Origin of the sequence: Serratia sp. 2723, assembly GCF_050434425.1 — a bacterium.
Taxonomy (GTDB): domain Bacteria; phylum Pseudomonadota; class Gammaproteobacteria; order Enterobacterales; family Enterobacteriaceae; genus Chania.
In genome coordinates this window covers 287,185-402,527 of record NZ_JBNDIN010000001.1, presented here as the reverse complement: position 1 = coordinate 402,527, position 115,343 = coordinate 287,185, and the positions used below count along the sequence as shown (strand labels likewise).

The following is a 115,343-nucleotide window of genomic DNA, read 5'->3' as shown; positions in this document are numbered from 1 at the left end:
TCTCACGCCCCACCGTGGGAAGTCACGCCGGGAACAAAACCGTGCCGCCACCATGGGCTGGCATCAGGTATTAATCATAGACAGCAAAAACGCGTATCCATTCATTACTTTATGACAAGTTTATCAGCGTTGATGAAAACCATGCTGCCTGGCGATTGCGTCAGGCAGAACAGCGGGACGGCGTTTTGAAAAATCACGGGGTTATGGGCAATTTTTTCATCACACAATAACCTCGGTGTTCTATAGTTTTCTATGCAGGTGAGAATCTTCTGATGCAAAAATGAAATTACAGGGCATTAATAGAGAAACATTTCAATATTAAACAAAATAATTCCCATCACTTTATTTTTATTCTGTCAGATCAAAAACACAAGGTTGCGATTATTTACTATCACGCGGCAGATAATTGGCCATCACCAACTGAAATTATTACCATTCGCATCTGTGTGACAGACAACAATGGAATATCACCCCGGCAAAAGGGCTGCCGCCTCCGATGGGGACTTAGATTCGAATGACGTTAAGGAGAAGCATTCAATGCCAAAACATTCCCCTACTGAATACCAAGAGCCGCCCAAGCCGGAAAAAGCCTGGTATCAATATGATATTGAACAAACGCTTCAGCATTTGAACGGCCAGCAACAAGGTCTGAGCGAACAGGAAGCTGCCGAGCGGCTGAAGAAGTTTGGCCCCAACGCCCTGCCGGAGCAGGCTGGCAAAGGCGCCTTTATGCGCTTTATTGCCCACTTTAACGATGTGCTTATTTATATTCTGCTGGCCGCCGCCTTCCTCAAAGCCATAATGGGGCATTGGATCGATACGGTGGTTATTCTCGGTGTGGCCGTGATCAATGCCCTTATCGGATTTGTGCAGGAAAACAGCGCAGAGAAATCGCTGAAAGGCATTAAGAATATGCTTTCCAGCCAGGCCATTGTGGTGCGTGACGGCATTAACCACACCCTGAATGCGGTAGATTTGGTGCCAGGAGATATCGTGTTATTGCGCCCTGGCGATAAAATTCCCGCCGACCTGCGGTTACTGGAATCTCACAACCTTCAGGTTGAAGAGGCCATCTTGACCGGCGAATCTACCGTGGTTGCGAAACAAACCGACGCCATCCCTGATGAAGTGATGATTGGCGATCGCACCAACCTGTTGTTCTCCGGAACCACCATCAGCGCCGGAAATGCCAAGGGCGTGGTTATCGCGACCGGCGGCTATACCGAACTCGGTCACATCAGCGAGATGATTTCAACCGTTAAGACCCAGCGCACCCCATTACTGCAACAGATGGATCGTTTGGGCAAAAACATCTTCATCCTGATCCTGGTAATGATGGTATTGCTGTTCGTGTTTGCCTTTACGATGCGTGATATGCCGCTCGGTGAACTGCTGGTGGCGTTGATCAGCCTGGCGGTGGCCTCGGTGCCCGAAGGTCTGCCAGCCATCATTTCCATTATCCTGTCCCTGGGCGTGCAGTCGATGGCACGTAGCCGGGCGATTATCCGCAAGCTGCCTACGGTGGAAACCTTAGGCTCGATGACGGTTGTCTGCTCGGACAAGACCGGCACGCTGACCATGAACGAAATGACGGCAAAAAACGTCATCATGGCCGACCATACCTACCGTGTGGAAGGGGAAAGTTATGAACCGGTTGGCGGCATTTTCTTCGCCGACAGCAACAAACCCGCGCAAGTTCAAGATATCCCGCCTTTGGCGCAGTTCATTACCGCGATCGCCCTGTGTAACGACAGCCAGGTAAAGCAGGATGACAGCGGCCGCTGGGCGATCACCGGCAGCCCGACGGAAGGCGCACTGAAAGTGCTGGCGATGAAGGCCGGATTAGAGACAGGTGAAGCTCGCCAACTGGCTAAAATCCCGTTCGACTCCAGTTACAAATATATGGCGGTACGTAGCCAGGTCGCAGGCAAGAATCAGGTGTTCCTTACCGGGGCACCCGATGTACTGTTCTCACTGTGCGAATTCGAACTCACCGATTCTGGCATCAACCCCTTCCGCCGCAGCTACTGGGAAGCGGAGATGTCACGCTTTGCCGAACAAGGTTTACGTATGGTGGCCGCCGCCAGTAAAACCACGCCAGACGGCGAAGTGGAGCTGGATCACAGCGATATCCGTCAGCAGATGGTGTTGATCGGCATCGCTGGCGTGATGGATCCACCGCGTCCTGAAGCGGTCGCCGCCATCGCCGAATGCCAGCAAGCGGGGATCCGCGTGAAGATGATCACCGGCGACCACCAGAAAACGGCCATGGCCATCGGTGCCATGCTGGGTATTGGTAACAGCCAGGATTCCATCACCGGCTCCCAGCTGGAACATATGGATGACCAGGCGTTGGCTGAGGCCGCCGTGCGTTACGATATCTTTGCCCGTACCAGCCCGGAACATAAGCTGCGTCTGGTGAAAGCGCTGCAGGATAAAGGCGGTGTGGTGGGGATGACCGGCGACGGCGTCAACGATGCGCCAGCGTTGAAACAGGCTGACGTGGGTATCGCCATGGGGATCAAAGGCACCGAGGTTACTAAAGAAGCTGCCGATATGGTGTTGACCGACGATAACTTCGCCACCATCGCCAGCGCGGTAAAAGAAGGCCGCCGCGTTTACGATAACCTGAAGAAAACCATCCTGTTCGTCCTGCCGACCAACCTGGCACAGGGCCTGCTGATCATCATTGCCATTCTGGCCGGTGCCATGCTGCCGCTGACGCCCATCCAGATCCTGTGGATGAACATGGCCACCTCCACCACCCTGTCCTTTGGTCTGGCCTACGAACCCGCCGAAAAAGGGCTGATGTACCGTAAACCGAGGGTGCCGGGCAGCAATGTGTTGGATCTGCATGCTATCTGGCGCATCGGCTTCGTCGGCGTGCTGATCGCTATCAGCGCCTTCGCACTGGAAGCCTGGATGGCACCACGCGGCTACAGCAGCGAGCTGATCCGCACCGTACTGCTGCAAACCCTGGTCACCGCACAATGGGTTTACATGTTCAACTGCCGCACCGCAGACCGCTTCCCGCTCAACCGCCAGCTGTTCCTCAATAAGGGCCTGTGGTTGGTGAGTGGTGTACTGTTACTGCTGCAGATGGCCATCATTTATCTGCCGTTTATGAACTCGCTATTTGGCACCGCGCCGCTGCCGCTATTTTATTGGGGCGTGACGCTGATGATAGCCATTGCGCTATTCCTGATTGTGGAAGTGGAAAAATGGGCGATTAACAGCATCAAAGCGAGCCAAAAAACGCTATTATAAGCACGTAAGGACACGTAATTTTCACTGAAATACCTGGCAAATCCTGTCAGGTATTTTGTAATGTCAAAAAAGCCTAGGAAAAATCTCATAAAACCGAGCATAAAGCGCACAACAAACTGCTCTTATAATACAATCCGCCCCCAAGATGGTCAGGTTATGCTTTTTGGGTAGTGCGATTGATTGTACGTGGTAAAGTTTTTCCCTTTTCGACTAGGCTCAATTATTTAGTATCAGACTGCCGCGCCACCAAGCCGGCCGTAGGCAGGAATGGCGAATGAAGATGTCGATAAAGGCCAGAGAGTTGGCTGCCAGGACACTGGGTTTATGTAGCAACCCGATCCGATCGCGTCGCATGTTACCGATCTTGCTGCTGGCTATGTTGACGTTTCCCAGCCTGGCCGGGGCTGATACGCAAGATCCCTACCAAAAACGCATTCATACCGTCACCACCGTGGTGGTGGGGATTATCAGCTATGCTCGCTGGCCCGCTAAACCTGATCCGATCCGCTTGTGCGTGACTGCGCCTGTCCAGTATGCCGAAGGTCTGTTCGACCCGATATTGCTGACGGCACCGCAGCCCATCAAAACCCTGCGGATCGAGATAGATAACCCGCAGTTGGCAACTAGCTGCGATGTGGTGTACTTGGGCGACGTTAATGCCGCTCAGAAACAAGATTTTTTCCACAGGATCTCCGGTCACTCGATCCTCAGCATCAGCGAAAAGGATATGGAATGTGCTGTTGGCAGTGCCTTTTGTTTGCAAATCAGCAACGATCAGGCAGGTTTTAAAGTGAACCTGGACTCACTGGCGCGCAGTGGCGTGCGTGTTCACCCTAACGTGCTGCAGTTGGCGCGAAAAAAGGGGCCGCCACAATGAAACTGTTAGGTCACAAAGGTTCGAGCACATCTCGCCCGACGCTGGGCCAGGTGTTGCAACGGATGAACCTGGGGTTGGCACTGATCGCCGTCAGCACCGCAGGGATCTTCCTGACGTTGCTGGCGCTGTTTGCTCTGCGAGCCTACGCCAACCATAACCTGCATCTGATTGCCCGCTCGATCAGTTATACCGCTGAAGCTGCCGTGGTGTTTGAAGACCGCCCTGCCGCTCGCGAAGCGTTGATGCTGATCGCTTCCAACGAAGAAGTGTCGGAGGCCAAGATCCTGGATATGCAGGGGGTCGCCCTGGCCAGTTGGAATCACCCTGCGGATAGCCCATTGCATGGATTGGAACAGTTGGTGGCCCATTGGGTCTTGCCGGAAGCCGTGGTTTTGCCCATCGCCCGTGAAGGCAAACAGATCGGCCTGGTCTGGCTGACCGGCAACGGCAACAGCCTGCTGACATTCTTGCTGCGCGGCATGGTGGGCATGATTGCCTGCCTGATGCTCAGTACAATGTGCGCTCTGGTGCTTTCCCGCAGAATGCTCAGAGGGATCGTGACCCCATTGGACGATATCACCAACGTTGCCCATACGGTACGCCGCGATCGGACTTTCGAACTGCGAGTACCTTCTGCACCGATTGCCGAGTTGCACGAACTGAGCTGTGATTTTAACGGCCTGCTGGATGAAATCGAAGCCTGGCAACAGCACCTGCAACAAGAGAATGACGCATTAACTCACCAAGCCACCCACGACAGCCTGACCGGGTTGCCAAACCGGGCCTTCTTTGAAGCTCAGTTGGGCCGTGCGCTGGCAGAGCTCGACCCCGATGAAAAGCTGGCGGTACTGTTTATCGACGGCAATCGTTTCAAGGAGGTGAACGATAATCATGGCCATGCTGCCGGTGATACCGTCTTGATCACCATCGCAGAGCGCCTGCGTAGCAGGTTACGCAAGCACGATCTGGTCGCCCGGATGGGGGGTGATGAATTCGCCATCCTGCTGGCACCGCTCAAAGACACCAACGATGTGTTGCCGATTGCCGACATCATCATCGAGTGTATGCAACAACCCATTGTGTTACCCAACAAGGAAAGAGTGATCGCCGCACTGAGTATCGGCATCGCGTTTTACCCCGAACATGCCTCTACCACTCAGGAACTGCTACACGAAGCGGATGACGCAATGTACCGGGCAAAACACCTGTCCCACGGAGGCTGGCGGTTAGCTATGCGCAAATAGCGCCAGCACCGAGCCTCAAACAATCAAAAAGAGAAAAATCAATGTTACAGCAAAATTTTAAACGGTCTTTTTCCCTACTGGCATTAGTGTTTATCACCTTGCTCACGCTGGCAGGTTGCCAAAGCAAACCACAGGGGCTGACGGCGGAACAGATCGCCTTACTGCAGGCACAAGGGTTCAAACTGACCGATAACGGTTGGGAGTTTGGCTTTTCCGACAAGGTGCTGTTCGGTAACAACGTCGGTAAATTGAGCTCTCAGAGTACCGAGATTGTCGAGAAGATGGGCAAAGCGCTGAAGAGCGTAGACATCGTGCAATTCCGCCTGGACGGCCACACCGATAACTACGGCGAAGACAGCTACAACGACCAGCTCTCACTGCGCCGCGCCAACGCAGTGGCCGATGTCCTGGCCAGTGTCGGCATCCCGCGTGCCAACATAGAAACTCGCGGCATGGGTAAACGCCAACCGGTAGCCAGTAACGCCACCTCCAGCGGGCGTGCTGAAAACCGTCGCGTGGCGATCGTCGTCACCCCTTAAGAAACAGCAAAGTTCACCTAATGGTGAGCATTAGCAGTTATACTTGGCGATCGTCATAGGGGATCTGGGAACCGGTGCTGAAACGGGCTACACTCAGGCCGCCAGACATCCTATAAAAACTGATAGAGAGGCTCGGAGCAACGTGGCTCAATACGTCTATACCATGCACCGCGTCGGCAAAGTGGTTCCGCCGAAGCGTCATATTCTGAAAAACATTTCCTTGAGTTTCTTCCCTGGGGCCAAAATTGGCGTACTGGGCCTGAACGGTTCCGGTAAGTCTACCCTGCTGCGCATTATGGCCGGCATCGATACCGATATCGAAGGGGAAGCTCGCCCGCAGCCGGGCATCAAGATCGGCTATCTGCCACAGGAACCGCAGCTCAATATGGAGCACAGCGTTCGCGAATCGGTTGAAGAAGCGATGGCAGAAGTGGTCGGTGCCCTCAAGCGCCTTGATGAAGTGTACGCGCTGTACGCTGAAGAAGGGGCCGACTTCGACAAGCTGGCCGCTGAGCAGGGCCGCCTGGAAGAGATCATTCAGGCTCACGATGGTCACAACCTCAACACCCAGCTGGAGCGCGCCGCCGATGCACTGCGCCTGCCGGAGTGGGACGCAAAAATCGCCAACCTGTCCGGTGGTGAGCGCCGCCGCGTAGCGCTGTGCCGCCTGCTGCTGGAAAAACCAGACATGCTGCTGCTGGACGAACCGACCAACCACCTGGATGCCGAATCCGTGGCCTGGTTGGAACGCTTCCTGCACGACTTCGAAGGCACCGTGGTGGCAATCACCCACGACCGTTACTTCCTCGATAACGTGGCTGGCTGGATCCTGGAGCTGGACCGTGGCGAAGGCATTCCGTGGGAAGGTAACTACTCTTCCTGGCTGGAGCAGAAAGACGCTCGTCTGGCGCAAGAAGCCTCAACCGAAGCCGCTCGCCGCAAGTCGATCGAGAAAGAGCTGGAGTGGGTACGTCAGGGTGCCAAAGGCCGTCAGTCTAAAGGCAAAGCCCGTCTGGCACGCTTTGAAGAGCTTAACAGCACCGAATACCAGAAACGTAACGAAACCAACGAACTGTTTATCCCGCCTGGCACCCGCCTGGGCGATAAAGTGGTTGAAGTTAACAATCTGCGTAAATCCTACGGCGACCGCCTGCTGATCGAAGATCTCACCTTCGCGGTACCTAAGGGTGCCATCGTCGGCATCATCGGCCCGAACGGCGCGGGTAAATCCACGCTATTCCGCATGATGTCCGGCCAGGAACAGCCTGACTCCGGCAGCATCGTGCTGGGTGATACCGTCAAGCTGGCTTCGGTCGATCAGTTCCGCGACAGCATGGATAACGCCAAAACCGTATGGGAAGAAGTTTCCGGCGGTCAGGACATCATGCGCGTGGGCAACACCGAAATGCCAAGCCGTGCCTACGTTGGCCGCTTTAACTTCAAGGGCGTCGATCAGGGCAAACGCGTGGGCGAACTGTCCGGCGGTGAGCGTGGCCGTCTGCATCTGGCCAAGCTGCTGCAGGTTGGCGGCAACGTACTGCTGCTCGACGAACCAACCAACGACCTGGATATCGAAACCCTGCGCGCGCTGGAAAACGCCCTGCTGGAGTTCCCAGGCTGTGCGATGGTGATCTCGCACGACCGTTGGTTCCTCGACCGTATTGCCACCCACATTCTGGACTATCAGGATGAAGGCAAGGTGGAGTTCTTCGAAGGCAACTTTACCGAATACGAAGAGTACAAAAAGCGTACTCTGGGTGCCGATGCGCTGGAACCTCGTCGTATCAAGTACAAGAAAGTCACCAAGTAACATCCGGTTGGCTATCTATGCTCTCAAGCCCGCATTTTGCGGGCTTTTTGTTATCCCCAATCCAGAGCCTGTGCATAGTCCACAAATACCGGGTGCTGGATCACCACATCGATAAAACAGGCCAGCGCCGGAGAATTGAGTTTGCGGCTCGGGTAAACCAGATACAGTTCGTTGCCTTCGGCCTGCCACTGCGGCAACACTTCCACCAATTGCTTTTGCGCGACCACTTCGCGGCTGAGAAACGCGGGCAACAGCGTAATCCCCGCCCCCAAAATGGCGCATTCGCGCGCATATAGCAGATTATCGGTGGTATGCCGCAGCGGCAGCTGCCAACGGTAATACTCTTCACCCCGGCGCAAAATCCAGGCGGGCCAGGCACGGTGAGCGATGCAAAGATGCTGCTGCAACTGCTGCGGATGCAGCAATGGCGGGTGTTGGGCCAGATAGTCCGGTGCAGCCAACAAATAACGGGGAGCATGCCCCAGACGGCGGCCAATCAACGAGGAATCCTGCGGCCTGCCGGTACGCAATGCCGCATCAAACCCCTCCTGCACCATATCCACCATGGCATCCGACACTGACACCTCCAACGAGACATCCGGATACTGGCGCTGGAAATCCGCCGCCAGACGTGGAAGCAACGTTGCCCCCAGCCCGGCAGGCGTGGAGATGCGTAGGCGGCCACTGGGGTTATCGCGCAGCCGCTGCAAGGCCAGATCGGCCCGTTCGGCAGCAGAGAGCATCTCCTGACAATGTTCAAGATAGCGCTCACCGGCAAAGGTCAAATTTAACTGCCGGGTGGTGCGGTTGAGCAAGCGCAGGCCGAGCTTTTGTTCCAACTGGCTGACACGCTGGCTGACGCTGGATTTAGGCAGCCCGGCCCGTTTGGCTGCCGCAGTAAAACTGCCGCACTCCGCCACCAGCGCAAACAACGCCATATCCTGCAACTGCTTGAACATGATTGTTCACCTCATACGAACACTTAGTTAGTTATTGTCCATCTTATCACTCTACTCCTCAGGGTCTACACTGGGACTATTCATGCGAAGGAGCACAATTATGTTAATCAAAGCCATTGCCGTCGATCCGAAAAATCCAGCCGGTTTTATCGAGATCGCTCCAGAAAAACCCGCACCGGGTCAATACGATCTGCTGGTGGAAGTGAAAGCCGTTTCCGTTAACCCGGTCGATACCAAGGTTCATGCTGGCCTGCAAAAGAATGGTTTGCAGCAGCCACGTATTCTCGGCTGGGATGCCAGCGGCGTGGTGCTCGAAGTGGGCAGCAACGTTAGCGGGTTCAAACCCGGCGATGAGGTATGGTATGCCGGGGATATTACCCGTCCGGGCAGCAACAGCACCCATCAGCTGATTGACTCACGTATCGTGGCGCATAAACCGGCCAGCCAGGACTGGGCGCAAGCCGCCGCGATGCCGCTGACCGCACTCACCGCGTGGGAAGCCCTGTTTGAACATCTGAATATTCAGCATGCGGCTGCCGGTAAAACGCTGTTGATCATCGGCGGTGCCGGTGGCGTAGGCTCGCTAGCGATCCCCCTGGCGGCACAGCGTAGCAAGGTGAAAGTCATCGCTACGGCCTCTCGCCCGGAATCGGCCGCCTGGTGCCGCGAACGGGGTGCTGAACTGGTGGTGGACTACCGCGACCTGAAAGGCAACCTGGCTAAGGAAGGGATTGAGAGCGTGGATTATATCCTGTGCCTGAACGATACCGACGGCCACTGGCAAGCCATCAGCGATCTGATCGCCCCACTCGGCCATATCTGCACCATCGTCGAGAACAGCCAACCGCTGGATCAAAATGCGTTGAAGCTGAAAAGCGCGGCGCTGCATTGGGAATTTATGTTTACCCGCAGCATGTTCACCACGCCGGATATTGCCCAGCAAGGGGAGATCCTCAAGCAGGTGGCGCAGTTGCTTGATGCAGGCAAGCTGACCACCACGTTGAGCGAAACGCTACAGGGGCTGACGGTGGACACGTTGACCGCCGCGCATGCCAAGCTGTTGGATGGCCATATGCAGGGCAAGCTGGTGATAACTTACTAAGTTAGTGGGATTGTCGATTTGTCAGGTATCAATAAATTGCTATGACCCCCTCACCCCAACCCTCTCCCACAGGGAGAGGGTGCTGATGGCCTCTACTCGTTTGGAAGTGAAGAGAACATCTTGGCAAACTCGATTGCCTCCCCATCAAAGGTGAGTCACGACAATTTCAAACACACTCGATCGGTGCCCTCTCCCTGTGGGAGAGGGTTAGGGTGAGGGGCACTACATCGCCACTACACCGACATTTACCTGCCTAAAACGTCCCTAAAACTTCACCAAGCGGCTGGCATCCGCCGCCAGCAGTTGCTGCACCAGCTCGACACAGCGCAAGAAGCGTTCCTCGTAATCACTCGACTCTACGTGAGCATATTCGATGTTATTGGCGTGCAGCATCTCTTCCAACAAATACTGAAACGCCTTGCGATCGACCGGGCTACCCAAGCTGCGCAATCCGTCGGCCACCCAAGGGGTATTGTTCTCCAGCAGGATCACCAGATCGAAACGATACTCGTCGATCAACGCCTGAACGAACGGGTGCTCCCGCCCTTCATACTTTTTACAGAATGCCTGCGTGGTGACAAAGTCGGTGTCGATAAACGCCACTTTATTGGCGTATTTCACCGCAAAATCCACGTACTGGGCCTGCCCAAGCGCGATCTTGTCATAATCGGAATACTGCAACGCCATCTCGTCACCGCCCAGATGGGAGAAGACGTAGTCACGGCCATACTCCCAGGCGCTGGTGGTATTGAAGATGTTCGCCAGCTTGTTGACCAACGTTGACTTGCCGCTGGACTCCCCCCCCAGGATCGCCACAGTGCGCACAAAGAACGGCTTCACTTCGGTGGGAATGTAGTCCCAATAGCGGAACGGATCCTGACGGATCTGGCTGCCGCTGATATTCATAAAGGAGCGTTCCGGATCCACCAGGATGGTTTCAATCCCCAGATGTTCGCGGTAACGGGGGGCGTCCAACTCTTCACTGGAATAGATAAAGCTCGGGACGATACCCTTCTGCTCCATAAAACTCTTCATGCCGTTGCTCCACACGTCCCAGCCGTGCGGGTAAGGTTCGATGCCCTTTTCGTCGAAAGAGTGAATATGGATATTTTTCTGGTATTTAAAGGTCTGCAACAGCCAGCGCAGACGATCGCTGACCGTCGGCTGCTGTGACATTGAACTGTTCTCGAACAACAACAGATCGCGCGGCTCATCGTGGCACAGGATCACATGCAACTCGTCGACCTGGCTACAGGCGCGCTGGATCAGATAGATATGGCCGGTATGTAGCGGGTAAAATTTACCAAACACCACGCCGACTTTCTTCTCACGGCGTGGGAATTCCAGCCCCAGGAAACGGTGCAGGGCTTCCAGCTTCTGCGCGCTCGGGCTTTTGATTTTGTCGTTCAACAGCTGGCTGAGGTAGCCCTTGGTCATGCTACTGGCCTCAGCTACCTGCTGTAAGGTACATCCCTGTTGCTTAATCGCTGCCTTGAGGTAATCGAACTGCCGCATAAACCCTCCCGTTTATTATGCTAAACAAAATAGCATATTCCGCGCAGCGGGCGGCAATTAATAAAACTGTTCCAGCACGTCCAGCGCATCCGCCAGCTTCTTGACGCCGAACACCTGCATATTGGCTGGCGGTTTCTTCGGCACGTTGGCATGTGGCACGATCGCCCGCTTGAAACCGTGTTTGGCCGCTTCGGAAATACGCTCCTGGCCACTAGGCACCGGGCGGATCTCCCCCGCTAGCCCCACTTCACCAAACACCACCAGATCGTTGGGCAATGGGCGGTCACGCAGGCTGGAGACCAGGGCCAGCAACAGCGCCAGATCGGCACTGGTTTCACTAACCTTGACGCCGCCCACCACGTTGACAAAAACGTCCTGGTCGGACATCTGCAAGCCACCGTGACGATGCAGCACCGCCAGCAGGATCGCCAAACGGTTCTGTTCCAGGCCCACGGCAACGCGGCGTGGGTTAGACATCATCGAGTGATCCACCAGCGCCTGGATCTCAACCAGCAGCGGCCGGGTGCCTTCCCAGACCACCATCACCGAACTGCCGGAGGTCACTTCATCACCCCGGCTGAGGAAGATGGCGGAAGGGTTACTCACCTCACGCAGCCCCTGTTCGGTCATGGCGAACACTCCCAGCTCGTTGACCGCACCAAAACGGTTTTTATGGCTGCGCAGCGTACGAAAACGGGAATCGGCATCGCCATCCAGCAACACGGAACAGTCGATACAGTGTTCGAGGACTTTCGGCCCGGCCAGTGAACCATCTTTGGTGACGTGGCCAACCATCACAATCGCCACGCCGCGCGTTTTGGCAAAGCGGGTGAGATAGGCCGCCGTTTCGCGCACCTGTGCCACACTGCCTGGCGATGATTGGATATCCGCCATATGCATGACCTGGATCGAGTCGATCACCATCAGACGCGGCTGCTCCTGCTCGGCGATCAGGCAGATCTGCTCGATGCTGGTTTCTGACAGCATGTTCAGGCCGCCGGTGGGTAATCCAAGACGATGGGCACGCATCGCGACCTGTTGCAACGACTCTTCACCGGTGACGTACAGGGTTTTCATCTGCTCGGCGAGTTTGCACAGCACCTGCAACAGCAGCGTACTTTTCCCCGCGCCGGGGTTGCCGCCGATCAGGATCGCACTGCCTGGCACCACGCCGCCGCCCAGAACGCGGTCAAATTCAACAAAACCGGTAGAGAAACGCGGCAACTCTTGCAGACTGATGTCCGAAAGCTTCTGCACCTTGCTGATACCGGCATCGCCCGCATAGCCGCTTAAACGCTCGCTACGGGCAGCGGAAGAGGAAACTGAAGCCAGGCGCACTTCTGTAATGGTATTCCAGGCCTGGCAGGCGCTGCATTGCCCCTGCCAGCGGGGATAGTCAGCGCCGCATTCATTACAGACAAATGCCCGTTTTACTGCTTTTGCCACAACTTACCTCACATCGTGTTTCAAACTGCCGCAGAGCACGCAGAGCACTCCCAGGAGATCGGCATGGCGGATCGAGACCTGCGCCTTCTCATAAACCTTAGGCTTCGCGTGATAGGCAATACCCAGCCCGGCCACCTGCAGCATTTTCAAATCGTTGGCACCGTCGCCGATCGCCACGGTTTGCTGCGACGGGATCCCCAGCTTCTCTGCCAGAGCCACCAAAGTATCGGCCTTGAACTGCGCATCCACGATCGGCCCCAGCACCTCGCCAGTCAGTTTACCATCACGGATCTCCAGCTCATTGGCGGCCACTGCCACCAGCTTGAGTTTGTCACGCAGGTACTCGGCATAATAGGTAAAGCCACCGGAAGCAATGGCGACGTGCCAGTCCAGCGCCTGCAGTTTGCGCACCAGGCTGGTCAACCCTGGCATCAACGGCAATTCGTCACGCACCTGCTTGAGGATATTGGCATCGGCCCCTTTCAGCGTACCCACACGTTGGCGCAGGCTGGCGGTGAAATCGAGTTCGCCGCGCATCGCGCGTTCGGTCACTTCACTGACCAGCTCACCCACCCCGGCCAACTTGGCGATTTCGTCGATGCACTCGATCTGGATCGCCGTTGAGTCCATATCCATCACCAACAGGCCCGGCTTGCGCAGGTTGGGGATTTTGCCCAGTGGGGCAACGTCTAGCCCACTTTCGTTCGCCAGCAGTTTGGCGCGCGCAGTTAGCGTCCCCGCCAGGCGAACCACCTGATAATCTTCCACCGCCCAGGCCGTCACGATCACCATCGCGGCCCCCAGCTTGCGCTGGAACTGAGTAATACGCTCTTTATCCAGTTTTCTGCCATATAGTAGCCAACCGGTGTGGCCCGCCCGATAATCCAGCGGCATGACTTCGTCACCGCTCAACGAAAGGGGCAACCCCGGCCATTGAGAGATCTCAGCGGGGAGATCGCAATAGGTCAGACTATTTGGCATCCTTAACTCCTGAATAACACTGCATGATAAAACGACGCATCAAGCTATCCTATCGCCATTGCTTCTGGCAACATATTACCCTATGAATCTCTAGTTGACCGCTCTGGCGCATCCATGCGCTCGCGGTATTGGTACATCCCCGTACCACACAGCCAGGTGGTCAACTCATGAGTCCCGGATGACCGCCCTAAAGGAAGCCTAATGGCTAAAGCTAAACTGAAATTCCGCCTGCATCGCACCGCAATTATCCTGATTTGCCTGGCGTTGCTGGTGCTGTTGATGCAAGGTGCCTCCTATTTTAGCCTGAGCCACCAAATGGCGCGATCGGAACAGGTCGAAGAATTGGCGCAAACCTTGACCAAGCAGGTGGCTTTTAGCCTGACTCCGCTGATGGATGGCGACAGCGACATAGACAACCAGCAGGTGGAGCGCATTCTCACGCAGCTGACCGATCACAGCCGTATTCTGGACGCCAGCGTCTACCAGTTGGACGGCACCCTGATCGCCCATTCCGGCGAACAGATTAGCGTGCGCGATCGTCTGGCACTGGATGGCAAACGTGCGGGCAGCTACTTCAACCACCAACTCGTCGAGTCAATCCAGGGGAAAGATGGCCCGCTGGGCTTTATCCGCGTGACGCTGGATACCCACGTACTGGCTACCGAATCCAAACAGGTGGATAACACCACCAACCTGCTGCGCCTGATGATCCTGCTGGCGCTGGCCATCGGCATTATTCTGGCCCGTACCCTGTTGCAAGGCCGCCGCAGCCGCTGGCAGCAGTCGCCGTACCTGCTAACCGCCAACACACCGCTGGCAGAAGGTAACACGGTAGACGATGGTGATGACGAGAAACCGGCAGAGCAGGAAGAAACGAAGAAAAGCTGATGGCATTCTGAGATTGATGCCAAAGCGGCAATGTTGCTGAATCTCATGCTCGACCGTAGAGCGTTGCATGCTGCGCCCGTTCAGATGCCCCATGAATTGGCAACGTAGCGAGTCGGCTGGTGAATAGAATCTAAAAGCAGTAACCATCTGAAATAAAACAAATATCAGTATTATTTTACGGCAAGATGAATAGATTCGTGAATAGATAAAATGGGGCGCAGCGTGCTGCGCCCGCGAGGTGATTACGCTTTGTCGCCCAGCAGGACAGATTCCAGCGCGATAACGATCATCTCGTTAAAGGTAGTCTGACGCTCGGCAGCGGTGGTCTGCTCGTGACGCAGGATATGGTCGGAAACGGTGCAGATGGTCAACGCCGTGCTACCGAACTCTTCATACAGCTCTGCGGCCACGCCGTAGATGCCTGCCGCTTCCATCTCTACGCCCAGGATGCCGTACTTCTTCATCACCTGGAACATATCCGGATCTGGCGTGTAGAACAGATCGGCGGAAAAGATATTACCCACACGTGCCGGGATGCCCTGCGCAGCTGCAGCATCTACCGCATTACGCACCATGTCAAAATCCGCAATGGCCGCATAGTCGTGGCCTTTGAAGCGCATACGGTTAACCTGGGAATCGGTACAAGCTCCCATGCCGATCACCACATCACGCAGTTTGACGTCATCACGCACCGCGCCACAAGAGCCAACACGGATGATTTTCTTCACGCCGAACTCGGCAATCAGTTCACGCGCATAGATAGAACAGGATGGGATGCCCATGCCGTGGCCCATTACCGAGATTTTACGACCTTTGTAGGTGCCGGTGAAACCCAACATGCCACGCACGTTGTTCACTTCTACCGCGCCTTCCAGGAAGGTTTCTGCGATGTATTTTGCCCGCAGCGGATCCCCCGGCATCAGCACTACGTCAGCGAAATCACCCATCTCAGCATTAATATGTGGCGTAGCCATAGTCTATCCCTCAATTCATTGAAAAAAAGACGCTGGCGTGAAGGCCAGCGTCATTAAAAGCGGTATTAAAGCATGGATTTGCCGTAATCCATCGGCGACACGCCAAAGTAGCTGGCAACGGTCTGGCCAATATCGGCGAAGGTTTCGCGATGCCCCAGCGAGCCTGGTTTGACTTTCGGGCCATAGACCAGGACCGGGATATGCTCGCGGGTGTGGTCGGTGCCAGGCCAGGTCGGGTCGCAACCGTGGTCAGCGGTGAAGATGATGATGTCATCCCCTTTCACCAACTTCAGCAGCTCTGGCAGGCGGCGGTCAAACAGCTCCAGCGCGGCAGCATAGCCAGACACGTCACGGCGGTGGCCGTAGGAAGAGTCGAAATCAACAAAGTTGGTGAACACGATAGTGTTGTCACCGGCTTTTTCCATCTCGACCAACGTCGCGTCGAACAGAGCGTCGATCCCGGTAGCTTTCACCTTCTTGGTGATCCCTACGTTGGCATAGATATCGGCAATTTTACCGATGGAAACCACTGCGCCACCCTTCTCATCTACCAGCTTTTTCAGCACGGTTGGAGCCGGGGGTTCCACAGCCAGATCGTGACGGTTACCGGTACGCTGGAACTCACCTGGCTTATTCCCCAGGAACGGACGGGCAATCACACGGCCGATGTTGTAGCCACCTTCGGTCAACTCTTCACGAGCGATCTCACACAGTTCGTACAGACGATCCAGGCCAAAAGTCTCTTCATGACAGGCAATCTGGAACACCGAGTCCGCAGAGGTGTAGAAAATCGGCTTGCCGGTTTTCATGTGCTCTTCACCCAGTTGATCCAGGATCACGGTACCGGATGAATGGCAGTTACCGAGGTAGCCCGGCAGGTTGGCACGTGCCACCAGCTTATCCAGCAGTTCCTGCGGGAAGCTGTTGTGTTCGTCCGAGAAGTAGCCCCAGTCGAACAATACTGGCACACCGGCAATTTCCCAGTGGCCTGATGGCGTATCTTTACCGGAGGAAAGCTCGCTGGCATGGCCGTAAGCACCGATGATTTCAGCGTTTTTATCCAGCCCTTCCGGGAACTTGCCGGTCGATTCTTCCGCCGCTTTACCCAGGCCCAAACGGCTCAGGTTTGGCAGGGTCAGCGGGCCGCTACGGCCAACGTTGGCTTCGCCACGCGCACAGGCAGCAGCAATATGGCCAAGCGTATCGGAGCCTTCATCGCCAAAGCTTTTGGCATCTTCACTCGCACCAATGCCGAATGAATCTAATACCATAATAAATGTACGTTTCATCATACTCTCCTGCGTATTCACGCTGAGGGCGACAGCGGAAAGGCCGCTGCCGCTCCTGAATCTTTAGACAGAGTTTATTCCGTAATGCGTTTGTATACCACCGGCGTAGCTTCTGGTGCTTTGTCGCCCAGAACCATCGCACTACGTACCGCATCTGCCGCCTGCTGCCAGCTCTCTTCGTCGTTGGCATGGACCACCGCCAATGGACGCTGGTTATCGACAGTGTCGCCCAGACGAGCCATATCGGTCAGGCCCACGCTGTAGTCGATGCTGTCGGTCGCGCGACGGCGGCCACCGCCCAGTGACACCACCGCCATACCCAGTGCACGGGTATCCATCGCGGTAATGATACCTGGTTTCTCGGCATAAACCGGCTTGGTTAACGTCACGGCTGGCAGATAGCTGTCGTAACGCTCGATAAAATCGGTTGGGCCTTTCTGCGCCGCCACCATGCGGCCAAAGATTTCCGCCGCTTTGCCGTTATCCAGCACCGCCTGCAGTTTGGCGCGCGCATCGGCATCGTCGGTGGCCAGGCCGCCGGACAGCAGCATTTCCACGCTCAACGCCATGGTCACTTCCAGCAGGCGTGGATTGCGATATTCCCCGGTCAGGAAGCGTACCGCTTCGCGCACTTCGACCGCATTACCTGCGCTGGAAGCCAGCACCTGGTTCATATCGGTCAGCAGCGCGGTAGTCTTGCAACCGGCACCGTTGGCCACGCCCACAATCGCCTGCGCCAGATCGGCAGACAACTGGTAAGTCGGCATAAAGGCACCGCTCCCCACTTTAACATCCATGACCAGAGCATCCAGCCCTTCGGCCAGTTTCTTCGCCAGAATAGAACCGGTGATCAGCGGAATGGAGTCGACGGTGGCAGTGATATCGCGCGTCGCGTAGAAACGCTTGTCTGCCGGAGCCAGTGAGCTGGTCTGGCCGATAATCGCCACGCCAACTTCCTTGATGATCTTACGGAACGCGTTGTCATCAGGGAAAATATCAAAACCCGGGATCGCTTCCAGCTTGTCCAGCGTACCGCCGGTGTGGCCCAGGCCACGGCCTGAAATCATCGGCACGTAGCCGCCACAGGCTGCCACCATCGGGCCAAGCATCAGCGAAGTCACGTCGCCCACGCCACCGGTGGAGTGTTTATCCACAATAGGACCGTTCAGCGACAGGCTTTTCCAGTCCAGCACCGTGCCAGAATCACGCATTGCCATGGTCAGCGCCACGCGCTCTGGCATGGTCATGTCGTGGAAATAGATGGTCATCGCCAGCGCGGCAATCTGCCCTTCTGACACCACGTTGTCGCGGATACCATTAATGAAGAAGCGGATCTCGGCTTCGCTCAACGGTTGCCCGTCACGTTTTTTACGGATTATTTCTTGTGCCAAGAACAAAGTAGCCCCCTGTTTTAGCTAAATAGAGTCATTCGATACGCCTGCGCGCTGCATTAACGGGGCCGCTTGGCGGCCCCAACGCAACAAGACGTGAGAGAAAATCAGTAACCGTTGCCAGCGGCTTGGGTGCTATGCCCCAGCGTGGTCAGCAGGCTGGCTAACAGGCTCGACGCGCCAAAGCGGAAGTGGCGCGCATCCGCCCAGCCTTCCCCCAGCAGACGTTCGGCAAGTTGCAGATACTGTTGAGCATCTTCTGCGGTACGCACGCCACCGGCTGGCTTGAAGCCAACGGTTTTGCCTACGCCCATATCACGGATCACGGTCATCATCAGCTCAGCGCTTTCCAGCGTGGCGTTGACCGGCACCTTACCGGTAGAGGTCTTGATAAAATCAGCCCCGGCCTTGATGGAGATCTCGGACGCTTTACGGATCAGTTCCGCCTGCTTGAGTTCACCGGTTTCGATGATCACTTTCAGCAGCACGTTGGCATCGGCACAAGCCTGTTTACACTGTTTGACCATCTCAAAGCCCACGCTTTCGTTACCGGCCATCAGGGCACGGTAAGGGAAAACCACGTCAACTTCATCGGCACCGTAGGCAATGGCCGCACGGGTTTCCGCCAAGGCGATGTCGATATCATCATTGCCATGCGGGAAGTTGGTGACGGTGGCGATACGGATATCTGGCGTCCCCTGCTCACGCAGCGTTTTGCGGGCAATCGGGATAAAGCGCGGATAGATACAGATGGCGGCAGTATGGCCTGCCGGGCTGTTCGCCTGACGACACAACGCGATCACCTTCTCGTCGGTATCGTCTTCGTTCAGCGTGGTTAAATCCATCAGGTTCAGCGCGCGTTGCGCTGCTGCGGTTAATTCGGTCATAAAACTCTCCAACTGAGCATTCTGATGTTGGCGAGCGGACTTGGTTCCTTGAAGATAGCGCGCGGGATAGTCTTCCCACGCCAGCAACAGAGATCCCTCTCACCGCACATAGCCCTTCGATTTCGAATAGCCAGCAATCGCCATTTGAACACGATCACTCTGGCATATTTGTGTTCTGATTCACACGACACAAGATAGCACTGTAACAGGACTGAATTATATGTGAAGATCATCACAAAATAACGCGATATTGTTCACAAATTCACTAAAGAGACGGTGGTCACCAGGCGAATGCCCGTTTTGCAGGCAATCAGGCCCCTTCAGGAGCCTGATTGTTGATGTCAAGTATAGCTTACAACGCCAGGAAGAATCCGGCGATGGTGGCACTCATCAGGTTGGATAAAGTACCGGCTGCCACCGCTTTCAAACCAAAGCGGGCAATGTCGTGACGACGGCCTGGAGCAATGCTGCCCAGCCCGCCCAACAGGATCGCCACGGAAGACAGGTTGGCAAATCCGCACAGCGCAAAGGAGATGATCGCCTTGGTATGCTGTGACAACACCTGTAGCCCCTCAGCGGCCACTACATCATCCGGGCGCAGGTAGGCACCAAAGTTCATGTAGGCCACGAATTCGTTAACGATCACCTTCTGGCCGATAAATGAACCGGCCACCATCGCTTCACTCCAAGGCACCCCAATCAGGAAGGCGATAGGTGAGAACACCCAGCCCAGGATCAGTTCCAGTGACAGCTGCGGGAAATCGAACCAGCCACCAATACCGCCAAGAATACCGTTAAGTAGCGCGATCAGCGCGATAAACGCCAGCAGCATCGCCCCCACGTTCAACGCCAACTGCATACCGGATGCCGCACCCGAGGCGGCAGCATCGATGACGTTGGCCGGGCGGTCGTCTTCGGCGATCAGCTTCATCGCATCGGCTCGGTCTTGGGTATTTTCGGTTTCCGGCACCATCAGTTTGGCAAACAGCAGCCCACCCGGTGCGGCCATAAAGGAAGCGGCGATCAGATATTCCAACGGCACCCCCATCTGGGCATAGCCCGCCAGCACGGAACCGGCTACCGAAGCCAGGCCACCGCACATCACGGCAAACAGTTCCGACTGGGTCATGGTGGCGATATATGGGCGTACCACCAGCGGCGCTTCGGTCTGGCCTACAAAAATATTGGCCGTGGCTGACAGCGATTCGGTCCGCGAGGTACCTAACAGTTTCTGCAAACCACCGCCGAGGAGCTTGATCACCACCTGCATGATGCCCAGGTAATAGAGCACCGCAATCAGCGAGGAGAAGAACACAATCACCGGTAACACGCGCAGTGCGAACACAAAGCCGCCACCGCCGAACACTTCAAACATTTTGTCGGAAACCAGGCCACCGAAGATGAAAGATATACCCTCGTTACCGTAAGCGATGACGTTCGCCACCCCTTCCGACATGCCACCAAGAATACGACGCCCGACCGGGACATAGAGTACCAGCGCGCCAATACCAATCTGGATGATAAACGCGCCGAGCACGGTACGCAGTTTAATAGCGCGCCGGTTGCTGGAAAGCAGCACCGCAATGGCGAGCAAGACCACCATACCGACCAGGCTCATGAAGAGTTGCATACGAATATGTCCCTGTTGCGAAGAAGAAATGCCCTGGCCCACTGGATGAAAAGGGTTGCCCAAGGCGATAATGGGACGCAATTATACTGAGCGAGGCGGGATGAGACTCGTTTCATGTCACAAATATATACAAGTGGAAGCAACTGAAAATTCGACAATGTGACAAAAATCACATTTAAAGTTAGACGTGTGGCCTCAATGCAAACAGGGATTGGCTATTTTGTTGTAGCTGTTCGGCAATGTCGTCAGCAGATTCAGACCGCAGTTGGCAAAGCACCTGAAACACCTCCGCAGCCCGTTCTGGCCGGTTCGGCTGCCCTTGATAACCCGCCAACGGCATGTCCGGCGCATCGGTTTCCAGCAACAGCGAGGTCAACGGCAACTGCGCCATCACCTGGCGGGTCTTCTGCGCCCGCTCGTAGCTGATCGTCCCGCCAACGCCAATGTAATAACCCAGGCGAATAAATGCCTGCGCCTGAGCCAGACTGCCAGCAAAGCCATGCACCACGCCGCGGCGCGGCACCTCAGTACGGCGCAATGCGGCAGCTAGCTGATCGTGGCTACGGCGGGAATGCAGGATCACCGGCAGATCATGCTGCCTTGCCAGCTTCAGCTGTGCCTTGAGCAACGCCTGTTGGCGTTCGAACTGCGGCTCGGCCATATACAGATCCAACCCAATCTCCCCTACAGCCACCAGCTTACGCGGCTTGCTTGCCAGGAAACCGGCCAGTTGATCAAGCTGCTCATCATGGTGCCGGGCGATATACAGCGGGTGTAACCCCAGCGCGGCAAACAGCGGGGTATGTTCACGCGCCAGTTTGAGAATACGCACAAAGCGATCGGCCGTGACCGCTGGCACAATAATTTGCTGCACCCCGGCTTGAGCGGCCAGCGCCAGGCTTATCTGTTCATCCCCGCTAAAAGGCGGGAAATCAAAGTGGCAATGGGTATCAATCAAGGCGTAACTCACAGCACTTCTCCGTCACCGGGAAAGAGCTCACCTGGCAGGATGATTTTTGGTGTAGCGTCTGGCTGCTCGGCATGGCCTTGCGGGTTAAACACATCGGTAATGATCGGCGAAGGCATCCGCACATTTTCCGGCTGGATCAGACGACGCGAAAGTGATTTTTTGACCTTCATGCCATCCATCTTTTCCTGCTCCAGCAGCCAGTGGCCCACCGTCGCCAGAAAATAGCGACCACAACGGCGGCCCAGATGATAATCGCGATTCAACGCGGGCAAACGGCTGCCGAGCGCATTGCTCGCCAGCGGCTTAGGCGGGAATATCTCGAAGATACGCAGTTTGCCGGGCGGCTTTTCAATAAATTGCTGGATGCGCAAATAGCTCTGCTCATGATGCTGCAACACCCGCACCATTTGCTGCAGGCTGCTCTCGCCCAGCCATTGCTCCATGCGTTTCATCCACTTCGGCGTGTAAACCATCTGTGACGGCACGGTGCGGATCACCACGATGGTATCCGCCCCACGGCGATAAGCCTCTTCCACCGGGATGGCATCACTGATCCCGCCGTCCTGATAGCTGATGCCGTCCAGCTCGACGCCCATGCGGTAAAATCCGGGGATAGCGCTGGAGGCCTTGATAGCCGGCAACCAGCTATCCCGTACCGCAGGGAGATAAACCGGCGTAAAGTCATCACTGCGGCAGGCACACATCAGAAGCTCACGGCCATTGCCCAACTGCTGCTCCGCCACGTCAAACGCCAGCGGCAGTTGTTGCGAGGTGGTGTCCAACAACCAATCGAGATCGATAAGATGACCACCACGCACAAAGCGCAGCGGGTTGAAAAAATTGGCAGAGGTGGTGTAGCGGGTGATCACCCGCCGCGCGTAGCCCATCTGGCCACAAATAAATGCCGAGAGGTTCTGCGCACCGGCAGAGGTGCCGATCATCAGATCAAAAGGGTTAAAGCGGGCACGCAGGAATTCATCCAGTACGCCGGCGGTAAAGATACCGCGCTGTCCGCCCCCCTCACACACCAGCGCCATTTTGCCGGGCCGGTATGGTTTATACGCCAGGGGTTCAATATTACCGAGCGTGATAGGTATTCTATATCCCAAACCCGTATCCTCAATGTGATCGTTCTCCCGAGGATACCTCTTCTCGCTCTCTTCCGTAATCTTCTTGTAGTACGCCAGAGAGGCAGTCATTGCTCCCTGCCAGCCACAGACCATCATTGCCGGAAAACTCCGCCCATGCCTGCCAAACCTGGCCTTTCAGCTGTTTCCAGCGGCCAACAATGATGTCGCTGTTCATGACCTGCCTCCTGGCATTGAGGAAAGGAATTAAGCTTTGTTACAGTTTAGAGAGACGCTAAGGGCGCCGACGGCCAGTAAACAGGCTGACCAGGAACAGGATGATCCCTACCACAAACACCACTTTGGCCGCCCAGGCAGCAGTACCTGCCAACGAACCAAAACCCAATGCTGCGGCGATCAATGCAATAACTAAAAATATAATGCCCCATCGAAACATAAGCCTCTCCTTACCATGCTGATAAAAAATTTCGCGTTTGGCTCGCCCCTGCTGGGTGCGGCTTAAAACCGCGGATTATTCTATTTCTGGTAGTGCATCCCAGGCGTTAGCCTGGGAGTTATCGCTTACTGTTACTGACGATTAAGGTTTTACTGCCAGATCGTTCTTGACGCTTTTCACGCCACCAATGGCTTTGGCAATACTTTCTGCACGGTCAGACTGCGCCTGGGTTTTCACCTCACCGGAAAGCTGCACCACACCATCGGTGGTTTCTACTTTCACGTTGCGTGAAGGCACGATGTCATCGGCCAGCAGTTTAGCTTTCAGTTCGCTGGTGGTGGCGGTGTCACCCGCATAAGATTTCACCGACTGGGTCGCTTCATCTTTCACGTGCAGCTTATCGCTAACGGATTTGACCCCTTCCACCCGACCGGCAACGCCAACCGCTTGCTCGGCCTGAGCCTGAGTGGCGACAAAGCCGCTCAACGTCACCACACCTTTTTCGGTTTTCACCGAGATGTCGGTACTTTTGATGGCTTTCTCGTCAACCAACGCAGTTTTAACTTTAGCCGTTATGCCGCTGTCATCCATATAGCTGTCGACTTTTTTCATGGAGCTATCGATTTTGGCACCAGTACTATCAACTACGCCGGATGCTTTGTTCATCAAGGTCTCTTCAGCCAGGGCCGAACCACTAACCAGTACCGAACCCAAAACGACTGCCATCAGCGAATGTGCAAACTTGGTATTTTTCATCGATCTCTTCCTTCTTGTTGTAGAACCCCAAACGGCTGTGGGCTCTGGTGCCGCCAGAGTGCGGCTAACTCAAATGAATACTTCACGATCTCTATACAATCAACGTTCACGACCGGACTATTGCTTTACGGTTAACGCTACGATTAACACTGTAGCAATGCCCGTGCCAAGTTAAAAACGCCGTTAAAAATCAACAACAACAAAACAAATGAGCAACAATTGAGCGTAAAACCGTCGCCTATTGGAGACATATGGCAGTTGATTTGGGATCCCCATCACTATCTTATTGATATTGCTAAGATAGGACTGTCTCCGATCGGCAACACCACCGAATAACTCTCTAAAATATGTGGATACGATAGTATTTTACGCTCAGATGTCGCTATTCACCCTGACAAATATAGACCATCAGCGAAAACTTGCCGCCAGATCGCGGAAAATCTTGTTCGCTTTAGACGAAAGGATTAATGAGAAGAGTTTAATAATTAGCAGGATGGGGCTGAAGAAGGAAAACACAGGGCGCTTAGAAGCGCCCTGTTGACGAGATTAATGCTCGCGAGTTTTGCGGAACACCACTTCTGGGTAGCGTTCCTGCGTCAGGTTGAGGTTAACCATGGTTGGTGCGATATACGACAGGTTGTTGCCGCCGTCCAGCGCCAGGTTCAGCTCGTTCTTACGCTTGAACTCTTCGAATTTCTTCACGTCGTCGCACTCTACCCAACGGGCGGTGGAGACGTTCACCGATTCATACAGCGCTTCCACGTTGTATTCGCTCTTCAGACGGGCAACCACCACGTCGAACTGCAGCACGCCCACCGCACCAACGATCAGATCGTTGTTGGCGATTGGGCGGAATACTTGCACCGCCCCCTCTTCCGAGAGCTGGACCAACCCCTTCAGCAGCTGTTTCTGTTTCAGCGGATCGCGCAGGCGGATACGGCGGAACAGCTCTGGCGCAAAGTTCGGAATACCAGTGAACTTCATATCCTCACCCTGGGTGAAGGTATCGCCGATCTGAATGGTACCGTGGTTATGCAAGCCAATGATGTCACCTGGGTAGGCTTCTTCAACGTGCGAGCGGTCACCGGCCATAAAGGTCAGCGCATCGGAGATCACCACGTCTTTGCCGGTACGAACCTGGCGCAGTTTCATGCCTTTCTCATAGCGGCCAGACACCACGCGCATAAACGCCACACGGTCGCGGTGTTTAGGATCCATATTCGCCTGGATCTTGAACACAAAGCCGGCGAATTTCTCTTCGGCGGCGACCACTTCACGGGTATCGGTTTTCCGCGGCATTGGCGCAGGCGCCCAGGCCACCAGCCCATCAAGCATATGATCAACACCGAAGTTGCCCAAAGCGGTACCGAAGAACACCGGGGTCAGTTCGCCTGCCAGGAAGGCTTCCTGCTCAAACTCATGGGAAGCCCCTTGCACCAGTTCCAGTTCATCACGCAGCTGGGCGGCCAGATCTTCGCCTACGGCAGCATCAAGCTCCGGGTTGTTCAACCCTTTCACGATGCGCACTTCCTGAATGGTGTGACCTTTACCGGTCTGGTACAGATAGGTTTCATCTTTATAGAGATGGTAAACCCCTTTGAACAGCTTGCCGCAGCCGATCGGCCAGGTGATCGGCGAGCAGGCGATTTTCAGTTCGCGCTCAACTTCGTCCATCACTTCCATCGGATCGCGGATGTCACGGTCAAGTTTGTTCATGAAAGTCAGGATCGGCGTATCACGCAGGCGGGTAACTTCCATCAGCTTACGGGTACGATCTTCAACGCCTTTTGCGGCGTCGATCACCATCAGGCAGCAGTCCACCGCCGTCAGGGTACGATAAGTATCTTCGGAGAAGTCTTCGTGCCCCGGGGTATCGAGCAGGTTAACCAGGCAGTCGCGGTACGGGAACTGCATCACCGAGGTGGTGATCGAGATACCACGTTGCTTTTCCATCTCCATCCAGTCGGATTTGGCGTGCTGGCTGGAGCCACGGCCCTTTACCGTACCGGCGGTCTGGATAGCGTGTCCGAATAACAGCACCTTCTCGGTGATGGTGGTTTTACCCGCATCGGGGTGCGAGATAATGGCGAAAGTTCTTCTTTTCGCAACTTCGCGGGCGAATTCACTAGGAGACATGTTTTTCACGTTTCTATGGTTAGTCCGCCCTGCTCATCATCACAACGCGCCGATCGCGGCGCCAGGCAAAGCGGTAATAAAAAGATAGTAGCCGAGTATTTTCGCTGATTTACCAACCGGTGACAATCAATGGTTTCTTCGGCATAAGATAATGGCAAGCCAAACCGGCTGCACAAAGGGAGGACTATAAGTCGCTACCCCAGCGGCAGCGCCATCACGATCGCGTCTTCACGGCCACTGGCTGCGGGGTAATAGTTGCGGCGCACCGTGACTTCATTGAAGCCAAGGTCTTCGTAGAGAGCTATCGCACCGCTATTTGAGGCACGAACTTCCAACCATAGCGTAACAACGCCGCGCGTTTCCAACTGTTCAATCACTGCGGTCAGCAGCGTGCGGCCAAAGCCCCGGCGCTGCCAGCCTGGATGGATGGCGATATTAAACAGCGTGGCTTCGTCCAGCACGATCTGGGTAATGGCAAAGCCCGCCATCTGCCCTTCGGTTTCCAGTTTCAGGTTAAGGTAACGTTCGCCCTGATTGCTGGCTAGCGTCGCCTCCGTCCAGGGAAACGCATGGCTGGCTTGTTCAATCTTGAAGGCTGTGGCCAGATCGGCCGCTGTCAGGGTAGAAATGCTGTTCATGATGACAAATCTGCTGCCAGAGTGCGCGTTTCGCACCCGCATCTTGAGAAAGCTCGGCCAGCGCCGGGCTATGTAGCTGCGCGCCGGCCACCGCTAGCGGCTCCGTGACGCCCAACCGCCAACTGTTGCACTCGGTATCTTGCGGCAGCATCGCTACCTGATCCGGTGTCAGGCCATAGGTTTGTGCCGCCGTCAGCCCCAGGCTGCGCAGCACGTCACAAAACAGCGGGTCGTGCTGGTCTGGCAATGCCTGCGCCACCACCAGCAGGCGCACGTTCGGGGGCACGCTTACCGCCACCTCCCCCTGCAACACTCCAGGGCGGCGTAATGTCCACTGCGTAATCCCCAGCTGTTGTAACAACCAGTCGCGTTTTGATGCCATGCCGATCCCCGTGTGTGACGCACCCTACCTGCCTTATGCCGCGCTATGCTAGCAAACCCACAGGCCCTGCGCCAATAAACCCGTCGAACATCTGGCCACAAAGCTCTATAATCCCCGGCTAAATCTTGAGGAGCCGAAAACTGATGTCTGCATTAACCCCCGCCAGTGAAGTCATGCTGCGCCACAGTGATGAATTTATGGAACGCCGCGTGCTGTTTGCCGGCGATCTGCAGGATACCCTGCCGGCCCAATTCGAGGCCGTGGATGTGCGTGTCCACACCCAGCAATACCATCACTGGCAGTTACTGAACCGGACGATGGGAGAGCATGCACAGTTCGGCCTGACGGTCGATCCTGCCTTCGTCGCAGAGTGCGATACGCTGGTGTATTACTGGCCAAAGAGCAAGCAGGAAGCGCAGTTCCAACTGTGCAATATCCTGGCCCTGTTGCCGGTTGGTGCAGAAATTTTTGTCGTCGGTGAAAACCGCAGTGGCGTACGCAGCGCGGAACAAACGCTGGAAGGCCATGCCACGCTTGCCAAGATCGACAGCGCTCGCCGCTGTGGGTTGTATCATAGCCGCATCGATGTGCAGACCCAGTTTGATCTGGCCGACTGGTGGGAAAGCTATCAGTTGCACGATCTGGAAGTGAAGACGCTACCAGGCGTGTTCAGCCGTGACGGCCTGGACGTTGGCAGTTCACTGCTGCTCTCCACGCTGGAAAAACACATGAAAGGCAAAGTGCTGGACGTGGGTTGTGGCGCTGGCGTAATGGCTTCGGTGCTGTCTAAACTGTCGCCGAAAATGAAGCTGACCCTCAGCGACGTCAACGCCGCAGCCGTAGAATCCAGCCGGGCGACATTGGCTGCCAACGGTATTGAAGGGGAAGTGATCGTCAGTAACGTCTACTCTGACATTACCGGCCGCTTTGACCTGATCATCTCCAACCCACCGTTCCATGACGGCCTGGCCACCAGCCTGACCGCGGCAGAAACGCTGATCCGCGGAGCGTTAAAACACCTGCCAATCGGTGGCCAACTGCGCATCGTCGCCAACGCCTTCCTGCCTTACCCGGACATTCTGGATGCCACCTTCGGCAGCCATGAAGTGTTGGCACAGAACGGTCGCTTCAAGGTGTACAAAGCCACCGTGGCACGCCAGCCACGCGATGCGAAGAAGAAAAGGTAACAAGCCCCTCACCCTAACCCTCTCCCACAGGGAGAGGGGATCGATCGTGCCACCATTTGACTACAGCACCCTACCTATAAATTCAGCCATGCGACTGAATAACTTCTGTACCTGACCACAGCTCCGTACCCGCCCCCTCTCCCCCGCACAAGTGTTCCTGACGCCTCCGATTTGTTCATCGGGAGAGGGTTGGGGTGAGGGGCGCTCTCTCGCCTTGACTCCCCCCAGGGTATGTCGTCAGCCGTTAATCAACTCCATACCTACCGGCGTATAACGTGCACCTGCCACGCCTGCCAGTGGGAATACCGCCTCGATAGCCGCCAGTTCCTGCTCGCTTAACGTGATCTCCGCTGCCGCCACGTTCTCTTCCAGATAGCGCCGACGTTTGGTGCCAGGGATTGGGACAATATGTTCCCCCTGCGCCATCACCCAGGCCAACGCCAGTTGCGACGGGGAAACGCCTTTCTGCCTGGCCAGTTCGCTCACCTTGGCCACCAGCTCCAGATTGCGAGCGAAGTTTTCCCCCTGAAAACGCGGATTGTCGCGGCGGAAATCATCTGCCGCCAGATCGTCTATCCGCTGGAATGCCCCGGTCAGGAAGCCGCGCCCTAACGGGCTATAGGCCACAAAACCAATGCCCAGACGTTGGCAGGCGGCAAGCTGCCCCTGCTCGACATCTCTGCTCCACAGGGAATATTCGGTCTGCAAAGCGGTTATCGGATGGACTTTTTGCGCCCGCTCCAAAGTGGCAACGGAGGCTTCGCTAAGCCCGATATGGCGGATCTTGCCCTCTTTAATCAGCTCTGCCAGAGTGCCAACCACCTCTTCGATCGGCACCGTCGGATCGACCCGATGCTGGTAGTAAAGATCGATGGTTTCTACCCCCAGCCGCTGCAAACTGCCTTCTACCGAGCGACGGATATAGTCCGGTTTACTGCTCACGCCCCGCGCCATGGGATCGGCAGGATCGCGCACAATACCAAACTTGGTGGCCAGGAATACCTGGTCGCGTTTGCCTTTGATCGCCTTGCCTACCAGCTGTTCATTGGTATGCGGGCCGTACATATCTGCGGTATCCAGCATAGTCACCCCCAACTCCAGCGCACGATGTAACGTGGCGATCGCTTCTTGCTCATCATAACCGGTGGAGTAGAAATCGCTCATCCCCATGCAACCTAAACCCAGGGCAGAGACAAGGGGGCCATTAGTTCCTAATTTGCGCTGTTGCATTGTGTGCTCCTTATTGAACATGGATGTCGAAACAAAGTCTGGTTGTTTATGCCACAAAGATAAATAATGCAGATTGCACATCACTATTCATAAATCACCAACAATGTAGGTGGCAAGATGGATCAGGTTCAGGCTATGCGCATCTTTACCCGGATCGTGGAACTAGGCAGCTTCAGCCGCGCAGCCGAACGGTTGCAACTGCCGCGTGCCACGGTTAGCAACGTGCTCAAACGCCTGGAGCAGAGGCTTGGCGTCAGATTATTGGTGCGCACCACACGCCAGGTGCAGGTCACCGCCGAAGGGACACTGTACTACCAACGTTGTCTGCACCTGCTGGACGCCCTGGAAGAAGCGGATACCCTGTTCAGCCACCACAAGCTGCGACCCACTGGCAAGGTGCGGATCGATATGCCCCATTCGCTGGCGCGGGAAATCGTCATCCCGGCGCTGGATGAGTTCTATCAGCGCTATCCAGAGATAGAAATTGCGCTGGGGGCCAACGACACCCATGTCGATCTGCTGCGCGAAGGGGTGGACTGTGTGCTGCGGGCTTTGGGAACCGCAGACGATACGCTGGTTGGCCGACGGATTGCCCAACTGCCGCAGCTCACCTGCGCCTCTCCCGGTTATCTACGGGCGTTTGGCACTCCACAGTCGATTGATGAGTTGCAACATCATCGGGTGGTGGGCTATTTCTCATTGGTGAGTAACCGCAACTACCCGCTAGAATTTTACCGCGATGGCCACCTTGAGTTACGCGAATTGCCAAGTAGATTGAGCGTTAGCGGGGCCGATGCCTATACCAGTGCCTGCCGGGCCGGATTGGGGCTGATCCAGGCAGCGCGTTATATCATCTCCCCCTGGCTGCAAAGTGGCGAACTGGTGGAAGTGCTGGCCGATACGCCTCCCCCGCCGATGCCGATCTACATCATGTATCCACCAGGCCGTTTCCTCGCGCCGCGAGTCAGGGTATTGATTGATTGGCTGATTACGTTGTTTGAAGGCCATAAAAACCGCTGATATGCCGTTTTTTACAGCAAACGCCTCCAATCCAGGAAATAACTATTGACGTACCCGCCAAAATCTCTAGAATTCGCCTCCGTGGTAGCGTTACTCCGGTAGCGTATCTGGTGAGCGAAGGTGGCGGAATTGGTAGACGCGCTAGCTTCAGGTGTTAGTGTCCTTACGGACGTGAGGGTTCAAGTCCCTCTCTTCGCACCAAATAACCACATGATTTATATTGCACAGCATCGAATGCGAAGGTGGCGGAATTGGTAGACGCGCTAGCTTCAGGTGTTAGTGTTCTTACGGACGTGAGGGTTCAAGTCCCTCTCTTCGCACCAAGCTGGTGATATAAATCAACATCAAAGTAACACATCAGACTGTGCGAAGGTGGCGGAATTGGTAGACGCGCTAGCTTCAGGTGTTAGTGTTCTTACGGACGTGAGGGTTCAAGTCCCTCTCTTCGCACCACTTGATGGGTTCTCTTCTGGCGGTTCCTGCATTAAAACTCACTGAAAAATCCAACACGCTCTGGCGTGATTTTTGCGTTTCAGTTAAAGCCGAAATGCAGGCTGATTGCGGCCAAACCACCGGCCAGGGCCATGCAGGAGGGGAGCAGCAGGTAATGACGCCAGCGGCTGTTAAACAGCATGACCAGCGTGGCCAGCATGGCAACCACGATCAGGGTACGCAGTTGCATCATATCCAGGTCGATCAACGCCAGAAAGGGCATCAGGGCACAGGGCAGCAACACGCCCCAGGCGCTGGCAAGCCGATTCCCCAGACACCAACTGATGCCCCACAATCCGCAAGCGGTAACCATGGCAGCTAACATGATAACCCCCACCTTTTAAGTGATAATGATAACCAATATCATATAACACTTTTTTTGGGCCCGCACTCTTTTCAATATCCGGCTGAACGCGGATGACAGCCTGCTGTAAAAATGTTAGCTTCATATAAGAAAATTCTTAACTTTTATAGTCTGTTAATAATAACCAATTGGAATTATTCAGCAGGCGTTGTCTAACATTTTCCTTCGACCGGCCCCATTGGTAAAGAGTGATCCCCGTATGAACTCGCGTTCTTATCAGCAACTGCAAACCAGCAAACAGCGTTTATCCCTGTTTCTTTTCTTGTTGATGAATGCAGCTTCTGCCATTTTTACTTTATTCGTGCCCTTTAAAGAGATCCCGGCATTCACGCTGCCGCTCATCTGCATTCCGCCGATTTGCCTGGCGGCCATGCTATTTACGCTGTATTCGCCCCGCCACTACGTCCAAAGGCTCAACCTGCTCGCCATCACCCTCGGGCTGCTATGGGCGGGGCACATCTACAGCAAGAGCCAGCTCACCGCCAGTGACAACCATAGCTTTTTGCTGATCAGCCTATTCAGTATTTTCTTTATCAGCGCGATCTCGCTGACGGATAACCTGCTCGCCTTCTGCCTGCATGCTATACCTTCGGCGCTGATTATCCTGTGGCTGGACGGCATGCATAACACCATGCGTATTCTGTTCACCACCCTGCTGCCGATCGTTGCTTTCTCAGTGCATCATTTGCTGTTGAAACGCAGTGAAATGTTTACCCAACATCTGGTGACCAACCTGTATCACGAACGGGACAAGTTCAGCGATCTGAGCATGATCGATCCGCTAACCGGCCTGTATAACCGCCGTGGGCTGGAGAGCAAGCTGGATCAGTTGCTCTCGCCGACCTCGGGCAACCACTTTGTGCTACTACTCGATATCGACCACTTCAAGGTCTACAACGATCGCTACGGCCACACCCTGGGCGATCAGGCATTAGTCCAGGTGGCAGCGACCATCCGCGATGCGGTGCGCTCGCGGGATATCGTGGTGCGTTACGGCGGAGAAGAGTTTTTAGTACTGCTGACCAACGTCGGTGAAGACTACGCGGCCTATCTGGCGGAAAAGGTGCGCCAATGCGTGCAGGAATTGACCATCTCCCATCGTTTCCACGCGCAGGAGACGACCAAGGTGACGTTAAGCGCCGGAATATCTGCGCTGGATAAGCTGGACATCGACTCGGCGATTTGTGCCGCCGACGCCGCGCTGTATCGGGCTAAAAATCGTGGCCGCAACAATATCCAGCTAGCCTCCCACCCGCAGCCAGTCGCCTGATATTTTCCCCTTCGTCGGAAGGGGAAAGGTGAAAAACTTTTACCTGTCGCCACTTTTACCACATGCCAATCGCGCCATAGCGCATTACACTAGCGGACAACTTACGCCTTTCCAGCCACATTTTTAAATGGAACACGACCGTTGAAGACCTCACTCTCCACGTTATTGCTGGCGCTTGGCCTGTGTGCCACACCGTTAGCCAGCCAGGCGACCGATGCACAACTCACCTCACAGATTGTCGATCGGTATGCCGAACATATCTTCTATAACAGTGGCGCCACCGGTATGGCGCTGGTGGTTATCGATAACAATCAGGTAGTTAACCGCAGTTTTGGCGATACCAAACCGGGCAACGATCTGCGTCCACGGCCAGACTCCCTGATCCGCATCGCCTCCATCACCAAGCTGATGACCAGCGAAGTGATGGTCAAAATGGCGGCGGAAGGTAAGCTCAAACTCACCGATCCGCTGCGCAAATATGCTCCCAAAGGGGCCATCGTCCCAGCCTACAATTCACGCCAGCCGATTACCTTGTTGAACCTGGCCACGCACACCAGCGCCCTGCCGCGTGAGCAACCCGGCAAGAAACCACCAAAAACGCCGGTGTTTACCTGGCCCACCAAGGCACAGCGCTGGCAGTGGTTGGCCCATGCCACCATTACCGTGCCACCGGGCGTGCGGGCAGCCTACTCCAACCTGGCCTACGATCTGCTGGCCGATGCGCTGTCACGCGCCGCTGGCAAGCCTTATAACGCCTTGCTGCGTGAGAAGGTCACTGGCCCACTGGGGATGGTTGATACCACGCTGACGCCGAGCGCCGAACAGTGCTCACGCCTAATGGTGGCCGCCTCTGGGCCAAGCGCCTGCCGCGATACCACGGCCGCCAGTGGCAGCGGTGGCGTTTACTCAACGCCGCGCGATATGCAACGTTGGATGCAGCAGTTCCTGTCCTCCAACGTAAGCGGCTCGCGCAAGCCAACCGCGTTAACTGAACAAACCATGTATTTCCAGCGCCAGGACCTGGTGTCATTGAAAGGGATGGATGTACCGGGTGAAGCCTCTGCTTTGGGATTGGGCTGGGTATACATGGCGCCGAAAGATGGCCTGCCAGGGATCATCCAGAAAACCGGCGGCGGCGGCGGCTTCATCACCTATATGGCGATGGTGCCGCAGCAAAATATCGGCGTGTTTGTGGTCGTTACCCGCTCGGAGTTGACCAAGTTCACCAACATGAGCGATCCGGTCAACCGGCTGGTCGCGGATTTGGTGGCCAACAAAGGCTGACCTGCACCTGTTTACGACAGCACGTGTTGCGTAGCGCGATAGGCGGAAGGCGAACAGCCTTCCAGCCGATTGAAGAAGCGAGCGAAATAGGCGGGATCTTTGAACCCCAGGCTGTAGGCCGTTTCATGCACCGTGCAGGCACTGAACAGCAGTAGCCGTTTGGCTTCACGCAACAGGCGATCGAAGATCAGCCGTTTGGGTGGCCGGTTGGCAAAGCGGCGGCACAGGTCGTTGAGGCGTGATTCCGTCACCCCCAGCGACTGGGCATATTCCGGCACCGACAGGTGATCGCGAAAACGCTCGTCCACCATCTTGTTAAAACGCTGGAACAGCTTCAGTTCGCCGCGTACACCACTGGCAGCCTTGTCATCCAATGAAGTATTGCGCAGCATCAGCGTGAATACCGCCTGAGCCAGCAATGCCAGCGTCTGTTCGCGCCCAGCCATCTTTTGGCTGAACTCGCGGCGGATCAGTTCCCAATAATGCCCAAGCGCCGCCAGCTCCTGCGGTACTGCGGCCAGCGAAAGGCAAATCCCCGGCATATCCAGCGCCAGATTACTGCCCGGATACAGGCGTTCCAGCAGCGGCCAGATCAGCTCCTGGCGCACCGTTAGCACGTGGCCGTCGCTATCCGGTTCGGTGAAAAAGGCGTGTGGTACCGAGGGTGGGGTGAGGATAAACAACGGAGCCTGCACCGAATAGTGCTGATCGTCCAGTTGCAGTTCGATCCTGCCGGTGGCCAGATAATGCAGCTGGAAGAAGCGATCGTGCCAGTGCACCTGCATATCCCGGCCAAAAAACGCCGCCAGCCCGGCAAAGGTTTCGTAGTGCACCTCATCAGCGGCGTAACGCGCGTCATACTCTTTGCCAATATCGATATTGGCGATAAAGCCGGTACTTTTCTGCACGCTGTCCTCCGATGAAAATAAGAGAAGGAAAATCCCCCTCTCCCAAAAGGAGAGGGGCTCTTCTCAAGCAGTATCCAAAGTTTATGGCGTGGCCCGTGGGCGTGAATCCTTCATCGGGATACGCCATACCAGCACGGCCCCGATAATCAACAACGCCGAGACAAAATAGAGTCCGGAGTTAAAGCTGCCGGTCACATCCTTGAACCAGCCGATCAACAGTGGGCTGACCGCCGAGCCGATGTTACCGGTGGCGTTGATCACCGCGATCCCCACCGCTCGAGCTTCAAAGCTGATCGACTGATCCGGCGTGGTCCAGAAGATCGCCATCGCGGTAAACGAACCGACCGACGCCATCACGATCCCCAGCAGTTGAACCATACTGTGGTTGGTCGCCGAGGCCAGCAACCAACCCGCCGCAGCAAACAGATAAGGCAGCGCGGTGTGGAATTTACGCTCCTGCAGATGATCCGAACGTTTACTCCACCAGATCATACCGGCGATGGTACAGATTTGTGGGATCGCCGCCAGAAAACCGATCATGATGTTACTGCTGCTCTGGTTGAAGCTCTGCAAAATCTGCGGCGTCCAGATATTGATGGCGCTCAGGGTATTGGTGAGACAGAAATAGGCCAGCGTATACATCAGCACCACCGGCGTCAGCACCTCACGCCACAGGCTGCGCTGTTGCAATGCACGGTGGCTGCTCGGCCCTTCCGGCTGCACCAGTTGCAGTTTGTCGGCTTCCATCATCGCCTTCAGGCTGGCCTTCTCTTCGCTGGTCAACCACTTGGCCTTGGCCGGCGTGTCGTCCAGGTAAAACCACACCACCACGCCGAGGATCACCGAAGGGATCCCTTCCAGCAGGAACAGCCATTGCCAACCTTTCAGGTTCATCATGCCGTCCAGCGCCAGAATATAGCCGGACACCAACGACCCCAACGCCATCGTGACCGGCATGGCAATCATAAACAAAGCGTTGGCCCGGGCACGGTAGAACGCCGGGAACCAGTAGGTAAGATACACCAGGATCCCTGGCAGGAAACCCGCCTCGGTAATGCCGACGATCATTCGCAGCACGTACAGGCTGGTTGGCCCAGTGGCGAACATGGTGCAGGTAGAAGCAATGCCCCACAGCACCATGATGGTGGCGATCCAACGCCGCGCCCCCACCCTGCTCAGCATCATGTTACTGGGGATACCGAAGATCACGTAGGTGACGTAAAACAGCGTTGCCGCCAGGCCGAACATGGTGGAGCTAAGACCAAGGTCCTGCTTCATGGTCAAACCGGCAAACCCGATGTTGATGCGGTCAAGGAACGAGAAAACAAACAATACAAATAAGAAAATAATCAGGCGCCGAAATAACTTTTTAATCACCGACTGCTCGGTGGCGCTTAACGCTTTATGTTGCTCTGCCGGGTTCAGCGGCTTGAGCGAATCGACGTTGCTCATGGTGACTCCGATTAGTAAACGCCCTGGGATGGTGGCTCCGCCGGTTTATCCTGTTTGAAACTACCGAGCAGGGAGTCTGCCGCCCGCACCAGCAGGGTGGTATCCACGCCAACGGCAACAAACAACGCACCGGATGCCAGATAGTGCTGCGCCAGTTCCTGCTGCGCCATCAGGATGCCCGGAGCCTTGCCTGCGGCACGGATGCGGGCAATGGCATCGTCGATAGTGCGCTGCACTTCGGGATGCTGCGGATTACCGGCAAAGCCCATGTCGGCACTCAGATCCGCCGGGCCGATAAAGACGCCGTCCACCCCTTCCACTTCCAGGATGGCGTCCAGATTCTTCACCGCCTCGCGGGTTTCTATCTGCACCAGAACACACATCTGGCCGTCGGCAAGATGCAGGTAATTCGGCACCCGGTTCCAGCGCGAGGCACGAGCCAGCGCACTACCGACTCCGCGAATGCCGTTTGGTGGATAACGGGTAGCCCGCACCGCCTCCTGCGCCTGTTCGGCGTTTTGGATCATCGGGATCAACAGGGTTTGCGCACCGACATCCAGCAGCTGTTTGATCAGCACCGGATCGTTCCAGGCCGGGCGCACGACCGGATGGCTGGGATAAGGCGCAACGGCCTGCAACTGGCCCAATACCGTTTGCACATTGTTGGGCGCATGTTCGCCGTCGATCAGCAGCCAGTCGAACCCGGCTCCGGCCAGCAGTTCCGCGCTGTAGCTGCTGCACAGCCCCAGCCACAGGCCGATCTGCGGACGTTTTTCCTGCAGGGCCTGTTTGAAATGGTTAGTTAACATCGTGTTCTCCATTTGAATATTTCCCCCTCACCCCAACCCTCTCCCCCAGGAGAGGGAGCCGACGGCCCCTGCTCGTTTGGAAGAACAGGGTCATCTCGGCAAACCCCGAGTTCTCTCTCCCTTTGGGAGGGAGCTGACGGCCCCTGCTCGTTTGGAAGAACGGGGTCATTTCCGCAACACTCGAGTCCCCCTGCCAGTACATACGATAAATCACTGCACTTTCAGACCAACTCGATCGGTCCCCTCTCCCTTTGGGAGAGGGTTAGGGTGAGGGGTAACGATCAGACAAACCGGCAACTGATGCAGCCCATCGGGCCATAGTCGGCATGGAAGGTATCGCCGCGCCGCGCCGCCACCGGGCGGGTAAAGGAACCGCCAAGGATGATCTGCCCAGCCTCCAGCTCCACGTCATACGGGGACAACTTGTTAGCCAGCCAGGCCACGCCGTTGGCCGGATGATTAAGCACCGCCGCCGCCACACCAGACTCTTCAATCACGCCATTGCGATACAGCAAGGCACTGATCCAACGCAGATCCAGCGCATCCGGCTTGATCGGCCTGCCGCCCATCACCACACCGGCGTTGGCAGCATTGTCGGAAATGGTGTCGAACACCTTGCGTGGCCGCTGGGTTTGCGGATCGACGTTATGGCTGCGGGCATCAATGATCTCCAGCGCCGGGATCACATAGTCGGTAGCGTTATAGACATCAAACAGCGTACAGTTCGGCCCGCTCAGCGGCTTCGCCAGCACAAACGACAGCTCCACTTCGACGCGTGGCACGATAAAGCGATCGATCGGAATGTCGCTGCCATCGTTAAAGAACATGTCGTCCAGCAGCGCGCCGTAGTCCGGCTCGGTGATCTGCGAGCTGACCTGCATGGCGCGCGAGGTCAGCCCGATCTTATGCCCTTTCAGAGTGCGCCCTTCGGCGATCTTCAGCTCAACCCACTGGCGCTGGATAGCATAGGCATCTTCAATAGTGATCTCCGGGTGATCCAGCGATAGCGCACGGATCTGTTCCCGGCTCTGCTCGGCCTGATGCAGGCGCTGCACGGCTCGGCTCAGTACGTCTTTATCCAGCATTTATCACTCCTTGTTCAGTCCTTGCTAAACAGCGCATGGACGTTGTTCTGCTTATAGTTGAGCACCGGATCCAGCTCTTCGATGGTGAAGGAGAGCGCTAGGTAACGGTTAGCCATCAGCGCGGCAAAGTGATCCTTGATCAGGATGAACAGCATTTCGCCCACCTGTTGGCGGCTTTCCAGGCTGCGGCCGTGGCCAATCTTCAGCGTCATATGCACAAAGGCATAGTTCTGCTTGCCGTCGGCCATTTGCCAGGTATCCAGCCAGATGGCGCGGCTACGGATGCCCGCCAGCGGGAAGATGCCGGTTTCCGCCAGCGCGTGATTAACCTTGTCGAACAGCGCGGGCAAATCCGCCTCCCGGCGGATATTGTCAGTACATTCAGCGTAAAAATGGGGCATTGGGTATCCTCAGGCTTGAGCAGGAAGAGGGAAGATGCCGTTGACCTGGCCGGTCCCGGAACTGGCAAACAGCGGGGTAACGAACTCCACCTTGCCCTGATACTTGTCCCAGCCCAGCAGGCCCAGCAACATCACGGTGTCGTGCATATTGCCTTCGCCGTAGCAGTAATCGGCGTACTCCGGCAGCATTTCGCAGAACTCGCGGAAGCGCCCTTCTTCCCACAGTTTCACTACCCGTTCATCCATCTGCTGGTCGAACTGGCGGGTGTAGCTGTTCATGCCCTGCTCGGCACGCTGATCGTCGATAAAGCGGTGTGACAGCGAGCCGCTGGCCAATACCGCCACGGTGCCGTCGTATTTCTCAATCGCGGTTTTGATCGCTTCACCCAGGCGGCGGCTATCGGCAAAATCATGCACGGTGCAGAAGGCAGAAATGGAGATCACCTTGAAGTGCCGGTCGCTGTTCATGTAGCGCATCGGCACCAGCGTGCCGTATTCCAGCTCCAGGCTTGGGATCTCGTGGGCCTTGGCACGTACGCCAAGCTTGCGGGCTTCATCGGCAATCATCTGCCCCAGCTCCGGGTTGCCGTCATATTCATAGGTCATGTCACGAATGAAGTGCGGCAACTCGTTGCTGGTGTAAAGCCCTTTGAAATGCGAGTTGCAGTTGATGTGGTAGGCGCTGTTCACCAACCAGTGGGTGTCGAATACGATAATGGTGTCGACGCCCATTTCACGGCAGCGGGCGCTGATCTCTTTGTGACCATCAATGGCGGCCTGACGGCAGCCGTGATGTTCACCGGGTAATTCAGACAAATACATCGAGGGAACGTGCGTGATTTTTGCGGCTAAAGCTAATTTACCCATATGTCCTCACATGATTCTGTTTGTTTTATTGTCTGAAAGGGGGCTACCCCTCACCCTGCCCTCCTGGCGCAGCCTGGCGTGAGGGGGAAAACTCATACCCCCCAACGTGGGATCGGGTGATCCCCCATGGAGATACAAACGTTTTTCATCTCGGCAAACACTTCGAAGCTGTACTCACCGCCTTCACGGCCAGTGCCAGAGGATTTCACCCCGCCAAACGGCTGGCGCAGATCGCGTACGTTCTGGGTGTTGACGAAAACCATACCCGCTTCGATATTGCGGGCCAGACGCAGAACTTTGCTCACATCCTGCGTCCAGATGTACGACGCCAGGCCGTACTCCACATCATTGGCCATGCGCAGGCCGTCTTCTTCTGATTTGAACGGCAAGAGGCAGGCCACCGGCCCGAAGATCTCTTCCTGCGCGACACGCATATTGTTGTTAACATCGGCCAGCACCGTTGGGCGCAGGAAGTTGCCGTGGCTCAATCCGGCTGGTTTATCCGGGCCGCCAGCCAGCAACGTGGCCCCTTCTTCGATGCCCAGGCGAATATAGCCGGAGACCTTTTCCCAATGCTGCGGGCTGATTAAGGCTCCAACCTGGGTATTGGGATCGGTTGGATCCCCCACGCGCAGACGGTTGGCACGCTCGGCAAAGCGTTTGATGAATTCCGGGTAAATGCTTTCTTGAATAAAGATGCGTGAACCCGCAGTGCAACGTTCACCGTTGATCGAGAAGATGGTGAACAGCGCCGCATCCAGCGCCCGCTCGATATCGGCATCCTCAAAGATCAGCACCGGTGACTTGCCGCCCAGCTCCATCGAGAATTTCTTCAGCCCGGCGCTTTCAATAATGCGACGGCCGGTTGAAGTACCGCCGGTGAAGGACACCGCACGCACGTCTTTATGACGCACCAAAGCATCACCCGCCGTCGCGCCATAACCTTGCACCACGTTCAGCACCCCGGCAGGAATTCCGGCTTCCAGCGCCAGCTCACCCAGGCGATCCGCCGTCAGTGGCGAAAGCTCGGACATTTTCAGCACCGCAGTGTTACCCAGCGCCAGGCAAGGCGCGGTCTTCCAGGTCGCGGTCATGAACGGCACGTTCCACGGCGACACCAGCGCACATACGCCCACCGGCTGGATCAGCGTGTAGTTGAGCATCTTGTCGTCCACCGGGTAGGTGCGGCCATTCATCTGCTGGCAGATTTCGGCAAAGAACTCAAAGTTGTGCGAAGCGCGTGGGATCAGCACGTTTTTGGTCTGGTGGATCGGCAACCCGGTATCGGCGGTTTCCATCTCGGCAATCTGCGGTACGTTCTGGTCGATCAGTTCACCCAGGCGACGCATCAGGCGCGCACGCTCTTTCATCGGCGTATTGGCCCATTTCGGGAAAGCTTCTTTAGCAGCAGCTACTGCCTGGTCGATTTCGAGCTGGCCACCGGACGCCACTTCCGCCAGCACCTCACCGTTAGCCGGGTTGGTGGTGGTGAAATACTCTTTGCTGGCGACGTTCTTGCCGTTGATCCAATGGTTGATGGTTTTCATCCCTTGCTCTCCTCGTAATCTTTTTCACTGATGATGTGGTTAACCAAGCGGCCAATGCCTTCGATCTCCACCACAATTTCATCCCCAGGCTGCACGTCGGCCAGCCCTTTCGGCGTGCCGGTGGCGATCATGTCGCCAGGCTGCAACGTCATAAATTCACTCAGGTATTCGATCAGGTACGGGATGTCGAAAATCATGTCGGCGGTGGTGCCGCGCTGGCGCAGTTCACCGTTAACATAGGTGCTGAGCGTCAGGTTATGTGGATCCGCGACATCGTTGCGATCGACAATGTAGGGGCCGATAGGCGTCAATGTGTCGCGGCTTTTCACCCGCAGATTGGGGCGGTAGTAGTTTTCCAGATAGTCGCGGATGGCGTAGTCGTTGCACAGGGTGTAACCGGCCACGTAATCCATCGCCTGCTCGCGGCTGACGTTGCGCGCGGTTTTACCGATCACCGCCACCAGCTCGGCTTCATAGTGCATATATTCCACCTGCGCCGGTCGCACGGAAACCTGGCGGTGGCCGGTCAGGCTGTTTGGCCCTTTAAGGAATACCAAGGGCTCTTCCGGCGCTTTAAACTCCAGCTCACTGGCGTGATCGGCATAGTTCAGGCCGAGGGCAAATATCGTGCCCTGCGCCGGTGGCAGCCATTCCACATCATACTCATCGAGCTTGCTGCCATCGGGCAGCGTAACGCTTAACTGGTCGTCTACGGTGACGTTAACAATCTGGCCATGATGGCGAATACGAGCGTGTCTCATGGTTATTCTCCTGCCTGCGTCACGTGGTTGGTAAGGGGTGGCAAGCCTGCGGCCCGCACCGTGACTTGATCACCCGGCTGGATCTCAACGCGCCGGTGTGGCGTGCCAATCAGCACCGCATCCCCCGGTTGCAGGGTAATAAAATCGCTGATGGCGGCGATCAGTTCCGGCACCGAACGCACCAGATCGGCCGTTGACCAGCGATCCTGCTCCACTCCGTTGATTTCGGTGGTAATTTCCAGGTTGCTGGTGCTAGCCAGTGAAACAACCTCTCCCAGCGGGCAGAAACCGTCGCGGCATTTGGCTTTGATCGCCGGACGATAGAAGCTGGTTTCCGGCAGGCTGACGTCATTGGCCAAGGCGTATCCGGCTACATAATCGGCCACCTTATCCGCTGCCACCTTGCTTGCGGTGCTACCAATCACTACTGCCAGCGTTGCGCCACTTTGCACGGTTTCACCGGCCGGGAACGGGATGCTGCCACCATTGGCAAGATGGGTATTGCGCGGTTTGATGAACCACACCGGCGTCTTGGGCAGCGTTTGGTAAGGGGCGGCGCGAAACGCCTGATCCCAGGCATCAAGCTGGCTGCGGTGGTTAAGTGCTACGGAAAATACGGTGCCTTTCATGCAGACTCCTTCTACGGAACGCCAATCATTAATATATTAATGAATACTTTTATACGCTGTTCGGTATTTACGCAACGTTGTTAATTTAATTTGTGATCGTGATAACGAAATATTCACAAATTATGCACATTAGCTTTATTAATCAGCAAATTAACCTTTTTTGCAGGATTTTTACGTGACGGATCGCGTTTTGCCGTTCTCCGCCGGTCAAAAATTGGCTACTATTAAGTTGTTAATAAAATTAAGCCAAGGCCATCGACATGCATGAATCGTTAACCATCGCCCTGTTGCAGGCGCGTGAAACCGCCATGGGGTTCTTCCGCCCAATCCTGAAAAGCCACAACCTGACGGAACAGCAATGGCGCATCATTCGCGTATTGGCCGATAGCCGTTCCATTGAGTTTCACGAGTTGGCCGCAGAGACCTGCATCCTGCGCCCCAGCCTGACCGGCATCCTGTCGCGCATGGAGCGGGATAAGTTAATCTTCCGCCTCAAGCCGGTTAACGATCAGCGCAAGCTGTACGTGTCCCTCACCCAGCAGGGCCAGGAACTGTATGAACTGGCACGCCACCAGGTAGAGCAGGGATACGGGGAGATTGAAGCGGCATTTTCGAAGCAGAAGATGGATCAGCTGATGAAGCTACTCGACGAGCTGATCCGCTTGGGGGATCAACATGCTAACAACGTGGTTGCTCACAAATAGTCCCCTCACCCCAACCCTCTCCCACAGGGAGAGGGTGCTGACAGCCCCTGCTCTGTGGGGAGAAAGAGGGTAATCTCAGCAAACTCGATCGCCCCTAATACAAGGTGCGTCACCGAATTTTCAAACCCACTCGATCGGTCCCCTCGCCCTTTGGGAGAGGGTTAGGGTGAGGGGCATCCTCAGAGACTAGCAGGTTGAGCTTCTGGCAACAGCGCACCACCATCCACCACCAGCGTCTGGCCGGTGATATAACTCGCAGCCGGTGAGGCCAAAAAGATCATCGCTGCCGCGATATCCTCCGGCTCCCCCAACCTGCCCAGCGGCACCGCTGCGGCAATCGCCTGATTCAGCGCTTCCCCGCCCAGATTTGCCATCGCAGGCGTGCGGATCATCCCCGGCTCCACGCCATTCACCGTGATATGGTCAGATGCCAGCTCCAGGGCAGCAGCGCGAATAAACCCATTTACCCCCGCCTTGGAAGCCGCATAGTGCGCCAATCCCGGGTAGGCCACCCTTGGCCCTGTAACCGACGAAGTCACCAGAATACGTCCACTGCCCTGGCGCTTCATCCACGGCAAAGCCGCCTGCGCCAGAAAGAACGGGGCCATCAGATTGACGCTTAACGTGCGTTGCAGCAGTTCAGCATCAATCTGGCTAAACGGCCTTAGCGGAAAATAAGCGGCATTGTGGATCACCACGTCCAAGCGCTGATGCTGTTGCGCTGTCTGTGTGACCAACTCGGCAACCTGCCCTGCATCAGCCATATCACAGGCTGCGGCCTGCACTTGCCAACCCTGTTGGCCCAGGCTTTCAGCCGCCTCATGTGCCTTTTGCCGTTGTAAATCGGCCATCACCACCTTGGCCCCCAAACGAGCAAAGGCGCTGACGATCGCCAGGCCAATCCCCTGCGCACCGCCGGTAACCAGCACCACCTGCCCGGCAAACGCATCACTGGCATAAATCGCCGTCATCGGCTCAAGCCTTAGGGTAATGCGTGGTGTTGAGGATCTGCGCGTGAGCGCCCACGGCAAAGTTGCTCAGGCTGCTGAAATCACTGCCCTGATAGCCGAGGATCTTGCCATCGGTGCGCATCTCTTGCAGATCGATCATCACCACGCCTAACGTCGGAATGATCTTTTCGCGCCAGACGAACAGGTATAACTTCTCCGCCACTTTGACGTAATGGCAGCGATCAACATCCGCCAGCCCTTTCTCAACCCCGTCCAGGCACTGCCAGGCGTAGAAATTATTGTTCAGATAAATATGCTCGTAGCGTTCCGTCGGGCTGTAGGTATACAGATTACGCATCCCGATCAGTTCGTCGGTGAACTGCGGCAATGGCGCACTGCTGTTATCCAGGCGGCCAAAGCGGAATTCGGCATTCACCGCCGTGAGCGGCAACCCCTGCTCCACCCGGCTAAAGGCGTCCAACCGCGCCTGTGACTCATCCGGTAACTGACCATAGACGGCGGTAAAGTTACCCTGCTGACGATCGCACACCAGCGTAACGCTGCCGTTGGTAGATTGTGGATCGAGAAAATCGATAAACAGGATCCCAGGGCGAATGCTGGTCGCCCGATAGTCAACGCGCTGCTCCCCCCACTGCAAGGTCTGATCGTCGTTAAAACGACAGTGCACCGTTTCTGCTTCGGCAAAATGGAACGCCAGCGTAGTTCCGGCCAGGTCCTGCTGCTCCAGCGTATGGCTGTGTGGGGCGAAACCTTCCGCCAGCGCGCCAACCTGAATAAATACCGCTTCTGAACTCATGACAATCTCCTTACAGGGAAGTGAAAGCTAAGGTCGGCACATCGACAATGGTGGAACCGCCATCGGCCACCAACGTCGCACCGGTAATAATTGACGCCTGCGTTGAACAGAGAAAACGACACACCTGGGCGATCTCCTGCGCACTGGCCGGGCGGCGCAGCGGTACATCGCGACAGACATGCTGATAGGCCTGTTCGAGCGTTAAGTTATGCGCCGCCATCAACGGCTGCATTTCTTCATCGGCCATCGGCGTAGTCACCCAACCGGGGCAAACCGCGTTGGCACGCACGCCCTGTGGGCCATAATCGCGGGCGATGGAACGCATCAGGCCAACCAGCGCATGTTTGGCGGTGACATAGCCACACACCTCCGGCCCGGCGGCCAACGAGGCGATGGAAGCCACAAACAGCAGATTGCCGCCGTGCTTCACCAACTCCGGCAAACAGGCCCGGGCGCTGGCAAACGCGCTATTGAGGTTGCTGTCCAGCGCCTGCTGCCACTGGGCATCGGTGACTTCGGTAATACGGCCCAATCCCATCCCGCCAGCGCTGGCAATCAGGCAATCGATGCGCCCGGCCTGCGCTAAAATCGCGGGCAAGATGTCGGTTTGCCAACTGGATCCCTTAGCCGCATCGCCCATTACCGCGTGCGCCCCAATCTCATCAGCCAAGGCGTTCAAGGGTTCGCGGCGGCGGCCAACGATAAATACCCGGTCGCCCTCCTGCGCCAGCAAACGCGCACAAGCAGCGCCAATGCCGGTACCGCCGCCGGTGATCACCACCACTCTACTCATCGCATTTCTCCATCAACTGGCTGACCATCAGGAAACTGCTCAGCAGCAAACGCCGCTGCTCGGCCTCCAACCGCAGATAGCGGCGGCTGGCAGGCAAGCGGCTGACCACTTCGGAGGCAGCAAAATGCTCGATATCCAACTGCCAACCGCCCTCTTTAATCGTGAGCGTGGCGCGGCGGAAATCGAGCTTGGCTAACGTGTCGCCGATTTGTGGGTATTGCTGCAACGCGGCGATCAACCGCCGAGCGCCATCGTGTTTGGCTTTGGTGCGATAAATCACCCCATTACGGCGCAACCAGCCGCCGGTGATGATGTTGAGCACCAACGGCTCGGTAAAGCGGATACTCCCTTGTAAACGAAAACGGTGGGTGACGATATGCGCCAAAAACAGTGATTGCACCTGTTCGGCCACCTCGATCACCGGCCCTTGTGGCAAGGTGAGGCGTAGCTGAGTCGCAGCCACCCGTTCACAGGCGTAAGGCCGCAGGTTATTGGCCAGGCGATCCATCGTCGTTCCCGGCCGATAGCCAGGTGGATCGCGCCGCCAAAAGCGATTAAGTGAGGGAAGTAAGCCGATCAAACTCCACCTCCGCAGCTTCTGCCTTGTTGAAGGCGCTCTCCAGCACCTCTTCGACCGGCACCGGTTTAAACGGATCCACCTTCTGCACGCACAGGGTCCAGAACAGTGCATAGGCGGAAGTCAGGCCGATCATGATGCCAAACGGGATATAGACGTCGCGTGGGTTCATGCCCGGTGGCGTGATGTAGAAAATCGCCAGCACGATACCGATGCTGGAGACAATCTGTGGCAACGGGAACCACGGCGATTTATAGGCGCGTGGCAAATCTGGACGGCGGACACGCAGGATCACCACCGAACAGGTGACCAGCAGATAAGCCACGCCCCAGGCACAGACGGCGGCCAGTACCATCGGCATAATGCGGTCCAGATTGCCCTGAATGGCGAAAGCATGAACGCAGGGGATCAATACTGCGGCGGCAATCGCCACCACCGGAGTTTTAAAGCGCGGGTGCAGATAAGCGAAGATACGTGGCATAGCGCCGTCCAGCACCATGCCGTAGATAATCCGTGGCACCGCCGCCATCAGGGTATTGATGGTGGCAGCCCCGGCCAGCAGCAGCCCGACGCCCAGCCAGTATTTGCCAAAGTTACCCATAATCTGGCCAGCAAATGCCGGGATAGCCATTGGCGTATCCAACAGGTGCACGTTATTGGCCGCATCCACCACCACGTTTTCCACCTGGTGACTCAATGCCGCACCGTATAGCGCCATACACAGCGCCACACCGCACAACCCCAAAGACATGGCCCGTGGGATCACGCGGTGCGAACGTTTAATCTCCGGCGCCATCGGCGTCACCAACTCGCAGCCGACGAACATAAACATCGCCATACCGACCAGGCTGAACACCGCAAAGGGATCGCCGACATCCAGCGTGGTGCCAAACCAGCCTTCCAGCGGTACGGCATGCGGTAACAGCAACCCGGCGATCGAAAAGATCATCAAGGTGCTCCACATGCAGAACGTCAGCACTACCTCAGCCTTACCAAAGGCTTCGATGCCAAACGCATTCAGAATACCGAAAATGATCACCAAGCCTACGCCAATCATCCATGAGCTGTTATTACTCTCCATCAGGGTGTTGAGATGTTCAAAGTTCACCAGCGCCATGATGCCGGAAAGAATGGCTTCGGCGGTGCCAGCAAAGATATGCACGATCAGATAGGCAGACAGGGTGCCGGTAATGGCAAAAAAGCGCCCCATACCGCAGGAGATATAGTCATATACCGAGCCGGTGGTGGGCAGGATCGCTGCCGCTTCGGAGAAGGTGGTGAGCTGGGCTTGCATCATGATAAAGGCGATCAGCATCGCCAGCGCAAAGGTATCACCGCCGATACCAAAACCGCTGGTAACGGTGAGGATCACCGGGCTGGCCATAATCACCCCAACCGAACTGGCTAACGTGGTGGGGAACCCGACCTTGCCCCGTTCTAGCTGGGCACTGAGCCGCGACGACAGGTTCATGGTTACTTCCTCTTATAGTTGTTTTGACCCGGTGTTGTAGCCGCCAAGGGCGGTAATCTCACTATAGGAAGGAAAGGAAAAGGCTGGCTATCGTTCTTAAGGACGAGAGAGGCAGGGTGTTAATGGGAGAGTTAAGTTACTGGGCAGAAGATAGAGCAACGAGAAATTACTTTAAATTCAGCAGTAACCGCCCAGCCTTTTTCATTAATGTGTTAATAAAACCGCCACTCCATGCCAGGAGGACACCCCGTCTTTCAGCATTGTAATGTTGTTATTAATGTATTTTATTGCAATCCGGCTCACGCTGTTAATATGTTTTCGTTGTGTTGCAAAATTGCTACACCTATGCTTGTATCGTTCATATATTATCCAGATACTTTATCGGGTGTCCTTCAGGTTACTGAGCGATCAACGGAGGAAAATGCATTATGACAACCACATCATCCTTCATGCGTAACGACGCTTTTATCTCAAGCTGTCTGAATACCATTGCGCATCTGATCCCAGTTTCTGCCGGGGTTTTTTATCTGGTGGATCCCGACCTGCGGCCAGATCACTATATTCTTCATGGCATTAGCGATGACACACATCGGCAATATCTGGACCATTTTCAACCTTTTGATCCGCTGAAGCCGGCCAATTTCCACCAGCAGGATATCCAGATGGTGAACATGACGCCAACGGCGATCGCCAATAACCGCCACTACTATCACGACTTTATGCTGCCTAATCACATGCGTGACATGACGGAGATCTTTATCCGCCAGCGTAAGCGGATTATTGCCGGGGTTTCGCTGATCCGCGATACGCCGTTCACCGAATTGGAGCGCAGCCGCTTACGTGCGGTGCTGCCGTTGATTGAGTTGGCCACCCGCGATCTGCTGCCAGACAGTGAAGCTCAGTTGCTCACTGCCAAAGAGCAGGAGATCGTCAATATGGTGCGTGAAGGTGCCAGCAACAAGCGTATCGCCCTGAAGCTCGGTATTTCTTTATCGACGGTGAAAACCCATATGCGCAACATCTTTGCCAAAACTGCCGTGGTCAACCGTACCGAACTGGTCTCCAGCGGTTTTATTGCCTACGGCTGATCCTGACTAATGCAGTAACCAGCAACCATCCGCCAATTCTGGTGCGGCCTCCCCATGCTTAAAAATGCGGGGATCAATATTTGAGAAGGAATAATGCGTTGACGATGATTCGGTAAACGATATCGGCCCCTCACCCCAACCCTCTCCCCAAGGAGAGGGAGCTGGAACGGTGTTGCAATTGAGTATAGAGGCAAGCTTTTGACCCGTGAGATCAGATGCAATGTTGCGGTTGGGCACAAGCATCAAGTTATAGCACGTTCGCTCCCCTTCCCTTTGGGAGAGGCAAGCTTTTGACCCGTGGGATCAGATGCAATGTTGCAGTTGGGCACAAGCATCAAGTTATAGCACATTCGGTCCCCTCTCCCTTTGGGAGAGGGTTAGGGTGAGGGGCCAGGCACTGACCAACCCCCAGAAAAACTTCACATTATGAAACTCAAGGATAACGATGATGTCCAGTGATGCAGTTTCAGTACCTTCTACCGCCGCGGTGCTCGCCTGCCCACCCAAGCTGTTAACGGCGATAATCGTGTTTGCCGCCATCGCGCCGGGGATCCTGATGACCGCCCCCGCCGTCGCGGCCCAGTTGGCCAGCCAGTGGCACCTCACGCCAGGCCAGATCGGCTATCTGTTCTCTACCGAACTGGGTGCCATGAGCATCGCTACCCTGCCCGCCTGGTGGTGGATCAGCCGGATCAACTGGCGCAAAGTCGCTACGCTAGCAGCGGTGGTGTTCCTGATCGGCAATCTGGCCTCGGCCATGGTCACCGATTTCAGCCTTTTATTGGTCTTGCGATTTATCGCTTCACTGGCCGGTGGCACGCTGATGATCCTCTGCATCTCCTGCGCGGCAGGCACCGCCAACCCCAGCCGGGTCTATGCCTTTTGGGTTCTGGGCCAGTTGCTGCTAGGCGTGTTCGGCTTGCTGGCATTGCCCCCGCTGTTTGCTCATTTCGGCCTGATGGCGGTCTACCTGATCCTGGCGGCGATCATGCTGTGTTGTCTGCCGTTACTGAGCGCATTCCCCAGCGGTTTTCGCCATAGCCACGGCGCAGCTAGTCAGATGCCCCCAAGCCCACCCACCTACAAGCTGTTTGCCGTGCTGGCGGTACTGGCTTTTTACATCAGCCTGAGCGCAGTCTGGACCTTTATCGGCACTATCGCCGAAGCCGCTGGCCTGTCACCGGTGCACTGCGGGCAGGTGCTGGCCGCCGCCACGTTGTTTGGCATCATCGGTGCTGGCGGGGCGGCACTGGTGGGCGCAAGACGCAGCCATAAACCGTTGCTGTGGATCGGCTACGGCCTGCTGATTGCCAGCGTCCTGCTGCTGATCCGCAACCCACTACTCATCCGTTTCACCCTCGCCGCTGTGATGTTCAAGTTTACCTGGACCTTTGTGCTGCCATTTATTCTGGCGCGCGTCTCGGTGCTGGATAACAACGGCAAGCTGATGAACAGCATCAATCTGGTGATTGGCGGCGGCATGGCCATTGGCCCCACGCTGGCAGGTTACCTGATCGAATCTTCCGGTGGGATCAACGCACTGCTGATCGGGGCGCTAAGTTGTGCGCTGCTGTCACTGCTGCTGATCTCACTGGCTTCACCGCGCGCGCCGCGCCGTTTAACAGGAGTCATAAGGTGAAAAGAACAACCGGCTTTTTCTTCGATGAACGCTGTTTCTGGCATAGCACCGGCTTACATGCCACCACGCTACCGGTGGGCGGCTGGGTACAACCGCCTTCAGGAGCCGGGCATGCCGAGTCACCGGAAACCAAGCGGCGGATGAAAAACCTGATGGACGTTTCCGGCCTGTCGCGTCAGCTCAAGCTGCTGAGTGCCGAACTGGCCGATGAGGAAGATTTACTGCGTATCCATCCGGCACATTATCTGCAACGGTTCAAACAGCTGAGTGATAACGGCGGCGGTATGTTGGGAGAGGAGGCACCTTTGGGGCCAGGCAGCTATGAGATTGCCAAACTCTCCGCCGGGCTGGCCTGCGCTGCGGTCGAGGCGGTGTTGAAAGGCGAACTGGACAATGCCTATTCCCTGTCACGCCCACCGGGCCATCACTGCCTGCCGGATCAATCGATGGGCTTCTGCTTCCTGGCCAATATCCCGATCGCCATCGAGCGTGCCAAAGACCGCTTCGGGCTAGGCAAGGTGGCAGTGATTGACTGGGACGTGCATCACGGCAACGGCACCCAGCATATCTACTGGCAACGTGATGATGTACTAACCATCTCGTTGCATCAGGACGGCTGTTTCCCGGCGGGCTACGCCGGTGAACAAGATCGCGGTGAGGGAGCCGGGACGGGTTATAACATCAATATTCCGCTGCTGGCCGGGGCCGGTGACGACGGTTATCAATACGCCATACAGCAAATCGTCATTCCGGCGCTGGAGCAGTTCAAACCCGAGATGATCATCATCGCTTGCGGTTACGATGCCAACGCCATCGATCCGCTGGCAAGGATGCAGTTACACAGTGATAGTTTCCGCAGCATGACTGCCCAGGTGCAAAGCGCTGCGGACAAGCTCTGCGGTGGCAGGCTGGTGATGGTCCACGAAGGGGGTTATGCCGAAGCCTATGTGCCGTTCTGCGGCCTGGCGGTGATGGAGGAGTTGAGCGGCGTACGCACCGAGGTGCAGGACCCGATGTTAGGTTTTATTCAGCAACAGCAGCCCCGCGAAGCGTTTAATCAGTTCCAGCGCGCGGCTATCGACCAACTGGCACGCCAATTCGGTTTATAGCTGCGTTGAGAGGCGTGGCAAACCACGCTTCTGGCCTGTAATTCCATAAAAAAAGACGCTCGAGAGCGTCTTTTTTATCGAGATAGCAAAAATCAGTTCACTTTAACCGGCATACCGGAACGTGCCTTGATGGCCGCATCCACTGCGCTCTGATCAACGGCTGGATCCATCAGCACTTTGCCAACCGGTGCGCTGAGGGTGATTGGCACCGGCTCTTTCGATTTCAGCTCATCTTCGTTGGCAGACAGCGGGTTATGCACTTCCAGGTAACGTGAGCCATCTGGCTCTACGGAAACCTTCACCGGCTCGTTGATAAACTGCACGCGAGTACCTACCGGTACGCTATCGAACAGGTATTTGATGTCGTCAGCACGCAGACGCACACAGCCGTGGCTCACGCGCAGGCCGATACCGAAGTTGGCGTTGGTTCCATGGACCGCATACAGACGGCCAACATACAGGGCGTACAGACCCATCGGGTTATCCGGGCCTGCCGGGAATACCGCTGGCAGGATTTCACCATCGGCAGCGTACTCTTCGCGCATTTTAGCGGTTGGCGTCCAGGTTGGGCCAGCCTTCTTGCGTTGTACGGTGGTGACCCAGTCCAGCGGCGTATCTTTACCCAACTGGCCGATACCAATCGGCAGCACCACGACGGTCTTGCTGCCTTTCGGGTAGTAGTACAGACGCATTTCTGCGCTGTTGATGATGATGCCTTCACGCGGGGCGTCTGGCAGGATCAACTGCTGTGGGATGGTTAGCGTGCTGCCTGGCAGCGGCAGGAACGGGTCAACGCCAGGGTTAGCCTCCAGCATGTTGCTCAAACCCATCTGGTATTGAGCCGCAAAGCTCTCCAGCGGCAGTTTGCTGTCTGCAGGCACGGTGATCTGAATATTTTCCCCAACCAGACGGCTGTCTTTAGCGGGTAAAGGGTATACAACGGCGAAGGCAGCCTGGCTGAATGCAACCAGAGCGGTAAACAGGGTTAATAACGCGCGAATGCTCATTTTCATCTTCGTAGTAGAGTGGTGGCCGCACTGGCTAAAAATGGTATGTGTTCTGCCCGGCCTGATTTGACCGGATGCGCATTATATGTGCACTTGCCGCCAAGATGGAAACATTACTAGCGTAAATACCTCACTTTTTTGTAGCCGGATGTGGGAATAGTGTTCTTTTGGTAAATTCCTGCCCTAGCGTAACCCATTGCCCTCTTCGCCACGGCGGATCGGGATAAGATATTCACAGCTGATCGCCGCCTGATCGTCACCGTAGCAAACGCCCAATGCCGGGTAAAAACGCTCGATATCCTGCCCTGGGCGCCGTACCGCATTCATCTGCGGAATAGCCGTGTCATACAACCGAGCGATAAAGTTCTGTAGCCCCGCCACCAGCCCCTGATAGGCAAAGCGGGCATAGTCCCCGGGTTCGATTGTCACCGTTTCACCTGCCGCATTTTCCTCTGGCAATGCCGCCGTATACACCATCTGTTGGCGATCCCGCTGCCGGGTGTCTGCCTTCAGGCTCATCAGGCCATATGCAACGGCGGGTAATCCCTGTTCCGGATGCAGCAAATGCCGCCAGGCATGTTGGCGCAGCAGCTTTTTCGAGTGCCCCAACTGCCCCAACGTGCAGCTACCCTGCTGCGTATGTCCGACTAGTTTCATCGAAGGCAGCGCAATAATCTCCGCCTTTGGCATTGGCTCGTTGGTCATACTCAACGGCGGTTGCAAGCCATAGCTAGGCCAGTCCAGGCTACGGCGATAGGCCGCTGGCGGCAAACCAAACTGTTTTTTAAACCCGCGGGTGAAGGTCTGCTGGGAGTCGAACTGGTATTTATCTGCGATACAGGCCACCGTGGCGCTGGTCAGGCGCAACTCACGCGCCGCCGCCGTCAACCTTCTGCGCCGGGCATAGGTCCCCAGTACTTCACCGGTATGCTGCTTGAACATCCGTTGCAGGTGCCATTTGGAATAGCCGGATTTGGCCGCGATGCTGTCCAGCGTCAAGGGCTGATCCAGGCTTTGCTCAATCCAGGCCAGAAGTTGACTGATGACATTTTCCTGGTGCATAGCCTCTCCTCTGCGTTGTCGATCATAAGCGTGTTACCACAAAACACGACTGTGGCGCTTACTCTATCGACGTTGGCGCTAGACCACATTGCACAATCAAGACATAATATTGCTCAAATACGCCAATATGATAATTATTCTCATGAAAGCCACTTGCCAGGATCTCAGACCAGATATCGATAACGTGCCACGCGCCATCTTCGCGGTTCAGGCATCAAGTGTGCAGAAAGACTGGGAATGCACCCATCATCGCCACCGCAAGGCGCAATTGATTTACACGGTGCGCGGCATGATCCGCTGCGAAGTCGAAAATGGCCTGTGGCTGGTGCCACCACAATGTGCCTTGTGGATGCCCAGTAACGTCAGCCACAACGCGCGGGCCACCAGCCAAAGCGAGTGCTATTGCCTGTTCGTTGAGCAGGATGCCATCCCTGGTTTGCCGCAAAACTGCTGCACCTTGACGGTCTCCCCATTGCTGCGAGAGCTGCTGTTAAAGGCCAGCCAGTTCGATATTCTCTACCCGGAAGATGGTCCGGAAGGCCGCCTTGCCCAGGTTTTGTTGGATCAACTGGCCACCGCGCCGCTGGAGAACCTGCACCTGCCGGTGTCCAATGATGCCCGCATCCGCCAATTGACCGAACAACTGCTGGCCAACCCGGCCGATAAATCTACCCTGGGCCAGTGGGCGCAACGCATTGGCATGAGCGAGCGTTCGCTCAGCCGCACGCTGCAACAGCAGATGGGCATGAGCTTTGGCCACTGGCGGCGGCAATTACATGTGATGCTGGCTCTGCAACGCTTGACTCAGGGGGAAAGCGTCCAGACCGTGGCGTTAGATCTCGGTTACGAGAGCGCCAGTGGCTTTGTCACCATGTTCCGTAAAGCGGTGGGTAAGCCCCCTGCCCGTTATCTGGCGGAAAAAGCTGCCGCAGATCAGGCGCTTGCTGGTGCGATAAGGCTGTAAGCCCGCACTTCGATCATGTTGCCGACATCTGCTCTGGTCAATTCTCACACAACCTGCTATAACTGAGGATAGTTTGGTTAGAATGGTTAAAACGGTTAACTTTAGTTAACGGGAGAAGAGTATGCTGGCCCGAGAAATCGACATCAACAGAGATGGCCTCAGGATCAGGGAAGATGGGCTGCAGATGGTCATCAGTAAAAGGAAAATGAAGGCGCAGAAGCCTTTCTTTCAGCTGAAAGTTGATATAGACAACTCAACGTCTCTCGGTGTGGTTGAAGAACACCTGAAAATCATGTTGCAAACTCTCCGCCAGGTTAGAGAAGCTGAAAATGATCATGGCGACGTCTGCCACATCGACGAAACACGTTTTGAAGCCATGTTTCATAGCCTGGAGCAACAAATCAATCCGGATGACTCTGCCCGGATAATTCTTGCGCGGGATACACAAGAGCCCGTCAACCACAGCGGGCTGGTTGATATTTCCAAGGTGGAGCGTGGACGTGAGCATATCCTGGCAGCCAGCGAATGGCTCACGGCGGAGCAGATATCCCATCTGGCAGGCTTTGCTACCGAGAATCCCTCGGCCCAGCCAAGCAAATGGAAGAGCCATAACCGTATATTTTCATTGAAGAAAGGGGCAGCACAACTCTTTCCCCGTTATGCGCTGGATGATAACTATCGCCCTCTTCCCGTTATGGCAGTGTTACTCGCCAGCTTTAAAAACCTGAAACACGGCTGGGGGCTTGCCCAGTGGTTCGCGACTTCAAACAACCTGTTGGCTGGCCGCCGTCCCATGGAGATATTGCAGTCATATCCGGCCAATGTGATTGCGGCGGCGGAATATGAAGCGAAAAGGATCGTCGATGGAGCAGAACAAAGTTAAACAGCAGGGTGAACCAAAAAAGGAAGACTTTGGTTCACCCGTTTTTCTTGGCCGCAAGATAGCCGCCCCTGGCAAGGCTCTGCGGGTAAGAATCGAAGTTATCCCCAAAGGCACGGTGTTACATCGCTGCCATGATGCGCAGTACCCCGGTGACAGTTTTAATCCCGGTAGAATATTGCTTCCCCATGAGTATGGAGCACGTTTCAGCCCTATCAGGGATGCGGCTTTGGATCTGATCCCCACCATGTACCTGGCCAGCAGTTGCGAAGCCGCTATCGCGGAATCGGTTTTTCACGATGTGGTCGCCACCGGCAAAACAGAATTTTTCGACTTACGCCCATTTACCCATATGCACTACCTCCAGTTGAAACTAGAGCGGGATCTGAACGTCGTCAGTTGTCGAGCACAGGACTGCCTCTATATGGGAATCGATCGTGATGAATTGATCGGCAGTACCCGGCTCGAATACTCGCAAACCCGAGCCTGGTCACAGGCTATTTATCAACAGCATCATAACGTTGACGGAATGAAGTGGTACTCAAAAAGAAATGACGATCATTTCGCCATGATCCTGTTTGGCGGCCAACGGGTCATGGATAGTGAACTCTCGATAGCCGAACCCTCAAGCCGTCTTCTCAGCCATAAAGCCATTGGCCAAATTATCCAAAAGATCGCCGAGCGTCTGGGCCTGATCCTGACCGAAGAGTAGACACTGGCCGGATATTCTCCTCTCTCTGATTGCCCTAAACGTGACTCTTATCGCCCCAAGCAACAAAAGTGCTCCCCTTCCGTAAGAATAATGATTATCATTCACAAATATAGTGAGCCGCATGCAATGACATGACCGGCCAGATTTTGCTTTCAATTCAATGTTGAGCCCGATTTATAGCCACCGAGCAGCAGCCCGGTGGCGGCCTGTATTTTGATCAAATGGAGCTTTTATGAACGCTATGATGACCACCAGCCGTAAGTTTGGCGGACGTGCGGTTTACCCTCTGTTGCTTCTCAGCAGCCTGATGTTTTCCACCTCTGTGCTGGCACAATCAGAGACGGAACTGCTGCGTAAGCCGGTAGGTAAAGGCGCTTACGAGATGGTGTACAGCCAGGGTGAGAATGCGCTGTATCTGGCAACTTCACAGAGCCGCAAGCTGGATAAGGGCGGCATCGTCTATCGCCTTGACCCACAAACGCTGGATATCACGCAGATCATTCATAACGATATCAAACCGTTCGGTGCCGCCATCAACACCAAGACCGATACTCTCTATTTTGGTAACACCACCAGTAACTCGCTGACCGCGATCGACGGCAAAACCGGCGAAGTGAAAGGCCGCCTGGTGCTGGATGCGCGTAAACGCTCTGATACCGTGAAACCATTGGCCCCACGTGAGCTGGTGGCAGACGCGACTACGGACACCGTCTATATCACCGGCTTGGGCGAGTCCAGCGTGGTTTGGGTTGTGGATGGCAAGGATCTGACTCTGCGCACCACCATCACCGAAACCGGTAAATACGGTACCGGCCTGGCGCTGGATGCAGCGGCAAGCCGCCTGTATGTCACCAATGCCGATGGCGAGTTGGTGACTATCGATACCAAAACCAACAAGGTGCTGTCACGTAAGAAGCTGGATGAGTCGAAGGAGCACTTCTTCCTGAATATCAGCCTGGATCCGGCAACCCACCGTGCGTTCATCACCGATTCCAAGCAGCCGCAGGTACTGGTTGTTGATACCAACAACGGCAACATTCTGCAGAAGATCGACGTGCCGGAATCCCTGGCCGTGCTGTTTAACCCAGCGCGTAATGAAGTGTACGTCACTCATCGCCAAGCGGGCACCGTGAGCGTGATCGACGCCAAGAGCTACAAGCTGTTGGAAACCATCAAGACGCCAACGCATCCGAACAGCCTGGCACTGTCACCAGATGGTAAGACGCTGTACGTGAGCGTGAAGCAGGCTTCAAGCCGTGAAAAAGAAGCCACCGATCCAGATGACGTGATCCGCATTGCGTTGAAATAATAGCGTTATTCTCCCTCACCCTCTCCCCAAGGAGAGGGAACCGAGCGTGCAACGGTTTACGCCTGTATCTAACCGCCGCACAGCTGGGTATGGGAAGAGTCATGCCAGGTTGGCTACAAGCAATCTGGCTTTTTGCCCTGTCCTCCCCCTCTTTCCCCTTGCTAATGTCAATTCACGTCAAGCCCCTTGACGAAGCTTATCACTTAATTTACCTGAGCTTATCTTGAGCCCACGATCGAGATGTCCTACGTTATCGGTAGCCGGAATGGATAGCTAACGAACCGTAAAAAGGATAAGTCATCATGGTTAAGTCTTTGAGAAATCCGCTGATTGGTTTGCTGTGTTTGTCGACGGTTGGCTGCGCCAACATGACCAACGATGAGGTAGCGATCACCGGTGTAGTGATCGGGCTAGGTGCACTGGTCGCATTGGCACTTCTAAGTGATGGTGACGACGATAAGGGTCATAAAGTGCCGCCCCGCAAGGAGCATGGTAATAGAGGTGACCACAAGGGCGGTGGTAAACATGGGTATGGGAAAGATCATGGGAAAGGCCATCCCGGACGCCGTTAATCCTTGGTACAAATCCGCGGATTTCTGGGACGGCTGACAAATCTCCACCGGCTCACCACGTAGGGGCGCTGTAAGTGAACAACGAGGGTAGGCAATAACCGACGTGCCTGGCATAGTAAGTGTCCAACTAACACGATTAAGTCATGCCAAGACGAGGCCCTGATGGCTGCCGTAAATCTCTGGACACGAGAACAGTTGCTGGTCGCTTTTACGCTATACAGCCAAATCCCCTTTGGTAAATTACACGCCAACAACCCCGATATTATCCATTACGCCGGTTTAATTGGCCGTACGCCTTCCGCATTGGCAATGAAGCTGGTGAACCTAGCCAGTTTGGATCCGTTTATTGTTAATTCTGGCCGCCGTGGGCTGACGGGGGCATCCAAAGCGGATCGGGCGCTGTGGCAGGAAATGAACCTCGACAGTGATACCTTTGAACGGCAGTGCCAATTGGCGATGACACAGTTGGAGCCTCCGGTCACGGCCTTACATGACAGCGGCATGGAAGACTTCAGTGGCAAAGAAAGAACCACCATCATCAATGCGCGCGTTGGTCAGCAGTTGTTCCGTAAACGGGTGCTGGATGCCTATGAAAATCGTTGCTGCCTGACCGGATTGGAAGAACCGATGCTGCTGGTCGCCAGCCATATCCGCCCGTGGAAGCATTCCGTTGAACATCAGCTCAACCCCAGCAACGGCTTATGTCTGTCCAACCTGCACGATAAAGCGTTCGATCGCGGATTAATCACCTTTAATGAACACCTTGAATTGGTACTTTCACCCCGCCTTAAACAATTGAAAAGTGCTATCAGCGAAGAGAGCTTTGCCAAATATGAAGGTCGCAGGCTGAGGCTGCCAATAGATTTCCCCCCAGATGCCCGCCAGTTGGCTTATCATCGGCAGAACATCTTTATGAAAGGTTAAGCGGCCGCACATGCGGCGCCCCTACGGTCGAACATGTGCTGCCCCAACTAATCTAGGTATTGCCGGGGAGCCTTCCTTCTCCCCGGTTGATTACGCCATCACCGTGCGATAAAGCAGTTCATCCAGCGATTTGTCACTGCGGGCCGGGCTGTCGGGCAAAGCTTCCTGCCGGGCATCCGCCATCAGCTCCTGTGCGATAAACGCGTGGATCCTTTCCCTACGCGGGCCGTACTCCGCCTCGCCTGCGCGCCGTTTCGCCGCCAGTAATTCATGGATTTCCGCCAACAGCAGCGGATCTTCCACCGTGTCAGCCAACAGTTGGTCAAAACGCATCGGCGGCACGCCCTTGCCCGCTTCTATCCAACGCACCGCCAGCAATGGGCGCAGCACGTAGAAGTATTTCTTCAGCCGTACCTGCTCCCCCTGCAAATAGCCACGGAAGTTTTTCCTGGCCATCGACAGGTAGTGCCAACGCGCCCGCTGCGCGGAAAACCATTCAGGCACTACACCTCGCAACGCCGCGACACTCTCAGGGGCTTCCTGATATACCACCGGTGAATCCAACCACTCGATCAACGTTGGGTTGGCCCGCTTCAGCAGACCAAGCGCCTTACGCCATTCCCAACCACAGACATCCAGTTCATGATCGATTGGTAGTTCGATCACATCCCGGTGTGGCTCCACCCGTAAATACCATTCCGGCGGGTGGACATACAAAAAGCGCACGTCGTAATCGCTGTCCGGCGAGGCAAAACCCCAGCCGCGGCTACCGGATTCGCAGGCATAAAGCACCCGCACGTCGTAACGTTTTTCTACCTCGTCCAGCACCTGCCGGACTCTTTTCCGCATGGCGCTGTCCACGCCGTTTAATTGCTGTTCCATCACGCTATCCTTTTACACATACCACCTGACGCAGGGTATGGACGATTTCCACCAGTGAGGACTGTGCCGCCATCACCGCATCGATATCTTTGTACGCCATTGGGATTTCATCGATCACTTCGCTGTCCTTACGGCATTCCACATGTTCGGTTGCCCGGATCTGGTCGGCCACGGTGAAGCGTTTTTTCGCCGCCGTACGGCTCATGGTGCGGCCAGCGCCATGGCTGCAAGAGCAGAAGCTCTCCTCGTTACCCAATCCACGCACGATGAAACTTTTCGCCCCCATCGAACCGGGGATGATCCCCATCTGGCCTTTCTGCGCAGACACGGCACCTTTACGCGTCACCAACACCGGCTCACCAAAGTGCGTCTCACGTTGTACATAGTTGTGGTGGCAGTTCACGGCCTCTTGCTGGGTGGTGAACGGTTTGGTCACGATGCGCGACAGCGCCGCCAGCACGAGCTCCATCATCACTTCCCGGTTATGGCGGGCAAAATCCTGTGCCCAACCCACGGCTTCCATATAGTCATCAAAATGCTGGCTGCCTTCCTCAAAATAGGCCAGGTTTCGATCCGGCAGGTTGGCAATATGCTGTTGCATATCCTGCTGTGCCAGAGCAATAAACAGTGAACCGATGGCATTGCCCACCCCACGGGAACCGCTGTGCAACATCACCCACACCTGCTGCGTTTCATCCAGGCAGACCTCGATAAAGTGGTTACCCGTTCCCAGCGTTCCCAGATGTTGGTAGTTGTTGGTGTTACGCAACCGAGGATATTTGTCGATCAGGCGGTTAAAGCGCGGAGCCAGCTCGGCCCAGTGGCGATCGACCGTTTGCGGCGGAGTGGCCCAACTCCCTTTATCTCTTTTCGAACGGGTTGAGCTACGCCCATGCGGTACCGCCTGTTCAATGGCGCTGCGCAACCCGGCAAGGCTATCCGGCAGATCGGAGGCCACCAGCGAAGTACGCACCGCAATCATGCCGCAACCAATATCCACGCCTACTGCCGCCGGGATAATCGCGCCACGGGTAGGAATAACGCTACCAATGGTGGAACCTTTCCCCAAATGCACATCCGGCATTACCGCCAGGTGTTTAAAAATAAACGGCATTTTTGCCGTATTCAGCAACTGCTCACGCGCTTCTGGTTCTACGGGCACGCCCTGTGTCCACATTTTGATCGGTGCGCTGTTAACCGGTGCCATCAACTCATAATTATTCTTCATTCTTTAGTCATCCTTTTTCTTTTGACGTAGTGGATATAGCGAAAGGCGTGCCAACTCTGTCAAAAACAACGACTTAAAATATAACACATTGATATTTAACCAATAAATAATCACCCACAGACTACTGGCGATGGCAGCGACAAGCCGTTATCTTATCTTTCAGGATAGTAATTTATCGCAAGGGATAAAATGAAACGCAGAGTCGTGATTGGAGTGCTGGGCACCACGCTGGATAAACGTGGCAAACGGGAAAACCGCTGGAGCAAATGGCGGCCAACGGTGGGACTGTGCCAGCAGCCCGACCTGCCGATCGATCGTCTGGAACTGCTGCATCAGCCGCGCGATAAAGGCATGGCACAGCAAGTGGCGGAGGATATCGTGGCGGTTTCCCCCGCCACTCAGGTGGTGTTACAGAAAGTAGCACTCAGGGATCCCTGGGATTTGGAAGAGGTGTACAGCGCCTTTCTGGATTTCGCCAGCCAGTATCCGTTTGATACCGAAAACGAAGACTATCTGGTGCATATCACCACCGGCACCCACGTGGTGCAAATCTGCTGGTTCCTGCTGACGGAAGCGCGCTACCTGCCCGCCCAACTGCTGCAAACCGCTCCCGGTGACAAAGCCGCTCGCCCGTTCCCCCAGGGGATCTACTCGGTAATCGATCTGGATCTCAACCGCTATACCGCCCTCACCAGCCGTTTCCTGCATGAGCAACAGCGTTCGGTATCGTTCCTCAAAGCCGGTATCGAAACGCGCAACGCCACCTTTAACACGCTGATCGACCAGATTGAACGCGTGGCACTGCGTTCCAATGCCCCCATGTTGCTCACCGGCCCTACCGGTGCCGGTAAATCCTTTTTGGCCGAGCGCATCTACCAACTCCGGCATTCGCGCCACCTGGTGACAGGCCGTTTTGTGGCAGTGAACTGTGCCACCCTGCGCGGCGATAACGCCATGTCTACCCTGTTTGGCCATGTGAAAGGGGCGTTCACCGGTGCGTTGCAGGCGCGGGCTGGCCTACTGCGTGAAGCCGACGGCGGCGTGTTGTTCCTTGATGAGGTAGCCGAGCTGGGGTTAGACGAACAGGCAATGTTGCTGAAAGCCATCGAGGAAAAAACCTTCTTCCCCTTTGGGGCCGATAAAGAAGCCAGCAGCGACTTCCAGCTGATTGCCGGTACCCATCGCGATATGCGCGACTGGATAGCCCAGGGCCGTTTCCGTGAGGATTTATACGCCCGTATCAATATGTGGACCTTCCCGCTGCCCGGCCTGGCCGATCGCCGCGAAGATATCGAGCCGAACATCGATTACGAATTACAACGTTTTGCCCGCAGCAACCAGACGCAGGTCCGGTTCGACAAAGACGCCAGGCAGCGTTATCTGGCTTTTGCCCGTTCCCCTCAGGCAGCCTGGCGCGGTAACTTCCGCGAACTGGGGTCTTCCATCGCCCGTATGGCCACGTTGGCGGAGCAGGGGCGCATCAACCAGCCCTTGGTCGATGAAGAGATAACCCGGCTGAAATCCCATTGGCAGGTGGACACCACCGTGCAATTACCCGCAGAGTTGGCCGATATCGATCTGTTTGAGCAAAGCCAGTTGGCGACGGTGCTTAAAGTGTGCCGAGCTTCTACGTCACTTTCCGAAGCAGGGAGACAGCTGTTTGCCGTCTCGCGCCAGCAGAAAAAGCAGCCCAACGATGCCGACCGGCTGCGTAAATACCTGGCGCGCTTTGGATTAAGCTGGGACGAGGTGCGAAAATAGAGGCTGAATAGGCGCACATGCAGCGCCCGTTTAACTATTTCAGCCCCAGATACGCCTTTGCCGCCGCCATGTCATTGAAGGTGATATCAACGGCAATAGGGGGTTGCCCCTTGCGATAAAGGAAAGCCCACCACCACCAACCGTCCTCATCTTTCGAATCCAGCAGCGGTTTTTGGCTATCGAACATCATCCGTTGGTCTTTACCCAACGTAAAGATGAGATAGCGTTTGTCGGTGCTCACCACCTTCACATGCAGCGTTTCAAAACTTTGGGCGATCTCGCTGGCATAATAAGACCAGTCGTCCATGGCGGTAGAGTAATCCATCGCCTGTTCCGAGTTTTCATCGGCAAACTCTTTAAGCTCAGGCTGGATCAGCACCAGCTCCGTTTGCTGCATTTCAAACGCATCCTGTTCGAGCGTGGGGTCATAGGGGCGATAAAGCGTAACCGGGGCCGCAAATGCCATGGCGCTACTTACCGCCAGCACCAGGCCCAATAGGATGCCGATATTCCGTTTTCTCACGTTAACTCCTGTATGTTCCATCAACCTTTATCGAAACAGAGAGACTATCCCAATATTTGATAGTCGCCCAGTTTTGCCTACTATAGTAGCAATCGTACATCGCGATTAAATTGGAATCTTCATGACCCAGCAACAGCATGTCGTTTTACTTGATGAACAAGGTCAACCCACTGGCGTGATGGAAAAATATGCGGCCCACCAACGACAAACTCCGCTGCATCTGGCTTTCTCTTCCTGGATCTTCAACCCGCAGGGCGAGTTGCTGATCACCCGCCGAGCGCTGAGCAAAAAAGCCTGGCCCGGCGTTTGGACCAACTCGGTGTGTGGCCATCCGCAGTGGCAGGAGAGCGTCGAACACGCCATCGAGCAACGCTGTCTGTATGAAGTGGGTCTGAGCGTAGAGCAGATCACCGCCGTCGCCCCCGACTTTCACTACTGTGAGACCGACGCCTCCGGCATTATGGAAAACGAAATCTGCCCGGTTTACGCGGCATTGGCTACGGGCGCCGTTGCAGCCAGAGCAGATGAAGTGATGGACTTCCACTGGGTTGGTTTACCCGCCTTGCTCACCGCGGTAGCGGCAACCCCTTGGGCCTTCAGCCCTTGGATGGTACAGCAGTTGGCTAGCGCCCAAACGAAGCACAACCTGAGCGCCTTCGCCACTCGCACGCCTGCCTAAACCACTCACCCCGCCATTCCAACCGTTCGCCAGCGTATAAAACCGCTGGCTGAAATTCAGATGTCATTCCCTATCCAGCCTGGCAATGATGAGCTGTTCCTAAACCTGACCCTAACCAGGGGAAGACGCTACAGCTAAATGTCCGACATCTAAGAATCGGATTTATCACTCAATTTTTGCAGATAGGAAAAGGATACCTCATGAAACGCGAGGGAATTTTAAAACACCTCCCATGGATGCTGCTGGGGATACTCGGGGCCTCCTGCCTGGGTGTCATCGCATTGCGCCGTGGCGAGAGCATCAGTGCATTGTGGATCATCGTTGCTTCGGTAGCGGTCTACCTGGTGGCTTATCGTTACTACAGCCTCTACATCGCCACCAAGGTGATGCAGTTGGACGCCACCCGCGCCACACCGGCGGTGGTGAACAACGACGGTCTTAACTACGTCCCCACCAATAAAAACGTACTGTTCGGCCACCACTTCGCAGCCATCGCCGGTGCGGGCCCGTTGGTTGGCCCGGTGCTGGCGGCACAGGTCGGCTATCTGCCCGGTACGCTGTGGCTGTTAGGCGGCGTGGTGCTGGCAGGGGCGGTACAGGACTTTATGGTGCTGTTTATCTCCTCGCGCCGTAACGGTGCTTCTCTGGGCGAGATCATCAAAAAGGAAATGGGTCCAATCCCTGGCACCATCGCGCTGTTTGGCTGCTTCCTGATCATGATCATCATCCTGGCGGTGCTGGCGCTGATCGTGGTGAAAGCCCTGGCAGAAAGCCCGTGGGGTGTGTTCACCGTCTGTTCCACCGTGCCAATCGCGCTGTTTATGGGCGTGTATATGCGCTTCCTGCGCCCTGGCAAGGTGGGTGAAGTGTCGATCATTGGTATCGTGTTGTTGGTGGCTTCCATCTGGTTTGGTGGCGTGATTGCCCACGACCCATACTGGGGCCCGGCGCTGACCTTTAAAGACACCACCATCACCTATACGCTGATTGGTTATGCCTTTGTTTCTGCCCTGCTGCCGGTATGGCTGATCCTGGCACCGCGTGACTATCTGGCCACCTTCCTGAAAATCGGCGTGATCGTCGGGCTGGCGATCGGTATCGTGATCCTCAACCCTGAACTGAAAATGCCTGCGGTTACGCAGTTTATTGACGGCACCGGTCCGGTCTGGAAAGGCACCCTGTTCCCATTCCTGTTCATTACCATTGCCTGTGGTGCCGTATCCGGCTTCCACGCGCTGATCGCTTCAGGTACCACACCGAAACTGCTGGCCAACGAAATGGACTCCCGCTATATCGGTTACGGCGCCATGCTGATGGAGTCCTTCGTCGCCATTATGGCGCTGGTCGCGGCTTCTATCATCGAGCCTGGCCTGTACTTCGCCATGAATACTCCACCGGCGGCACTGGGCATCACCATGCCAGACCTGCACCGTCTGGGCACCGAAGATGCGCCGATGATCATGGCCTCTCTGCGTGATGTCTCCGCACATGCTGCCGCAACCGTCAGTTCCTGGGGCTTTGTGATTACCCCAGAGCAGATCCTGCAAACCGCCAAAGACATCGGCGAACCTTCAGTACTGAACCGTGCCGGTGGCGCACCAACTCTGGCGGTAGGTATCGCTCACGTGTTCCACCAGATCATCCCTGGCGCGAACATGGGCTTCTGGTATCACTTCGGTATTCTGTTCGAAGCGCTGTTCATCCTGACCGCTCTGGATGCAGGTACCCGTTCCGGTCGCTTTATGCTGCAAGACCTGTTGGGTAACTTCGTGCCGTTCCTGAAGAAAACCGACTCGCTGGTTGCCGGTATCGTCGGTACTGCGGGCTGCGTTGGTCTGTGGGGTTATCTGCTGTATCAAGGCGTGGTCGATCCGTTGGGCGGCGTCAAGAGCCTGTGGCCGCTGTTCGGCATCTCCAACCAGATGTTGGCTGCCGTAGCGCTGGTCCTGAGCACCGTGGTATTGATCAAGATGAAGCGCACCAAGTACATCTGGGTGACCGTAATCCCAGCCGTTTGGCTGCTGATCTGTACCACCTACGCACTGGGTCTGAAGTTGTTCAGCGACAACCCACAGCTGGAAGGCTTCTTCTTCCAGGCCAACGAGTACAAACGCAAAATTGCTGAAGGTGGCGCTGAGCTGACCGCACAGCAGGTTGCCAACATGAACCATATCGTGGTGAACAACTACACCAACGCCGGTTTGAGCATCCTGTTCCTGCTGGTGGTGTATAGCATCATCTTCTTCGGTATCAAAACCGCCATGGCGGCGCACAAAAACCCGAAACGTACCGATCAGGAAACGCCATACGTGCCGGTTCCTGAGGGTGGCGTCAAAGTTTCGTCGCACCACTGATGGTGATTTGATAGATACCCTGCATAATGATACTTAATTAATACCCAATGGATTTCAAGCCACAGCCAGGCGGCAAGTTCGTAAATCCCCAGGAGCTTACTTTTGGGTAAGTGGCTGGGGTTTACGGACGCAGTCAACAACGCTGTGGCTTGAAAGACGAAGGGTATAGGGTATTTTTATTTGGAGCAGACCCATGTTCGGAAACCTTGGCCAGGCGGGTAAATATCTCGGGCAGGCTGCACGCATGTTAGTGGGCGTGCCTGACTACGATACCTATGTCCAGCATATGAAAGACAACCATCCGGACAAGCCAGTGATGACCTATAAAGAATTCTTCCGCGAACGCCAGGATGCCCGCTACGGTGGCGATGGCAAAGGCGGTATGCGCTGTTGCTAGTCAAGTAAGTACAAGGACCAGGCATGAAACCCATCGCAGTCACCATCCTGACGGGCTTTTTGGGCGCAGGCAAAACCACTCTGCTGCGCCACATTCTGAATGAAAACCACGGTTACAAGATTGCCGTCATCGAGAACGAATTCGGTGAGGTGCCGATCGATAACGCGCTGATTGGCGACCGCGCCAGCCGTATCACTACCCTCAGCAACGGCTGTATCTGTTGCAGTAAATCCAACGAATTGGCAGACGCACTGCTGGATCTGTTGGACGGTGTCGATCAGGGGCAACTGGAATTCGACCGGCTGATCATTGAATGCACCGGCATGGCCGATCCCGGCCCGATCACCCAGACCTTCTTCTCGCATGAAGTCATCGGCCAACGCTTCCTGCTGGACGGGATTATCACGCTGGTGGATGCGGTACATGCCGATCAACAGTTGAACCAGTTCACTATCTCGCAGGCCCAGGTGGGTTATGCCGATCGCATCCTGCTGACCAAAACCGATGTGGCACCGGATAACGAAGCGCTGATCCAGCGTCTGCAACTGATGAACGCCCGCGCGCCGGTATATAAGGTGACGCACGGCGATATCGATCTCGGCGTGCTGTTCGATATCGAAGGCTTTGTACTTAACGACAAGCTCAACGTGGCAGCACCAACTCCACTGTTCCGCCGTATCCCACAGGCACAGAACAACATCCAGTCGATCGTGGTGTATCACGACCAGCCGCTGGAGCTGATGCAGATTTCCGAGGTGATGGAAGGCTTGTTACTGAAGTTTGCCGATAACCTGCTGCGCTACAAAGGGATTTTGTCGATCAAAGACGAACCACGCCGTTTGTTGTTCCAAGGCGTACAGCGCCTGTATAACGCCGACTGGGACCGTGAATGGCTGCCGGAAGAAGAGTGCAAAAGCACGATGGTGTTTATCGGCATCGATTTGCCGGAAGATGAAATTCGCGCGGAGTTTGCTGCGCTGGGTTGATAAATTGGGGCGGCGTTGGCTGTTAACAGCTGCCAACGCTGTCTTTCTTACCCTGAAGTTATTGCATAAACATAATAAAAACACACCCAATATATTGTATAGATGCAATAAAGTAAGATGGAGGAAAGTTAAAGACCCAACCAAAAGGAATTCAGCATGATCGCCAAGCGTCAACTCGCTAACCCACTCCGTGATACAACTTTGGTCAGCCATCCCCTATCGCGCTTATTGCTCTGCCTATGCCTGGCGATCGGGGCCAATACGGCGGTGCAAGCCGCCTCTTTCGATTGTGAGAAAGCCACCAGCGATATCGAGCATAGCATCTGCAATAGCCCAGACCTGAGCAGCCTCGACAGCCAACTGACCGAAAATTACCGGTTAGCAATGGCAAACCTGCCAGGGGATCAGGCAGACGCATTACGCACCGAGCAACGTAGCTGGTTGAAGCAGCGGGATGCCTGCAACGGCCAGGAAAGCTGCCTGAGCGATTTATTTAGCCAACGCGCCGCCCAATTGCAGAACACCGCCCAACAGGCCGCCTCGGCGTTAGATAACATCATCGCCAGCATTCCGGCAGACCCGGTTGCAGCGGCACAGCAGTTGCAGCAGTATCGCGGTCCGCTGGCCTCCGCCTGGCTGGTTTACCTGCATCAGTTTGCGCCCGCCAGCAAGGTCACGGATGCCGAGGTAGAAACCAGGCACCAAAGCGTGATCAAGGCGATGAACGACGATACGTTCTCCCAATCAGTGTTACGTGATATCGAGAACGATCCCAAGACCGGCCATGATGTCGCAGTTTTGACACTATTGCGTATGACCATTGAACGCGCCGGATACGAGAACGCCGATGGCCGCCCCTATGTGCATTGCTTTATCTTCAAACAGCAGGGCGCAGCGGCTTATGAAGCCTTTGGGGCATTATATGGATCGTCGCGTGATTCACAGGCTCCCATTTGTTCACCGCAGGGCGATCTGTTCGAACGGCCAGCCTGGCAACAGTTGACCAAGTTAATGGAACCGATGATAGGCAAGGCCAGTGAGAATTCCGGTACCATCCGTTTTGCCAGCTATGCCGATTGGGCGATGTTCCGCCTGCGCGCCACCGTTTCTCCCGAGGATTTCATCAAGCCAAGTCAAAACACGCCAGCCACGGAAGATCCTGCACAGCTCATCCGCAGTTGGTCTGACGATAAGGTTTGGCCGAAAGAACAACGCGAGCAGTTGCTTGTCGCCATTGAACCGGCACGTCTGGCGACCATGGGCTGGTTGCAAACCGAGAAGCATTTCTCGGCCAGCGATGCGGCCAAGGCCGCAGATGCGATAGTGAACACCTGGCTCAGTGACAGAATGGACTTTATCGGCGAGATGAGCGGACCGGAGGAGTGATAAGTGCGGTGACGGGCATCACCGCACTCAATGTTGCCCAATAAAGCTATCGGGCTTAAAACGCATCCTGCTGCAAGTAGCTCCAGGCATATTGCGCATACAGCTCCGCGCCGGTCGCCATCACGTCTTCATCAATATTGAAGCAGCCGTGGTGGTGCGCCCAGTCGGTGCCTTTCTCCGGGTTGCCACAGCCCAACAGGGCAAAGCAGCCGGGGATATTTTCGATAAAGAAGCTGAAGTCCTCACCGCCGGTCGTCGGTTTTTCGGCAAACAGCACCTCGTCGCCGAAGGCCGAACGCACCACCGATTGTGCCAGCAACGCGCTGCGCTCCTCGTTGATCACCGGCAAGGTGCCGTAAGTGTACTCCACCTGCGCCGTCGCGCCGTAAATAGCTGCCGTATGCTCAGCGTAACGCTCAATCGCCGCCTTGATACGCTCACGTGCCTCGACGTTAAAGCAGCGCACCGTGCCGTCCAGCACCGCATTTTCAGCAATCACGTTAAACCGGGTGCCGACTTCCATTTTGCCAATGGTCACTACCGCTGACTCCAACGGCGAGGTTTCACGGGAAACGATCGCCTGCACGTTCATCACGAAGGCCGAAGCGACAACCGCAGCATCCACACAGGCTTCTGGCATTGAGCCGTGGCCGCCGCGCCCTTTGAACTTCACCTTCAGCAAATCCGCAGAAGCAAAAGTGGAGCCGACATTACAAGACACCTTGCCCGATGGGCTGGTGGTCCAGATATGCATACCAAACGCGTTATCCACGCCCTCGATTGCCCCCTGCTTCACCATTTCACGCGCGCCTTGCGCAATCTCTTCGGCAGGTTGGAAAATCAGCCGCACGTTACCACGCAGGCTTTCACGGTTTTCGTACAAGGCTTTAGCCGCCGTCAGCAACATCGCGGTGTGGGCATCGTGCCCACAGGCGTGCATTTTGCCGTCGGTTTGCGATTTATAACTTAATGAGTCGTTGAGTTCCTGCACCGGCAGCGCATCCATATCGGCGCGTAAGGCCACGGTCTTGCCAGGCTGCCCGCCCGTAATCTCGGCAATCACGCCCGTTGGCGTCGTCAGGCGATAAGGAATACCAATCGCCTCCAGCGCCTGTGCCACCTTCTGGGTGGTACGCACCTCTTCCCAAGGCAGTTCCGGATGAGCATGCAGATCGCGACGGAACGCAATCATCGCCTCCACGTGGGCTTTAATGGATTGCGCGATAGCTTTATTGGTCATAACTGCTTGCCTCTGTGATCTCTTTTACCGTTTGAAAAATAACGTCGATGCCTTTCTGAATTTGCTCATAGTCGGTCCACTCGTCGGGGTGATGGCTCAGGCCGTCCTTGCTGGGCACGAACACCAGCCCCACGTCGGTGATCCCGGCAAAAATCATCGCATCATGCCCGGCTCCGCTGACCATGGTCCTATGGCTCAGGCCCAGCGCTTCGCTGTGTTTTTGTAGCTGGCTGTGGATACCGCCGTGCAGACGCGTCGGCTCTACCAGCAACGGTTGTTCAATCTGGCAGTCGATCCCCGCCCCAGCCTGCTGGTGGATACAGGCTTTGGTTTGCTCGACCACCTGTTGCAGCTTATCCAACCGCTTGGAACGGATATCGACGGTGAAAATCACCTTGCTCGGTATCACGTTCGCCCCGTTAGGGAACACCTGAATTTTCCCCGTAGTGGCGACGGTTTCATCACCGGCCTGGCGGGCAAAATCGCCAACGCGAGCGATCACCTGGCTGGCGGCCACCAGCGCATCGTGGCGGCGATCCATCGGCGTGGTGCCCGCATGCCCGGCCTTACCGGTGATGGTGACGACCAGTTGAGTGATACCGACGATCACATCCACCAGGCCAACGTCCAGCCCTTCCTGTTCCAGCACCGGGCCTTGCTCTATATGCAGCTCGATAAACGCCTTGAGGGTTTGCGGCTCCCGCACTACGCTGGCCACCCGATCGGCATCAAAACCCACCTGTGCCATGCACTGAGCCGCCGATTGCCCCTGGCTATCGCGCAGACGGTGCAGCTCTGCGGCATCCACCTTACCCGCAATCGCACAGGAAGCCAGCAGGCCACGGCCAAAGCTGGCCCCTTCCTCTTCCACCAGCGCCACCACTTCTAGCGGATAGCGTGGCAGTAACCGATGTTCCTGGAACAGCTTGGCGACTTCCAAACCCATCACCACGCCGGCAGGGCCGTCGAAAGCCCCACCGTTAGGCACCGAGTCAAAATGGGAGCCGATTATCACGCTCGGCAATGCCGGGTCCTGCGCCTGACTCTTACCAAAGATATTGCCGATGGCGTCCTCACGTACACTGAGGCCAGCCGCCTCCATCTGCGCCTTGATATAGGCCCGCGCCTGTTGGCCTTGTGGGCTGTAACTCATACGCGTCGTGCCTTCGCCTGGCGTAGCCGTGTACTCGGCCAGTTGTTCCAGGTGCTGCTGAATACGCAGCTGATTTGCATAGCTCATGACTTATCCTGCGATTGGGGTGATGTAACCGACCATAACGCCCGCCAGCACCACGGAAACCATCGTCACGGAAATAAATCCGCCGACCAGCATCGGTGCCAACATATGGTGCGTCAGGATCTCACGCTCTTTTTCGTCTTTGGTCAGCGCCGTTATCGCTTCGTTGGTGATGATGTAATCCGCAGGGAAGCCATACATCGCCGTCAGGGAGATCGCGAAAGCCATCTCCATGCTGACGCCGAGGCATTTACCCACGATCCACGAGACGATAAACATGCCCACCACCGCGACGACGATCAGCACCACCATCGGGAATACCAAACGCAACAGCATTTCCGGGGTCGCCCTATTCAGGGTGTCGAAGATGAACAACATCAACCCCATCACCGCAAAACCGAAGCCATTGGCTTTCTGCAGCGGTTGTTTTTCCAGGAAGCCGATCGTGGCGGCCACCACGCCAAACAGCAAACACAGCACGAACGGGCTGATAGTGACCACCGGAGCCAGCAGGTCTGATACCAGATAAGCCAGATAGCCTACCAACGCCAGGCGCAGGAATTTGAAGTAGCTGGTGTTGTAATGGGCCGGGATCAGGCCAAACAGGCGCGGCATTTTTTCTTCTGCGCTGACCGTGGTTGGCATTTTATCGGCAGGCAATAGCGCGGCAGACTCGTGCCATTCGCCATTACGGTACTTTTGCAGCACGCGTTTGCCTTCCCGCTGCAACATGATGGCGGTTAACGGATAACCGGCAAACCCTTGCATCACGTAGATCAGGATAGCGAAGACCGAGAGATCGACCAGGCCCGCGCTGGCTGCCCCCTTCGACATAATCAACGCCGAAACGATGCCGCCGACCAATGGCGGAATGGTCACGATGGCCGTATTCATATCAAACATCAGCATACAGGTCGCAAACACGGCGGCGATAATGCCAGCGATCCCCGCCAGCGAGATCACAATGGTTTTCCATTGCCGTATCAGCTCAGGTACCGAAAGCAGCGTCCCCATGTTGGTGATCAGCAGATACATCAGCATCACCGCAACCGCCGGTGTGATACCGGCCAGGCTGACGATATCCTGCGGGAAAAACGTCCAGTAGCCGAACAGGAACAACACCGCACAGACAAATACAGAAGGGATCCAGGCTTTAGTGCGCACGGATACCGCATCTCCCAGGTATAAAATCACCATTACAATCAAAAGCGCTAACATCTGTGACATAGAATATTTCCGTTCTTATATTTTTTAGAAATCCGTTTATGGCAGTTAAATTCACTAAACTACAATGATAATTCAGTTAACAACCCTGCTATTTTGGGTGGGAATGAGCGATTTTCAGAACAAAACCTCAGAAAATGGGTCATTCTCACCAAATCCGATACTAAACAGCTATGGCAGGGGAATAAAGGGAAAAAAGAAAAAAGCCAGAAATAAATCTGCTGAATGATCTCAATTTCGGTCGTAGAGGATCGTCCAGGTTGCCCCCTCCAGCCAAATGGCAAAATGCGGTGATCCAATGGGGTGCCTCAATGCTTAACGGTTGCTTATAAATAACTGACCGTCAATAAATTGGGTAAATGAGCAACGGCTGAATCTGCTGGTTCAGTCTGGCTAAATGTTTTATAACCCTATTTAGTGGCCTTGAGTGGCAAACATTTTAAAAAGGACCTTTAGTTTGAAATATGCTTCGGTGCCGTTAAATCAAAACCAAAATGGTTGGTTAAAACCTGACCTGAACCCCACCGTTTACCCAACGCTGATCGGCGATACCGAGGCCGACTGGGTAGTGGTGGGCTGCGGCTTCGCCGGGATTTCCTTCGCCAGAAGGTTGGCCAATCACCATCCCAAACTGAAGATCATCATCGTTGATGCGGCCTGTGCGGCAGAAAGTTCTTCGGCCAGAAATTCAGGGTTTATTATCGGCTTACCCCATAATATCGGCAGCTCTACGGCGGAACTGAAAAAAGCCCAGTCGTATCGATCTTTATTACAAGAAGGGATCAATCAATTAACCCATCAAATTGAGCAACAGGGGATCGAATGCGAATGGGAGAATGTTGGTAAATATCACTGCCAGGTTGACGCCGCTAATCAGCGGGTGCTCAAAGAATATACCGATAATCTGGATGTCATGAACGAACCTTATCAAATAATGGATAAGGAAGCGCTGTATCGAAAATTGGGCACTCGTTTTTATAATAAGGGCATCTATACCCCCAGCTCGATCCTGGTAAATCCAGCCAGCCTGATCGTTGGCCTGGCAAATAATCTGCCGGACAACGTGACGATGTATAACCATACCCCGGTGATGGCGATCCGGCACGGTAGCGTGACTCAGGTGGTCACCCCCTTCGGCACGATTAGAACGGCCAACGTGATGTTAGCCACCAATGCCCTCTCCAGGGAGCTGGCTCCGGTCACCAGCCAGCAGGCGGCAATGGCCACCTTCGCCAGCATCACCGCGCCATTAACCGCAGAGCAACGCCAAAAGCTGCCAACCATGAGCAGTTGGGGGCTAACGCCGGTCAACGCGATCGCTGGGGCAACGGTGCGCTATACCCAGGATCACCGTTTTCTGATCCGCCAGCATGTGACGCCAGCCCTAAACGGCCGGATCACCGCTGCGCAGACCTATCAGGCAACCCTGTTGCATCAGCAGATTTTCAACAAGATTTACCCGCAGCTGAGGGATGTGCCGCTGACAAGCACCTGGTCTGGCACCATCAGCGTCACCCGCAATGGCGCGCCGGTTTGGGGTGAGTTGAAGAAAGGTATTTATACCGCGGGAGGTTGTAACGGCGCAGGCGTGTCCAAGCAAACCATTGCCGGAACGTTATTGGCGGACTATGCGCTGGGGATCGACCATCCGCTGATTGGCGCGATGCAGGAACTCGGTAAGGCAAATTACCTGCCGCCTTCTCCGGTGCTGGATATTGCGATTGGCGTTTCTTTGATGAAAGAGCGCTATCTGGGGCGTAAGGAAGTCTAGCTTTGGCTTTGTCGATGGCCCCTCACCCTAACCCTCTCCCAAAGGGAGAGGGGATATAACGTGCCACATATTAACCACTTTTTTCACATAAAATATTTTTAAATTCAGCTTGTTACGAATTTATTCCCGCATCTGAATACAGTGCCGAATGTTGGAGACCTTACATTTTAACTTTCGATGAAGATCAAATTCCGGGTTACCGTGATAACAATCTATTCAGCAACGCAATGATCTCACCCGACAAAAGGTCGCCAGACGTCTCCTCCACTTGGGAGCCAGGCAAAATCACCGGCTTACCACGGCACGTCACCCGTCCGGTGGTTAAATGAACCTGGTTATCGCCAATCTGGGCATAATGGCCACCAAGCTGCAGGCGTTGGCTGGCGAGCTGATCCGCAAGGTATTGCCCACGTACGCTTTTCGCTCATCCAGGGCCTCTTTCATTGAGCAAAAGCCCGTCTTCACCACGGGCGAGGGCCGACATGCTGACGAGTAAATCTACCGCGCGCAGCGCTTCGGAAACCACTACGGCAGGGAGCGGCTCTTCGGCAATCCGCTCACGGCGGCCCTTGATCTGGCGGTAGCCAACCAGTTCACCGCTGCGCCCTTGCCCCTGCACGCCATGGAATAGCGTGGCATTCATATTAAAGACGAAAAGGTAGCCGCCAAACCAGCGTTCTATGGCGTCATAATTAACTTTCCACCCTTCGGCACGAGCCAACCCCACCAACTTTTGCAACTCCAGGATATACCCAGAGAAATCCTGCATGGCAGCAATGGGATAGATTTCACGGAAGGCCAGCTTAAAGGGTTGCCGGTTGGTTATGGATAGCTTCCAGGTGGGCAATGGCCTGGTTTAATGCTTGGTAAGCAAACGAACCATAGGCTGGGTCCTCACTTAGCTGGCGTGCGGGATCCTCTTCCCCGGCTTTAAAGTTGCCTTGCCCAAAGGAAAATAGTGTAAAACGAGAGTTGACGGACAAGTGGGGAATAAACGAGGCTTCCAGCAAAATGAAGTTTTGATCGCTAAAGTGATCGCTAATCGCCTGATGCCAGCGTTCAAGTGCCACTGCCCCACTAAAGTGCGCCATAATCGCACACCCATAGCCCCCCCAATGATATCAACAGCCCGGTTGGCGTTTTATAGCAGACTGTAATCAGCAATAATGCAGACTCAATATGATTATCAGTTTTTTGCCGGAGTTTTCCGTTAGCAAAGTCGGCCTATAACTGATCAAATAATGATCGAAAGATAGTGAATTACCAGCGCAGCCCTGAGTAACAACATCGGATAATGGCAGCGTTAGCTGCAAAAAATATCAATGCAGATGCCATGCCACCGCAATGTTCAGCGTGTGGCAATACTATTCTCAGGCTGAATGATAGTGATAGACAGCTAAAATCCCGTACAGAACGCTTGCCTCAACTAAGAAGATGGCTTTAAGATAACGGCAGTAAAAATTTCCCTGGTGTTAGCCAATGTGGCAACCTGACCCAACAAGGTCAGGTTTTTTTTGCTATTTTGTCCAAAAGTGGATGGAAAAGTATATATTTATAGGGCAAGAGGATAGTTAGACTAAGGTTTAGGTCTGTACTATACTGTTGTCACCACATGGAAGTTATTATTTCACTTGGAGGTAGTTAGATGTCAGTATTATTCTCTAATAACAATGATGTTAACAGCAAAATAAAAGACTATTTAGACGAAAAGTTAGCAGAACTGAGTGATTTCAAATACTCTTACATGGTTCTTAACAAGAAAAACCCCATGGAAATGTTGATCATTTCCAACTATCCAAGTGAATGGGTTGATATCTATAAAGAGCATAACTATCAACACATTGATCCTGTGGTACTTTCTGCCCTGCAGAGAGTGTCTCCTTTTTCTTGGGATGAAAAAATATCAACCAACTCACTGGTTAACTTCTCGAAAATATTCGACCTATCAAAAAGCTATAATGTTATTAATGGTTATACCTTTGTCCTTCATGATCATAATAATAACCTGGCACTTCTATCGTTTATGCTGAATGACATAAAAGTCATTGACATTGAAGAAGAAATAAAAACAAATAACTTACAGATGTTATTGATCACCGTTCACGAGAAAGTCACCTCTCTGTATAGAGAGGTGACTCGGAAAAAATATTATAATACGACTAAAGAAAAAGACTTTTTCTCTACGAGAGAGAACGAAATTTTATATTGGGCCAGCTTGGGTAAAACATACCCAGAGATTGCAGTAATTCTGGGTATTAAAACTAGCACGGTGAAATTTCACATTGGTAATGTTGTGAAAAAACTGGGCGTCATTAATGCCAAACATGCTATACGACTGGGTGTTGAACTACAACTTGTCAAGGCCGTGTCTAGTTGAGCGAACATACCAATGGCCATTTCTTCAACTTATCAGCATCAAATAAAACACGACTATTTATGCGCTCAATTAACGTATTTTGGCTCTCAATATCGGTAGGTAAGTGTACCAGATAAATATTTTGATTTTTCTCTGAATTACCTTGTTCAATCACCGAAATCTCCCAACCGGAGCGCTTCAATATGGCAAGCATGGAGTGGCTAACGATAGTCAAGATGCCATCATAACCGTACTTGCGTGCGTAATTGACCATTGCCAAGAACAGAATTGAGCTGATTGGATACTTTTTGAGGTTAACCTGGCTTGCTCTGGCTTTATCGACGAAAAATCGGCTTGACTCAATATAGTTACCTTGTGGAATAGTGAGTTTTGGGAAGTAACTGGAAAAGGTCCCCTCGATCATGTTAGGGAATTGCATTTCAATGAATCTTACACTGCAAATCACCATGCCGTTCATCATACCAACCAAGTAGTTGGTATTTTGGTTGTCATACTCATCGAATTCCAACCCGTCGATACAGTTAACGGCCCAATCAAGACGATCCTTAAAAACATCCTTTCTTAAAGCAAACAGTTCTTCTGACTTTCCATCAGAAAGAAAATTATAATTCAAATCGAAAATCTCTAGCATTTCCCCTCCATTGCAAAACATTAACAATATAATTTCAATCTTGCTTTACGAATCCACTGTGTATTTTTAGTGACACCGTGCTAATTCGGATCTTTCCATCGCTACTTGCATACCGACAGATCTTAAGTGTGCATAATACACTATTGTTGGGTATTTATGAGAGATTACACTATATTCATTAGATAATATTTACAATTTTAGCGAGGAAAGCCTCTGCATTCCAAGAGTTTTATTGACGCGAGAAATACCTCACGCTAGCAAAGCCAACACCACACAAACCATTATCTAGCAAGTATCGTATTGGTAGTATTAAGTTCAGCTACTCTCTAGGTCACATCCCTGCAGAGCTTACGATGGTCAGAAAAGCGCCCATCACGCATTTATTATTGGGAAATCCTGAAAATACAGCATTAAAATAGTGAATACCACAAAAAAAACCATTAACTACAGTGATATATCAACATAACCAATCGATAAGTTATTGAGTAGTAAGAGGTCTAACATTACACTCCTGCTCCCTTTAACGCCTAAACGATACCTTCACCCGCTGTAAGTGGCCAACCAGCTGTTTTGCAAACCGCCAGCTCCAGGCGGCTTACCTTGGGTACTCACATCCAGGTCTATCACCACAGTTTTCTCCCCCACCGCCTCTGGACCAACTTCCGGGAAGAACGGCAAGGTGCGCGTTGCTTGAGTGATACCGGCTTGCTCAAAGTTAACGCAGACAATGCCTGCGGGGTATTTCTTCGCCTGAGACACTGCAGGCACCTGCAGTTCCAGCGTTGCAGGGAAAGGCGGCGGCCTGATGGCGACCTTATCAACCAGCTGCGCCTTGTCCTTGTCACAAGCGACGGTGCTCAGGGTAGCGAAGGCAGCTGCCTTACCATTGATAAAAACATTGCCCGAGCCGGTGATAATGGTCCCGCAGGGGCTCATCGAGCTGGCCCCAGCCTCGACACACGCATCCCGCGCCTTTTCCCCCAGGACATTGGCAGCCATGCCAACCGCGATCCCTGCCCCAATCAGCAAAAAGTCCACGCCAAGACAGGCAGACGCACACCCGGCACCAATCAACATGCCGCCCAGGATACCCCCAGCCACGTTGATCAGACCACCTAGGATCTATTGAATCCCTTCTCTTTTGCGAGCATGATCGCAACCTTTCCCTAATGCCCGCAGGATGCACCGATGAAAACCAGCCAGGAACTGCAAACCGCCATCTCTCATCTGACTATGTGGCGCAAAGGTGATCAACGTGCACCACATAAGCCATTACTGCTGCTGTATGTACTATCCCAATATCAGCAAGGGCATGAGCGGCTGTTCAATTACGGCGAAGAGATCCATGCACCTCTATTGGAATTACTCAATAGCTTTGGCCCGCAGCGGCGCGACCATTACCCCACCATGCCGTTTTGGCGTTTACGCGGCGACGGGTTCTGGGAATTGCAGAATACAGAGCTTTGTAGCCCGCAGAAAGGCAGCAAAGAACCGCCGAAGCGGGAGATTATTGAACATGGCGTCAGCGGTGGCTTCGACGAAGAAAGCTATCAGTTGCTACGGAGCCAGCCCGCCCTGATCGACAAACTTGCACAGCAAATTCTGTGTGAGCATTTCCCCGACAGCGTTCAAGAGTTGATAGCCAACCGCCTGGATTTTCAGCTTGATGGAATACGTAAAGCACGTGACCCAGCATTCCGGCAAACGATCTTACGCGCCTATAACTATCAATGCGCGGTGTGTGGCTATAACCTGCGGCACGACAGTACGTCCGTTGGTTTAGAAGCAGCCCATATCAAATGGAAGATGCACGGCGGCCCCTGCACCGTGACCAACGGATTAGCGCTGTGCTCATTGCACCATTCCGCATTTGATATGGGAGCAATCGGGCTTGATGACAGCATGAAACTGCTGGTTTCAGCAGGCGTGAACGGCAGCCAGATGGTCAAGCGGCTGTTCTGGGATTTTGCCGGCAAGCCGATTTGGCTTCCCAAGAGTGCCGAACATTATCCTTTGGATAGGTTTGTGGAGTGGCACCGGGGGCAGGTGTTTAAGGGATGAGAGAATACCCACGCAGTCTTCACCCCAAATACCGATACCCCATCCCATGCACGGTGCGGATCAACAACGGATTATTCGCATCGAGCTCAATGGTCTTGCGCAGCTTGGAGATATGCTGGTCCAACGTGCGGCTGTTAGGCAGAAAGTCATAACCCCAGGCAGCATCGAACAGCATCTCGCGCGTGACGACCTTATTCTTGTGCTGATAGAGGCACTCCAGGATTTTCACCTCGCGCAGTGAAAGCTCCAGCCGTACCGCTTGGCGCAAAGCACAAAGCTCATTGGGATACACGGTTAAATCACCAAAGCAAAAGCTGGTATCTGGCTGCGCGGTCTTGCTGCGCAGGCAACGCCGGGCGATGGTCTTGATCCTGGCGCGGATCTCGTGAATGCCAAACGGCTTGCTGATGTAATCATCGGCCCCCAGCTCCAACCCGACCACCCGGTCGATCTCTTCATCTTTGGCAGATAAAAAGATAATCGGGATCTGCTCATCCTGTTTGCGGATCTCCCGGCATACCGCATAGCCATCCAGCTCCGGCATCATGATATCGAGGATGATAAAATCCGGTTGCTGTTGCTGGTACATCTCCAGCGCCACTTTGCCATTCTCTGCGGCGATCAGGCTGTAACCCTCGCGGGAAAGCGCTTCTACCAATCCCTGGCGAATGTTCGTATCGTCTTCAACGACCAGTATTTTCATCATGACTCCCTGTGGTTGATGCTATTAGCGGTGATGTTCGATTATCGCCTGCGGTGCTGTGTTTTCCCCTCACCCCAACCCTCTCCCACAGGGAGAGGGAGCTGGTACGGTGCTGCTCTCAGGTGCAGAAGTTAATCTGTAACTGGGTGATGTAGAGGGCGAGTGCCATAGTCAATTTGTAGCACATTACATCCCCTCTACTTTTGGGAGAGGGCTAGGGTGAGGGGAAAATCACCCTAGCCATTACCCATCACTGGCGGATCACCCTAAATATTCTGGGAGGCATTGCGCGCCAGCCGCAAGGTGAAGCGCATCCCGGGCGACTGCGGTGCAACCAGGATCTCCCCGCCCAAGCTGTGCGCCAGCTGCTGGGCAATCGTCAGGCCAATGCCGGTGCCCGAAACGCCCTCGGTAATGCCTGACTTCACCCGGTAAAAGGGCAGGAAAATCATCTTGAGTTCTTTCTCGACGATACCGGCACCATAGTCCCGCACGTGGATATCCACGGCGTCCGTACTGCACACTACCTGCACATCGACCTGTTTCCCGGCCGTGGCGTACTTCTCCGCATTGCTCAGCAGGTTGTTGATAATCTGCGTCAGGCGATCGATATCACTCTGCACCACTACGCTTTCGCCTAACAAGAGTGAGAGCGCCATCCCCTTGGCCAGGTATGACGGCGTGAAAGTCTGGGCAATCTTCGTCAGCAGCGGGTTGAGATCGATGGGCTGAATGTGCAGCTTCGGCTCACGGGTAAAGCTCAAAATGTTCTGGATCAGGCGCGATAAGCGCTGGCTCTCGTCAATAATCACGTCCAGATAGCGCTGTCCTTCGTCGTGCTGTTCGTCCAGTTCCTCTTTCAACAATTCGGCATACAGCGTGATATTGGTCAGCGGCGTTTTCAGTTCGTGGGACACCTGGCTGACAAAACCCACCTGCTGGCGCGCCAGCCGTGCCGTCTGGGTATATTCACGATAGAGACGAAAAATGATCAAGCCCATGATAGCCAGCATCAGCAGGATAAACGCCCCGCCCCATAGATAGACCGCCGTAGTGCTGACCGGTTTACCGTAATAGCTCACCTGCCAGCCAGTAAGTGGATAAGGCAGGCTCTGCTCGGCTAGGGGTTGCAGGTTTCCCATTTCGACGTAAGGATTGCTTTGGTACAGCAGGCGCCCGTTCTCTATCAGCACCAGCGTGTCGCTACCAAAATCGAAGTTGACCGTATTAATCACGTCCGACAGCAGCTTGATATAGGGGATCCGAAATCCGATGGTATCGCTGCCAATAGTACGCCAGTAGATCAGCAAGGGCTCCTGCACTTCGCCAGTGATGTACCAGCCGGATTGTGGGATAGCCATTTCACTTTTTACGCTGTGGCCATAAAGCAAGGAAGGATCGTTCACCAGCGGGGTGATGGCCTGAACCCAGGCTAATTCTTTTTGGCTCAGCGGGCCGTTTTCGTCGGGGTACAACAACCGATTTTTCTGCAGGACAAACACGCTATCGATGTCGTGATCCTTCTCAACCAGCTCCTTGAGCGCCTGTTCGTTGGGTTGAATGTAGTCGGTGATCGCGTCCAGCCGCGTCGCTTTCTGCCGCAGGATACCCATCACGCTGTCGCTGGCCTGCGTGACGCGCGTCTGCGCCGTGGTCTGGGATTGGTAATGGCGTAACAACACTTCGTGCTCAAGGGTGCGCACTCCCAGATAGGCGATCAGGCTGAAGACCGCCACGGTGATGATGATAAAAACCGTCAAACTTCTGGAAGTACGCTGGCTCATTAGGCTCCCTGCTATTGGTTCTTCTGGGTTTTGATGTTGTAGTTCTGTTCTTTCACTGCCTTACGGGTCGATTCCTTGCTGTCGCTCTCCATTTTACCCATCAGCTCTTTGTTCTTCTGCGCGCTGGCTTCGGCTTTTTGTCTGGCTGGGGCAGCGCTGACGGGCAAACTTTCCAAGGCAGCCGCATTAGCGCTAAATACCTGCTTGGCCTCTTCCATTTTGCCTGCATCCATCAGCTCTACCGCGCGCTCATTTTCAATCGCTGCCTTCTGAATGGCCGAATCCACCAACACCTCATCGACCTGCGCGGCGCTCACGTCCTTAGCGGACTGGCTATAACGTACCGCCACCTTTTCATTGAAGGTATCGACCTGCTTGGTACTCAGGTTGGCGTAACGCACGTTAACATCGGCCAGCGGTTTGCTCTGGGCGTTGCTGCCCTTGGCCGGGATCACTTCCAGCAGAACATATTTTTCCTGATTGGAATACAGCTGGTTCAGTTTTACGGTGACCGTATTGCCGCTGATGCTGCCATCACGCCCCAGCAGGCGAACCGGCGTAACCTTATCGGCGGTTTTGATCACCACCACCACATCCTGTGCCACCACGGACATGGCGTCGTTAAACTCGTGGGCGAAGGTCTTTTCCAGATCGCTGGATTGCTCAACAAAGGCATGGTTGCCATCGCTATAGCCAGCAATAGTGGTCATCAGATCTTCGTTATAACCATCACCAATGCCGATGGTGGTAATGGCGATACCTTTCTTGGCCGCCAGTTTGGCCAGCTCGGCCAGTTCGCTGTTAGAGGTTGGCCCAACATTGGCCTGCCCGTCGGAAAGCAACACAATGCGGTTAACCTGCTCTTTATCCAGATGCTTGCTCACCTGATCGATGCCCTTGCTCACCCCGGCAAACAGCGCCGTCATCCCACGCGGTTCAATGCTCTTGTTGATCTTATTAATCAGCTCTTTTGTATCTTGGACCTTGGTGGCAGGGATCACCACTTCAACCCCCGAGTCATAGGCAACCACCGAAAGCGTGTCATTACCGTTGAGCATGTTAACAGCGGCGATCGCCGCCTTTCTGGCGTTTTCGATGCGATCGCCACTCATTGAAGTGGAGCGGTCGATGACCAGCGCCAGATTGATCGGGCTGCGTTTTTCCTGCGGTAGCGGGTAGCCGACCAACGAGATTTTCAGGTAGTTTTTATCCTGGGTATTTTCCAACACCACCGGCGAGGCGACTTCAGATTTTACGACGACCTTGGGGGCAGCCGGAGCGGCACTGGCCCCCCATGGCAGCACAGACAGGGTGAATAGCGCAAAAATACATTTCAGATCCATGGTGAAGCTCCTTGTCAAAAGAATCGCATCCATTCTTGCCCGTATCAGCCAGCGAGTTGTCTGTTATCTGTATAAAGATGTAAAAAAAGGGTAAAAGTTACCGTTGCTGCGATCGCATTGCTTGCCGCTCCTCCGGTCTGCACGCGGTAGGAAACATATCACCTTTAAGCCCAGAGTGTCGCCCAAAACGCCTTACCCAGCACCAGCTAAAAACCAGTTAATTCCTATAATAAGGTTAGCTTAAATCTATTAAAAAGCATTATCATTCCTCTGTACCGGCATGCTCTTAATGAAACTTCACTGATGTTACCGGATGAACTTATCTCTATATATTCATTCACAGGTGACATTATGTTTAATATTTACAGCGTTAACTACTCTTCAATGAGTAATGAAAAATCTGAAGATCTCTTTATGTTAAGAAAAAACACGTTTAAAGACAGGCTACAATGGGCGGTAGACTGTTCTGACGGCAAGGAGGTCGATCAGTTTGACAATGACAAGACCGACTATATTTTTGGTATGGAGAACGGCATAATTATATGCGGAACCAGGATGATCGACATGAAACACAATAATATGTTGAACAGTACATTCTCTTCATTCTTTAACAATGTCAGTATCCCAGAAGGTAATTACATTGAATCCACACGTTTCTTCGTGGATAAAGAAAGAACCCACTCACTGCTAGGCCGTAAGTTTCCCGTCACTATGGCTTTGTTTCTCTCACTGATTAACTATGCGCGGCAACATCACTATGATGGCATTCTTGCCGTCGCCAGCCATCCGATGATGCATATCATCAGAACCTCGGGCTGGAATGTCACCGTGTTGGAAACCGGTGTTTCCGAGAAAGATGAGCCGGTCTATCTGTTGCTCGGCCATGTCGACTCTGAGAGCCAGAGGAAGCTAAAAGCCAAGATATTCAGCAAGCACAGCACAGCGGACGAAACCAGGTTGAACGACTGGCCGCTGGCGGCTGAGCCTTCTTTGTAATCAACTAACCGGTTTAATCAGTTGAAGTTCCACACCTAGACGTATTGCATGCCGGGCATTTGCGACTCCCAGCTTTTTGACGATGTTGGACATATGAAACTTGACCGTACGCGTAGTGATCCCGAGGATCATCCCGGTCTCCTGATAGGTTTTGCCCACGCTGGCCCAGTAGAGGATTTCGTTTTCCCGTTCGGTAAATTGGGCGCTTTTTTCCGAGCGAGAGGCGTTTTTTTCCGACAGCGAATTCAGGGTTAGGTAGATCTCATGCACTGACGCCAGTAAAACAGAAATATCACCTTTATTCTGGATCAGCGTTTGGGTTACTTCTGATCTAGTTTCAGGAGCAAGAATAAAAGACAAGGTGACCAGGTTATTATTATAATCATGCAATACAAACGTATAGCCGTTATTCAGCCCAAATTTCCTGGCCCGCTCGAAGAGTTCGGAAAAATGAAAACCTCCGCCCGTCATCAGATTTTCATCCCAGGAAAAAGGCGTTAACCGGTTTAGCGCAGTAATCACCACCGGATCGGTATACTGTAAACCATTGGCTTTATAATGCTCTACCCATTCCCCCGGATAGTTGGTTACCCCAAAGATACAGGACATATCTTTTTTCGATAACACCACATACGCCCAGATGAATTCCCCGAGATCGTTTAATGTCGCTTCGAGGTGCGTTTTGATAATGTTACTGATATGTTCTTCGTTTTCCATTAACGACCTACCCCCGATGACTTAAATAATTTCTACCTTGCCGAATATAGCAGATAAGGACGCCAGGCAGAAGGCTCCGAGTTTTCTGCCCCTGGCCCTTTCAGTAACGGTGCCGCTCTTAGCCAGGCATCCCTTCCAGGGAGTCGCTACGGGCAACTGGCATGTTCAGCACGCCATCCACCCCTGTGATGACGTGCTGATAACATTAGCGATACGATGGAACGAAACGTAGGAGCAAAGCCTGAACGAGGCGTATGAATAGATCTACCCCTAAAAAAATCCACGTCGTAACGTGGATTCAATTTCATAGCCAAGGCCAAGTATCTGTTATTCCAAGGCTAGCGGAAAGTTACCGGATATCGGGTCCAGTCATCCATGACAGTGGCAAACGGTTGTGAACAGATTATCGCGTTGGGGTGGTTACACCAAATGAGTCAATCGTGCCGCACATGCTGGCCCCGTAGTACCGCCTACACTCATGGTGTCATTAATCCCATTGTACGGTTATAACCGTGGACCCAGTGTATGTCCCAGCCGTTTCAGCTAAATCATCGATCGTACTCCAGACGCTTACGGTGGCGACAGGATCGGCAGTTGCCGTGACGCTGGTACTCGTCTTTGTGCCAACATGAATTGTAGATCGGAGTTCCCCTCCGGCGTTACCACGGAGTTTCACGGACGAATCCTGTACGTCCACAATTACGCTGGCTGCCCTGTTGCATTGTACGACAACAGACCCACCCGTTTCAGATCTGACCCTCCCGATTGCCCTCGGGTTATGCAACAGGATATCAGGTTTTGACACGGTGCACTCCACGGGTTGTTCAGATGCACAGGGTCGACCGAGGTGATGCCCACCGATGTACGAAGATAGATTCATAGTCCATTGGTCACGGTATACCATTATACGCCAAATACAGTATCCCCCGGGAGTTGGGTAGGCATTAAATGCGGCGCTTTTCAACTTGATCGGATTGGATTGGAGATATTGGACCATTTGTCTCATTTGATGTTCAGGCACGGGGGCCACTACCCGGTCTAGTTGGACACCAAAGCAATCATCCAGGGCTCGTTGCTCTCTGTACGAGAAATGGTCATAACGGCCGTCTCTGGGCTCGGGAGCTTGTTCATACATGTCCGCCACACAGTAGTAATATCCGTTCGCATTATGGGGTCCAGTTGCGCGGTATTCCCCAGGTATATTAATAGGAAAGGGCAGCATCCCTGGAGGGTTATTTGGGTCTATAAAACCATGGCTTGCGAGTGGAAGAAGTGCCAGAGCGGTCAGGACCAATTTATGGTAAGGCATGTTGTCTCCAATTGTACGGCGAGCCGGCAGAGTTCATGCATGCCACTCGCCCATCTGTTCCACCGTACGTCATACGCCTGCACCCGCGCGTTGGAGCCTGCTGTTGACAGTCCCCGCCGCCGGGCCTGCTCGTAAAGCCGCAGGCGCTGTATACGATAATTTCCTAATGCGCGGGGCGCTATGGCGGTTCCCTCAGGGGTAAACCACACGCCCAGCCAGTCAAAGCCTTGTTCAATTCTTCCCAATTGGGTTTTATCCGGGTGCGTTTCAAAGCCCGCCAGATTGAAATAATGGTGCAGTTGCTTAACACAGCGCCGCAGTTGCCAGCCAGTCGGATGCCGCCTTACTCATATTCCAGTCTAAAGGTGGCAATGGCGCTAAACGGCCCGCGCGCTATTCGCCGCTGGGCAATCGCCTCTGGCTCCCCCTGCACATAGGCCAGCACCGTCAGGGTGTTATTGCCAGCAACCAGCCGGTATCCCTCACCGGCCTTGTTCAACGGTAAAGGTTGACCGCCCTGGGTTTCCATACCGATCGCGATGCCGGAGGCCTTGCTGCCGCCATCAATCGCCAGCAACCCCTTAAGGCTCGGGTTTTCCATGCCGCTGAAGGTCACCTTGACCGTTTTCCCCAGGCTCAGATCGCACTCCCCCAGGCGAATATCGAACGCCTGCCCGTGGGTGCGTTCATTGGCGTACAGGTATTTGTCGATCACCGTGCCAAAATCCAGGCGCACGTTCTCGTCCCCCGGCGCAATCACGCAGGGTTCGGCGACCAGTGCACCATGCAGGCGAACGTTGTCGGCCTGCACCTGCCCGCTAAACGCCAGAACCCCGGCGATCAGCACTGCATTAAGCTGTTGCTCACATCCGTTCATTGGTAAACCGCCTTCAGGGTGGCCGTGGCCTCGAACGCCCCTTCTTTTAACGTCGATCCTGGCCGCTTCACCGGCACCACTTCCAGTTGTGGCGGGTTAGTCGGGTTGATGGCTATCGGCTTGTTCAGCTCGAAGGGAACGCCGTTTTGCCTGATTTGGATCGCCAGATCGGTGATATTGGTGATGACGCCCGCCTTGTCGTAAGTCGCCACTTTTCCGGCGATTTCCAGCGTCATCCGCCAGGCATTGGCATCGGGAACGCAGCTAATCTGGTAATTCATCGGCTGCAAATAGTTCACCCCATCCACCTTTTTAACCCCGACCCGGTTACCGAAATCGACATCAACATTGCCACCGTTATTAATGGTACAAGCCGGGGGCTCAACCAGGGTGCCGTAGAACTTCATGTTCTCCGCCGCCAGCCCTGGGGTGCTCAGTGCTCCGCAGGCCAGCAGCAAGACCATGCCTGAATAACCTTTCATCGGTATTCCACCTTCATCGTCGCGCCAGCGGAAAACGCCCCGCCGCTCAGCCTGGCACCGCTGCGCTTCACCGGCACCGCCTCAAGCGTTGGCTGATCAGGATAAGTAAAATTCAACCAACCGTTGATCGGCAGCCGCTTGCCGTTGTTCAGCAGCGCAATGCCAAAATCCGTCTTGTTGGTTTTCAATACCCCGGCGTCAAACGCCGCCCCCTGACCATCAATCCGCATCCGCACCGCATTTGACGCACCACCCTGGCATTTCAGCGTGTAGTTGATCGGCATTTTTTTGTACTCGCCGTCCACACGGGTGGTCATCACGTCGTTGCCGAAGTTCACTTCAATCAGCTTGTTGTCGTTGACGTCACATGGCGGTGCCGTCAACGTGATTTTGACGGTCACCGTGGCGGTAGCCGTTTTCGCCATGGCCGGGAAACACCCTCCCCAGACCATCAGCGCCAGGCACGCCGCAGACAACGCTGGCCCCAGCCTGCATAACATCGTTGTCTCCACATCACCCGCCTTAGTCATAATTGAGCCTGAAATCCACATGAGCCGAATAGGCCCCCGCCTGCAACGGCGCTCGGGTGCGCTCCAGCTTTACGACATAGTCCAGCTGATCCTGCCCTACAGCTAACATCAACGGCGCACCTCGGCTCCCCAGGCGAATATCCCTGCCGAGCTGGTCCACCATGCGCAACGCCACGCCGGATGCCCCGCGCACCGCGATTAACTGCGGGTTATCCGCATCCGCCGGGGCGACAAAACTCAGCGACACCGCCGGTTGATGAGCACTCCACAACAGATTGCCGCTGCGCTCATCGCGGTTGTTCGCCGGGGTACGCAGGCAATCCTGCAAGCGCAACCGCACCGCGACCGGCGTGCCCTGTGCGCCAATCTGCGCCAACAGGGCGGTGCCGGTTTCCCCCAACCACACATCCTGATAAGCCGAGGTCATCTCCAGGCGACAGGCGCTTTCGGTCAGCGCACCACGCACATGCAACACCCCGTTAGCACCGTCAACGTTCCAGTTATCCGCCGCGCCTGCCTCAGGCATCAGCGCCAACATACTGCCAATCACCACTGGCACCATCAGTGCCGCAGCCACCCTGGCCAACAGATATTGCCGCTCAGGGCAAGACAGGAAGCCGCTCCATTGTTTTCGCTGTTGCATGTTCAGTTCCCTCTCTACGCCCGGTTATCAGCTTGGCTTGACGGGCTTGGCCTTGCACTCGGCACCACCGCAGTTGAACTGCAATTGCGGGCGGCCGCCGTAGTCATTGACATAGGTCAGCACCGGCGCATTGCCCAGCGCTGCCACGCCGACGTTCAACATCTCTTTGCCTTTTGGCGCCACCATCACCGGTTCAAAGCCCTTGGCGCTGGCGCTCCCCGGTTTGCTGCTGGCATCCACAATGGTGATGTAATACGGCGTTGGGTTGTTCACCTGGTATTTGTCGCCCTGCCTGGTCAGCGTTAGCTGCTCCTGCCAAGGGGCCGCACCTTCGGTATTGCTCAGTGCTTTTGGCCGGTAAAACAGTTTGATCCGCGTTTGCAACGCCAGTTGCAGCGTGTTGGGCTTTTCGCTCTTTGGCGGGATCTCACGCAGGTTGAAATAGAACAGCGTCTCGCGATCCTGCACCAACAGGTTGGCGGCCGGTAAAGCCTGCACCTTGATCTGGCTTTTTGCCCCCGGCTCCAGGCGCTGTAACGGCGGTAACACCGTCAAAGGCGTAGTGATTTTATTGCCCTGCGCATCTTCCACCCAGCCTTGCGCCAGGTATGGCAACTGCTTGTTTTCGTTGCTGATGGTCAGGCTGGTCGATTTTTCACCACCGTTAAACACCACCCGGGTGCGATCCAGCGCTATCGCGGCCTGGGCCTGCTGAAGGCCCAATACCCCGACCAGCAAGCTGCCCGCCAACGAATAAAGGGATTGACTCATTAGGTTCATCATTAATTACTCACTTTCTTTAAATTCAATAAAAAAGCCGGGGAGGGGGAGAAACAGCTCCGGCCTGCCACTACGGCTAAATACGTTTCCGTCGTTATTCCGCCGTCTCCGCCGGCAGCAGGCGGCACGGCAACAACAGGTTGGCCAAATCGTCTTGCGGAATGTGCTCCGGCAATGTCAGCGCACACTGCGCCCGCCCGTCCCATCGCACGGTCATCTCCTCATTCGGGTTAATGCCGCTCAGGTACAGGCTGCCACCATCGTTAACAATGCCCACATCCTGCTGTTTGCGGTTTTTCACCGTGGCGCCAAACGGCGGCGTCGAACCGTCCGCTAAGCGGATCACCGCCATCGCTTTCTCACCGGCGATCACTTCAAATCGGCGATAACCAATCGCCCCTTCGGTCAGGGTGGCCTGCACCACTGAACGCGTCGCTTCGGCATTCTCCGGCAGCTTGTTAACATCAATGCTGATCCGGTTGCGGTAATAACTGCTGACATCCGTCACCACCGCCTTGCCGAAGCGGTTGGTGCGCGTCACCGCGCCATAGCCGCCAATGGGAATATCCGCCACGCCGCCGGTGTCCACCATCATGCGGGTGCCGCCCATCATCCCTGACCTGTGCAGCGCCGCACCTTTCACGGTGGCGGTCGCCCCCCCTTGCAGCGATATCCCGGCCGACGAATAACGCCCTTCCTGGTAGCTGGCATTGGCATTTACCTGCGCCATATCGCCCTGATGGGTGTAATAAGCGCTCGCCAATGCGCCGTTGCGTGAGATGCCGCTGCCCAGCTGATAGCTATCGCCGTTTTCCAGCCGATCGTAGTACCCCACCTGATGGGTGTTGTCGTTACGGTCATAGCTGCCGCTGTAGCTGACCGAGCCGTTGCTCCCCCACGGCATCGACAGCGAGAGGTACATGCCGTCGTCATTGACGCCGTTATACTTATTGCGATACCCCGTCAGTGACAGGCTCAGGTTCCTGAACCGGCCGATATCAAAATTACGTGACAGCGTCAGGGTGTAACGATCGTTGGCCGCGCTGTCCCAGTAAGTCTGGTGGTTGTAGTTCAGGTAGGCACTTAACCCGAGATCGCGTAAATGCTGGCTGAAGCTGATGGTGTACATCTCTTTGCTGTTCTGGTTGCGCGTGCCATAGGTGCGCGCATCCAGGAATTCACTCATCGACATGTAGTTCCGCTCCGAGAAGCGATAGCCGGCAAAGGTCACCTGGCTGTCGTACTCATCGAAGTTTTTCGAGTAGCTCAGCCGGTAAGAACCACCTGTTAGGGTGGTGTCTTCCAGCTGCGCCAAACGCGCCCGCGACTGGGTCACATCAAATGACAGTGCGCCGAACATCATCAGATCCCGCCCGATACCGACCGCCAGTGCGTTGTAATCACCGCCCGCTACGCCGCCGCCGTACAGTGACCAGCCATTGCTGACGCCCCAGGAAAACTCGCCGGTCGCAAACAGCGGCCCGTTGGTGCTGTGTTTCCAGTCCGAAGGCCGCCCGCTCGCCAGTTTGTAGCGCACCGTCCCCGGCCGGGTCAGATACGGGATGCTGGCGGTATCGAGGCGGAATTCCTGTACGCTGCCGTCTTGTTCTTCAACCCGCACATCCAACTGCCCAGAGACCGCATCATTGATGTCCTGAATGCGGAACGGGCCGGACGCGACCTGGGTTTCATACAGCACACGCCCCTGCTGGCTGACCACCACCTTGGCGTTGGTGCGTGCTACCCCGGAGATCTCCGGGGCGTAACCACGCAGGTTCGGCGGCAACATACTGTCGTCGCTGATCAGGCTGGCACCGGTAAACCGGAAACTGTCAAAAATGTCGGAATATAGGAAGTTCTCCCCGACCGACAGCTTGGCCCCCAAACGCGGGAGCGCGCGATAGGCGTAATAACGGCTCCAGTCCAAACTTTGGCGTGTGCCCTCACCGCTACCGGTTTGATGATCCAACCGCGTTTGCCAGTCTGCCCGCAGCCGCCAGGCGCCCAGGTTGGCCCCCACCGTGCCGTTGCCGCTGAGGTTATATCCCTGCTGCCCTCGCTGCTGTTGCCGTTGGGTCTGCGCGTTGAGGTAATAATCCAACAGCAACCCTGGCACGCCTTCATCCCAACGCGACGGCGGATCCCAGTTGTCGGCGGCGTATTCCAGATAGGCCTGAGGTAAGCTAACGGTGAGGCTAGCGCTGCCCAAATCGGCACGCGCCGACGTGCCCGGCAGGCTATCTACCGACAGACACTCACCTTGATGCCACCAGGTCAGTTTTTCTTTCACGTCCGGTTTTAAGCCGAACTGCTCTACCATTGCCGGGCTGATGCACGCGGCGCTATCGTCAGCATCCTGCTCCGCCGGGTAAAAAGTAACGGTTTGCTCAGGCAGCTCCTGCTTATTAACGCGTACCAACATCATATAATCGCCCGGCATGATATATCCGCCACGCGAGAACTGGCCCAGATCAATATTTTCGCGATCTTTTACATCCAGAACATCGGTATTGAACTCCACCTCTTCCGCACTGGCGTAATACCCAAAAAGACCCAACGCGCAGGCAATATAAACTCCTACTGCACGAGGGCGGAAGGGTAATAAAGTCCAGTTCGGCATTATCATGCTCATCAATCCCTTTTTTCTTATTTTTACGCCAGCGCTATCAATGAAAAACTTTGTACTTCCACGAACAGGAAATAAGTGACAGGCACATCTGGTGATTTAAAACCTAACGTTTTTCCACGTTATTATCATCCAATCAGTAATAGTCCATTTTAAACCTAATGGTTGAGGTGTATTCTCCACTGCGTAATCGCTGTTGATTGCTGACCAGCCGCAGTGAATAATTTAGTGCTCTGTCACCTTCGGTAATATCAAGTAACGGCGTTGGATTGCCAGGTGATACGATATTTCCCTCGCTGTCACTAAGCTGTAACGCAACGCCGCGAGCTTGCCCATCGACACCGAATAATCCATTATCCACCCGCCCATCGAATGTCACCTGAAAGCGTTGCCACTTCGGTAAATTTTCATCAATGCGTCCCAAAACACAATTAATCAGGCGAATACTGAATGGGCGAATAGCGCCTTGCCCATCACGTATAATTTGGCTCAATGGTGCTACGGACATATCAATAGTCTGATCGCGACTATTGGTATCAATGGCGCAGGCCGTTTCGATTACGGCGCCTTGCATGTTAACCCGCCCCCAACCCGCCGCAGCCAGGCTGCTTTGCATTGGTAACAGCATGAACAGGCAAAACGCCGAATAAAGCATTTCTAGCTGTTTCATCTCATCATTCTCCCACGAGTCATTCTGGCAAGAATGTATGCGGGGCACAGCCCGCATACATGATTAATCCTGTCAACAAGCCAAATTATTTGTAGTTCAGAATGAAGTTGGCCACGCTCTGGAATTTACCCGGAACGATAGATTTATCATCGCCGCCGTCGCCTTTCAGATAAGCGCTGAAGGCCAGAGTCGCTTCAGAAGCACCTGCGCTAAGCAGTTGGCCCGCAGTTGGTTTACCCAGTTCGATCACATTGTTGCTGCCATCGGTAATTGCAATGCTGGCGCCTTTGGCATCACCGGTCATACCCAACAGGCCATTTTTGCCAGCCGCACCATCAAAAGTAGTGGTCACTGTTTTAGCGGTGTCCAGGCTGCATTTTTCCAGGCGAATTTCAAACGGCTTCGGGTCGGAGTTGCCGCCATTCAGCAGGGAAACGTTCGACACTGCGCCTAGATCAACGGTCTGATCAACAGACTTGGGATCAATTGAGCAAGGTGCATCAATAATAGAGCCGGTGAAGGTGACTTTACCATGACCTTCATCTGCAGCCTGTGCACCAGAAATAGTACCGAATGCCAAAACTGCAGCCATCATGATTTTATTCAATTTCATTTCAACTTTATCCTTTAAAGGGTCCATTCCCATTTGTGTGAAGTCGCCATTTATTCAGGTTCACACAACTGGCACATGGAAAAGAGGTTTACGCCTCTCTTCTGCGTACCATGTCATAGCTACCGGCAACTGGAAAAATGATATACCTCAAAAAATTAAAAAGCTAAAAAATCTAATTAATATCAAAAAATTGGATAAAAACTCCAAAATTAAATAAAATTAAATAATAAATCAGCATTAAAATCCAAAAAATAACAACCAGTTAAAAACTAAAACTCCTTTAATTTCAACCACATTTCAAGCATAAAATAATTTCCGCAAAAGGAGTTGACTGCCAGTATTGACCTACCCTAGATTCTACCAACCCTGACTCAGGACTAATCTTAGTATTGATTATTTTGTTGTTTACACACCAAAGTTTAATAGGTATCAATATGAAATATATATTAAATCTAACACTGGTTTTCGATCCGGAAGGTCGATTATTAATGCTTAGGAACAATAACCAACTAACTGTAGGGTTATCTAATCCGGCTACGCGATTGTTAACCGAAATGATAAAGAATAATAGAATTGAATTGACGCGCGAAATTCTGCTCAAGCATGTCTGGGAGGATTTTGGGTTTGCTTCGTCCGGTGCTACGTTGAGCAACCATATCAGCGAGTTGAGAAAAGCCTTTGAAGCGCTTGGGATAAGCAAAGATATTCTGCTCACTGTGCCGCGGATAGGCTTTAAATTGGATGCGGAAATCCACCCGGAAACCAAGCTGGCGAAAGAATCGGCCTCTGCTGAACATATTGAACTTCAGCCGTCGAGTAAACCGGCAACGGTGGATAACGTCGCGGCCGCCGGTCTGAACGTAAGCTCAAAAAAACCATTACGCAGAATGAAAATTCCGGCATTGTTTCTCCTCGTTGTTCTGTGCGTCACTGCTGTGGCGGCATGGATGATCCTGAGCAAGAATGAACAACCCGAGCTCATCGGGATCCAGGATAAATGTCATATCTATATTCTGAATGAAGGCAAGCATGAGCCCGTGCAATCTGATCGTGCACGAAAGATGCTGGCTGATGAAGGGATCGATTGTTCACGGACCGATCTTGACATCTATTATATGGAAGCGCGTCCTTCCAACGAATTTCTTAAGGTTTATTTTATATCGGCTTGCACCAAGAATAACGATACTAACTATAAAAGCTGCAACAACTTCAAACAGGTTGAGTAGGTTCATATGAATAGGATTATTATCAGTCTGTCCAGCCTTATCATCGTTATCGTCATCCTGAGTGGCGTTTATCATTATTTCAACCGCTCGAACTGGAAACCGTTTCGCTGTGATACTCATCTGAGTTCACGCATAGCGACAAAAGAGGGCAAGAAACTTGAACTCAATCTGGATATTAGCATCGTCACCGCCCACGAAGGCAGCAGTGAGGCGCTCGCAGTGGGTTCCCTCAAAGGAGAAGGAAATAATTATGTTTTTTCCAGGCGAATTTTCATCACCATGAAGCAATCTGATTTTAAAGGCTTTGCCAAAACCATGATTATCCGGGAAGAGCACCACCCCATAGATAATGTGCCAGAAGAAATCTGGCAACAATACGTGCTGCCGGAGGCACCAGGCGTCGCATTCTACATGGAAACAAAGCATTTAAAAAATAATGCATATCTTATTAAAGGGTTGACCAACCCTCACTTTGTTTGTGCGAGAACATCGAATTAACTTATCCAAAAGGCTTAATCATCTGTCATTCACTGATTAAGCCCTCATTAATGCTCCCCGCGGATTTTAATTAAAAACCAACCCAGTCATACCGTCTAATACGCTAGTCTACGACATAAATCACAGGATAAAAAACTGATAATAAAAAGTTAAATGAAATTTTTCACCACATAATGCCATTAAAAGTCATTAACTTGAATGCGGTGTATCTTGTTGGTTAGCCTATTGCTGCTACTGAATTGCCGGCTTTTATGCGGCTAATAATATCGTACCCCGCACTGCAATGCCGGAATTATCGCAGAGAAAATCCGAGAGTCGTGACGTCATAAAAATGAGTGACTAATGCCAATAAACATAAGCCAGGAGGAAGAGAACATGGGAAGCACGAAAAATGCCATCATGACGGAAACATTGACCATCCGCATAATAGACGATGATAATTTTTACATAGCAGGGCTGATTATGACCCTATCCAACTATTTAAAAAATAAAAAGATCCGATTCTACACCGGTCTCTCGAATGGAATAGCTGCGGATATTACCTTTCAGGCCATTCGCTGTGGCACACTAATCTCGCCAGCCTCCGCCTCTGGGGGCTGCAACCCGACGCTTTATTTTGCCATCGCGGATAGAAAAGATGTTCATCTACAGCACTTATACAGTGGCGTGACAGAGTCCAATATCTTATACCGGCACCAATCTGTGAGCGCCGTTTTACAACTCATTGAGGACACACTGCTTTCCCAACAGCCGCAGCCCGAAAACACGCAGCAAACCACTAAAGTCGGTCTCCCCGAACCACTCACACCGCGTGAGCAAGAAGTGCTACATTACCTTAGGCAGGGTAAAAGGCATGCCTGCGTTGCAAGTTGTATGGGTATCCATGAGAAGACCATAAGCTCGCACAAACGCGCAGCAATGAAAAAATTGAATTTCAGACGTACTAGCGAGTTATTCCATTGGATGCTGCAGGGCGGTTTAACCCGTCACCAGTCAATGAAAGCGAATTGAACATGAGTTTTCCATCCCTCTCCATATTACTGTCTCTTGTACCCATCTCAAATTGCGGTCAAATGGCCGTAATTTGAGAAACACAGCAAGCTGATTTTAAAGAGAATTTTTCGGGCGGAAAATTGACAAGTTTAAAGTCACTCCTATAAAAACAGCAAGATGCCGAGTTGTGTATCAGGGACAGCTCCATATCGAGGAAATCTGCTAAGGTTTTTAGTGAGTATCAAAAGCGAACATTATTAATTATATTCAACTAATTAGATCTAACCCTAAAAAAATCCACGTCGAAACGTGGATTCAGTATCATAGCCAAGGGCAAGCATCTTTTACTCGAAGTAGACCTCGGGGTTATCCGCCAGCGAAACGAAATTCTTGGTATTTTTATCCAGCGTGCGGATCTCACCACTTTCGATGTCGTACACCCAGCCGTGCAGGCGCAGGGCGTTGTCGCGCAGACCAACGGCAACGGACGGATGAGTCTTGATATTGTTGAGCTGGGCTATCACGTTCTCTTCAACCATAGCGTTAACTTTGTCGATTTCGCTATCCCAGGTTTTCTTCTCTACCACCGCTTTTGCCGCGTCCGCATAGTGCAGCCAGTGGGCAACAGCAGGCATCGGGTCAAGGCACTGGCAAGAAGCTATAGCCTTCATGGCACCACAGTTCGAGTGGCCGCAGATCACTATGTCAGTAACGCCTAGCGCCACAACCGCGTATTCGATGGTCGCCGACACCCCACCCGGCTCCGGGCCAAAGGAAGGGACGATGTTGCCAGCGTTACGGATAACGAAAAGCTGCCCCGGCTCTTGCTGGGTCACCAGCTCGGGTACCAGGCGGCTGTCAGAACACGAAATAAAAAGCGCTTTAGGGTTCTGGCTGGAGGCCAGGCTGCGGAAGAGTTCCTTACGCTGCGGGAAAATCTCTTTCTGGAAACTGAGAAAACCTTCAATAATATGTTGCATAGCACACTCTCTAGATCTGTAATCTCGATAGTATGATAAGCATCACTCCCTGTTAGTCCAGTACCTGATAGGCAAAAAAACAGCATTCTGTTGTCGCTGGATCTCACTCCAACATTTCGAATGATGCATTTAATGCCCGATCTCCCCTGCATCTTCAGGCTCATCATTCTCGACGTTATAGGCAATCACCCTTTTCGATGAGAACGTAGGGAGTCGAGGATGAAAAGTGAGCACCGTAAACGCGAGTGACCTCGCGATAAGGACAGAGAAAAGTTACCAATTCTCCCTTATTAATGCTCCCAAAAAATATAGCAAACATACTGGAATTTCTTTACATCCCTTGTTCAACACCAGCTAGTTATTGTTTTCATAACATCAATGAAAATTAATACCTATTTTTAGTTACTTTTTTGTTTTTAGCGCAACAGATTTAAGTTTGATTTAGATCACAAAAAGTGCTTTTTTTGCCATTGGATTTTTACATGTTCTGGATAAAAAACCACCCTTTCCTTTCCATTTTCTTGGCCACATTTATTATAAGAATATTCAACAATAGTTTTATCTATTTTTTTAATTTAAAAATTAAATCTTCTGAGAAAAATCCTAAAAAACACATAAGTTCATGATTATTATTTACTATTTCAAATAATATGAAGAAATTCATTTTGTTGTGATAGTGAATAAAACAATTCAAATGACTAGGATATTCACAACACATTATGTTCGGTTACACCGATCGATCAAAAGATATTGATAGCCACAAACTATCATTAATAATAAATCCAATTGATTTAAACGATTGTTAATAATTATTACAGTCGGTTAAAACTTAAAAGGCCAGAGGGAAGGAATCTTCTCTGTAATTTTTAAGCTCAAGATTGTTTGCTAAGTCTATATGATATCCATAGGCAGGCTGTCTTTAAGGGAGGTAGTGACTTGATGAAATATTATTTTGTCTCGGATGATTGTTATTTTCTGAACGGATTAGAAGATACTTTATCAGGAACCATTAAAGAACGGTCAATTTATGTCAATGTCAATCATGATATTTTCATTCTCAACCCAGAACCTAATGATGTTATAGTGCTGGCAATATTCAATGTTACCAAGCGTCGTGAGATAATGCGAAAACCAGGATTATCGCTCTGCCGCCTTATTATCATGGTGAAATATGGGGCCAGCCTTATACCGGGAGCAACGTATACCCCTTGGTTTATCCCTTGGAAAACAACGACAGAAGACTTCATTAACATACTGAATGAATTGAAAAATAAAAAGTCAGCCCGACATCAACTTCCCTTAGAAGAATCGGAGGTATTTCTTTACCTAGGGGCGGGGCTTTCACATAAAGAAGTGGCCCAACAGCTGAGCCTATCGAACAAGTACATTTATGCAATCAGACGTAGAATTAGTATTTCATTAGGGTTACGAGCATGTAATAGTGCCACCAGCATTCTCCTCTGTCGGGATGTGGCAGAAATGAGGCTATATAATAAACGACGAGCCACCTTCACCCCTTGGGGTTATGAAAACAGCCTTACATTATTTTGATCGCAAAACAAACAAATATAACAAAAGTGTAACTTAATTTGTTTAAGATCGTTCTTGGATTCTTGAAAAATCATCGAGCTCCATATCGCCACTCAGGGAAAATGAAGCGAGGCTCGGCTAGAAAAAACCACCTCTAAAATAGTGATCGTAATGACATGAATTTATTTTTGAGGGAATAATTCTCATTCGGATAACCGTGGGAATACCAGTGTAAATATAAGGAGGAATAAAAGCGTTCTAACGCGGATTCCACTTTTTCGTTTGCACTAAAAAGGAAATAATCAATCTAAATGATAGGTCACGCTAACAGGTTGGCTATTCCAAATTTAAATGACGATGTAATACTTAAATGGAGTTAATTATGAAGTACAGTAAATATCTTTTGGCAACCGCGATCGTAGCTACTTTTGGTGTGGGCGTTGCTCAGGCGGCGTCAAACGGTACCGTTAACTTTACCGGTCAAGTTCTCGATAAAACCTGCGATATCACTATCGATGGTAATGCCAGCCCGGCCACCGTGGTACTGAAAGCCGTTGATAAAAGCCAACTGAGCGCTGTTGGCGCGACTGCCAAACGTACCAGTTTTAATATTGAGCTGAGCAACTGTACCGGCTCAGCTGACGTGACCAATGCAGCGGCCTTCTTTGAAAACAGCTCAACTGTTGATCCGATCGGCTACCGCCTGAACAATACCGCAACCGGTGATACTGCTGCTACCAACGTTCAGTTACAGCTGATTGACGCCCCAACCGGTAACGCTATCAAGGTAGGTAGCCCGGAACAGCATACATCTTCAACTACCTATGACCTGACCTCAGGTACAGCCACACTGCCGTACGCCGTTGAATACTACGCGACTGGCGCAGCAACAGCAGGTCTGGTAGCCAGCTCCGTCAATTTCACCATTAACTACTTCTAATCTTTTTTGCCAAAGACTGAGTATTGACGGGCTTTACACGGGGAGCAGCTGACCGCTCCCCGCATTAAGGGAGAAACCATCATGAATCACCGTGCCATTTGCCATAGCGCCGCCGCGTTCGTATTAACTTTTATTTTGACGGCCCCAGCAGTGGCGGGAATTGTCATTACCGGTACACGCGTTATTTATCCGGCGATAGAGCGCGAAGTAATGGTGAAAATCGATAATCGTGGGAATCAGCCGGTTCTGGCACAGAGCTGGGTGGACGACGGCGATCCAGATGCATCGCCGGAAACAGCCCGCGCCCCATTCACCATCACACCACCGATCAACCGTATCAATGCTGGTAAGGGGCAGACACTGCGCCTGATGTACACCGGTGAGCCGCTGCCGACGGATAAAGAGTCCGTGTTCTGGCTCAACGTACTGGAAGTACCACCGCTGAACAAAGAGAAGCAAAACCAGCTACAGATGGCGTTCCGTTCACGCATCAAGATTTTTTATCGCCCAGCAGGCCTGGTGGGTAATGCAAACCAGGCAGGACAGTCTGTCACCTGGAAAAAGGTGAAGGGCGGCGTGGAGGGAACCAACCCGACGCCGTACTACGTATCACTGGCCAATATTGCTGAAGATAAAGAAGGTAAACGACCTATCGGCAAAGGCGGCATGATTGCTCCCGGCGGGAAAGCCGTATTCGCAATTGATAAAAGCTTGAGCACCATCTACCCCTCATACATCAACGATTTTGGTGGCATTAATCCCACATCACAGCCGGTCGCCCCATAACAACCGCTGGCTGGAAGCGTAAAGCGTGCCTGGTGCGCTGTTACAGGAATAGAGCTTTTTCTTGATTGAGTATTGCGCCGCCCTGTTAGGGTGTTTTAGTGATAAGGAATTCACATGCCTTTTTTCCATCATTCACTGTCGCCGCTGGCCGCCGCCGTCCTGCTGGCACTCGCCGGAACGGCCGTAGCCGACGACGACATTGAGTTCAATCCCAATTTTATGAGCCCCGGTAGCCAGCAGCGCATCGACCTGAACCGCTACAATCAAGACCTTGCACCGGCGGGAAAGTACAGCGTAGAACTTAACGTGAATGGCCGCCACATCGGGCGAGATGATGTGACCGTGCAGGATAGGGTCGTGGAGGGTCAAAGGGTGCCGCAGGTGGATATCTGCATTAAACCCTCTGCACTCACTACGTTGGATATCAACGTTGAGCGGCTGACTCCAGAGGCGCAAAAAATGGTCGCGGCTCAGAAAGCGGCGGGCAAGGATGACGCGTGCCTGGCCCTGAATCACCTGCTGCCGGAAGGCAGCGTGGCGTTTGACGCCAATGAACAAGCGCTGAACCTCAACGTGCCGGAGATTTTACGCGTTAACCGCCCTCGCGGTTACGTCAATCCCGAACAGTGGGATACGGGCATCACGGCGGCCACTCTGGGCTACAACCTTAACGCTGGCAGCACCCGCTACAACGGCAAAAATAATGATACGCTCTACGGCAATATCAACGGCGGTTTTAATCTCAAAGGTTGGTACCTCCGCCACAACGGTGTCTATACCAAAACCACGGATACCAACGGCAACTATAACAACATCAACACCTACCTGCAGCGGGATATTCCCGCCATTCTGGGGCGGGCGATCATTGGCGATGCCAACACTAAAGGGGAGATGTTCGATACCCTGTCGTTTCGTGGTGTGCAGATAGCCAATGAAGAGCAGATGCTGCCGAACTCGGTCAGGGGCTATGCGCCAGTGGTCAGGGGCATCGCTCGTTCAGCATCCAGGGTCGTTATCCGTCAGAATGGCAACGTCATTTACGAGCGTTCGGTAGCACCGGGGCCGTTTGAAATCACCGATCTTTACCCGACTGGCTACGGCGGTAGTCTGGATGTCTCCATCGAGGGAGCCGATGGCTGGCAACAGAATTTCCAGGTCCCCTATGCAGCGACCAGTAACCAGCTACGTCCCGGTTCACACCACTACAGCATGACCTACGGCAAGATACGCTCCACCCAACTGCGTAGAGAACCGACCCTGCTGGAAGCTTCTTATCGGCGCGGCATTAACAACGCCATGACGTTGTATGGCGGCATTCAGGCCAACGGTGCCTACCAGGCGATAATGGGCGGAGCCTCTTTCGGCACCCCACTCGGTTCCTTCTCGATGGACGTCACTCATGCGCGCCCTCGGCTGGGCCAGGGCTGGGGAAGAATATCGGGGGAAAGCTACCAGCTTAAGTATAGCCAGATCATCCAGAGCACCGGCAGCAACCTGTCGATAGCCGCTTACCGCTACTCCACCGAAGGCTTTATGGACTTTATGACCGCCATGTCAACGGCGGAGCAATACTCAGGGGACGGCAGCGGCAGAACCTTTAAACGAGCTAAGGACCGTCTGTTGGTCAGCGCTTCGCAGCCGCTACCGCAAGGTTGGGGGCAGTTTTATGTCAGCGCATGGCAGCAGGCCTATTGGAATGACCCGTCAACCGACCGGCAGTACCAGTTCGGCTACACCAACCGCTATAAGAATCTCAGCTACAACCTGAGCATGAGCCGCAATCAGGACGCATTTGGTCGTTCTCAGAACACTTATACGCTCAACCTGACGCTCCCACTGAACGACCTGTTGGGCTTCAGCCAGATGGGATCCAGATTTACGCGCGGACCGGGTAACACGACGAACGAACAACTGTTTGCCTCAGGCACGGCGGGCGCCGAGCAAGAGTACAGCTACAACGTCACGGCGGGCTATAACCGGCAGGGCGGCGGAGGCAATAGCAACAGGAATAGCAGTAGCCTTGTCATGAACGGTTCGGCACGCACCCGGTATACCACCGTGAGCGCATTGGCGGGCACCGGTAAAGATTACGAAACCTGGTCGGCAGGCATGAGCGGCGCCATGGTAGCGCACTCAGGGGGGGTGACGCTGTCGCCATACAGCGGCGACACCTATGCGCTGGTCGAAGCTAAAGGTGCCAAGGGCGCGAGTATGGTGAGCTATCCCGGCATTAAGGTGGACAGCTTTGGCTACGCGGTTATCCCCTACCTGACGGCTTATCAGCTTAACGAAGTGGAAATCAGCCCGAAGGGGCTGTCGAACAACGTCGAGCTGAATCTGACCAGCCAGAAGGTCGCCCCCTACAGCGGAGCAGTGGTGAAAGTGAAATATGACACCACAGTGGGGTACCCGGCGCTGATCAGCGCCCCGATGGCCAACGGTCAACCGATGCCGTTCGGCGCGGAAGCGTTTGACAGCGACGCACGGCGTATCGGCGTTGTTGGACAAGGAGGGCGGCTATTTGCCCGCGTACCGTCAACAGAGGGCACCATCAAGGTCGTTTGGGGCCAGGCACCGGACCAACAGTGCCAGGTACGCTATATGCTGCCTGCCAATGCGGATCTGGAAAAAAGCAATGCCATCAGGTTTAACTCGCGCTGCGAGTAACGGCGGCATAAAGACATTGCCGGGTGGCCGAAACGACGGTCGCTAATCCGGACTACAGCGTTAACAGCAGAATAAAGGATTTGATGATGAAAACGACGGGACGCTTACTTTCGGGGCTAAGAAAATATGCCAGGCCGATTGGCCAGTTTTTGAGCGGATCTCTGGCGCTGGCAGCGCTACAGGCGCAGGCGGTAACCTGTGGGTTCACCGAGCTTTTCAATGAAAACGTGACGATACCTGTCATCGGGCCAGGCATGTCAACGGTTGGGGAAGATGCCCCTATTGGCAAGGTGCTCTATGCAGGCCGACTCTGGAGTAAGGGTTATTCAACCATCTATGGGTGTACGATAACAACGTCAGAGAATGCGGTAATGCATACCTATAACAAGGTCGAAGTCATTGCCACACCATCGGGAGCGCCGATACGCTCTGGTGATAAGGATATTTTCCCGACCAATGTACCCGGTATCGGCGCTATTTTTTACGTTTCTGGCTCGCTTTTTGATAACGCGGCATTTCCAGGAATTTGGGAAAATACGATTAATATTGGTTGGGGAACGGTAAGCCAAGGGTTAGGCCAACTGGGTAACGTTAACATCAACCTCGTTAAAACTGGACCGATTACTGCGGGAACTCAACAGGTGCTGGGGTCTTCGTTTCCCACTTTTCAGATTAGCTCTGGTTCAAAGTCCCCATTCGTCGTCGATCATGTATTCGTTACGCTTAATTTTAGCGGTGCTACCACTATGTATACCAAAACCTGCCAGTTGGCCAAATCGGTTATCGATGTCGATTTGGGTACGCACCAGCGCAGCGATTTTACCAGCATTGGTAGCGTGACGGAGTGGGAGGGTTTTGATATTACGTTAAAAGATTGCCCACCTTTTGTGGGTTATGGCAATTATTACCATATGGAACTGACTGGCGATACCTTCGGTTCAAGTGCACCCAATCAGGTCGCAATCAGCTTTAACAGCGTTCACGGCGTCGTTGAGGGTAACCCATTGTTGGCCAAGCTGGAAAGCGGGCCAAACTCAGCGGAGGGAATTGGTATTGAGCTGTCAAAGAGGGATGCCACCAGCTCGATCAATCTTGACGGTAGCGGTGGCTTTGACCTCGATAACTTACCGACACAAGATGGCTCATCGTATGTGATCCCGCTTAAAGCCCGATATGTTCAGTATGAGAGCAATGTGAAAGCGGGTATCGCAAACGGCGCCACTGTTTTTACCATCACCTATAATTAACCACTGTAATGAACAGCCTGTAGGCTGTTTTCAGACTGAAAGCAAAGTCCTGGTCGTAAGAGCAGGACTTTGATCTAATAGCTGAGCTGTAAGGCAACTCAGGATCTTGTCAGGGCCATAGTAATGATCCTTCCATAGTACGGCCATGAGTCTATAAGCAATGTTGAACCAGCATATGTATCCGGTTTCAGACCGGGTTGCATCAGATTGGCTTCAACTGAGAGGAAATGCGAGGAAAGCTTTGCGGATATTGGATTTCAGGCACAAAAAAAGCCGCTCGAAGGCGACTTGATTTGCGTACTGACTAATGGTGCCGAAGGCCGGACTCGTACATCTCGCATACCTCATTGTTTTATATTGATAATTAAAGTAACTCCAAATATAGGCCAGATTTGTCTACGGGTTCGGGGTCACTCCAGAATAGTGAGATACCAACCGATGACCTTATCGTGCATTTCCTCTGACTTCGAAAAGCAAATTGTTCTTCGGGTCAGGCGTTTGATATGTGTACGAAGATTAAGATTATGTCGCTCTATCCGTTGAGTATATTTCTTGCTCACAACGTGGCTTGTTGCACTTAACAGTACCTTATAAACCGGCCAGGCATCTGTCATATAAAAGGCAATATTAAATTGGCTTAACAGGGCCAGCAATCGTCGCAGAGTAGAGGCATTTCTCGGGCCGAAGACGTGGGCCAGAGCACGTTTGCGGATACGGTCATAAGCGTAGAACAACCACCGGGGATTGGCTTTACACCGCACGTAAGACCATTGTTCATCGGCTTCACAGCAGATAACGACTTCCGCTTCGGAGTCGATATTCTCAGCTACCTGTTTTGGCGAAATTTTTTTAAGTGCCGCAGAACCGTATTGAGGCTGATGCCGAGAACCCGTGCGGTATCGCGACATCCGGAACCGTTCATCGCCATATTAACAATGTTTAACTTGATAAAGTTGATGCGCCTGACTGATTGCTCCCCCAAAGCCTGGTCCTGGACACGCCGATGAAAACCGTTTCACGTCTCGGCCTATTAAACCCCGTGGATAAATCATGCCAGAGAGCCCCGGAACACAGAGCCAAAAATACGATATTCAATAATTTCGCCCTATCGCTGTATAAATATTATGCATACGACTCACTCGCATTGCAGCATGGCATTGACAACCCCCAACACCCGTTCGGAAGATTGTGGAATATTATGTCTATGCGATGGGATTTCACCAAGATGTCAGACTTCACCATTATCACAGACGTTTTCCTTTTCCCCTGACAAGATCCAGAACATCCGACATCAGGGGCTATGTCGACTGCATTAGAGAGGCGTCTTATGTCATCCTTACTACAGCTAACCCAGGTTATTGGGGTCGGATTGGTGTTGCTATTACCGCTAGCCAATCCGCTGACGACTGTCGTTCTGCTGCTCGGGCTCTCCGGCAACATGACAAACGCAGAACGGAATCATCAGTCCCGTATGGCAGCCGTATATACCTTTGCCATCATGACTATTGCTTTTTATGCCGGGCAATGGGTAATGAATACTTTTGGTATCTCTATCCCTGGGCTGCGAATAGCCGGTGGGCTTATCGTGGCATTTATCGGTTTCCGGATGTTATTTCCCCAACAAAATAGTATTGATGTGGCCATAGAGGACAACCAAGCCCAAAAGCAACAGCTACGTACTGAAACTAATATTGCATTTGTTCCTTTAGCGATGCCCAGCACCGCCGGGCCAGGAACCATTGCCATGATTATCAGTTCAGCATCCAGTTTCTATAAGAATTCTTTCGGGTTAGAGCACTGGGTTATGCTCGTCGCACCTGTCATCATCTTTTTTATCATAGCGCTGATTTTGTGGCTGTGCCTACGCAGCTCCGGCACAATTATGAGGCTTGTCGGCAAGGGCGGTATTGAAGCTATCTCCCGTTTGATGGGCTTCTTACTGGTTTGTATGGGGGTTCAGTTCATTATTAATGGCGTATTGGAAATCGTCACGACCCATGCAGGAGTATAACTCAGCATAACGTTTAGCCAGAGAACAAGACCGCGTCAGTGGACGCGGCTTCAAAAAGACTGTATTGCCAAAGAGTGAGGTAAACCGCATCACAATCGCTATTTGGCCAAACTAAGCTCCTTGAGTTTCTTGGCCGCAGTTCCGAACTGGCCTAATTGGTAAACAACAGCTCTGGCAGGCGAAAACGAAAACGCTTCAAGCCTCATATCCTTCACGTTGGACTGAGCTAACACCTCATTAGCAGTCGCATACACTTTGTCGAGCTCGGCTGATTGGGTTATTCACAAAGAAGTCCCCTTCGTCATAAGCCCCCCTCACTTTTGAGTGCCTTAAACTGCTGTATGACCCTTCAGGGGGCTGATCACGAGCTGTCATCATCCCATTTAGCCTCCATGCCCCTCTGTTTCAGGCCATCTTCCGATACCCAACACCTGAGAATGCCTAGTATCCATTCACGTCATGAATACGCAGGGTGTACACCATCGTGGCGCCCGGCGGCACCTTCGGCGGATAGCCCTGGTCACCATAAGCCAGCACCGGTGGAACAACTATGGTGACTGAGCCGTGATTTTTGATTTTCAACAGCGCATTACGAAATATCGGTGGAAAGGCATTAACCGGCTGTGAAATCACTTTCCCGCTGCTTTCCATATCCTTGATAACTGTTCCGTCGGTCAGCGTCTCTTTCACCACCACTGACACCATGTCCGATTCGGTTATCTCGCCCTCACCCACATAATCAATTCGGTACAAAAATCCACTCAGGTCTTTCTTGACCCCGGCCTGAGTGGCAAATTCCTTCATGTATCGGCTCCCTGACTGCTCGTAGCGTTTTTTCTCCTTACCTTGCTGCTGAGACAGGAGATTAGCAGACTCTTTCAGCGCATTATCAATGGCCTCCTGCGTCAGCACCAGTTTGCCGGTAAACACATCTCGAATACCGACAAGTGCCATTTCGGGCCGAACACTGACTCCTGCCGCAGCCCGTTCCTCAAGTAACGAAAGGACATCCAGGCCCAGCGACGTGCCCACGGCATAATCCCGAATATCATCATGTGTTGCCGGGATGACGGGCTTCTTCTGGTCAGACAGCGCCTTCTGTGCCGTCTCCAGCATGCCGGTCTGCGTCTGAACGGTAGTCATTAGCAGATTGTTCTCCTTATGCTGTGCTTCCAACTGCTCACGCAACGACATCGTTGCTTCCTGGCTGGCCTTCAGCTCGGTCTGCGCCTTATCCAATGCTGCTGTAAGTTCATTGCCACTGTTATTTTTAGCCGCCGCAGCAGACAGTTGCGCCTGGAGCGTTTGTACCTGTTTCTGACTGTCTGCAAGCGCTTGTTTTTGCGTGTTCAGTTCCGTCTCAGGCACCAGGGTTTTGAGGCGCGCATTAAGTGATGTAATAGTGGCAGTAAGCTGTTGCATACGTAATTTCTGCGCCGTCAGTCGGGCCAGGAGCTGGCGGCTGTCGACACTGGTAGTAGAAAGCTGGCGTGTTGCCAGTCCCGGTACTAACTTCGTATCTGCGTTGGCTGACGCCGTATTGATCGTCGTTCCGGGTATCACCCCCAGCAATGCTGGCACATCACCTTCGCTGGCTAGAATATCGGACAGGGACTGTAATGCCTGATCACCAGAGGCTGCTCGCTCTGTTCCTGCATCAACAGGTAGCACCGCACACATGACGGTTAACAATACGCATTGGGTCCAGTTCACCGAATACTCTCCCCGCGGCTAATCAACCCATCCAGCACATCACGTTCAATCTGGGCACAAATCTGGTTAGTCTTGTAACGATAAAGGGAATCGAGCGTATCCCGGGTGTTCACATTCACATTCCCCCGCACGCTGGCATAGACCGACACGCCGGACACCAGAGCGTCAAAGTCGGCCTTACGGGACGTCCAGGCTTTATCGTTCACCCGCTTGAGTGAATCCAGGTCACGCTGGCAGGTGAGAATGGCGTTGCTGCCCTCCGGGGAATGCGACGCTCCGGTCACGGCACTTTTGTCTGCCATCCGAGAAATCGGAACGTAAGTACCCAATGCCGCGACAGGCTTTGTCATCCCTTCCGACCGCTCTGAATGTCCCTGCGCCTGACAACCACTTATCAGGCAGGTGGCCAAGCCCGCGACTGCCAGCAGGGAGCCGTGTAAATACCTACTCATACACATACCTTTGCAAATCGATTGTTTTATTCCGGTGAGCCGGACTATGTAAAAGCATTAATGTTAATAAAGCGGCTAATAATCTATGGCCGTTATTCATCATTAGTAAACTACCGAACCAATCACCACGATCGTATACTTGCCAGCCTCCCCCGTCTGAGATTCATTAGCCCATAGTTTTACTATGTGATTTTCGCCCGTCGATTCACTGCTTAACAGGCAACGTTCTGCATCGCATTTCAAGCTACGTCCACCATCATCAGACAGATAAACCTGCAGGTCACGCGGGTGAGGGGAACCCTCCTGAGTCATTTTCCCCTTTCCAGGATCACCGATATTACTTTGATAGATAGGAGGAAACGCGACCGCCACATTACCCCCCGAAAGCGGTACGCCTGCGGTTTTAATTGTTAGTGACCCTAAATAGGTCGCATTATTTAACGGGCCTGCAGATAGATTCGGTGACGGTTGCCAGTCGAAAACAGGCACTACTGCATAATTGGTGCTAATGGTTAAAGTTTGGATTTGCACAGGCCCAATGATATCGTTGGATGCCCATGCAGGCCCGAACAACAGAGGGACAAAAAAAAACCACCGGTTCGCCCCAGATAATATTTTATTTAGCACGCGGCCTCCCGAACTTGGCATTCGATGTAAAGCAGGATGCTCACATCATCTATCAAGTGAGAATAGGGTTACACAATAGATAAGAAGGAGCATCCTTGCTCCACGTGATAGCATTACTCCCTGCTACGGCGCATATTGTGCAACCTGCATTTGCGCACTATATTCGCCAGGCTGGACCTGACCTTCATGTACCGGGGCAATGTGAATAGTCGTTGATGTATCCGTTGCGACCGCAGTGGTTGTCACAAACCAGTTACTATCATCTTTAGAGGGCACCAAAAGTACGTTGCTTACATCTTCCATCTGCGCCTCAATGGTGTTATTACCTTCAGCGTCCTTAAACACGGTCTGAACTGCCTTCCCAGGAATAGGGTCCTTCCACTGGAAACCAATGACCTGCGCCACACTGGAATCCGCCTTCATTTCCGCCAGCACCGCATCCGTATTTAGCTTGGTACCCAGTTGATGCGCAATAGGCGTGAGGGTCAGTACGCCAGGAAGAGAGAATTGAACCTCAAGTTCTTGTGGCGAACTATCATGCCAGGTTGCGGCAAAAGTAGAGCCCGATAGCAAAGCGAGAGTTGTAGCTATAATGAGCTTTTTCATGTTCTTCTCCATTAATAAAATGCTGAGCCAGTTAGTGTAGCGACATAGGTTCCAGGGACTGGAGTCATGGCAGTAGACACAACCACGTAAAGCGTGGCGGCTGTTGTATCAGTTGCACTTTTATCCCCATAAACGCCACTTCCGGCCACCAGTTCTGCCGCTGCAGTGCCCAGAGCATCGGACGCGAGCTGTACTTCCAAGGGGGTAGAACTAGTGCTATTTTTCAGCGAGGCTTTCGAACCATCGCTAGCGTCCTTGTTAGCATCCCCCCATTTGAAGCCCAGGTTCTTACTCACATTGGTACCAGACTTTACGAATACCGTCGCGAGTTTCGCTTTCACCGGCAAAAGCTGGCCAGCCGGTAGATTCAATTCTGGCAACAGCGAAATAGTAATATCCTGATCCTGCGAAATTGAAAATTTCGAGGTGGCTGCCTTTTGGTTTCCAAACCCTGTTGCGTACGATGTTCCCATCGTAGCCATCGCGGAAAGCAATACTGTTACCATGGCAATAGCTACCGTTTTCTTACGCTTGGTACATTTCATTTTAGTTTCCTGAATTATATTCAATAGTATCCAGCCGGATTTTATTCAACCGAATAAAATCTCTACGCCTGCCAATTTAACTTCGATAATTTCAGATTACAGCCCTTCGAATCAAAATTTATTCAAACACCACCCTCCCATTCTTGCATTAATTCAGGCACAGCTAACATCACGTTCAACACATCACTTATAGGTGTGCAATGAACACGACTTCAATTTACAGATTGCAGGCATAGCGTCACGCCAACGACATTAATTAAATATCGTAACACCCCATATATTCAGCGAATTGAAAGATCTCTACAGCATTATTTTAGATACGCGGTTCCCCCGAGCTCGTAAATGAACGAGCCTGCTCCGGTTATACCGGTAGAGTCCGTTGACGCCGTCAAGGTATAGGTCGCAGGCCCAACAACCGATGAAGCCTGCATCTTGGTAAACGTTGCCGTGACTGATGGGGTAACCGCAGAGGTATTAGCCCCCCCCAGCGTTATGGTCAGGTCACCCTTTCCGGTACCGGTGGCACCGCTGCCGGTCCCAGTTATTGTTGCGCTTGTATTATACGCTCCAGCAGCACCTTTCGCTTTTATACCCAACCCCACAAACTCCGTCGTCCCACAATCCACTTTTACAGTCCCTGCCCCTCCCGCGACGGTGCTTGTCGGATCCAACACCTTGCCACTCACTGTTATGTTCTTGGCAGTTACACTAAGGTTGCAAACTGCGTCGATGCTTGCGGTTATAGTGAGATCTGAGGTCTTTACGTCGCCAATAATGTCATTTGCTGCATACACATCGCCGCACAGACATGCCATCAGCCCCACAGTGACAGCTGAAAATCGCTTGGCACGAATATATTCTTTCATTTCATCTTCCTTACTTTTCATGGTTTTGGCTATACATCATTGTACTCATTCTTTCTTGGTCGGAAATTGCCTTGCACATCGCTATTAAAATAGAGCGCGGTGTTCCGATAATTGCTTTCTGTTAGCCGGTTAAACTGGCATATTCTATGCGTAATTTGAAATGCTCTCCCGCTGTCGCCTTGCCCGGAAATAAACAATTACCCGTTATAGTTGTTTCTAATATATCCCCATTCACTGTGTTCCAGTAGCCGTTTAAACCCGCTGGTTTAATATTTGCTGTGTCAAGAATTAGATTTATCGCCCCTCCTTTATCGCCGCTGACACTCGTCCCTGCTCCAAGTTTTTTCGGCCCCTGGTCGATAATTCTAAACCCAATTCGCCCCGCTAACGTTGTATCAGAGTTGTGCGCATGGATTTGAAATAACGATTGGCTCTTGGTACAAGGAATACGTAGCGACGCATTCGAGGTAGTCAACGTTACCGTAGAACCTAAATCTTGTTGAATTTTCAGTTTTGCGTAGAAGCTATATTTTTGTACGAACTGCGTTGGCATTGCCCCACACGCACTCACAAAGAACAACGTAGCCATTGTCACGCCTAAATTTAAAGTAATATTCATGATGTTCCCCAATATCCAATAGCAATTGGAATACTGTATGTCCCTGGAACCAGGTTTGCCGTTCCACCTGGATAGGCACAACCAAAGTATAAGTTATTGGGCCCAGTACCCGATGGCAAGAAGATCGTTCCGCTCCCCCAGATTGCACCACTGGGCTGAGTTCCTGTAGTACCGTTCTTGGTCGAGATTGTTAACTTGCAACTATCACCCCACTTGCCTGCGATAGCCGATCCGAGCGGATAATCGATACCATATCTGTCACTGCCTGAACTCTTTTGAAACGCTATACCTACCTGCGCCGTGGGATCATCGCAACTCCCCGATACAGTACCAGCAAAGAATAATGCTGACGAGATGGCGGGTATATCCGCAGGAATGGGATTCATCGTTGCCTCCCCTGTACATGAAAAAGTTGCACCAACGGTTATCGTCGCAGCGGTGCTGGCGAGTCGAGATGTCATGGTCGCCAAAGAGATAGCAGGATAAATGGTGCCCAAGGCCATGCAATAGCCAAGGAACCGCGAACAACCTGTTATAAATAATACGACACGACGTAAAAAGTTCATGATTATGATATTTATTGGCATATATCCCCCTAGACATAGGTCCACACAAACATTAAATGTATATATTTTATCAGTGGACCATATTGGCGATAGACTCGTTATTTCGACTCTTATCGGGAATAGCGTTTTATTGATACCTTATTTGTCACCACGCGGAATGCATCAAGGCAGAAGAGCCATGCCATTTATCTGCAGTTGATAACGGTCAGCAACCACGGCCTGCTCACCATCGACCCGTACATCGAATTTCGCCATGTCATCACTTGTGGTTAAAATAATCCCTTTTCCGTCTTTAATATCCGATTGCCAACCATCCCCTTCCAACCTGACATGAAGTTTATGGTCGAGATTTTGCTCACCCGCCAGCACATAGCGGTGCGGCTGGTCGGTAGATTTCACGGCATCACTCCAGATCTGAAACCCGTAATGATCTTCATGAAACACAATCCGTCCCACACCAAGACGAGTACCGTCATTTAATTTTCCCGATTCCAGTACACTACGCATTTTCAATACAATTTGTGGAGTGTCGTCAGCCTGCACCAAACCAGGTAACGTTATTGCCAGAATAAATACGCAGCAAACCCGCCATATGGAACCGTACCTGCGATGTTGTTGGTGCTGCTGCCGTTGTTCCATCGGCTTTCCCCTACTCAGTGAATGTCAATATTGGTCGGTTTAACGTTACCAGCTCTTCAGCCGCATACTGCTTGCATAACATACAATCCTGCCACTCCTTTCTCTGCTGGCAGCTGATAATTTACCTTGCATTGATTGCCGCTCCATTTAACCGTCAACTGGCCCTTATCCGGCAAGCCTGTCAGATACACTTGACCGTCATCACCCACGATACCGGCACTGACTCCCGCCATGGTAGCTACGGCACCCAACGGGATTTCGCTGCCGTCAGGACGGGTCAGGGTCATCATGCCTCGTCCACCGACGCGAGTCTGGAACTTCACCGGAATGACAGCGCCCTGTGTCGGTACCACGTTTACATCGGTTTGGGCTATCTCGGCATCCGATATCAGCGCAGTCGGGTCCAGGCTCACCGTATTCTCTTGATACGCCGCCAAGCCTGGCGACAGCGTGTAACCACGGAAGTCTGTTTTCACCCCTGGCCAACTACTTACGAGCACACCTGACGCCCCCGGAGCTTCAATCAAGGCCACGGTATCACTGAGTGGTTGGCCAAACGTGATACCGTGGCTATGTGCTACCACCCCGCCAGCCACGTTAACGCCCATCTGGCGGAGACTCGAACTGTAACGGTAGTTCCCCCCAACAACACCATATCCGCCATCCCAACTCAGATTCATGGCACTGGCATTTCTTGAGGAGTTATCCTTCCCTTCCAGGTAGTCCTGCGTCAGGTTCCAGTTGAGCCGACGGGAGAAACTCTGGCCACTCAACCCCAGCTCGTGGCTCGCAGCGCCTTCAGATGGAGCGGTGTACTGATAGTTCGCGTACGTCGAACCTCCAAGCGGAAAACTCACCGACATCGTCGTCAGATTGTCCATCGCCTTTTCTCCGGTACCATTGATACGCTTGTTGCGCGACCAGTTCAGCGAAACACTGGCACTTCCCAGACTCACTCCATATCCCAAGGTGAGAGTTTCATCGTGCCCAGTACGGTCCCAATAGTCCTGCCGCGTCCCACTGACACTGATATATCCCGCCGCCCCCATCGACTGATTAAGGGTCAGGGAGGTGTTGGACTTGCGTCGTTCGTTGTCATCGTAATACCACCAGTCATCTGGGGATGAATTCCCCCGGTAGCTATCCAGCACATCAGAAAGGGTGTAATACCCCGATGATGCGTACTGATAACTGGCCAAAGTAAACGTGGTGTTGGTGGCGTTGATTTCTTTGGAATAGCGAACGCGCCATGTCCCCCCCTGCTCTTCTTCTTGCTCGCGGCGACGACCCCGGGCCTCAGTGCCATCCAGGGAAATGCTGCCCCAATCCCCCATCGACAGCCCTAAACCCGCCGTCACGGCACTGTAGTGTTCAGCCCCTTGCAGCCCGCCGTAAGCAGTTAATCCCCAAGGCAATCCGTACATTGCCGTCAATTGTCCGACCAGCGATTTGTCAATGGCAGAGTCCGCTGGACGGTATTGCCCAACCATCATGGCGTAATTCAGATACCCTTCATGTACGGCAATGGCCGGTGTTTGGTACGGCACTGTAAAGGTTTGAGTCTGTCCGTCAGTTTCCTGTACAGTTACCTGTAATTCCCCCCCCGAAGCCGGCACGCTTAAATCGCTCAGGGCAAAAGCTCCTGGCGCGACCATTTCGCTGTAGATGGTGTAGCCATTCTGCTTCACTTCCACCCGCGCCTGAGTCCGGGCAATGCCACGGATCACTGGCGCATACTCCCGTTGGTTATACGGCACCATACTGTCATCCGTACCGAGCATCACACCGCGAAACGGCACAGAATCAAAAATATCAGAAGGAGTAAAACGCTCCCCTAGGGTCAGGCGACTTTGGTTATCATATAACCCACGTTCAGCATAGGTTTGCAGGGTCTGCCACTTGCCGCTATCATTGCTCTGCTTTTGCCAATTTG

Annotated in this window: 107 protein-coding genes, 3 tRNA genes and 2 pseudogenes (1 of these 112 running past the window's edge); 43 read left to right on the top strand and 69 right to left on the bottom strand. The window is 53.7% G+C overall.

Annotated features, from left to right (window positions below; genetic code table 11):
* Positions 1 to 537: 537 nt before the first annotated feature.
* The 5 genes from ABIE29_RS01930 (at position 538) to ettA (ending at position 7,737) form a co-directional block, all read left to right on the top strand.
* Positions 538 to 3,267 (top strand): cation-transporting P-type ATPase, encoded by a 2,730-nt coding sequence (locus ABIE29_RS01930; protein WP_429616587.1) that lies wholly within the window; start codon positions 538 to 540, stop codon positions 3,265 to 3,267.
* Positions 3,268 to 3,541: 274 nt separating this feature from the next.
* Positions 3,542 to 4,144: a YfiR family protein gene (locus ABIE29_RS01925; RefSeq protein WP_429616586.1), complete on the top strand. Its 603-nt coding sequence runs from the start codon at positions 3,542 to 3,544 to the stop codon at positions 4,142 to 4,144.
* Positions 4,141 to 5,388, top strand: coding sequence for a diguanylate cyclase domain-containing protein (locus ABIE29_RS01920; RefSeq protein ID WP_429616585.1), 1,248 nt, complete (start codon positions 4,141 to 4,143; stop codon positions 5,386 to 5,388). The genes ABIE29_RS01925 and ABIE29_RS01920 overlap by 4 nt, the downstream gene beginning before the upstream one ends.
* A 41-nt stretch (positions 5,389 to 5,429) precedes the next feature.
* A complete protein-coding gene (locus ABIE29_RS01915; RefSeq protein WP_429616584.1) occupies positions 5,430 to 5,927 on the top strand; it encodes an OmpA family protein in 498 nt (165 codons plus the stop codon).
* A 142-nt stretch (positions 5,928 to 6,069) separates the two neighbouring features.
* Positions 6,070 to 7,737 (top strand): energy-dependent translational throttle protein EttA, encoded by a 1,668-nt coding sequence (gene ettA, locus ABIE29_RS01910; protein WP_248943938.1) that lies wholly within the window; start codon positions 6,070 to 6,072, stop codon positions 7,735 to 7,737.
* A gap of 50 nt (positions 7,738 to 7,787) precedes the next feature.
* Here the strand turns inward: ettA and ABIE29_RS01905 are convergent, their stop codons facing one another.
* Positions 7,788 to 8,696 (bottom strand): LysR family transcriptional regulator, encoded by a 909-nt coding sequence (locus ABIE29_RS01905; RefSeq protein WP_029710777.1) that lies wholly within the window; start codon positions 8,694 to 8,696, stop codon positions 7,788 to 7,790.
* A 100-nt stretch (positions 8,697 to 8,796) separates the two neighbouring features.
* Here ABIE29_RS01905 and ABIE29_RS01900 point away from each other — a divergent pair, with 100 nt between their 5' ends.
* Positions 8,797 to 9,798 (top strand): zinc-binding alcohol dehydrogenase family protein, encoded by a 1,002-nt coding sequence (locus ABIE29_RS01900; protein WP_429616583.1) that lies wholly within the window; start codon positions 8,797 to 8,799, stop codon positions 9,796 to 9,798.
* A gap of 264 nt (positions 9,799 to 10,062) precedes the next feature.
* Here the strand turns inward: ABIE29_RS01900 and nadR are convergent, their stop codons facing one another.
* Genes nadR through serB form a run of 3 tightly spaced genes read right to left on the bottom strand, consistent with a single transcriptional unit; the run spans position 10,063 to position 13,740 of the window.
* On the bottom strand, positions 10,063 to 11,313 hold the full coding sequence (gene nadR / locus ABIE29_RS01895) for a multifunctional transcriptional regulator/nicotinamide-nucleotide adenylyltransferase/ribosylnicotinamide kinase NadR (RefSeq protein WP_429616582.1): 1,251 nt from the start codon (positions 11,311 to 11,313) through the stop codon (positions 10,063 to 10,065).
* Positions 11,314 to 11,370: 57 nt separating this feature from the next.
* Positions 11,371 to 12,759 (bottom strand): DNA repair protein RadA, encoded by a 1,389-nt coding sequence (gene radA / locus ABIE29_RS01890; RefSeq protein ID WP_021179226.1) that lies wholly within the window; start codon positions 12,757 to 12,759, stop codon positions 11,371 to 11,373.
* A 3-nt stretch (positions 12,760 to 12,762) separates the two neighbouring features.
* Positions 12,763 to 13,740, bottom strand: a complete 978-nt coding sequence (serB, locus tag ABIE29_RS01885; RefSeq protein WP_429616581.1) for a phosphoserine phosphatase — start codon at positions 13,738 to 13,740, stop codon at positions 12,763 to 12,765.
* A gap of 201 nt (positions 13,741 to 13,941) precedes the next feature.
* Between serB and ABIE29_RS01880 the strand changes: the two genes are divergently transcribed.
* Positions 13,942 to 14,628 (top strand): YtjB family periplasmic protein, encoded by a 687-nt coding sequence (locus tag ABIE29_RS01880; RefSeq protein WP_024527233.1) that lies wholly within the window; start codon positions 13,942 to 13,944, stop codon positions 14,626 to 14,628.
* Between the two features lie 242 nt (positions 14,629 to 14,870).
* Here ABIE29_RS01880 and deoD read toward each other — a convergent pair whose 3' ends face one another.
* From deoD to ABIE29_RS01815, 13 genes and pseudogenes are all read right to left on the bottom strand, one after another.
* Complete coding sequence (gene deoD / locus ABIE29_RS01875) at positions 14,871 to 15,602, bottom strand: purine-nucleoside phosphorylase (RefSeq protein WP_021179222.1); 732 nt, start codon at positions 15,600 to 15,602, stop codon at positions 14,871 to 14,873.
* Positions 15,603 to 15,667: 65 nt separating this feature from the next.
* On the bottom strand, positions 15,668 to 16,891 hold the full coding sequence (deoB, locus tag ABIE29_RS01870; RefSeq protein ID WP_429616729.1) for a phosphopentomutase: 1,224 nt from the start codon (positions 16,889 to 16,891) through the stop codon (positions 15,668 to 15,670).
* A gap of 74 nt (positions 16,892 to 16,965) precedes the next feature.
* Positions 16,966 to 18,288 (bottom strand): thymidine phosphorylase, encoded by a 1,323-nt coding sequence (deoA, locus tag ABIE29_RS01865; RefSeq protein ID WP_429616580.1) that lies wholly within the window; start codon positions 18,286 to 18,288, stop codon positions 16,966 to 16,968.
* Between the two features lie 101 nt (positions 18,289 to 18,389).
* The gene (gene deoC, locus ABIE29_RS01860; protein ID WP_429616579.1) at positions 18,390 to 19,169 is read right to left on the bottom strand and encodes a deoxyribose-phosphate aldolase; all 780 of its coding nucleotides are present in this window, start codon (positions 19,167 to 19,169) and stop codon (positions 18,390 to 18,392) included.
* A gap of 352 nt (positions 19,170 to 19,521) precedes the next feature.
* Positions 19,522 to 20,799, bottom strand: a complete 1,278-nt coding sequence (locus ABIE29_RS01855; RefSeq protein ID WP_429616578.1) for a NupC/NupG family nucleoside CNT transporter — start codon at positions 20,797 to 20,799, stop codon at positions 19,522 to 19,524.
* A 181-nt stretch (positions 20,800 to 20,980) separates the two neighbouring features.
* The gene (locus ABIE29_RS01850; RefSeq protein ID WP_429616577.1) at positions 20,981 to 21,769 is read right to left on the bottom strand and encodes a TatD family hydrolase; all 789 of its coding nucleotides are present in this window, start codon (positions 21,767 to 21,769) and stop codon (positions 20,981 to 20,983) included.
* 193 nt (positions 21,770 to 21,962) lie between these two features.
* Positions 21,963 to 22,878: pseudogene (locus ABIE29_RS01845) on the bottom strand (patatin-like phospholipase family protein); the annotation flags it as partial.
* Positions 22,879 to 22,888: 10 nt separating this feature from the next.
* Positions 22,889 to 23,074, bottom strand: coding sequence for a CsbD family protein (locus ABIE29_RS01840; protein ID WP_429616576.1), 186 nt, complete (start codon positions 23,072 to 23,074; stop codon positions 22,889 to 22,891).
* 57 nt (positions 23,075 to 23,131) lie between these two features.
* Positions 23,132 to 23,293 (bottom strand): DUF1328 domain-containing protein, encoded by a 162-nt coding sequence (locus tag ABIE29_RS01835; protein ID WP_004933089.1) that lies wholly within the window; start codon positions 23,291 to 23,293, stop codon positions 23,132 to 23,134.
* A 141-nt stretch (positions 23,294 to 23,434) separates the two neighbouring features.
* Entirely contained in the window at positions 23,435 to 24,049 is a 615-nt protein-coding gene (osmY, locus tag ABIE29_RS01830) for a molecular chaperone OsmY (protein WP_429616575.1), read from the bottom strand.
* A 546-nt stretch (positions 24,050 to 24,595) separates the two neighbouring features.
* The gene (gene prfC, locus ABIE29_RS01825) at positions 24,596 to 26,185 is read right to left on the bottom strand and encodes a peptide chain release factor 3 (protein ID WP_429616574.1); all 1,590 of its coding nucleotides are present in this window, start codon (positions 26,183 to 26,185) and stop codon (positions 24,596 to 24,598) included.
* A gap of 194 nt (positions 26,186 to 26,379) precedes the next feature.
* Positions 26,380 to 26,823, bottom strand: coding sequence for a ribosomal protein S18-alanine N-acetyltransferase (rimI, locus tag ABIE29_RS01820; RefSeq protein ID WP_429616573.1), 444 nt, complete (start codon positions 26,821 to 26,823; stop codon positions 26,380 to 26,382).
* Positions 26,768 to 27,205 carry a DNA polymerase III subunit psi gene (locus ABIE29_RS01815; RefSeq protein WP_429616572.1) on the bottom strand — a complete coding sequence of 146 codons (438 nt, stop codon included), beginning with the start codon at positions 27,203 to 27,205 and terminating at the stop codon, positions 26,768 to 26,770. The genes rimI and ABIE29_RS01815 overlap by 56 nt, the downstream gene beginning before the upstream one ends.
* A 143-nt stretch (positions 27,206 to 27,348) precedes the next feature.
* On the opposite strand from ABIE29_RS01815, the gene rsmC reads away from it, so the two are divergent.
* On the top strand, positions 27,349 to 28,392 hold the full coding sequence (rsmC, locus tag ABIE29_RS01810; protein WP_429616571.1) for a 16S rRNA (guanine(1207)-N(2))-methyltransferase RsmC: 1,044 nt from the start codon (positions 27,349 to 27,351) through the stop codon (positions 28,390 to 28,392).
* 237 nt (positions 28,393 to 28,629) lie between these two features.
* Here the strand turns inward: rsmC and ABIE29_RS01805 are convergent, their stop codons facing one another.
* Complete coding sequence (locus ABIE29_RS01805) at positions 28,630 to 29,622, bottom strand: aldo/keto reductase (protein WP_429616570.1); 993 nt, start codon at positions 29,620 to 29,622, stop codon at positions 28,630 to 28,632.
* A 117-nt stretch (positions 29,623 to 29,739) separates the two neighbouring features.
* Here ABIE29_RS01805 and ABIE29_RS01800 point away from each other — a divergent pair, with 117 nt between their 5' ends.
* The 4 genes from ABIE29_RS01800 to ABIE29_RS01785 all read left to right on the top strand — a co-directional run bounded on the left by ABIE29_RS01800 (position 29,740) and on the right by ABIE29_RS01785 (position 31,095).
* A complete protein-coding gene (locus ABIE29_RS01800; protein ID WP_429616569.1) occupies positions 29,740 to 30,642 on the top strand; it encodes a LysR family transcriptional regulator in 903 nt (300 codons plus the stop codon).
* Between the two features lie 114 nt (positions 30,643 to 30,756).
* Positions 30,757 to 30,843: transfer RNA gene (locus ABIE29_RS01795), tRNA-Leu, on the top strand.
* A gap of 35 nt (positions 30,844 to 30,878) precedes the next feature.
* Positions 30,879 to 30,965: transfer RNA gene (locus ABIE29_RS01790), tRNA-Leu, on the top strand.
* A gap of 43 nt (positions 30,966 to 31,008) precedes the next feature.
* Positions 31,009 to 31,095 (top strand) — tRNA-Leu (locus ABIE29_RS01785).
* 79 nt (positions 31,096 to 31,174) lie between these two features.
* On the opposite strand, the gene ABIE29_RS01780 is transcribed toward ABIE29_RS01785, so the two are convergent.
* Positions 31,175 to 31,459 carry a DUF1435 domain-containing protein gene (locus ABIE29_RS01780; protein WP_429616568.1) on the bottom strand — a complete coding sequence of 95 codons (285 nt, stop codon included), beginning with the start codon at positions 31,457 to 31,459 and terminating at the stop codon, positions 31,175 to 31,177.
* Positions 31,460 to 31,697: 238 nt separating this feature from the next.
* On the opposite strand from ABIE29_RS01780, the gene ABIE29_RS01775 reads away from it, so the two are divergent.
* Both ABIE29_RS01775 and ampH read left to right on the top strand, forming a co-directional pair.
* Positions 31,698 to 32,768 (top strand): GGDEF domain-containing protein, encoded by a 1,071-nt coding sequence (locus ABIE29_RS01775; RefSeq protein WP_429616567.1) that lies wholly within the window; start codon positions 31,698 to 31,700, stop codon positions 32,766 to 32,768.
* Between the two features lie 141 nt (positions 32,769 to 32,909).
* Positions 32,910 to 34,052, top strand: a complete 1,143-nt coding sequence (gene ampH / locus ABIE29_RS01770) for a D-alanyl-D-alanine-carboxypeptidase/endopeptidase AmpH (protein ID WP_429616566.1) — start codon at positions 32,910 to 32,912, stop codon at positions 34,050 to 34,052.
* Between the two features lie 11 nt (positions 34,053 to 34,063).
* Here ampH and hpaA read toward each other — a convergent pair whose 3' ends face one another.
* The 9 genes from hpaA to ABIE29_RS01725 form a co-directional block, all read right to left on the bottom strand.
* A complete protein-coding gene (gene hpaA, locus ABIE29_RS01765) occupies positions 34,064 to 34,960 on the bottom strand; it encodes a 4-hydroxyphenylacetate catabolism regulatory protein HpaA (RefSeq protein WP_429616565.1) in 897 nt (298 codons plus the stop codon).
* Between the two features lie 81 nt (positions 34,961 to 35,041).
* On the bottom strand, positions 35,042 to 36,412 hold the full coding sequence (hpaX, locus tag ABIE29_RS01760) for a 4-hydroxyphenylacetate permease (protein WP_429616564.1): 1,371 nt from the start codon (positions 36,410 to 36,412) through the stop codon (positions 35,042 to 35,044).
* 11 nt (positions 36,413 to 36,423) lie between these two features.
* The gene (hpaI, locus tag ABIE29_RS01755) at positions 36,424 to 37,221 is read right to left on the bottom strand and encodes a 4-hydroxy-2-oxoheptanedioate aldolase (RefSeq protein ID WP_429616563.1); all 798 of its coding nucleotides are present in this window, start codon (positions 37,219 to 37,221) and stop codon (positions 36,424 to 36,426) included.
* A 281-nt stretch (positions 37,222 to 37,502) separates the two neighbouring features.
* Entirely contained in the window at positions 37,503 to 38,306 is an 804-nt protein-coding gene (gene hpaH / locus ABIE29_RS01750; RefSeq protein ID WP_429616562.1) for a 2-oxo-hept-4-ene-1,7-dioate hydratase, read from the bottom strand.
* 14 nt (positions 38,307 to 38,320) lie between these two features.
* Positions 38,321 to 38,707 carry a 5-carboxymethyl-2-hydroxymuconate Delta-isomerase gene (locus tag ABIE29_RS01745; RefSeq protein WP_021179191.1) on the bottom strand — a complete coding sequence of 129 codons (387 nt, stop codon included), beginning with the start codon at positions 38,705 to 38,707 and terminating at the stop codon, positions 38,321 to 38,323.
* A gap of 9 nt (positions 38,708 to 38,716) precedes the next feature.
* Positions 38,717 to 39,574, bottom strand: coding sequence for a 3,4-dihydroxyphenylacetate 2,3-dioxygenase (gene hpaD / locus ABIE29_RS01740; RefSeq protein WP_024485491.1), 858 nt, complete (start codon positions 39,572 to 39,574; stop codon positions 38,717 to 38,719).
* A 92-nt stretch (positions 39,575 to 39,666) separates the two neighbouring features.
* On the bottom strand, positions 39,667 to 41,121 hold the full coding sequence (gene hpaE / locus ABIE29_RS01735) for a 5-carboxymethyl-2-hydroxymuconate semialdehyde dehydrogenase (RefSeq protein ID WP_429616561.1): 1,455 nt from the start codon (positions 41,119 to 41,121) through the stop codon (positions 39,667 to 39,669).
* Positions 41,118 to 41,882: a fumarylacetoacetate hydrolase family protein gene (locus ABIE29_RS01730; protein WP_429616560.1), complete on the bottom strand. Its 765-nt coding sequence runs from the start codon at positions 41,880 to 41,882 to the stop codon at positions 41,118 to 41,120. Before ABIE29_RS01730 ends, hpaE begins: the two co-directional genes overlap by 4 nt.
* A gap of 2 nt (positions 41,883 to 41,884) precedes the next feature.
* Positions 41,885 to 42,511 carry a fumarylacetoacetate hydrolase family protein gene (locus tag ABIE29_RS01725; protein ID WP_429616559.1) on the bottom strand — a complete coding sequence of 209 codons (627 nt, stop codon included), beginning with the start codon at positions 42,509 to 42,511 and terminating at the stop codon, positions 41,885 to 41,887.
* Positions 42,512 to 42,771: 260 nt separating this feature from the next.
* Here ABIE29_RS01725 and hpaR point away from each other — a divergent pair, with 260 nt between their 5' ends.
* Positions 42,772 to 43,215 (top strand): homoprotocatechuate degradation operon regulator HpaR, encoded by a 444-nt coding sequence (gene hpaR, locus ABIE29_RS01720; RefSeq protein WP_429616558.1) that lies wholly within the window; start codon positions 42,772 to 42,774, stop codon positions 43,213 to 43,215.
* A 179-nt stretch (positions 43,216 to 43,394) separates the two neighbouring features.
* Here hpaR and ABIE29_RS01715 read toward each other — a convergent pair whose 3' ends face one another.
* From ABIE29_RS01715 to ABIE29_RS01695, 5 genes are read right to left on the bottom strand one after another with little or no spacing between them, the layout of a single operon-like run.
* A complete protein-coding gene (locus tag ABIE29_RS01715; RefSeq protein WP_429616557.1) occupies positions 43,395 to 44,186 on the bottom strand; it encodes an SDR family oxidoreductase in 792 nt (263 codons plus the stop codon).
* A gap of 4 nt (positions 44,187 to 44,190) precedes the next feature.
* The gene (locus ABIE29_RS01710; protein ID WP_429616556.1) at positions 44,191 to 44,982 is read right to left on the bottom strand and encodes a MoaF C-terminal domain-containing protein; all 792 of its coding nucleotides are present in this window, start codon (positions 44,980 to 44,982) and stop codon (positions 44,191 to 44,193) included.
* Between the two features lie 10 nt (positions 44,983 to 44,992).
* Positions 44,993 to 45,775: an SDR family NAD(P)-dependent oxidoreductase gene (locus ABIE29_RS01705; protein ID WP_429616555.1), complete on the bottom strand. Its 783-nt coding sequence runs from the start codon at positions 45,773 to 45,775 to the stop codon at positions 44,993 to 44,995.
* A complete protein-coding gene (locus ABIE29_RS01700; protein WP_429616554.1) occupies positions 45,768 to 46,355 on the bottom strand; it encodes a DUF3156 family protein in 588 nt (195 codons plus the stop codon). Before ABIE29_RS01700 ends, ABIE29_RS01705 begins: the two co-directional genes overlap by 8 nt.
* The gene (locus ABIE29_RS01695) at positions 46,330 to 47,823 is read right to left on the bottom strand and encodes an APC family permease (protein WP_429616553.1); all 1,494 of its coding nucleotides are present in this window, start codon (positions 47,821 to 47,823) and stop codon (positions 46,330 to 46,332) included. The genes ABIE29_RS01700 and ABIE29_RS01695 overlap by 26 nt, the downstream gene beginning before the upstream one ends.
* A gap of 428 nt (positions 47,824 to 48,251) precedes the next feature.
* On the opposite strand from ABIE29_RS01695, the gene ABIE29_RS01690 reads away from it, so the two are divergent.
* The 3 genes from ABIE29_RS01690 to ABIE29_RS01680 all read left to right on the top strand — a co-directional run bounded on the left by ABIE29_RS01690 (position 48,252) and on the right by ABIE29_RS01680 (position 51,659).
* A complete protein-coding gene (locus ABIE29_RS01690) occupies positions 48,252 to 48,911 on the top strand; it encodes a response regulator transcription factor (protein WP_429616552.1) in 660 nt (219 codons plus the stop codon).
* A 448-nt stretch (positions 48,912 to 49,359) separates the two neighbouring features.
* On the top strand, positions 49,360 to 50,550 hold the full coding sequence (locus ABIE29_RS01685) for an MFS transporter (RefSeq protein WP_429616727.1): 1,191 nt from the start codon (positions 49,360 to 49,362) through the stop codon (positions 50,548 to 50,550).
* On the top strand, positions 50,547 to 51,659 hold the full coding sequence (locus ABIE29_RS01680; RefSeq protein ID WP_429616551.1) for a class II histone deacetylase: 1,113 nt from the start codon (positions 50,547 to 50,549) through the stop codon (positions 51,657 to 51,659). Before ABIE29_RS01685 ends, ABIE29_RS01680 begins: the two co-directional genes overlap by 4 nt.
* A gap of 92 nt (positions 51,660 to 51,751) precedes the next feature.
* Here ABIE29_RS01680 and ABIE29_RS01675 read toward each other — a convergent pair whose 3' ends face one another.
* Together ABIE29_RS01675 and ABIE29_RS01670 are read right to left on the bottom strand one after the other, a co-directional pair.
* Positions 51,752 to 52,672 (bottom strand): L,D-transpeptidase family protein, encoded by a 921-nt coding sequence (locus ABIE29_RS01675; protein ID WP_429616550.1) that lies wholly within the window; start codon positions 52,670 to 52,672, stop codon positions 51,752 to 51,754.
* Between the two features lie 177 nt (positions 52,673 to 52,849).
* Complete coding sequence (locus tag ABIE29_RS01670) at positions 52,850 to 53,728, bottom strand: helix-turn-helix domain-containing protein (RefSeq protein ID WP_429616549.1); 879 nt, start codon at positions 53,726 to 53,728, stop codon at positions 52,850 to 52,852.
* Positions 53,729 to 53,870: 142 nt separating this feature from the next.
* On the opposite strand from ABIE29_RS01670, the gene ABIE29_RS01665 reads away from it, so the two are divergent.
* The 6 genes from ABIE29_RS01665 (at position 53,871) to ABIE29_RS01640 (ending at position 59,089) form a co-directional block, all read left to right on the top strand.
* Positions 53,871 to 54,692, top strand: a complete 822-nt coding sequence (locus ABIE29_RS01665) for an AraC family transcriptional regulator (protein WP_429616548.1) — start codon at positions 53,871 to 53,873, stop codon at positions 54,690 to 54,692.
* A gap of 121 nt (positions 54,693 to 54,813) precedes the next feature.
* Entirely contained in the window at positions 54,814 to 55,575 is a 762-nt protein-coding gene (locus ABIE29_RS01660) for a hypothetical protein (RefSeq protein ID WP_429616547.1), read from the top strand.
* Positions 55,556 to 56,284: an RES family NAD+ phosphorylase gene (locus ABIE29_RS01655; protein WP_429616546.1), complete on the top strand. Its 729-nt coding sequence runs from the start codon at positions 55,556 to 55,558 to the stop codon at positions 56,282 to 56,284. The genes ABIE29_RS01660 and ABIE29_RS01655 overlap by 20 nt, the downstream gene beginning before the upstream one ends.
* A gap of 232 nt (positions 56,285 to 56,516) precedes the next feature.
* Positions 56,517 to 57,593, top strand: a complete 1,077-nt coding sequence (locus ABIE29_RS01650; protein ID WP_429616545.1) for a YncE family protein — start codon at positions 56,517 to 56,519, stop codon at positions 57,591 to 57,593.
* A 302-nt stretch (positions 57,594 to 57,895) separates the two neighbouring features.
* Positions 57,896 to 58,165 (top strand): hypothetical protein, encoded by a 270-nt coding sequence (locus ABIE29_RS01645; protein ID WP_429616544.1) that lies wholly within the window; start codon positions 57,896 to 57,898, stop codon positions 58,163 to 58,165.
* 162 nt (positions 58,166 to 58,327) lie between these two features.
* Positions 58,328 to 59,089 carry an HNH endonuclease gene (locus tag ABIE29_RS01640; RefSeq protein WP_429616543.1) on the top strand — a complete coding sequence of 254 codons (762 nt, stop codon included), beginning with the start codon at positions 58,328 to 58,330 and terminating at the stop codon, positions 59,087 to 59,089.
* A gap of 90 nt (positions 59,090 to 59,179) precedes the next feature.
* Here ABIE29_RS01640 and ABIE29_RS01635 read toward each other — a convergent pair whose 3' ends face one another.
* Both ABIE29_RS01635 and ABIE29_RS01630 read right to left on the bottom strand, forming a co-directional pair.
* Positions 59,180 to 59,971, bottom strand: coding sequence for a nucleotidyltransferase domain-containing protein (locus ABIE29_RS01635; protein WP_429616542.1), 792 nt, complete (start codon positions 59,969 to 59,971; stop codon positions 59,180 to 59,182).
* A 4-nt stretch (positions 59,972 to 59,975) separates the two neighbouring features.
* Positions 59,976 to 61,199, bottom strand: a complete 1,224-nt coding sequence (locus tag ABIE29_RS01630) for an RtcB family protein (protein ID WP_429616541.1) — start codon at positions 61,197 to 61,199, stop codon at positions 59,976 to 59,978.
* 189 nt (positions 61,200 to 61,388) lie between these two features.
* Here ABIE29_RS01630 and rtcR point away from each other — a divergent pair, with 189 nt between their 5' ends.
* Entirely contained in the window at positions 61,389 to 62,960 is a 1,572-nt protein-coding gene (gene rtcR / locus ABIE29_RS01625) for an RNA repair transcriptional activator RtcR (RefSeq protein ID WP_429616540.1), read from the top strand.
* Positions 62,961 to 62,994: 34 nt separating this feature from the next.
* Here the strand turns inward: rtcR and ABIE29_RS01620 are convergent, their stop codons facing one another.
* Positions 62,995 to 63,483: a hypothetical protein gene (locus ABIE29_RS01620; RefSeq protein ID WP_429616539.1), complete on the bottom strand. Its 489-nt coding sequence runs from the start codon at positions 63,481 to 63,483 to the stop codon at positions 62,995 to 62,997.
* A 121-nt stretch (positions 63,484 to 63,604) separates the two neighbouring features.
* Between ABIE29_RS01620 and idi the strand changes: the two genes are divergently transcribed.
* From idi to ABIE29_RS01595, 5 genes are all read left to right on the top strand, one after another.
* Positions 63,605 to 64,162: an isopentenyl-diphosphate Delta-isomerase gene (gene idi / locus ABIE29_RS01615; RefSeq protein ID WP_429616538.1), complete on the top strand. Its 558-nt coding sequence runs from the start codon at positions 63,605 to 63,607 to the stop codon at positions 64,160 to 64,162.
* 200 nt (positions 64,163 to 64,362) lie between these two features.
* Entirely contained in the window at positions 64,363 to 66,516 is a 2,154-nt protein-coding gene (locus ABIE29_RS01610) for a carbon starvation CstA family protein (protein WP_429616537.1), read from the top strand.
* 193 nt (positions 66,517 to 66,709) lie between these two features.
* Complete coding sequence (locus ABIE29_RS01605) at positions 66,710 to 66,913, top strand: YbdD/YjiX family protein (RefSeq protein ID WP_021179159.1); 204 nt, start codon at positions 66,710 to 66,712, stop codon at positions 66,911 to 66,913.
* Between the two features lie 23 nt (positions 66,914 to 66,936).
* Entirely contained in the window at positions 66,937 to 67,899 is a 963-nt protein-coding gene (gene yjiA, locus ABIE29_RS01600; RefSeq protein ID WP_429616536.1) for a GTPase, read from the top strand.
* Between the two features lie 156 nt (positions 67,900 to 68,055).
* Positions 68,056 to 69,285, top strand: coding sequence for a lysozyme inhibitor LprI family protein (locus tag ABIE29_RS01595; protein WP_429616535.1), 1,230 nt, complete (start codon positions 68,056 to 68,058; stop codon positions 69,283 to 69,285).
* A 55-nt stretch (positions 69,286 to 69,340) separates the two neighbouring features.
* On the opposite strand, the gene ABIE29_RS01590 is transcribed toward ABIE29_RS01595, so the two are convergent.
* Genes ABIE29_RS01590 through ABIE29_RS01580 form a run of 3 tightly spaced genes read right to left on the bottom strand, consistent with a single transcriptional unit; the run spans position 69,341 to position 72,989 of the window.
* Complete coding sequence (locus ABIE29_RS01590) at positions 69,341 to 70,525, bottom strand: M20 family metallopeptidase (RefSeq protein WP_429616533.1); 1,185 nt, start codon at positions 70,523 to 70,525, stop codon at positions 69,341 to 69,343.
* Positions 70,515 to 71,765, bottom strand: coding sequence for a Zn-dependent hydrolase (locus ABIE29_RS01585; RefSeq protein WP_429616531.1), 1,251 nt, complete (start codon positions 71,763 to 71,765; stop codon positions 70,515 to 70,517). The genes ABIE29_RS01590 and ABIE29_RS01585 overlap by 11 nt, the downstream gene beginning before the upstream one ends.
* Positions 71,766 to 71,768: 3 nt before the next feature.
* Positions 71,769 to 72,989, bottom strand: coding sequence for a hypothetical protein (locus ABIE29_RS01580; RefSeq protein ID WP_429616529.1), 1,221 nt, complete (start codon positions 72,987 to 72,989; stop codon positions 71,769 to 71,771).
* Between the two features lie 454 nt (positions 72,990 to 73,443).
* On the opposite strand from ABIE29_RS01580, the gene ABIE29_RS01575 reads away from it, so the two are divergent.
* Positions 73,444 to 74,757 (top strand): NAD(P)/FAD-dependent oxidoreductase, encoded by a 1,314-nt coding sequence (locus ABIE29_RS01575; RefSeq protein WP_429616527.1) that lies wholly within the window; start codon positions 73,444 to 73,446, stop codon positions 74,755 to 74,757.
* A gap of 424 nt (positions 74,758 to 75,181) precedes the next feature.
* On the opposite strand, the gene ABIE29_RS01570 is transcribed toward ABIE29_RS01575, so the two are convergent.
* Both ABIE29_RS01570 and ABIE29_RS01565 read right to left on the bottom strand, forming a co-directional pair.
* Positions 75,182 to 75,604, bottom strand: a complete 423-nt coding sequence (locus ABIE29_RS01570) for a hypothetical protein (protein ID WP_429616525.1) — start codon at positions 75,602 to 75,604, stop codon at positions 75,182 to 75,184.
* Entirely contained in the window at positions 75,561 to 75,848 is a 288-nt protein-coding gene (locus ABIE29_RS01565; RefSeq protein WP_429616523.1) for a hypothetical protein, read from the bottom strand. The genes ABIE29_RS01570 and ABIE29_RS01565 overlap by 44 nt, the downstream gene beginning before the upstream one ends.
* Before the next feature lie 554 nt (positions 75,849 to 76,402).
* Here ABIE29_RS01565 and ABIE29_RS01560 point away from each other — a divergent pair.
* On the top strand, positions 76,403 to 77,134 hold the full coding sequence (locus ABIE29_RS01560; RefSeq protein WP_429616521.1) for a LuxR family transcriptional regulator: 732 nt from the start codon (positions 76,403 to 76,405) through the stop codon (positions 77,132 to 77,134).
* On the opposite strand, the gene ABIE29_RS01555 is transcribed toward ABIE29_RS01560, so the two are convergent.
* Together ABIE29_RS01555 and ABIE29_RS01550 are read right to left on the bottom strand one after the other, a co-directional pair.
* Positions 77,127 to 77,765: an acyl-homoserine-lactone synthase gene (locus ABIE29_RS01555; protein ID WP_429616519.1), complete on the bottom strand. Its 639-nt coding sequence runs from the start codon at positions 77,763 to 77,765 to the stop codon at positions 77,127 to 77,129. The two genes, ABIE29_RS01560 and ABIE29_RS01555, sit on opposite strands and share 8 nt — an antisense overlap.
* 540 nt (positions 77,766 to 78,305) lie before the next feature.
* Complete coding sequence (locus ABIE29_RS01550; protein ID WP_429616517.1) at positions 78,306 to 78,866, bottom strand: PAAR domain-containing protein; 561 nt, start codon at positions 78,864 to 78,866, stop codon at positions 78,306 to 78,308.
* A gap of 87 nt (positions 78,867 to 78,953) precedes the next feature.
* Here ABIE29_RS01550 and ABIE29_RS01545 point away from each other — a divergent pair, with 87 nt between their 5' ends.
* On the top strand, positions 78,954 to 79,826 hold the full coding sequence (locus tag ABIE29_RS01545; protein ID WP_429616515.1) for a phosphorothioated DNA-binding restriction endonuclease: 873 nt from the start codon (positions 78,954 to 78,956) through the stop codon (positions 79,824 to 79,826).
* 19 nt (positions 79,827 to 79,845) lie between these two features.
* On the opposite strand, the gene ABIE29_RS01540 is transcribed toward ABIE29_RS01545, so the two are convergent.
* The 3 genes from ABIE29_RS01540 to ABIE29_RS01530 all read right to left on the bottom strand — a co-directional run bounded on the left by ABIE29_RS01540 (position 79,846) and on the right by ABIE29_RS01530 (position 83,656).
* Entirely contained in the window at positions 79,846 to 80,529 is a 684-nt protein-coding gene (locus ABIE29_RS01540; protein ID WP_429616513.1) for a response regulator transcription factor, read from the bottom strand.
* A 266-nt stretch (positions 80,530 to 80,795) separates the two neighbouring features.
* Positions 80,796 to 82,313, bottom strand: a complete 1,518-nt coding sequence (locus ABIE29_RS01535) for a sensor histidine kinase (RefSeq protein ID WP_429616511.1) — start codon at positions 82,311 to 82,313, stop codon at positions 80,796 to 80,798.
* An 11-nt stretch (positions 82,314 to 82,324) separates the two neighbouring features.
* A complete protein-coding gene (locus tag ABIE29_RS01530) occupies positions 82,325 to 83,656 on the bottom strand; it encodes a vWA domain-containing protein (protein ID WP_429616509.1) in 1,332 nt (443 codons plus the stop codon).
* Positions 83,657 to 84,007: 351 nt separating this feature from the next.
* On the opposite strand from ABIE29_RS01530, the gene ABIE29_RS01525 reads away from it, so the two are divergent.
* Positions 84,008 to 84,652 (top strand): acyl-homoserine-lactone synthase, encoded by a 645-nt coding sequence (locus ABIE29_RS01525; protein WP_429616507.1) that lies wholly within the window; start codon positions 84,008 to 84,010, stop codon positions 84,650 to 84,652.
* On the opposite strand, the gene ABIE29_RS01520 is transcribed toward ABIE29_RS01525, so the two are convergent.
* The 9 genes from ABIE29_RS01520 to ABIE29_RS01480 all read right to left on the bottom strand — a co-directional run bounded on the left by ABIE29_RS01520 (position 84,653) and on the right by ABIE29_RS01480 (position 93,899).
* Positions 84,653 to 85,369, bottom strand: a complete 717-nt coding sequence (locus tag ABIE29_RS01520; RefSeq protein WP_429616505.1) for a helix-turn-helix transcriptional regulator — start codon at positions 85,367 to 85,369, stop codon at positions 84,653 to 84,655.
* A 1,652-nt stretch (positions 85,370 to 87,021) separates the two neighbouring features.
* Entirely contained in the window at positions 87,022 to 87,555 is a 534-nt protein-coding gene (locus ABIE29_RS01515) for a fimbrial protein (RefSeq protein ID WP_429616503.1), read from the bottom strand.
* Positions 87,552 to 88,037, bottom strand: coding sequence for a fimbrial protein (locus ABIE29_RS01510; protein WP_065684349.1), 486 nt, complete (start codon positions 88,035 to 88,037; stop codon positions 87,552 to 87,554). Before ABIE29_RS01510 ends, ABIE29_RS01515 begins: the two co-directional genes overlap by 4 nt.
* A complete protein-coding gene (locus ABIE29_RS01505; RefSeq protein WP_429616501.1) occupies positions 88,034 to 88,537 on the bottom strand; it encodes a fimbrial protein in 504 nt (167 codons plus the stop codon). The genes ABIE29_RS01510 and ABIE29_RS01505 overlap by 4 nt, the downstream gene beginning before the upstream one ends.
* A gap of 22 nt (positions 88,538 to 88,559) precedes the next feature.
* Positions 88,560 to 89,210, bottom strand: coding sequence for a fimbrial protein (locus ABIE29_RS01500; protein WP_429616499.1), 651 nt, complete (start codon positions 89,208 to 89,210; stop codon positions 88,560 to 88,562).
* A 27-nt stretch (positions 89,211 to 89,237) separates the two neighbouring features.
* Complete coding sequence (locus tag ABIE29_RS01495; protein WP_272928522.1) at positions 89,238 to 89,981, bottom strand: fimbria/pilus periplasmic chaperone; 744 nt, start codon at positions 89,979 to 89,981, stop codon at positions 89,238 to 89,240.
* 103 nt (positions 89,982 to 90,084) lie between these two features.
* Positions 90,085 to 92,622: an outer membrane usher protein gene (locus ABIE29_RS01490; protein ID WP_429616497.1), complete on the bottom strand. Its 2,538-nt coding sequence runs from the start codon at positions 92,620 to 92,622 to the stop codon at positions 90,085 to 90,087.
* Positions 92,623 to 92,752: 130 nt separating this feature from the next.
* Positions 92,753 to 93,286 carry a fimbrial protein gene (locus ABIE29_RS01485; RefSeq protein ID WP_429616495.1) on the bottom strand — a complete coding sequence of 178 codons (534 nt, stop codon included), beginning with the start codon at positions 93,284 to 93,286 and terminating at the stop codon, positions 92,753 to 92,755.
* Positions 93,287 to 93,371: 85 nt separating this feature from the next.
* Positions 93,372 to 93,899 (bottom strand): fimbrial protein, encoded by a 528-nt coding sequence (locus ABIE29_RS01480; RefSeq protein ID WP_429616493.1) that lies wholly within the window; start codon positions 93,897 to 93,899, stop codon positions 93,372 to 93,374.
* A 434-nt stretch (positions 93,900 to 94,333) separates the two neighbouring features.
* Here ABIE29_RS01480 and ABIE29_RS01475 point away from each other — a divergent pair, with 434 nt between their 5' ends.
* The 3 genes from ABIE29_RS01475 (at position 94,334) to ABIE29_RS01465 (ending at position 96,634) form a co-directional block, all read left to right on the top strand.
* Positions 94,334 to 95,125, top strand: coding sequence for a winged helix-turn-helix domain-containing protein (locus ABIE29_RS01475; RefSeq protein WP_429616491.1), 792 nt, complete (start codon positions 94,334 to 94,336; stop codon positions 95,123 to 95,125).
* A gap of 6 nt (positions 95,126 to 95,131) precedes the next feature.
* Positions 95,132 to 95,623 carry a hypothetical protein gene (locus ABIE29_RS01470; protein WP_429616489.1) on the top strand — a complete coding sequence of 164 codons (492 nt, stop codon included), beginning with the start codon at positions 95,132 to 95,134 and terminating at the stop codon, positions 95,621 to 95,623.
* A gap of 375 nt (positions 95,624 to 95,998) precedes the next feature.
* Positions 95,999 to 96,634 (top strand): response regulator transcription factor, encoded by a 636-nt coding sequence (locus ABIE29_RS01465; protein ID WP_429616487.1) that lies wholly within the window; start codon positions 95,999 to 96,001, stop codon positions 96,632 to 96,634.
* Positions 96,635 to 96,960: 326 nt separating this feature from the next.
* Here the strand turns inward: ABIE29_RS01465 and ABIE29_RS01460 are convergent, their stop codons facing one another.
* The gene (locus ABIE29_RS01460) at positions 96,961 to 97,596 is read right to left on the bottom strand and encodes a carbonic anhydrase (RefSeq protein ID WP_024530881.1); all 636 of its coding nucleotides are present in this window, start codon (positions 97,594 to 97,596) and stop codon (positions 96,961 to 96,963) included.
* Positions 97,597 to 98,535: 939 nt separating this feature from the next.
* Between ABIE29_RS01460 and ABIE29_RS01455 the strand changes: the two genes are divergently transcribed.
* The 5 genes from ABIE29_RS01455 (at position 98,536) to ABIE29_RS01435 (ending at position 104,766) form a co-directional block, all read left to right on the top strand.
* Complete coding sequence (locus ABIE29_RS01455) at positions 98,536 to 99,147, top strand: hypothetical protein (protein WP_429616484.1); 612 nt, start codon at positions 98,536 to 98,538, stop codon at positions 99,145 to 99,147.
* Between the two features lie 361 nt (positions 99,148 to 99,508).
* The gene (locus ABIE29_RS01450) at positions 99,509 to 100,066 is read left to right on the top strand and encodes a fimbrial protein (RefSeq protein ID WP_429616482.1); all 558 of its coding nucleotides are present in this window, start codon (positions 99,509 to 99,511) and stop codon (positions 100,064 to 100,066) included.
* An 81-nt stretch (positions 100,067 to 100,147) separates the two neighbouring features.
* A complete protein-coding gene (locus ABIE29_RS01445; protein ID WP_429616480.1) occupies positions 100,148 to 100,852 on the top strand; it encodes a fimbrial biogenesis chaperone in 705 nt (234 codons plus the stop codon).
* A 114-nt stretch (positions 100,853 to 100,966) separates the two neighbouring features.
* The gene (locus ABIE29_RS01440; RefSeq protein ID WP_429616478.1) at positions 100,967 to 103,519 is read left to right on the top strand and encodes a fimbria/pilus outer membrane usher protein; all 2,553 of its coding nucleotides are present in this window, start codon (positions 100,967 to 100,969) and stop codon (positions 103,517 to 103,519) included.
* 23 nt (positions 103,520 to 103,542) lie between these two features.
* Positions 103,543 to 104,766, top strand: a complete 1,224-nt coding sequence (locus ABIE29_RS01435; protein ID WP_429616476.1) for a fimbrial protein — start codon at positions 103,543 to 103,545, stop codon at positions 104,764 to 104,766.
* Positions 104,767 to 105,176: 410 nt separating this feature from the next.
* On the opposite strand, the pseudogene ABIE29_RS01430 reads toward ABIE29_RS01435, so the two are convergent.
* Positions 105,177 to 105,706: pseudogene (locus ABIE29_RS01430) on the bottom strand (IS1 family transposase); the annotation flags it as partial.
* A gap of 387 nt (positions 105,707 to 106,093) precedes the next feature.
* Here ABIE29_RS01430 and ABIE29_RS01425 point away from each other — a divergent pair.
* Complete coding sequence (locus ABIE29_RS01425) at positions 106,094 to 106,777, top strand: MarC family NAAT transporter (protein WP_429616474.1); 684 nt, start codon at positions 106,094 to 106,096, stop codon at positions 106,775 to 106,777.
* 441 nt (positions 106,778 to 107,218) lie between these two features.
* On the opposite strand, the gene ABIE29_RS01420 is transcribed toward ABIE29_RS01425, so the two are convergent.
* The 10 genes from ABIE29_RS01420 to ABIE29_RS01375 all read right to left on the bottom strand — a co-directional run.
* Positions 107,219 to 108,490 (bottom strand): FKBP-type peptidyl-prolyl cis-trans isomerase N-terminal domain-containing protein, encoded by a 1,272-nt coding sequence (locus tag ABIE29_RS01420; protein ID WP_429616472.1) that lies wholly within the window; start codon positions 108,488 to 108,490, stop codon positions 107,219 to 107,221.
* On the bottom strand, positions 108,487 to 108,942 hold the full coding sequence (locus ABIE29_RS01415) for a hypothetical protein (protein WP_429616470.1): 456 nt from the start codon (positions 108,940 to 108,942) through the stop codon (positions 108,487 to 108,489). Before ABIE29_RS01415 ends, ABIE29_RS01420 begins: the two co-directional genes overlap by 4 nt.
* A 102-nt stretch (positions 108,943 to 109,044) precedes the next feature.
* Entirely contained in the window at positions 109,045 to 109,569 is a 525-nt protein-coding gene (locus ABIE29_RS01410) for a hypothetical protein (protein WP_429616468.1), read from the bottom strand.
* Between the two features lie 123 nt (positions 109,570 to 109,692).
* Positions 109,693 to 110,175, bottom strand: a complete 483-nt coding sequence (locus ABIE29_RS01405; RefSeq protein ID WP_429616466.1) for a hypothetical protein — start codon at positions 110,173 to 110,175, stop codon at positions 109,693 to 109,695.
* Positions 110,176 to 110,186: 11 nt separating this feature from the next.
* Positions 110,187 to 110,720, bottom strand: coding sequence for a hypothetical protein (locus ABIE29_RS01400; RefSeq protein ID WP_429616464.1), 534 nt, complete (start codon positions 110,718 to 110,720; stop codon positions 110,187 to 110,189).
* A 308-nt stretch (positions 110,721 to 111,028) separates the two neighbouring features.
* On the bottom strand, positions 111,029 to 111,586 hold the full coding sequence (locus tag ABIE29_RS01395) for a hypothetical protein (protein WP_429616462.1): 558 nt from the start codon (positions 111,584 to 111,586) through the stop codon (positions 111,029 to 111,031).
* Positions 111,587 to 111,707: 121 nt separating this feature from the next.
* The gene (locus ABIE29_RS01390; protein WP_429616460.1) at positions 111,708 to 112,205 is read right to left on the bottom strand and encodes a hypothetical protein; all 498 of its coding nucleotides are present in this window, start codon (positions 112,203 to 112,205) and stop codon (positions 111,708 to 111,710) included.
* Positions 112,202 to 112,792: a hypothetical protein gene (locus ABIE29_RS01385; RefSeq protein ID WP_429616458.1), complete on the bottom strand. Its 591-nt coding sequence runs from the start codon at positions 112,790 to 112,792 to the stop codon at positions 112,202 to 112,204. Before ABIE29_RS01385 ends, ABIE29_RS01390 begins: the two co-directional genes overlap by 4 nt.
* A gap of 141 nt (positions 112,793 to 112,933) precedes the next feature.
* Positions 112,934 to 113,410 (bottom strand): AfaD family invasin, encoded by a 477-nt coding sequence (afaD, locus tag ABIE29_RS01380; protein ID WP_429616456.1) that lies wholly within the window; start codon positions 113,408 to 113,410, stop codon positions 112,934 to 112,936.
* 56 nt (positions 113,411 to 113,466) lie between these two features.
* Positions 113,467 to 115,343 carry the 3' portion of a fimbria/pilus outer membrane usher protein gene (locus tag ABIE29_RS01375; protein WP_429616454.1) on the bottom strand. 664 nt of this gene lie beyond the right edge of the window, so the window shows 1,877 of its 2,541 coding nt (coding positions 665-2,541); its start codon lies off the right edge, out of view; its stop codon occupies positions 113,467 to 113,469.

Bases quoted from the DNA above. Each gene is read 5' to 3' on its own strand.
- ABIE29_RS01445 (WP_429616480.1), top strand. From the start codon at position 100,148: ATGAATCACCGTGCCATTTGCCATAGCGCCGCCGCGTTCGTATTAACT.
- ABIE29_RS01650 (WP_429616545.1), top strand. From the start codon at position 56,517: ATGAACGCTATGATGACCACCAGCCGTAAGTTTGGCGGACGTGCGGTT.
- ABIE29_RS01905 (WP_029710777.1), bottom strand. From the start codon at position 8,696: ATGTTCAAGCAGTTGCAGGATATGGCGTTGTTTGCGCTGGTGGCGGAG.
- ABIE29_RS01590 (WP_429616533.1), bottom strand. From the start codon at position 70,525: ATGACCAATAAAGCTATCGCGCAATCCATTAAAGCCCACGTGGAGGCG.
- ABIE29_RS01440 (WP_429616478.1), top strand. From the start codon at position 100,967: ATGCCTTTTTTCCATCATTCACTGTCGCCGCTGGCCGCCGCCGTCCTG.
- ABIE29_RS01490 (WP_429616497.1), bottom strand. From the start codon at position 92,622: ATGAGCATGATAATGCCGAACTGGACTTTATTACCCTTCCGCCCTCGT.
- ABIE29_RS01505 (WP_429616501.1), bottom strand. From the start codon at position 88,537: ATGTTATGCAGGCTGGGGCCAGCGTTGTCTGCGGCGTGCCTGGCGCTG.
- nadR (WP_429616582.1), bottom strand. From the start codon at position 11,313: ATGCGGCAGTTCGATTACCTCAAGGCAGCGATTAAGCAACAGGGATGT.
- ABIE29_RS01660 (WP_429616547.1), top strand. From the start codon at position 54,814: ATGCTGGCCCGAGAAATCGACATCAACAGAGATGGCCTCAGGATCAGG.
- deoD (WP_021179222.1), bottom strand. From the start codon at position 15,602: ATGGCTACGCCACATATTAATGCTGAGATGGGTGATTTCGCTGACGTA.
- ABIE29_RS01920 (WP_429616585.1), top strand. From the start codon at position 4,141: ATGAAACTGTTAGGTCACAAAGGTTCGAGCACATCTCGCCCGACGCTG.
- ABIE29_RS01530 (WP_429616509.1), bottom strand. From the start codon at position 83,656: ATGGATCTGAAATGTATTTTTGCGCTATTCACCCTGTCTGTGCTGCCA.
- ABIE29_RS01605 (WP_021179159.1), top strand. From the start codon at position 66,710: ATGTTCGGAAACCTTGGCCAGGCGGGTAAATATCTCGGGCAGGCTGCA.
- ABIE29_RS01665 (WP_429616548.1), top strand. From the start codon at position 53,871: ATGAAAGCCACTTGCCAGGATCTCAGACCAGATATCGATAACGTGCCA.
- ABIE29_RS01480 (WP_429616493.1), bottom strand. From the start codon at position 93,899: ATGAAATTGAATAAAATCATGATGGCTGCAGTTTTGGCATTCGGTACT.
- ABIE29_RS01745 (WP_021179191.1), bottom strand. From the start codon at position 38,707: ATGCCCCATTTTTACGCTGAATGTACTGACAATATCCGCCGGGAGGCG.
- ABIE29_RS01855 (WP_429616578.1), bottom strand. From the start codon at position 20,799: ATGCAACTCTTCATGAGCCTGGTCGGTATGGTGGTCTTGCTCGCCATT.
- ABIE29_RS01525 (WP_429616507.1), top strand. From the start codon at position 84,008: ATGTTTAATATTTACAGCGTTAACTACTCTTCAATGAGTAATGAAAAA.
- ABIE29_RS01630 (WP_429616541.1), bottom strand. From the start codon at position 61,199: ATGAAGAATAATTATGAGTTGATGGCACCGGTTAACAGCGCACCGATC.
- ABIE29_RS01555 (WP_429616519.1), bottom strand. From the start codon at position 77,765: ATGCTAGAGATTTTCGATTTGAATTATAATTTTCTTTCTGATGGAAAG.
- ABIE29_RS01925 (WP_429616586.1), top strand. From the start codon at position 3,542: ATGAAGATGTCGATAAAGGCCAGAGAGTTGGCTGCCAGGACACTGGGT.
- ABIE29_RS01640 (WP_429616543.1), top strand. From the start codon at position 58,328: ATGGCTGCCGTAAATCTCTGGACACGAGAACAGTTGCTGGTCGCTTTT.
- rimI (WP_429616573.1), bottom strand. From the start codon at position 26,823: ATGAACAGCATTTCTACCCTGACAGCGGCCGATCTGGCCACAGCCTTC.
- ABIE29_RS01415 (WP_429616470.1), bottom strand. From the start codon at position 108,942: ATGAGTAGGTATTTACACGGCTCCCTGCTGGCAGTCGCGGGCTTGGCC.
- ABIE29_RS01580 (WP_429616529.1), bottom strand. From the start codon at position 72,989: ATGTCACAGATGTTAGCGCTTTTGATTGTAATGGTGATTTTATACCTG.
- ABIE29_RS01385 (WP_429616458.1), bottom strand. From the start codon at position 112,792: ATGCCAATAAATATCATAATCATGAACTTTTTACGTCGTGTCGTATTA.
- ABIE29_RS01675 (WP_429616550.1), bottom strand. From the start codon at position 52,672: ATGAAAATGAGCATTCGCGCGTTATTAACCCTGTTTACCGCTCTGGTT.
- ABIE29_RS01405 (WP_429616466.1), bottom strand. From the start codon at position 110,175: ATGAAAAAGCTCATTATAGCTACAACTCTCGCTTTGCTATCGGGCTCT.
- serB (WP_429616581.1), bottom strand. From the start codon at position 13,740: ATGCCAAATAGTCTGACCTATTGCGATCTCCCCGCTGAGATCTCTCAA.
- ABIE29_RS01780 (WP_429616568.1), bottom strand. From the start codon at position 31,459: ATGTTAGCTGCCATGGTTACCGCTTGCGGATTGTGGGGCATCAGTTGG.
- ABIE29_RS01685 (WP_429616727.1), top strand. From the start codon at position 49,360: ATGTCCAGTGATGCAGTTTCAGTACCTTCTACCGCCGCGGTGCTCGCC.
- ABIE29_RS01520 (WP_429616505.1), bottom strand. From the start codon at position 85,369: ATGGAAAACGAAGAACATATCAGTAACATTATCAAAACGCACCTCGAA.
- ABIE29_RS01425 (WP_429616474.1), top strand. From the start codon at position 106,094: ATGTCATCCTTACTACAGCTAACCCAGGTTATTGGGGTCGGATTGGTG.
- ABIE29_RS01840 (WP_429616576.1), bottom strand. From the start codon at position 23,074: ATGAACAGCGACATCATTGTTGGCCGCTGGAAACAGCTGAAAGGCCAG.
- ABIE29_RS01815 (WP_429616572.1), bottom strand. From the start codon at position 27,205: ATGGCATCAAAACGCGACTGGTTGTTACAACAGCTGGGGATTACGCAG.
- afaD (WP_429616456.1), bottom strand. From the start codon at position 113,410: ATGGAACAACGGCAGCAGCACCAACAACATCGCAGGTACGGTTCCATA.
- ABIE29_RS01725 (WP_429616559.1), bottom strand. From the start codon at position 42,511: ATGAAAGGCACCGTATTTTCCGTAGCACTTAACCACCGCAGCCAGCTT.
- ABIE29_RS01500 (WP_429616499.1), bottom strand. From the start codon at position 89,210: ATGCAACAGCGAAAACAATGGAGCGGCTTCCTGTCTTGCCCTGAGCGG.
- ABIE29_RS01635 (WP_429616542.1), bottom strand. From the start codon at position 59,971: ATGGAACAGCAATTAAACGGCGTGGACAGCGCCATGCGGAAAAGAGTC.
- prfC (WP_429616574.1), bottom strand. From the start codon at position 26,185: ATGTCTCCTAGTGAATTCGCCCGCGAAGTTGCGAAAAGAAGAACTTTC.
- ABIE29_RS01930 (WP_429616587.1), top strand. From the start codon at position 538: ATGCCAAAACATTCCCCTACTGAATACCAAGAGCCGCCCAAGCCGGAA.
- ABIE29_RS01690 (WP_429616552.1), top strand. From the start codon at position 48,252: ATGACAACCACATCATCCTTCATGCGTAACGACGCTTTTATCTCAAGC.
- ABIE29_RS01485 (WP_429616495.1), bottom strand. From the start codon at position 93,286: ATGAAACAGCTAGAAATGCTTTATTCGGCGTTTTGCCTGTTCATGCTG.
- ABIE29_RS01395 (WP_429616462.1), bottom strand. From the start codon at position 111,586: ATGAAAGAATATATTCGTGCCAAGCGATTTTCAGCTGTCACTGTGGGG.
- ABIE29_RS01560 (WP_429616521.1), top strand. From the start codon at position 76,403: ATGTCAGTATTATTCTCTAATAACAATGATGTTAACAGCAAAATAAAA.
- hpaX (WP_429616564.1), bottom strand. From the start codon at position 36,412: ATGAGCAACGTCGATTCGCTCAAGCCGCTGAACCCGGCAGAGCAACAT.
- hpaR (WP_429616558.1), top strand. From the start codon at position 42,772: ATGCATGAATCGTTAACCATCGCCCTGTTGCAGGCGCGTGAAACCGCC.
- ABIE29_RS01610 (WP_429616537.1), top strand. From the start codon at position 64,363: ATGAAACGCGAGGGAATTTTAAAACACCTCCCATGGATGCTGCTGGGG.
- ABIE29_RS01585 (WP_429616531.1), bottom strand. From the start codon at position 71,765: ATGAGCTATGCAAATCAGCTGCGTATTCAGCAGCACCTGGAACAACTG.
- ABIE29_RS01670 (WP_429616549.1), bottom strand. From the start codon at position 53,728: ATGCACCAGGAAAATGTCATCAGTCAACTTCTGGCCTGGATTGAGCAA.
- hpaE (WP_429616561.1), bottom strand. From the start codon at position 41,121: ATGAAAACCATCAACCATTGGATCAACGGCAAGAACGTCGCCAGCAAA.
- ABIE29_RS01535 (WP_429616511.1), bottom strand. From the start codon at position 82,313: ATGAGCCAGCGTACTTCCAGAAGTTTGACGGTTTTTATCATCATCACC.
- ABIE29_RS01450 (WP_429616482.1), top strand. From the start codon at position 99,509: ATGAAGTACAGTAAATATCTTTTGGCAACCGCGATCGTAGCTACTTTT.
- ABIE29_RS01695 (WP_429616553.1), bottom strand. From the start codon at position 47,823: ATGAACCTGTCGTCGCGGCTCAGTGCCCAGCTAGAACGGGGCAAGGTC.
- ABIE29_RS01775 (WP_429616567.1), top strand. From the start codon at position 31,698: ATGAACTCGCGTTCTTATCAGCAACTGCAAACCAGCAAACAGCGTTTA.
- hpaH (WP_429616562.1), bottom strand. From the start codon at position 38,306: ATGCTGGATAAAGACGTACTGAGCCGAGCCGTGCAGCGCCTGCATCAG.
- idi (WP_429616538.1), top strand. From the start codon at position 63,605: ATGACCCAGCAACAGCATGTCGTTTTACTTGATGAACAAGGTCAACCC.
- hpaD (WP_024485491.1), bottom strand. From the start codon at position 39,574: ATGGGTAAATTAGCTTTAGCCGCAAAAATCACGCACGTTCCCTCGATG.
- ABIE29_RS01540 (WP_429616513.1), bottom strand. From the start codon at position 80,529: ATGAAAATACTGGTCGTTGAAGACGATACGAACATTCGCCAGGGATTG.
- ABIE29_RS01470 (WP_429616489.1), top strand. From the start codon at position 95,132: ATGAATAGGATTATTATCAGTCTGTCCAGCCTTATCATCGTTATCGTC.
- deoB (WP_429616729.1), bottom strand. From the start codon at position 16,891: ATGAAACGTACATTTATTATGGTATTAGATTCATTCGGCATTGGTGCG.
- ABIE29_RS01390 (WP_429616460.1), bottom strand. From the start codon at position 112,205: ATGAATATTACTTTAAATTTAGGCGTGACAATGGCTACGTTGTTCTTT.
- ABIE29_RS01465 (WP_429616487.1), top strand. From the start codon at position 95,999: ATGGGAAGCACGAAAAATGCCATCATGACGGAAACATTGACCATCCGC.
- hpaI (WP_429616563.1), bottom strand. From the start codon at position 37,221: ATGTTAACTAACCATTTCAAACAGGCCCTGCAGGAAAAACGTCCGCAG.
- ABIE29_RS01510 (WP_065684349.1), bottom strand. From the start codon at position 88,037: ATGAAAGGTTATTCAGGCATGGTCTTGCTGCTGGCCTGCGGAGCACTG.
- yjiA (WP_429616536.1), top strand. From the start codon at position 66,937: ATGAAACCCATCGCAGTCACCATCCTGACGGGCTTTTTGGGCGCAGGC.
- ABIE29_RS01655 (WP_429616546.1), top strand. From the start codon at position 55,556: ATGGAGCAGAACAAAGTTAAACAGCAGGGTGAACCAAAAAAGGAAGAC.
- ABIE29_RS01805 (WP_429616570.1), bottom strand. From the start codon at position 29,622: ATGCAACAGCGCAAATTAGGAACTAATGGCCCCCTTGTCTCTGCCCTG.
- deoC (WP_429616579.1), bottom strand. From the start codon at position 19,169: ATGACCGAATTAACCGCAGCAGCGCAACGCGCGCTGAACCTGATGGAT.
- ABIE29_RS01715 (WP_429616557.1), bottom strand. From the start codon at position 44,186: ATGACGGCGATTTATGCCAGTGATGCGTTTGCCGGGCAGGTGGTGCTG.
- ABIE29_RS01565 (WP_429616523.1), bottom strand. From the start codon at position 75,848: ATGGCGCACTTTAGTGGGGCAGTGGCACTTGAACGCTGGCATCAGGCG.
- ABIE29_RS01595 (WP_429616535.1), top strand. From the start codon at position 68,056: ATGATCGCCAAGCGTCAACTCGCTAACCCACTCCGTGATACAACTTTG.
- ABIE29_RS01545 (WP_429616515.1), top strand. From the start codon at position 78,954: ATGAAAACCAGCCAGGAACTGCAAACCGCCATCTCTCATCTGACTATG.
- ABIE29_RS01900 (WP_429616583.1), top strand. From the start codon at position 8,797: ATGTTAATCAAAGCCATTGCCGTCGATCCGAAAAATCCAGCCGGTTTT.
- rsmC (WP_429616571.1), top strand. From the start codon at position 27,349: ATGTCTGCATTAACCCCCGCCAGTGAAGTCATGCTGCGCCACAGTGAT.
- osmY (WP_429616575.1), bottom strand. From the start codon at position 24,049: ATGAAAAATACCAAGTTTGCACATTCGCTGATGGCAGTCGTTTTGGGT.
- ABIE29_RS01710 (WP_429616556.1), bottom strand. From the start codon at position 44,982: ATGAGTTCAGAAGCGGTATTTATTCAGGTTGGCGCGCTGGCGGAAGGT.
- ABIE29_RS01915 (WP_429616584.1), top strand. From the start codon at position 5,430: ATGTTACAGCAAAATTTTAAACGGTCTTTTTCCCTACTGGCATTAGTG.
- ABIE29_RS01645 (WP_429616544.1), top strand. From the start codon at position 57,896: ATGGTTAAGTCTTTGAGAAATCCGCTGATTGGTTTGCTGTGTTTGTCG.
- ABIE29_RS01730 (WP_429616560.1), bottom strand. From the start codon at position 41,882: ATGAGACACGCTCGTATTCGCCATCATGGCCAGATTGTTAACGTCACC.
- ABIE29_RS01475 (WP_429616491.1), top strand. From the start codon at position 94,334: ATGAAATATATATTAAATCTAACACTGGTTTTCGATCCGGAAGGTCGA.
- ABIE29_RS01515 (WP_429616503.1), bottom strand. From the start codon at position 87,555: ATGAACGGATGTGAGCAACAGCTTAATGCAGTGCTGATCGCCGGGGTT.
- ABIE29_RS01800 (WP_429616569.1), top strand. From the start codon at position 29,740: ATGGATCAGGTTCAGGCTATGCGCATCTTTACCCGGATCGTGGAACTA.
- ABIE29_RS01455 (WP_429616484.1), top strand. From the start codon at position 98,536: ATGAAATATTATTTTGTCTCGGATGATTGTTATTTTCTGAACGGATTA.
- ABIE29_RS01835 (WP_004933089.1), bottom strand. From the start codon at position 23,293: ATGTTTCGATGGGGCATTATATTTTTAGTTATTGCATTGATCGCCGCA.
- ABIE29_RS01705 (WP_429616555.1), bottom strand. From the start codon at position 45,775: ATGAGTAGAGTGGTGGTGATCACCGGCGGCGGTACCGGCATTGGCGCT.
- ABIE29_RS01400 (WP_429616464.1), bottom strand. From the start codon at position 110,720: ATGAAATGTACCAAGCGTAAGAAAACGGTAGCTATTGCCATGGTAACA.
- ABIE29_RS01460 (WP_024530881.1), bottom strand. From the start codon at position 97,596: ATGCAACATATTATTGAAGGTTTTCTCAGTTTCCAGAAAGAGATTTTC.
- ABIE29_RS01880 (WP_024527233.1), top strand. From the start codon at position 13,942: ATGGCTAAAGCTAAACTGAAATTCCGCCTGCATCGCACCGCAATTATC.
- rtcR (WP_429616540.1), top strand. From the start codon at position 61,389: ATGAAACGCAGAGTCGTGATTGGAGTGCTGGGCACCACGCTGGATAAA.
- ABIE29_RS01495 (WP_272928522.1), bottom strand. From the start codon at position 89,981: ATGAGTCAATCCCTTTATTCGTTGGCGGGCAGCTTGCTGGTCGGGGTA.